Annotated in this window: 113 protein-coding genes and 1 pseudogene (1 of these 114 cut by a window edge); 50 read left to right on the plus strand and 64 right to left on the minus strand. The window is 69.8% G+C overall.

Annotated features, from left to right (window positions below; translation table 11 throughout):
• Positions 1-1,091: LVIVD repeat-containing protein (locus tag BLR21_RS10465; RefSeq protein ID WP_143027676.1), on the minus strand; the 1,091-nt coding region annotated here is incomplete at its 3' end.
• A 665-nt stretch (positions 1,092-1,756) separates the two neighbouring features.
• Here BLR21_RS10465 and BLR21_RS43175 point away from each other — a divergent pair.
• Complete coding sequence (locus BLR21_RS43175; RefSeq protein WP_218130838.1) at positions 1,757-2,926, plus strand: ricin-type beta-trefoil lectin domain protein; 1,170 nt, start codon at positions 1,757-1,759, stop codon at positions 2,924-2,926.
• A gap of 128 nt (positions 2,927-3,054) precedes the next feature.
• Here the strand turns inward: BLR21_RS43175 and BLR21_RS43670 are convergent, their stop codons facing one another.
• The 4 genes from BLR21_RS43670 to BLR21_RS10495 form a co-directional block, all read right to left on the minus strand.
• Entirely contained in the window at positions 3,055-3,459 is a 405-nt protein-coding gene (locus tag BLR21_RS43670) for an IS110 family transposase (RefSeq protein WP_256334609.1), read from the minus strand.
• A 9-nt stretch (positions 3,460-3,468) separates the two neighbouring features.
• Positions 3,469-4,119 (minus strand): response regulator transcription factor, encoded by a 651-nt coding sequence (locus BLR21_RS10485; RefSeq protein WP_143027677.1) that lies wholly within the window; start codon positions 4,117-4,119, stop codon positions 3,469-3,471.
• Between the two features lie 35 nt (positions 4,120-4,154).
• The gene (locus tag BLR21_RS10490) at positions 4,155-4,370 is read right to left on the minus strand and encodes a hypothetical protein (RefSeq protein ID WP_090005652.1); all 216 of its coding nucleotides are present in this window, start codon (positions 4,368-4,370) and stop codon (positions 4,155-4,157) included.
• A 127-nt stretch (positions 4,371-4,497) separates the two neighbouring features.
• A complete protein-coding gene (locus BLR21_RS10495; RefSeq protein ID WP_090005653.1) occupies positions 4,498-5,172 on the minus strand; it encodes a TetR/AcrR family transcriptional regulator in 675 nt (224 codons plus the stop codon).
• 575 nt (positions 5,173-5,747) lie between these two features.
• Between BLR21_RS10495 and BLR21_RS10500 the strand changes: the two genes are divergently transcribed.
• The 3 genes from BLR21_RS10500 to BLR21_RS10510 are packed head-to-tail and all read left to right on the plus strand — an operon-like array spanning position 5,748 to position 7,434.
• Positions 5,748-5,969 (plus strand): hypothetical protein, encoded by a 222-nt coding sequence (locus BLR21_RS10500; RefSeq protein ID WP_090005654.1) that lies wholly within the window; start codon positions 5,748-5,750, stop codon positions 5,967-5,969.
• Positions 5,966-6,685 carry a response regulator transcription factor gene (locus BLR21_RS10505; RefSeq protein ID WP_090005655.1) on the plus strand — a complete coding sequence of 240 codons (720 nt, stop codon included), beginning with the start codon at positions 5,966-5,968 and terminating at the stop codon, positions 6,683-6,685. The genes BLR21_RS10500 and BLR21_RS10505 overlap by 4 nt, the downstream gene beginning before the upstream one ends.
• Positions 6,685-7,434, plus strand: a complete 750-nt coding sequence (locus tag BLR21_RS10510) for an RNA polymerase sigma factor (RefSeq protein ID WP_090005656.1) — start codon at positions 6,685-6,687, stop codon at positions 7,432-7,434. Before BLR21_RS10505 ends, BLR21_RS10510 begins: the two co-directional genes overlap by 1 nt.
• A 96-nt stretch (positions 7,435-7,530) precedes the next feature.
• Here BLR21_RS10510 and BLR21_RS10515 read toward each other — a convergent pair whose 3' ends face one another.
• A complete protein-coding gene (locus BLR21_RS10515; protein WP_176929572.1) occupies positions 7,531-8,148 on the minus strand; it encodes a TetR/AcrR family transcriptional regulator in 618 nt (205 codons plus the stop codon).
• 532 nt (positions 8,149-8,680) lie between these two features.
• On the opposite strand from BLR21_RS10515, the gene BLR21_RS10520 reads away from it, so the two are divergent.
• Both BLR21_RS10520 and BLR21_RS10525 read left to right on the plus strand, forming a co-directional pair.
• Positions 8,681-10,192: an MFS transporter gene (locus BLR21_RS10520; RefSeq protein ID WP_256334610.1), complete on the plus strand. Its 1,512-nt coding sequence runs from the start codon at positions 8,681-8,683 to the stop codon at positions 10,190-10,192.
• Entirely contained in the window at positions 10,179-10,787 is a 609-nt protein-coding gene (locus tag BLR21_RS10525; RefSeq protein ID WP_090005658.1) for a class I SAM-dependent methyltransferase, read from the plus strand. The genes BLR21_RS10520 and BLR21_RS10525 overlap by 14 nt, the downstream gene beginning before the upstream one ends.
• On the opposite strand, the gene BLR21_RS10530 is transcribed toward BLR21_RS10525, so the two are convergent.
• Positions 10,784-11,806 carry a cytochrome d ubiquinol oxidase subunit II gene (locus tag BLR21_RS10530; RefSeq protein WP_090005659.1) on the minus strand — a complete coding sequence of 341 codons (1,023 nt, stop codon included), beginning with the start codon at positions 11,804-11,806 and terminating at the stop codon, positions 10,784-10,786. The two genes, BLR21_RS10525 and BLR21_RS10530, sit on opposite strands and share 4 nt — an antisense overlap.
• On the minus strand, positions 11,803-13,149 hold the full coding sequence (locus BLR21_RS10535) for a cytochrome ubiquinol oxidase subunit I (protein ID WP_256334611.1): 1,347 nt from the start codon (positions 13,147-13,149) through the stop codon (positions 11,803-11,805). The genes BLR21_RS10530 and BLR21_RS10535 overlap by 4 nt, the downstream gene beginning before the upstream one ends.
• Positions 13,150-13,313: 164 nt before the next feature.
• Here BLR21_RS10535 and BLR21_RS10540 point away from each other — a divergent pair, with 164 nt between their 5' ends.
• From BLR21_RS10540 to BLR21_RS10555, 4 genes are all read left to right on the plus strand, one after another.
• A complete protein-coding gene (locus BLR21_RS10540; protein WP_090005660.1) occupies positions 13,314-14,552 on the plus strand; it encodes a cytochrome P450 in 1,239 nt (412 codons plus the stop codon).
• A gap of 122 nt (positions 14,553-14,674) precedes the next feature.
• A complete protein-coding gene (locus BLR21_RS10545; protein ID WP_090005661.1) occupies positions 14,675-15,574 on the plus strand; it encodes an SDR family oxidoreductase in 900 nt (299 codons plus the stop codon).
• A gap of 46 nt (positions 15,575-15,620) precedes the next feature.
• Positions 15,621-15,872: a hypothetical protein gene (locus BLR21_RS10550; RefSeq protein ID WP_090005662.1), complete on the plus strand. Its 252-nt coding sequence runs from the start codon at positions 15,621-15,623 to the stop codon at positions 15,870-15,872.
• A gap of 147 nt (positions 15,873-16,019) precedes the next feature.
• Entirely contained in the window at positions 16,020-16,340 is a 321-nt protein-coding gene (locus BLR21_RS10555; protein ID WP_176929573.1) for a cupin domain-containing protein, read from the plus strand.
• Between the two features lie 126 nt (positions 16,341-16,466).
• On the opposite strand, the gene BLR21_RS10560 is transcribed toward BLR21_RS10555, so the two are convergent.
• Genes BLR21_RS10560 through BLR21_RS10580 form a run of 5 tightly spaced genes read right to left on the minus strand, consistent with a single transcriptional unit; the run spans position 16,467 to position 22,260 of the window.
• On the minus strand, positions 16,467-17,303 hold the full coding sequence (locus BLR21_RS10560; protein ID WP_090005664.1) for a hypothetical protein: 837 nt from the start codon (positions 17,301-17,303) through the stop codon (positions 16,467-16,469).
• Positions 17,300-19,792: an Hsp70 family protein gene (locus BLR21_RS10565; protein WP_090005665.1), complete on the minus strand. Its 2,493-nt coding sequence runs from the start codon at positions 19,790-19,792 to the stop codon at positions 17,300-17,302. The genes BLR21_RS10560 and BLR21_RS10565 overlap by 4 nt, the downstream gene beginning before the upstream one ends.
• The gene (locus BLR21_RS10570) at positions 19,785-20,288 is read right to left on the minus strand and encodes a hypothetical protein (RefSeq protein ID WP_090005666.1); all 504 of its coding nucleotides are present in this window, start codon (positions 20,286-20,288) and stop codon (positions 19,785-19,787) included. Before BLR21_RS10570 ends, BLR21_RS10565 begins: the two co-directional genes overlap by 8 nt.
• Positions 20,288-21,769 carry a UbiA family prenyltransferase gene (locus BLR21_RS10575; RefSeq protein ID WP_090005667.1) on the minus strand — a complete coding sequence of 494 codons (1,482 nt, stop codon included), beginning with the start codon at positions 21,767-21,769 and terminating at the stop codon, positions 20,288-20,290. Before BLR21_RS10575 ends, BLR21_RS10570 begins: the two co-directional genes overlap by 1 nt.
• Complete coding sequence (locus BLR21_RS10580) at positions 21,769-22,260, minus strand: hypothetical protein (protein WP_090005668.1); 492 nt, start codon at positions 22,258-22,260, stop codon at positions 21,769-21,771. Before BLR21_RS10580 ends, BLR21_RS10575 begins: the two co-directional genes overlap by 1 nt.
• Positions 22,261-22,357: 97 nt before the next feature.
• Here BLR21_RS10580 and mycP point away from each other — a divergent pair, with 97 nt between their 5' ends.
• Positions 22,358-23,617 carry a type VII secretion-associated serine protease mycosin gene (gene mycP / locus BLR21_RS10585; protein WP_338061039.1) on the plus strand — a complete coding sequence of 420 codons (1,260 nt, stop codon included), beginning with the start codon at positions 22,358-22,360 and terminating at the stop codon, positions 23,615-23,617.
• Between the two features lie 144 nt (positions 23,618-23,761).
• On the opposite strand, the gene eccB is transcribed toward mycP, so the two are convergent.
• Positions 23,762-25,183, minus strand: coding sequence for a type VII secretion protein EccB (gene eccB / locus BLR21_RS10590; protein WP_090005669.1), 1,422 nt, complete (start codon positions 25,181-25,183; stop codon positions 23,762-23,764).
• A gap of 1 nt (position 25,184) precedes the next feature.
• On the minus strand, positions 25,185-26,516 hold the full coding sequence (gene eccD / locus BLR21_RS10595) for a type VII secretion integral membrane protein EccD (protein ID WP_090005670.1): 1,332 nt from the start codon (positions 26,514-26,516) through the stop codon (positions 25,185-25,187).
• 147 nt (positions 26,517-26,663) lie between these two features.
• On the opposite strand from eccD, the gene BLR21_RS10600 reads away from it, so the two are divergent.
• A complete protein-coding gene (locus BLR21_RS10600; protein ID WP_090005671.1) occupies positions 26,664-27,974 on the plus strand; it encodes a serine/threonine-protein kinase in 1,311 nt (436 codons plus the stop codon).
• Between the two features lie 10 nt (positions 27,975-27,984).
• On the opposite strand, the gene BLR21_RS10605 is transcribed toward BLR21_RS10600, so the two are convergent.
• From BLR21_RS10605 to BLR21_RS10630, 6 genes are all read right to left on the minus strand, one after another.
• Positions 27,985-30,063: a transglutaminase TgpA family protein gene (locus tag BLR21_RS10605; RefSeq protein ID WP_143027678.1), complete on the minus strand. Its 2,079-nt coding sequence runs from the start codon at positions 30,061-30,063 to the stop codon at positions 27,985-27,987.
• 70 nt (positions 30,064-30,133) lie between these two features.
• The gene (locus tag BLR21_RS10610) at positions 30,134-31,255 is read right to left on the minus strand and encodes a DUF58 domain-containing protein (RefSeq protein ID WP_090005673.1); all 1,122 of its coding nucleotides are present in this window, start codon (positions 31,253-31,255) and stop codon (positions 30,134-30,136) included.
• 3 nt (positions 31,256-31,258) lie between these two features.
• A complete protein-coding gene (locus BLR21_RS10615) occupies positions 31,259-32,218 on the minus strand; it encodes an AAA family ATPase (protein WP_256334612.1) in 960 nt (319 codons plus the stop codon).
• A complete protein-coding gene (locus BLR21_RS10620; protein WP_256334613.1) occupies positions 32,215-34,065 on the minus strand; it encodes a fibronectin type III domain-containing protein in 1,851 nt (616 codons plus the stop codon). The genes BLR21_RS10615 and BLR21_RS10620 overlap by 4 nt, the downstream gene beginning before the upstream one ends.
• Positions 34,066-34,115: 50 nt before the next feature.
• On the minus strand, positions 34,116-35,369 hold the full coding sequence (locus BLR21_RS10625; RefSeq protein ID WP_090005674.1) for a sensor histidine kinase: 1,254 nt from the start codon (positions 35,367-35,369) through the stop codon (positions 34,116-34,118).
• Positions 35,366-36,058, minus strand: a complete 693-nt coding sequence (locus BLR21_RS10630; protein ID WP_176929574.1) for a response regulator transcription factor — start codon at positions 36,056-36,058, stop codon at positions 35,366-35,368. The genes BLR21_RS10625 and BLR21_RS10630 overlap by 4 nt, the downstream gene beginning before the upstream one ends.
• 85 nt (positions 36,059-36,143) lie before the next feature.
• Here BLR21_RS10630 and BLR21_RS10635 point away from each other — a divergent pair, with 85 nt between their 5' ends.
• From BLR21_RS10635 to BLR21_RS10665, 7 genes are all read left to right on the plus strand, one after another.
• Positions 36,144-37,799, plus strand: coding sequence for an AfsR/SARP family transcriptional regulator (locus BLR21_RS10635; RefSeq protein ID WP_090005675.1), 1,656 nt, complete (start codon positions 36,144-36,146; stop codon positions 37,797-37,799).
• A gap of 10 nt (positions 37,800-37,809) precedes the next feature.
• Complete coding sequence (locus BLR21_RS10640) at positions 37,810-38,754, plus strand: hypothetical protein (RefSeq protein WP_090005676.1); 945 nt, start codon at positions 37,810-37,812, stop codon at positions 38,752-38,754.
• Positions 38,751-39,389, plus strand: coding sequence for a helix-turn-helix transcriptional regulator (locus BLR21_RS10645; RefSeq protein ID WP_256334614.1), 639 nt, complete (start codon positions 38,751-38,753; stop codon positions 39,387-39,389). The genes BLR21_RS10640 and BLR21_RS10645 overlap by 4 nt, the downstream gene beginning before the upstream one ends.
• Before the next feature lie 94 nt (positions 39,390-39,483).
• Entirely contained in the window at positions 39,484-40,128 is a 645-nt protein-coding gene (locus BLR21_RS10650; protein ID WP_090005677.1) for a winged helix-turn-helix domain-containing protein, read from the plus strand.
• Between the two features lie 173 nt (positions 40,129-40,301).
• Positions 40,302-40,604 carry a YbaB/EbfC family nucleoid-associated protein gene (locus BLR21_RS10655; RefSeq protein ID WP_176929575.1) on the plus strand — a complete coding sequence of 101 codons (303 nt, stop codon included), beginning with the start codon at positions 40,302-40,304 and terminating at the stop codon, positions 40,602-40,604.
• A complete protein-coding gene (locus BLR21_RS10660; protein ID WP_090005679.1) occupies positions 40,601-40,933 on the plus strand; it encodes a type VII secretion target in 333 nt (110 codons plus the stop codon). Before BLR21_RS10655 ends, BLR21_RS10660 begins: the two co-directional genes overlap by 4 nt.
• The gene (locus BLR21_RS10665; protein ID WP_090005680.1) at positions 40,920-41,885 is read left to right on the plus strand and encodes a WXG100-like domain-containing protein; all 966 of its coding nucleotides are present in this window, start codon (positions 40,920-40,922) and stop codon (positions 41,883-41,885) included. The genes BLR21_RS10660 and BLR21_RS10665 overlap by 14 nt, the downstream gene beginning before the upstream one ends.
• A gap of 54 nt (positions 41,886-41,939) precedes the next feature.
• On the opposite strand, the gene BLR21_RS10670 is transcribed toward BLR21_RS10665, so the two are convergent.
• From BLR21_RS10670 to eccCa, 3 genes are read right to left on the minus strand one after another with little or no spacing between them, the layout of a single operon-like run.
• Positions 41,940-43,184: a hypothetical protein gene (locus BLR21_RS10670; protein ID WP_090005681.1), complete on the minus strand. Its 1,245-nt coding sequence runs from the start codon at positions 43,182-43,184 to the stop codon at positions 41,940-41,942.
• Between the two features lie 5 nt (positions 43,185-43,189).
• On the minus strand, positions 43,190-43,507 hold the full coding sequence (locus BLR21_RS10675; protein ID WP_143027679.1) for a hypothetical protein: 318 nt from the start codon (positions 43,505-43,507) through the stop codon (positions 43,190-43,192).
• Between the two features lie 5 nt (positions 43,508-43,512).
• A complete protein-coding gene (eccCa, locus tag BLR21_RS10680) occupies positions 43,513-47,457 on the minus strand; it encodes a type VII secretion protein EccCa (protein WP_090005683.1) in 3,945 nt (1,314 codons plus the stop codon).
• A gap of 151 nt (positions 47,458-47,608) precedes the next feature.
• On the opposite strand from eccCa, the gene BLR21_RS10685 reads away from it, so the two are divergent.
• Complete coding sequence (locus BLR21_RS10685) at positions 47,609-47,941, plus strand: WXG100 family type VII secretion target (RefSeq protein WP_090005684.1); 333 nt, start codon at positions 47,609-47,611, stop codon at positions 47,939-47,941.
• 26 nt (positions 47,942-47,967) lie between these two features.
• Positions 47,968-48,264 carry a hypothetical protein gene (locus BLR21_RS10690; RefSeq protein ID WP_090005685.1) on the plus strand — a complete coding sequence of 99 codons (297 nt, stop codon included), beginning with the start codon at positions 47,968-47,970 and terminating at the stop codon, positions 48,262-48,264.
• Positions 48,265-48,337: 73 nt separating this feature from the next.
• Here BLR21_RS10690 and BLR21_RS10695 read toward each other — a convergent pair whose 3' ends face one another.
• The 4 genes from BLR21_RS10695 to BLR21_RS10715 form a co-directional block, all read right to left on the minus strand.
• Positions 48,338-49,549 carry an RNA polymerase sigma factor gene (locus BLR21_RS10695; RefSeq protein WP_090005686.1) on the minus strand — a complete coding sequence of 404 codons (1,212 nt, stop codon included), beginning with the start codon at positions 49,547-49,549 and terminating at the stop codon, positions 48,338-48,340.
• Complete coding sequence (locus tag BLR21_RS10700) at positions 49,546-49,893, minus strand: YciI family protein (RefSeq protein ID WP_090005687.1); 348 nt, start codon at positions 49,891-49,893, stop codon at positions 49,546-49,548. The genes BLR21_RS10695 and BLR21_RS10700 overlap by 4 nt, the downstream gene beginning before the upstream one ends.
• Positions 49,894-50,117: 224 nt before the next feature.
• Positions 50,118-52,460 (minus strand): right-handed parallel beta-helix repeat-containing protein, encoded by a 2,343-nt coding sequence (locus BLR21_RS10705; protein WP_176929576.1) that lies wholly within the window; start codon positions 52,458-52,460, stop codon positions 50,118-50,120.
• Between the two features lie 322 nt (positions 52,461-52,782).
• Positions 52,783-53,880 (minus strand): S1 family peptidase, encoded by a 1,098-nt coding sequence (locus BLR21_RS10715; RefSeq protein ID WP_256334615.1) that lies wholly within the window; start codon positions 53,878-53,880, stop codon positions 52,783-52,785.
• Between the two features lie 347 nt (positions 53,881-54,227).
• Between BLR21_RS10715 and BLR21_RS10720 the strand changes: the two are divergent.
• From BLR21_RS10720 to BLR21_RS10725, 3 genes and pseudogenes are all read left to right on the plus strand, one after another.
• Positions 54,228-55,016 (plus strand): annotated as a pseudogene (locus BLR21_RS10720) (S1 family peptidase); the annotation flags it as partial.
• An 81-nt stretch (positions 55,017-55,097) separates the two neighbouring features.
• Positions 55,098-55,388 (plus strand): proprotein convertase P-domain-containing protein, encoded by a 291-nt coding sequence (locus BLR21_RS44665; protein WP_420843877.1) that lies wholly within the window; start codon positions 55,098-55,100, stop codon positions 55,386-55,388.
• Positions 55,389-55,532: 144 nt separating this feature from the next.
• A complete protein-coding gene (locus BLR21_RS10725; protein WP_176929577.1) occupies positions 55,533-55,964 on the plus strand; it encodes an SRPBCC family protein in 432 nt (143 codons plus the stop codon).
• A gap of 3 nt (positions 55,965-55,967) precedes the next feature.
• On the opposite strand, the gene BLR21_RS10730 is transcribed toward BLR21_RS10725, so the two are convergent.
• Both BLR21_RS10730 and BLR21_RS10735 read right to left on the minus strand, forming a co-directional pair.
• Positions 55,968-56,819 carry a cytochrome c biogenesis CcdA family protein gene (locus tag BLR21_RS10730; protein ID WP_090005691.1) on the minus strand — a complete coding sequence of 284 codons (852 nt, stop codon included), beginning with the start codon at positions 56,817-56,819 and terminating at the stop codon, positions 55,968-55,970.
• Positions 56,816-57,367 carry a protein disulfide oxidoreductase gene (locus BLR21_RS10735; protein WP_256334617.1) on the minus strand — a complete coding sequence of 184 codons (552 nt, stop codon included), beginning with the start codon at positions 57,365-57,367 and terminating at the stop codon, positions 56,816-56,818. The genes BLR21_RS10730 and BLR21_RS10735 overlap by 4 nt, the downstream gene beginning before the upstream one ends.
• A 308-nt stretch (positions 57,368-57,675) precedes the next feature.
• On the opposite strand from BLR21_RS10735, the gene BLR21_RS10740 reads away from it, so the two are divergent.
• From BLR21_RS10740 to BLR21_RS10750, 3 genes are all read left to right on the plus strand, one after another.
• Entirely contained in the window at positions 57,676-58,779 is a 1,104-nt protein-coding gene (locus tag BLR21_RS10740; protein ID WP_256334618.1) for a sensor histidine kinase, read from the plus strand.
• Positions 58,776-59,432, plus strand: a complete 657-nt coding sequence (locus tag BLR21_RS10745; RefSeq protein WP_090005692.1) for a response regulator — start codon at positions 58,776-58,778, stop codon at positions 59,430-59,432. Before BLR21_RS10740 ends, BLR21_RS10745 begins: the two co-directional genes overlap by 4 nt.
• Before the next feature lie 100 nt (positions 59,433-59,532).
• Positions 59,533-59,937, plus strand: a complete 405-nt coding sequence (locus BLR21_RS10750; protein ID WP_090005693.1) for a hypothetical protein — start codon at positions 59,533-59,535, stop codon at positions 59,935-59,937.
• 21 nt (positions 59,938-59,958) lie between these two features.
• On the opposite strand, the gene BLR21_RS10755 is transcribed toward BLR21_RS10750, so the two are convergent.
• Positions 59,959-60,567, minus strand: a complete 609-nt coding sequence (locus BLR21_RS10755) for a CGNR zinc finger domain-containing protein (RefSeq protein WP_176929578.1) — start codon at positions 60,565-60,567, stop codon at positions 59,959-59,961.
• Positions 60,568-60,649: 82 nt separating this feature from the next.
• On the opposite strand from BLR21_RS10755, the gene BLR21_RS10760 reads away from it, so the two are divergent.
• The gene (locus BLR21_RS10760) at positions 60,650-61,420 is read left to right on the plus strand and encodes an MBL fold metallo-hydrolase (protein WP_090005695.1); all 771 of its coding nucleotides are present in this window, start codon (positions 60,650-60,652) and stop codon (positions 61,418-61,420) included.
• A gap of 68 nt (positions 61,421-61,488) precedes the next feature.
• On the opposite strand, the gene BLR21_RS10765 is transcribed toward BLR21_RS10760, so the two are convergent.
• Both BLR21_RS10765 and BLR21_RS10770 read right to left on the minus strand, forming a co-directional pair.
• Positions 61,489-62,007, minus strand: a complete 519-nt coding sequence (locus BLR21_RS10765; protein ID WP_143027680.1) for a type 1 glutamine amidotransferase family protein — start codon at positions 62,005-62,007, stop codon at positions 61,489-61,491.
• Positions 62,008-62,201: 194 nt separating this feature from the next.
• The gene (locus BLR21_RS10770; protein WP_090005697.1) at positions 62,202-63,053 is read right to left on the minus strand and encodes an NmrA family NAD(P)-binding protein; all 852 of its coding nucleotides are present in this window, start codon (positions 63,051-63,053) and stop codon (positions 62,202-62,204) included.
• Between the two features lie 63 nt (positions 63,054-63,116).
• Between BLR21_RS10770 and BLR21_RS10775 the strand changes: the two genes are divergently transcribed.
• Entirely contained in the window at positions 63,117-63,446 is a 330-nt protein-coding gene (locus BLR21_RS10775; protein ID WP_090005698.1) for a winged helix-turn-helix transcriptional regulator, read from the plus strand.
• 65 nt (positions 63,447-63,511) lie between these two features.
• On the opposite strand, the gene BLR21_RS10780 is transcribed toward BLR21_RS10775, so the two are convergent.
• On the minus strand, positions 63,512-63,916 hold the full coding sequence (locus tag BLR21_RS10780; protein WP_090005699.1) for a nuclear transport factor 2 family protein: 405 nt from the start codon (positions 63,914-63,916) through the stop codon (positions 63,512-63,514).
• A 138-nt stretch (positions 63,917-64,054) separates the two neighbouring features.
• The gene (locus tag BLR21_RS10785; RefSeq protein ID WP_090005700.1) at positions 64,055-64,426 is read right to left on the minus strand and encodes a winged helix-turn-helix transcriptional regulator; all 372 of its coding nucleotides are present in this window, start codon (positions 64,424-64,426) and stop codon (positions 64,055-64,057) included.
• A 153-nt stretch (positions 64,427-64,579) separates the two neighbouring features.
• On the opposite strand from BLR21_RS10785, the gene BLR21_RS10790 reads away from it, so the two are divergent.
• Positions 64,580-64,948, plus strand: a complete 369-nt coding sequence (locus tag BLR21_RS10790; protein ID WP_090005701.1) for a winged helix-turn-helix transcriptional regulator — start codon at positions 64,580-64,582, stop codon at positions 64,946-64,948.
• A 174-nt stretch (positions 64,949-65,122) separates the two neighbouring features.
• A complete protein-coding gene (locus BLR21_RS10795) occupies positions 65,123-67,693 on the plus strand; it encodes an excinuclease ABC subunit UvrA (protein WP_256334619.1) in 2,571 nt (856 codons plus the stop codon).
• Between the two features lie 10 nt (positions 67,694-67,703).
• Here the strand turns inward: BLR21_RS10795 and BLR21_RS10800 are convergent, their stop codons facing one another.
• The 8 genes from BLR21_RS10800 to BLR21_RS10830 all read right to left on the minus strand — a co-directional run bounded on the left by BLR21_RS10800 (position 67,704) and on the right by BLR21_RS10830 (position 76,520).
• Positions 67,704-68,138 carry a MarR family winged helix-turn-helix transcriptional regulator gene (locus BLR21_RS10800; RefSeq protein ID WP_090005702.1) on the minus strand — a complete coding sequence of 145 codons (435 nt, stop codon included), beginning with the start codon at positions 68,136-68,138 and terminating at the stop codon, positions 67,704-67,706.
• A gap of 121 nt (positions 68,139-68,259) precedes the next feature.
• On the minus strand, positions 68,260-70,977 hold the full coding sequence (locus tag BLR21_RS10805; RefSeq protein WP_143027681.1) for a right-handed parallel beta-helix repeat-containing protein: 2,718 nt from the start codon (positions 70,975-70,977) through the stop codon (positions 68,260-68,262).
• 275 nt (positions 70,978-71,252) lie between these two features.
• A complete protein-coding gene (locus BLR21_RS43675; protein WP_256334620.1) occupies positions 71,253-71,540 on the minus strand; it encodes an aldo-keto reductase family protein in 288 nt (95 codons plus the stop codon).
• A gap of 5 nt (positions 71,541-71,545) precedes the next feature.
• Positions 71,546-72,196, minus strand: a complete 651-nt coding sequence (locus tag BLR21_RS10810; RefSeq protein ID WP_256334621.1) for an aldo/keto reductase — start codon at positions 72,194-72,196, stop codon at positions 71,546-71,548.
• Positions 72,197-72,201: 5 nt separating this feature from the next.
• Entirely contained in the window at positions 72,202-73,155 is a 954-nt protein-coding gene (locus BLR21_RS10815; protein ID WP_090005704.1) for a carbohydrate ABC transporter permease, read from the minus strand.
• A 4-nt stretch (positions 73,156-73,159) separates the two neighbouring features.
• Positions 73,160-74,041, minus strand: a complete 882-nt coding sequence (locus tag BLR21_RS10820) for a carbohydrate ABC transporter permease (RefSeq protein ID WP_090005705.1) — start codon at positions 74,039-74,041, stop codon at positions 73,160-73,162.
• Entirely contained in the window at positions 74,022-75,320 is a 1,299-nt protein-coding gene (locus BLR21_RS10825; protein WP_256334622.1) for an ABC transporter substrate-binding protein, read from the minus strand. Before BLR21_RS10825 ends, BLR21_RS10820 begins: the two co-directional genes overlap by 20 nt.
• 81 nt (positions 75,321-75,401) lie before the next feature.
• The gene (locus tag BLR21_RS10830; protein ID WP_090005707.1) at positions 75,402-76,520 is read right to left on the minus strand and encodes an enolase C-terminal domain-like protein; all 1,119 of its coding nucleotides are present in this window, start codon (positions 76,518-76,520) and stop codon (positions 75,402-75,404) included.
• Between the two features lie 113 nt (positions 76,521-76,633).
• On the opposite strand from BLR21_RS10830, the gene BLR21_RS10835 reads away from it, so the two are divergent.
• Complete coding sequence (locus tag BLR21_RS10835) at positions 76,634-77,383, plus strand: FadR/GntR family transcriptional regulator (RefSeq protein WP_090005708.1); 750 nt, start codon at positions 76,634-76,636, stop codon at positions 77,381-77,383.
• A gap of 48 nt (positions 77,384-77,431) precedes the next feature.
• Here BLR21_RS10835 and BLR21_RS10840 read toward each other — a convergent pair whose 3' ends face one another.
• From BLR21_RS10840 to BLR21_RS10850, 3 genes are all read right to left on the minus strand, one after another.
• Entirely contained in the window at positions 77,432-77,785 is a 354-nt protein-coding gene (locus BLR21_RS10840; protein WP_090005709.1) for a hypothetical protein, read from the minus strand.
• A 104-nt stretch (positions 77,786-77,889) separates the two neighbouring features.
• Positions 77,890-78,366 (minus strand): SRPBCC family protein, encoded by a 477-nt coding sequence (locus tag BLR21_RS10845; RefSeq protein WP_090005710.1) that lies wholly within the window; start codon positions 78,364-78,366, stop codon positions 77,890-77,892.
• Between the two features lie 153 nt (positions 78,367-78,519).
• A complete protein-coding gene (locus BLR21_RS10850; RefSeq protein ID WP_090006029.1) occupies positions 78,520-81,201 on the minus strand; it encodes an AAA family ATPase in 2,682 nt (893 codons plus the stop codon).
• A 123-nt stretch (positions 81,202-81,324) separates the two neighbouring features.
• Between BLR21_RS10850 and BLR21_RS10855 the strand changes: the two genes are divergently transcribed.
• The 5 genes from BLR21_RS10855 (at position 81,325) to BLR21_RS10875 (ending at position 86,169) form a co-directional block, all read left to right on the plus strand.
• Positions 81,325-82,740: an MFS transporter gene (locus tag BLR21_RS10855; RefSeq protein WP_218130840.1), complete on the plus strand. Its 1,416-nt coding sequence runs from the start codon at positions 81,325-81,327 to the stop codon at positions 82,738-82,740.
• The gene (locus BLR21_RS10860) at positions 82,737-83,588 is read left to right on the plus strand and encodes an SDR family oxidoreductase (protein WP_090005711.1); all 852 of its coding nucleotides are present in this window, start codon (positions 82,737-82,739) and stop codon (positions 83,586-83,588) included. Before BLR21_RS10855 ends, BLR21_RS10860 begins: the two co-directional genes overlap by 4 nt.
• Positions 83,589-83,600: 12 nt before the next feature.
• Complete coding sequence (locus tag BLR21_RS10865) at positions 83,601-84,017, plus strand: Dabb family protein (RefSeq protein WP_090005712.1); 417 nt, start codon at positions 83,601-83,603, stop codon at positions 84,015-84,017.
• Positions 84,018-84,107: 90 nt separating this feature from the next.
• Positions 84,108-84,641: a TetR/AcrR family transcriptional regulator gene (locus BLR21_RS10870; RefSeq protein WP_256334623.1), complete on the plus strand. Its 534-nt coding sequence runs from the start codon at positions 84,108-84,110 to the stop codon at positions 84,639-84,641.
• Positions 84,642-84,747: 106 nt separating this feature from the next.
• Positions 84,748-86,169 (plus strand): M1 family metallopeptidase, encoded by a 1,422-nt coding sequence (locus BLR21_RS10875; RefSeq protein WP_420843874.1) that lies wholly within the window; start codon positions 84,748-84,750, stop codon positions 86,167-86,169.
• Positions 86,170-86,223: 54 nt separating this feature from the next.
• On the opposite strand, the gene BLR21_RS10880 is transcribed toward BLR21_RS10875, so the two are convergent.
• From BLR21_RS10880 to BLR21_RS10890, 3 genes are read right to left on the minus strand one after another with little or no spacing between them, the layout of a single operon-like run.
• Complete coding sequence (locus BLR21_RS10880; protein WP_090005715.1) at positions 86,224-87,159, minus strand: LysR family transcriptional regulator; 936 nt, start codon at positions 87,157-87,159, stop codon at positions 86,224-86,226.
• A 16-nt stretch (positions 87,160-87,175) separates the two neighbouring features.
• The gene (locus BLR21_RS10885; RefSeq protein ID WP_090005716.1) at positions 87,176-88,477 is read right to left on the minus strand and encodes a purine-cytosine permease family protein; all 1,302 of its coding nucleotides are present in this window, start codon (positions 88,475-88,477) and stop codon (positions 87,176-87,178) included.
• A 2-nt stretch (positions 88,478-88,479) separates the two neighbouring features.
• Entirely contained in the window at positions 88,480-89,160 is a 681-nt protein-coding gene (locus BLR21_RS10890) for a tRNA-dependent cyclodipeptide synthase (RefSeq protein ID WP_090005717.1), read from the minus strand.
• 178 nt (positions 89,161-89,338) lie between these two features.
• On the opposite strand from BLR21_RS10890, the gene BLR21_RS10895 reads away from it, so the two are divergent.
• The 4 genes from BLR21_RS10895 (at position 89,339) to BLR21_RS10910 (ending at position 92,450) form a co-directional block, all read left to right on the plus strand.
• Positions 89,339-90,280: a LysR family transcriptional regulator gene (locus BLR21_RS10895; protein WP_256334624.1), complete on the plus strand. Its 942-nt coding sequence runs from the start codon at positions 89,339-89,341 to the stop codon at positions 90,278-90,280.
• Between the two features lie 91 nt (positions 90,281-90,371).
• Complete coding sequence (locus tag BLR21_RS10900; RefSeq protein ID WP_090005719.1) at positions 90,372-90,719, plus strand: rhodanese-like domain-containing protein; 348 nt, start codon at positions 90,372-90,374, stop codon at positions 90,717-90,719.
• A 47-nt stretch (positions 90,720-90,766) separates the two neighbouring features.
• Positions 90,767-91,228, plus strand: a complete 462-nt coding sequence (locus BLR21_RS10905; RefSeq protein ID WP_090005720.1) for a thioredoxin family protein — start codon at positions 90,767-90,769, stop codon at positions 91,226-91,228.
• A 73-nt stretch (positions 91,229-91,301) separates the two neighbouring features.
• On the plus strand, positions 91,302-92,450 hold the full coding sequence (locus BLR21_RS10910; protein ID WP_256334625.1) for an MFS transporter: 1,149 nt from the start codon (positions 91,302-91,304) through the stop codon (positions 92,448-92,450).
• Between the two features lie 132 nt (positions 92,451-92,582).
• Here the strand turns inward: BLR21_RS10910 and BLR21_RS10915 are convergent, their stop codons facing one another.
• A complete protein-coding gene (locus tag BLR21_RS10915; protein WP_090005721.1) occupies positions 92,583-93,458 on the minus strand; it encodes a slipin family protein in 876 nt (291 codons plus the stop codon).
• A 172-nt stretch (positions 93,459-93,630) separates the two neighbouring features.
• Positions 93,631-94,035 carry a MarR family winged helix-turn-helix transcriptional regulator gene (locus BLR21_RS10920; RefSeq protein WP_030477298.1) on the minus strand — a complete coding sequence of 135 codons (405 nt, stop codon included), beginning with the start codon at positions 94,033-94,035 and terminating at the stop codon, positions 93,631-93,633.
• A gap of 111 nt (positions 94,036-94,146) precedes the next feature.
• Here BLR21_RS10920 and BLR21_RS10925 point away from each other — a divergent pair, with 111 nt between their 5' ends.
• Positions 94,147-94,425 (plus strand): DUF3040 domain-containing protein, encoded by a 279-nt coding sequence (locus BLR21_RS10925; RefSeq protein ID WP_176929580.1) that lies wholly within the window; start codon positions 94,147-94,149, stop codon positions 94,423-94,425.
• Positions 94,426-94,543: 118 nt separating this feature from the next.
• Here the strand turns inward: BLR21_RS10925 and BLR21_RS10930 are convergent, their stop codons facing one another.
• From BLR21_RS10930 to BLR21_RS10940, 3 genes are all read right to left on the minus strand, one after another.
• Complete coding sequence (locus tag BLR21_RS10930; RefSeq protein ID WP_176929581.1) at positions 94,544-95,053, minus strand: CHRD domain-containing protein; 510 nt, start codon at positions 95,051-95,053, stop codon at positions 94,544-94,546.
• Positions 95,054-95,139: 86 nt separating this feature from the next.
• Complete coding sequence (locus tag BLR21_RS10935) at positions 95,140-96,339, minus strand: NAD(P)/FAD-dependent oxidoreductase (protein ID WP_090005724.1); 1,200 nt, start codon at positions 96,337-96,339, stop codon at positions 95,140-95,142.
• Positions 96,336-96,764, minus strand: a complete 429-nt coding sequence (locus BLR21_RS10940) for a hypothetical protein (RefSeq protein WP_090006032.1) — start codon at positions 96,762-96,764, stop codon at positions 96,336-96,338. The genes BLR21_RS10935 and BLR21_RS10940 overlap by 4 nt, the downstream gene beginning before the upstream one ends.
• Positions 96,765-96,905: 141 nt before the next feature.
• Between BLR21_RS10940 and BLR21_RS10945 the strand changes: the two genes are divergently transcribed.
• Entirely contained in the window at positions 96,906-98,111 is a 1,206-nt protein-coding gene (locus BLR21_RS10945) for an acyltransferase family protein (RefSeq protein ID WP_090005725.1), read from the plus strand.
• Here BLR21_RS10945 and BLR21_RS10950 read toward each other — a convergent pair.
• Genes BLR21_RS10950 through BLR21_RS10960 form a run of 3 tightly spaced genes read right to left on the minus strand, consistent with a single transcriptional unit; the run spans position 98,104 to position 100,642 of the window.
• Positions 98,104-98,574, minus strand: coding sequence for a hypothetical protein (locus BLR21_RS10950; protein WP_090005726.1), 471 nt, complete (start codon positions 98,572-98,574; stop codon positions 98,104-98,106). The genes BLR21_RS10945 and BLR21_RS10950 overlap by 8 nt on opposite strands.
• A complete protein-coding gene (locus BLR21_RS10955; RefSeq protein ID WP_090005727.1) occupies positions 98,571-99,971 on the minus strand; it encodes a sensor histidine kinase in 1,401 nt (466 codons plus the stop codon). Before BLR21_RS10955 ends, BLR21_RS10950 begins: the two co-directional genes overlap by 4 nt.
• Complete coding sequence (locus BLR21_RS10960) at positions 99,968-100,642, minus strand: response regulator transcription factor (RefSeq protein ID WP_090005728.1); 675 nt, start codon at positions 100,640-100,642, stop codon at positions 99,968-99,970. The genes BLR21_RS10955 and BLR21_RS10960 overlap by 4 nt, the downstream gene beginning before the upstream one ends.
• A gap of 114 nt (positions 100,643-100,756) precedes the next feature.
• On the opposite strand from BLR21_RS10960, the gene BLR21_RS10965 reads away from it, so the two are divergent.
• On the plus strand, positions 100,757-101,500 hold the full coding sequence (locus BLR21_RS10965; RefSeq protein WP_176929582.1) for an SGNH/GDSL hydrolase family protein: 744 nt from the start codon (positions 100,757-100,759) through the stop codon (positions 101,498-101,500).
• A 135-nt stretch (positions 101,501-101,635) separates the two neighbouring features.
• Positions 101,636-103,258, plus strand: a complete 1,623-nt coding sequence (locus tag BLR21_RS10970) for a SpoIIE family protein phosphatase (RefSeq protein ID WP_090005730.1) — start codon at positions 101,636-101,638, stop codon at positions 103,256-103,258.
• Here BLR21_RS10970 and BLR21_RS10975 read toward each other — a convergent pair.
• Entirely contained in the window at positions 103,244-103,699 is a 456-nt protein-coding gene (locus BLR21_RS10975) for an ATP-binding protein (RefSeq protein WP_090005731.1), read from the minus strand. The genes BLR21_RS10970 and BLR21_RS10975 overlap by 15 nt on opposite strands.
• A 199-nt stretch (positions 103,700-103,898) precedes the next feature.
• On the opposite strand from BLR21_RS10975, the gene BLR21_RS10980 reads away from it, so the two are divergent.
• Positions 103,899-104,708 (plus strand): SAM-dependent methyltransferase, encoded by an 810-nt coding sequence (locus BLR21_RS10980; RefSeq protein WP_090006033.1) that lies wholly within the window; start codon positions 103,899-103,901, stop codon positions 104,706-104,708.
• A 137-nt stretch (positions 104,709-104,845) separates the two neighbouring features.
• Positions 104,846-105,163 carry an STAS domain-containing protein gene (locus BLR21_RS10985; RefSeq protein ID WP_176929583.1) on the plus strand — a complete coding sequence of 106 codons (318 nt, stop codon included), beginning with the start codon at positions 104,846-104,848 and terminating at the stop codon, positions 105,161-105,163.
• Between the two features lie 46 nt (positions 105,164-105,209).
• On the opposite strand, the gene BLR21_RS10990 is transcribed toward BLR21_RS10985, so the two are convergent.
• Genes BLR21_RS10990 through BLR21_RS11005 form a run of 4 tightly spaced genes read right to left on the minus strand, consistent with a single transcriptional unit; the run spans position 105,210 to position 109,647 of the window.
• Entirely contained in the window at positions 105,210-106,994 is a 1,785-nt protein-coding gene (locus tag BLR21_RS10990; RefSeq protein ID WP_090005733.1) for a glycoside hydrolase family 15 protein, read from the minus strand.
• Complete coding sequence (locus tag BLR21_RS10995) at positions 106,991-108,052, minus strand: glucose 1-dehydrogenase (protein ID WP_090005734.1); 1,062 nt, start codon at positions 108,050-108,052, stop codon at positions 106,991-106,993. The genes BLR21_RS10990 and BLR21_RS10995 overlap by 4 nt, the downstream gene beginning before the upstream one ends.
• Positions 108,052-108,603, minus strand: a complete 552-nt coding sequence (locus BLR21_RS11000) for a copper chaperone PCu(A)C (RefSeq protein WP_090005735.1) — start codon at positions 108,601-108,603, stop codon at positions 108,052-108,054. The genes BLR21_RS10995 and BLR21_RS11000 overlap by 1 nt, the downstream gene beginning before the upstream one ends.
• A gap of 15 nt (positions 108,604-108,618) precedes the next feature.
• Positions 108,619-109,647, minus strand: coding sequence for a S1C family serine protease (locus tag BLR21_RS11005; protein WP_090005736.1), 1,029 nt, complete (start codon positions 109,645-109,647; stop codon positions 108,619-108,621).
• Positions 109,648-109,851: 204 nt separating this feature from the next.
• On the opposite strand from BLR21_RS11005, the gene BLR21_RS11010 reads away from it, so the two are divergent.
• Positions 109,852-110,265 (plus strand): DUF4383 domain-containing protein, encoded by a 414-nt coding sequence (locus BLR21_RS11010; RefSeq protein ID WP_090005737.1) that lies wholly within the window; start codon positions 109,852-109,854, stop codon positions 110,263-110,265.
• 15 nt (positions 110,266-110,280) lie between these two features.
• Here BLR21_RS11010 and BLR21_RS11015 read toward each other — a convergent pair whose 3' ends face one another.
• Positions 110,281-110,946, minus strand: a complete 666-nt coding sequence (locus BLR21_RS11015) for an ABC transporter ATP-binding protein (RefSeq protein ID WP_090005738.1) — start codon at positions 110,944-110,946, stop codon at positions 110,281-110,283.
• The gene (locus BLR21_RS11020; protein WP_090005739.1) at positions 110,943-112,031 is read right to left on the minus strand and encodes an ABC transporter permease; all 1,089 of its coding nucleotides are present in this window, start codon (positions 112,029-112,031) and stop codon (positions 110,943-110,945) included. Before BLR21_RS11020 ends, BLR21_RS11015 begins: the two co-directional genes overlap by 4 nt.
• 171 nt (positions 112,032-112,202) lie before the next feature.
• On the opposite strand from BLR21_RS11020, the gene BLR21_RS11025 reads away from it, so the two are divergent.
• Complete coding sequence (locus tag BLR21_RS11025; protein WP_090005740.1) at positions 112,203-113,402, plus strand: sensor histidine kinase; 1,200 nt, start codon at positions 112,203-112,205, stop codon at positions 113,400-113,402.
• Positions 113,399-113,521, plus strand: partial view of a response regulator gene (locus tag BLR21_RS11030; RefSeq protein ID WP_090005741.1) — the beginning only. 513 nt of this gene lie beyond the right edge of the window; 123 of the gene's 636 nt are visible here — the first part of the coding sequence; the start codon lies at positions 113,399-113,401; the stop codon falls past the right edge of the window. The genes BLR21_RS11025 and BLR21_RS11030 overlap by 4 nt, the downstream gene beginning before the upstream one ends.

The raw sequence follows: 113,521 nt of genomic DNA on the forward strand, positions 1-113,521 counted from the left end.
ATCGGCGCGGAACCGGGCACCGGCACGGACGGGTACGCGCCCGCGTTCGTACCGCTGGTGATCGAGAAGTTCGTTGCTCCGTAGGGCGCGAAGTCCTCGTCGGTTCCGATGAAGTACTGGTTGTCGGCGGTGAACTCGCCCTGGTGCCCGTTGCCTTCGGCGGTGCGCGCTGCTCCGGTCGACTCCAGCAGCTGCGGATCGGGATGGCTGAAGTCCGTGTCGCCGATCAGCGCCGGGTTCGCCGGGTCGTCGACGTTGAGCTGAACGTAGCCACCGTCCCAGTAGGACAGCAGCAGGACCTGGTGCCCGCCGATGTTCTTGACGACCATGTCGTGCAGGAAGACCTCGGTGAGGCCGAGCTGGGTCTGGGTGAGGTTCGGGAACTCGGCGTCGACGTCGATCTCGCGGATCAGCCGGGGCCGCTTCGGGTTGGTGATGTCGAGGATGTCGACGTCCGGGCCGCCCGACTCGAAGTTGTCGGTCGTCACCACGTACGCCCTGTCGCCGGTGTCCCACGCGAACGCGCTGTGGGTGTCGTTGGCGTCGCCACGCGACAGGTTCGCGCGGTCGCCGAAGTGCTCGGACAGCTTGACCGGCTTGCTGGGATTGCTGACGTCGTACAGGGAGACTCCGCCGCGGCCGTTCTTGCCGCACTGCTCGTTGTTCATCACGAGCATGGTGCCGTTGAAGAACTTCGTGTCGACCTGCAGCGCCTGCATGCCCTCGCCGGGCCGGCTGTCCTGGGAGTGCGGGATGAACCCGATCTGCCTCGGGTTCGCCAGGTCGGTCATGTCGACGACGTAGGCGCCGGCGTCTGGATCGCCGTCCTCACGGTTGGCGTCACAGGTCGCTTTGCCCCAGTTCGCCAGGTAGGCGTACGTGGTGCGCGGGTCGACCGCCACGTCGGCGATCAGGTCATCGGTGTCGGTCAGGTCCGCTTTGCCCAACAGCTGCAGGTCGCCCCACGCACCCGGACCATGCAGGTGTCCTTCGGTGGGGCCGTGCTGGCCGGGGTGTGCCGCCACGGGTGCCGCCATCGCCGCGGTCAGCGACGCCACGGCGAGTGCGGTGAAGAGCCTTCTGGTTCTCATTGGTTCTGTCTCCTCGTTGGTCCCCCTCGAACTGGACCCGTCACCGACGGGGCCCAGCGATCTGGTGTCACGGCAGCGAGAACTCCTGCGTCTGCGGGTTGAGGTGACCGAGCCGGAGGGCGCCGCCGGTGGCGTCGCCGCTGAGCCGGTACACGTTGAGTCCTTCGGTGATGCTGGACTCGTAGATGAAGTTGTCGTACCAGTACGACGATCAGGTCCCGCCGAGGTCGGGCGGGCTGATCGCGGGTGGGTCGGACCAGCCGATCGTGACCGGGTGGGCGGGATCGGTGAATTCGGTGGCCCAGGCTCCTGCCTGGTAGTGCCCACCGACCACGATGTAGCGGCCACTCCCTTCGGGGGCAAGGGACAGCGTGGTGCCGCCCCATGTAAGGAGTAATCGACGCGAGCCCCAACAGTGTGACCTGAGTCACCCCAATGGCCTACTATCTTGCTTCGGACATTTTCGGGCGCACGACTGTTGTTCTTGTTATTCAGATCAACTGGTCGCGCGGTGGTGAAGCACGGCTACGTACAGGCACCGAGACAGGGTCACCCTGTGCGCGGATGTCCCGAAACGGAGTGGCCGGACGTACGTGCGCGACACACTCTTGACAGCGAAGGTGGTCTAGTCCATTTTGTGGTGACCCAGTTGCCCGGAGGTGGCGATGATCAGGATCATCGGCGTGGTGGCGGTAACTCTCGCAAGCCAGCTCCTGATCCCGCCAAGCGGCGCTGCGACAGGATCGATCGGAATCCCGGCGTCGCTGGTGAGTGCGGCATCGGGCCGGTGCCTGACCGTCGAGGGCGCGAGCACCACAGCCGGTGCCCGTGCCATCGTGTACAGCTGCAATGGCGGCGCCAACCAGCGGTGGACCGTCACGGCGGCCGAGGAACTGCGGGTCTACGACGGCACGTCGGTCCGTTGCCTGGACGCCAACCAGAACGGCACGACGCCGGGCACGCGGGTGCAGATCTGGTCGTGCAACGGCACCGCCGCCCAGAAGTGGGCGTGGAACGCCAACGGCACCTTCACCGGGCGTGGTTCGAACCTGTGCCTGGACGTCTCCGGCGGCGGGGCGAGCCCGAACGGCACGCCGATCGTGTTGTGGACCTGCAAGTTCGGCGCGGCCAACCAGTTCTGGATGCAGCGGGCGGGCGGCGGACTGCCCGCGGGCGTGGTCTTCCAGGACACCGGCACGCTCACCGGCTGGAACAACTACCCGCAGGACCCCCAGAAACAGGGCGTCCTGCGCACCGTGACCAGCCCGGCGTTCCGCGGCAGCGGCACGGCCATCGAGGCGCAGCAGACCTACATCAGCGAGACCGGCGGTTACCACTCGGAGACGGTCCAGCACCACACCCAGATCATCGGGCAGGACCTCTACTACGGCCAGGCGATCTACCTGCCGGCGAACTGGCAGTGGCACAACGAGAACGTCACGTTCCAGCAGTGGTCACCCGAGGCCCCCTCCGGGCCGTGGGAGCTGATGTTCGTGCAGAACGACGAGCTACGGCTCGGCGGGAGCGGCGGGCACAGCGGCACCATCGCCAAGATCACCGATCTACGCGGCACGTGGATCCGCATCGTCACCAGGATCAAGTTCGCCGGTGGCACCGACGGCGCCTTCGAGGTGTGGGTCAACGGCACCAAGCGGATGAGCCTGACCAACAGGTCTGTGCTGCCCAAGACAGCCGCGTCGGTCCGCTGGTCGTCCGGGATCTATTGCACCGGCTGGCGCAACGACGCCCCGCTCGGCCCGTGGCAGCTGTCGATCTTCCACGACCACGCGCGGGTCGCGGCCTCCTACTCGCTGGCTGAACCCAACAACTGGTGACGGACGCCATGGATCGATGACGGAGAGCTCGACCTGCCCGTCCGGCCACAACCGGAGTTCCGCCACGCGCTCGGGCTCACCCGACCCTCCGCGATTGCGCGAAGACCTGCGGGACGAGTTCGTGGCGATCAGCGCCGGAGAACCCGCGCACCACTGATGACAACCGTCAGCACAATGACCCAGCCGAACGTCGACAGCGCGTTGCTCACCCACATTCCCGCCCCCTGCAACCGCCACCGGCCGTGCTGCCCCAGATCGAAGATCGGGAGGATCTGGTCGAGGGTGAAGACAACCGGGTTCCACCCTAAGTTGTCGGACAGACGACGCTTGAGGCACCGCATCGCTTCCATACTTGTCTTGCCGGCAGCCGGTTTTCGTCTGTAGTAGGCCCGCCCCTCGGGGTCATGCCGCAGCTGCACGACAACCATGATGTGCAGCACCCGGTTGATTCTGCGATTGCCGGCTCGGGACAAGCGATGGTGGCGGTGCTCACCGGATGAGGCATCGAGCGGGGCGGTGCCGTTCCACGACACGAAAAGGCGTCACGACGTGGTGGTGTGGGGTGCGGGTCGCGGCGGCAGGAATCCGGTGCGGTAGGCGAGCGCCACTGCGTGCGCGCGGTCGCGGGCGCCGAGGCGGTGCCGGAGCTCCCTCGCGTGGGTTCGCACAGTCGCCACAGAGACGTCCAGGCTCTGCGCGATGTCGGGGTCGCTCAGTCCTTCGGCGACCAGCGCGAGGACCTGGCGCTGGCGTGGGGTGAGCACCTCGTGCTCGGAGCCGGCCGACCGGCGCCGCGGCGTGGCGTTGAATGCCAGCACCAGCCGCGGATCGATGTACCGGTGAGCCGGATGAGTCTGCAGGATCGCCTCGGTCATGAGCGAGGCGTCGGTGTCCCTGCTCAACAGGCATCGTGCACCGGCTGCCTGGGCGACGCGTACGGACGCGGGGGTGCGGTCGCGCTCGCGGAAGAGAACGGCGACGATCAAGCGGGGATTGGTTGCGACGAGTTCCTGGGTGAGAGTGCTGCGCGGGTCGATCGCGCTGTCCAGCACGACCACGTGCGGCCGCGTTGTCCGCACACCGTCGCGGATGACATCCGGGTGATCGGTGCCACCGGCCCATTCCAGGCCGATCGTCCGTTGAACGACCGTCCGCAGGCCTTCCCGGAACACCGGAGTCGCGTCCGCCGCCAAGACTCGGAACGATGCGGCCACGGGATGCAGTGGGGTCACAAGGACCCACCGAACTGATCCACCTCGTGTGTTTCGGGGCCGGGCGCCGCGGCCGGGACGGCCAGGCTCAATACCGGCGGTACCGCACTGGAGTTGTCATGCTGCTTTTTGTCGAGTGACTCCAAGCCTTCCCGATAGAGGGACGCAATGCGTTCTCTGGCTTGCTGGGCCGCGTCGTCCAGCCACGTCTGCCGTTCGCTCAACTCGGTCATGCTTCCGCCACTCAGGTGTTCCGATTAGGCCGTTCAGTCCAGTTAAAGCTACGCGAACGTAGCAGTAACTGTAGGAATCAAGCCAATCCACCCACTCTGAGTATTCTTCGACCCCTGACCTGCAGTTTCAGTCTGATCGACCGGTCAGCTCAGGGAGTGGGATGTCCGGATCGAGGCGTATGCCGATTTCACGCAGCGCGACGTCGAACGAACCCCAGATCCACCCAGCCAGATGGGTGATCAGCTCGTCCCGCCCGAACGAGGCGTGCGGTGTCGTCACCCATCGCACCGCCGCCGTCTCCGTCATCCCGACGAGTCCGAACGCGAGGGGATCGGCGATCCGCGGGTCCCCGCCGAACAACGCGACGTACTCCGCCACCAACTCCCGCAGAAGTTCACCGATCCGCTGCCGGACAGCGGTCGCCGGTCGCTGTTCGCCGGCCAGAGGTTCCATCGACCGGGAAAGCAGGTACCGGTACAGCCTCGTGTTCTCGGAGAACCACACCACATAGGTCCGCACAATGCGCGTGATGACCTCGCGTGCGCTACCCCGCGGGGTGGTCATGGTCGGGGCAAGCTCGGAGACCAGCAACTCCGCGATCCTGTGCGCGACCGTGTCATACAGGTCGTCAGCGTCGGTGAAATGCCGATACAGGGTGGGACGGGCGATGCCGGCGCGTTCGGCGATCCGCTCAGTAGACACCTGTGGCCCGTGCTCGGCGATGGCATCGAGCGCCGCCACAACGATCTCGGTGCGGCGCGTCTCACGCTGGCCCGCCCACCGGGCGGCTCGTCCATCCACGGATGCGCCCCCCGCATATCGTCATCGAATACGTCCAGACGCATTGACCCACAGACGGTAGAGGCCAACAACTGCAGTGAAGCTCTACTACGGCCATCAGGTGACAGCGCGCGGCAAGATCCTCCGGTAGCGCAGACTGCGGCAACCGACCGTGACGATGGCGACGATCTGACGGTCCTGCACCGACAGCTCGGCGGGTTGCGCCGACTACGGCTGCGCCACCTATTACTGCCCGGACGGAATTCCCAGACTGTCGATCCACCGGCTTACGGCTGACAAGAATGGTTGAAACAACAACAGCACAACAGATCGCATGGCTCCGTGTCGCCCCGAGCGACGCCGACGCGAAACTCGATCCGGACATTTCAGTCGCCCCTTTGCCGAAACGCGGTGAATAACCGCAGCTCAGCAACGCCATGCTACTCAGAGTGTTTCCTTTGATACTCTGCGGACTGTTGCTGATACTCTCGTGTAACCCTTACTTGAAGAATCGGCTGATCGGCTCAGTCGGTCCTGACCCGAGCGAGTTTCACGGCAGGCGTGAAGGAGCCGGGTTGCATTGAGAGGCGAGAGCGATGAGTGAGTCGCATGACTTCCTGAAATGGCTTGATGAGGCCGCGTACGAAGCCAGGGAGCGCATTGCGCGCCTTTACCAGGAAGGACTCGTGCTCATCTCCGCCAGTGGGGTCGACAGCCACAGCGGCTTGTTACCAGGGATGACAACGGGGGCGACCGACTCGCACGTGCCCGGCGGTACCCAGGCGCGCGACGTCACTCAGGAAGGCACGTCCGCGTGATCCGCACTTCTCTCGCGTCCGCTCCGTTGCGGGTCCTGGCCGCGGACGCGACGCCTGTGTTTCGGGAAGGTCTGCGGGCTGTCATCGATCGCACTGTCGGGCTGGAGTGGGCCGGCGGCACCGATCACGCGGATGCGATCCGCAGAGGGGTGCGCACCATCGGGCCGCGCGTGGTCGTGCTTGACAGCGCCGTCGACCCGACGTGCACGTTGATCAGGGACCTCGTCGAGATCAATCCCGAACTGATGGTCGCGGTACTGTTCCGCGACCACGACCGCTCCCCTGCCTCCGTCCGCGTCGCCCAGTCCTCCGGGGCGCGGTGCCTGCTCAGCCGGGACACCGAGGCTTCGGTCATGGTGAGGGCTTTGCTGCAGGCACATCAGACCGGGCGGTATGTCGATCCGCGGCTCACGATGGTGCTCAGCCGCCCCTGGCAGTCGGCGTCGGCGTGTGACGCCGGTGTGCTGCTCACGGCCCGGCAACGCCAGATCCTGGCGCTTGTGGCGCAAGGGATGAGCGAACCGGACATCGCGCGACACCTCGATCTCGGGGCCGCGACGGTCAGCTCGCACATGAAGGAAACGCGGCGCCGCCTCGGTGCCCGCGATCGCGCGCACGCGGTGGCGCTGGCCTACCACGTCGGTGTCCTTCCACTGCGTCCAGCGCTCGTCGCCCAGCGCGGCATCAGCCCGGTTCGGCCCGCGCACACCGACTGATGGCGACCGATGCCGAACTGATCGCGCGGGTACGCGCCGGAGCGACCGTCGCGTTCGAGGTGCTCTATGCGCGTCACATCGAGGCCGCCCGCGCACGTGCCCGGCAGCTCAGCTGGAGCTGCCAGGTCGACGCGGACGACCTGGTGTCCGAAGGATTTCACCACGTTCTGGAAATCCTGCTCACCGGCCGGGGCCCCACACACTCGTTCCGCGGCTACCTGCTGACCACGATCACCCGCGCTGCCTTTGCTCACGCGCGCAAAGACGCGCGCCGTGTCCTCACCGAGGATCCGCACGCGCACCAACTCGCCGCACGCCTCGCTGTTCAGGAACCCGACCAGAGCGCCACGGTCGAGAACCTGCTCGACCGCGCACTCGCCCTGCGCGCCTACCGCTCCTTGCCGGCCACAGCGCAACACGTTCTCTGGTACATCGAGATCTGTGGCATGAGCCCCGGCAAGGTCGCACCACTACTGCACATCTCGGCGAACGCCGTGTCCGCGAGAGCACACCGCGCACGAGAAGACCTGCGTACCGCCTACCTCGAGGCCCACCTGACAGGAGCTCGCATCGCTCCCGCCTGCGCGCCGTTCGCGCAGGACCTCGCCGCCTGGGTCCGCACCGCGCTACGGCCACGACGCCGCCGCAGAATGCAAACACACCTCAGGTACTGCCGGCACTGCCGCGACCTGGCCGACGATCTGGCCGCAGTCGACACCACACCGCCCGCAACCCCCTTCGCCACGTGAGCCACCCGCGTGCCGTCGGTTCGGTGTGCACCCGGCCTGCGCGCGGATCTGGCGCTACCCCCGCTGTCAAAGCAGTCCTGGGCGGCGACCAGTCGCTCAGCTGTCGGACTCAGGCAGTGCGGGAAGCGCGATGTCCGGGTCGAGCGTTACACCGATGTCGCGCAGAACGACGTCGATCGCCGCCCAAGCCCAGCCGGCCAGATGCGAGATCAGCTGGTCGCGGTCGAACTGGCGATCTACTGCGATCCACCTCGCGGTTGTCGACTCGACCATACCGGCCAGCCCGAACGCCAACGGATCGGCAATCCGGGGATCCCCTTCGAACAGCACGATGTAGTCCCCAAGCAGCCGGCGCAACAGCTCGGCGATCTGCTCACGCACGTCGGCCGCCAATTGCCGTTCACCACGCTGCGCGGCCTCCATCGACCGCGAAATCACGTACTGGTACAGGAACGGGTTACCCGAGGTCCACACCACAAAGGTGCTGACGATCCGGGTGATGATCTCGCGCGCACTTCCGGCAGGACGGATCAGGGCAGGCGCCATCGCGGAGATCAGCAACTCGCCGATGCGCAACGCCACCGTGTCGTACAGATCATCAGCGTCAGCGAAATGCCTGTAGAGCGCGGGGCGGGCGATCCCGGCACGTTCCGCGATCTGGTCCGTCGACACCCACGGTCCGTGGTCAGCGATCACATCCAAAGCGGCGGCCACGATCTCGGCCCGCCGCTTCGCGCGCTGCCCTACCCAACGGGCAGCTCGTCCATCCACCACAGACCCCGTCCACCACTGCGCCCCATGTCACCACTGTATACAGCCGCAATGCCCATTTCACCCTCACCCGGAACATCAGGTCCAGCTGCGCCGGCACGTCCAACGGCAACCTCGAGGCGGATGCCGACCTTCGCTGGAGCGCGGGAGGGGCGCGACGAGTACTCCGTCTCCTGACCAGTCCTTTGTAGACCGATTTCGGCTCCCGTGAGGACAGACGGGAGACCGGTGGACGCCGCCCACGACGTGCCGGCCGATGTTGCCGGTCGCGCGGGCACCCGGGACAGTCGTTCGTTGGGTTTCATCACCGATGCCCGGCGACCGGAACCGGCTTTCGGCTAACGTGGGCCCAGCCAGCGGACCTGCGCTTCTACTACTACAGGATGATTCACAAGCGCCTGAAGGATGAGGTGTCACGGACCGGAATTGGCCAGAGTAGAACCGTGCATCCCTATCTGTGTAAGGCCACCCGGTTGTGACCATTTCTCCCAGAGTGCTGGTGGGCAGGCGCTGGCTCGTGCTGGCGATCTTGTGTGCCAGTCTGCTGCTGGTGTCCGTGGACGCAACCGTGCTGCACATGGCCCTGCCCGCGCTGTCGGAGGACCTGCGGCCCACCGCCACCAGCCAACTGTGGATCATCGCGGTCTATTCGCTGGTCGCGGCGCCCCTGCTGCTCGCCTTCGGCACGTTGGGCGATCGTTACGGTCGGCGCCGGATTCTGGTGCTCGGATACGTGGTGTTCGGGCTGGCCTCACTCGCCTGCGCGTGGGCACCCAACGTTGCGGTGCTGATCGCCGCGCGGGCCGTGCTCGGTATCGGCGGCGCGATGATCATGCCGGCCACGCTGTCGCTGTTGCGCCAGGCGTTTCCCGACCGTGCCGAACGCCAGACGGCCATCGGCATCTGGAGTGGAGTGGCCGGTTCGGGGGCCGTGCTCGGGCCACTGCTCGGTGGCTTCCTGGTGGAGACGTTCTCCTGGAACGCCGCTTTCCTGATCAACGTGCCGGTGATGGTCGCGGCGATTCCGCTGACCTACTGGCTGATCCCGGAGTCCGCGGACCCACCGGACGGGCCCTGGGACGTACTCAGCGCGATGTTGGCCGCGCTGGGCATCATCGGGGTTGCCTTCGCGATCAAGCAGACCCCGCACGGCGGGACGATGTACGTGCTCGGCCCGGTTGCCGGGCTGCTCGGGTGCCTGTTGCTCGTGGCATTCGTCCGGCGGCAACGAAAACTGCCTGTTCCGCTGCTCGACGTGGCGCTGTTCCGCGACCGCGCGTTCAGCGTCGCGGTCAGCAGCGTCCTGCTGGTCCTGACCTCGCTGGTCGGCCTGGGCCTGCTGTTCGCCCAGTACCTCCAGCTCGTGCTTGCACTGCAGCCCATGCCCGCCGCGTTGCGACTGATGTTCGTCATGGCCTCGGCGGTCGTCGGCAGCCTCGTCGCCGGGCCGTTGTTGCGGCGGTTCGGAAATCGCCGGCTGACGGTCGCCGGGTTCGCGGTCAGCGCGGTGGCCCTGGCGGCCGCCGCGGCAGGCCTGACGGTGACCGAGAATCTGTGGCTGCTCGGGCCGGTGCTGGCGGCGACCGGATTCGGTGTCTCGATCTCGCTCACCGCCGCCTCCGACGCCTTGCTCGCCGCCGCACCAGCCGAGCAGGCGGGCGCGGCGGCCGCTGTCGAGGAGACCGCCTACGAACTCGGAGCCGGGCTCGGTGTCACGATTCTGGGCAGCATCGCCACCTTGATCTACTCGGCCGGCCTTCCCGGCGCGGCGGCACAGGCGCGCGACGGCCTTACCGAGGCGACGGCCGCTGCCGCCGGACTTTCGCCCGAAGCAGGCTCTCAGCTGCTCGAACTGGCCCGTGCCGCGTTCGTGACAGGCCTGCGAGCCGCACTGGTGGTCGGTGCCGTCCTGTTCGTGCTCGCCACGATCGCCGCAGCACGTGCGCTGCCCAAAACGAAGGAATCACTCAACGATGACCGAGCTTGATCTCAAGACGACGCATCCGGCCCAGCCGGGTGTCAGCGGCGGCTGGCGCACACCCGACCGCCTGTACCGGCTGATCAGCAGCCCGGTCCTGCGCATGATCCTCGGATGGGACCTGCCCCGCCACGACCTGCGCGTGATCAACCGCCGCCCCGGCACGGTCTGCCTGGAAGTCGGTAGCGGAGGCGGCTTCTACACCACGGCGCTCAAAACCCATCTCGGCAGCGAGAACACTTTGATCGCCCTCGACCCGTCACCGCCGGCCATGCGATCACTGCGGCACCGGCTGGACGGCGTGCCCGGTGCGCGAACGTCCTACGTGGCCGGTGATGGCTGCAAGCTTCCCCTGGCTGACGACCAGGCCGACACCCTGTTCTACGGCTACAGCCTCGAGGAGATGCCCGACCCTCTGGCAGCCATTCGCGAGGCACACCGGGTACTTCGACCAGGCGGAGAACTCGTCCTGTTCCTCTGGCGCCCTGTGTTCACCCGGTATCGCCGCCAGCCAGTCCTCGCCCTGCTGGACGAGCTCTTCGAACGCCGTCGCGCCTCGGCCGGCCCGCAGAACATCCGCCTGATCTACCGAAAGCTCGCTTAGTGACAGGCGCCCGGACGATCGCGGTGATCGGCCGGGCGCTGGAACAGGACGTAGAGGTAGACCAGCGCGGGCAACAGCACCAGCATTCCGGCCGAGAGCGCGGTGAGCAGCGCGACGAGGGTGGTGCGGCCGGTGGCGGCCTCGTCCACGGTCAGTTCCGGCAGCAGCACGTACGGGTACTGCCCCACCGCCCAGCCGGCCAGGATCGCCGTGACGGCGAGCGCGGAGGCGATCCGGGCGACGGTGTACCGGCGCACCAGCAGCAGGCCCAGCGCGGCCAGCCCGGCGGCGACCGAGAGCAGCACGACCGGCAGGCCGCGGCCGGTCAGCCCGTCGAACAGCACGGGTGCGTCGGCGCGCAGCACCGCGATACCGGCCAGCCCCACCGCACCCGTGACGGCCGCGGTCAGCAAGGCGCGCAGGCGGAACGCCTCGGCCAGGTCGTGCTCACCGTCGCGGCGGGCGTCGCCGCACAGGAACACCGCCGCCAGGTAGGCGCACACCAGCACGGCCAGTGTGCCGCCGAGCAGCGAGGTGGGATTGACCCAGCTGCGCACCACGTCACCCTCGGCGATGCCCGGCGGTACACGTCCGGAGGCGACGCCGCCCACAACGGCCCCCAGGAAGAACGGCGTGAGCAACGAGGACAACGCGAACGCGGCACCGAAGAAGCGCTGCATCCCCGGTGTGCCAACGCTTTTGCGGTAGGCGAACGCCGCGCCGCGGGCGATCATGCCGAGCGCGGCGAGGGTGAGCGGGATGTACAGGGTCGTGACGGCGGCGGCGAACGCGCGGGAGAACCCTGTCCACAGCACGACGAACACGAAGATCAGCCAGACGTGGTTGGCCTCCCACACCGGGCCGATCGAGCGCTCGATCCGGTCCCGCACAGCGCGTCCCCGTTCGGTGCCGCCGGCCAGCAGGTCCCACACGCCGCCGCCGAAGTCCGCGCCGCCGAACAGCGCGTACGCCACCAGACCTGTGAACGCGGCTCCCAGCACCACCTCGGCGAGCGTCACCGCTGTCCCTCCTGCGGTGCGAGCGTGGCGCGATCGCGGGCGAGTCTGCGCAGGACGACCACCGTGAACGTGGTCAGCACGGTGTAGACGCCCACGACGGCCACCAGGCCCCAGCCCAGTCCTGGCGCCGGGCTCACCGCGTCGGCGGTGCGCAGGATGCCGTAGACGATCCACGGCTGTCTGCCGACCTCGGTGGTGATCCACCCGGCCTCCATCGCGACCACCGCCGCGACACCGGAGACGGCGACGGCGCGCAGGAACCACGCGGTGTGCGGCAGTCGCCGCCGTCGCCACCACACCAGGCCGAACCAGGCGGCGAGCCCCAGCAGGGCCGTGCCGATGCCGACCATGGTGTTGTAGGCCAGGTGCACCACGTTGACCGGTGGCCTCTCCCCGGCCGGGAACTCCTCCAGTCCGAGGACCACGCCGTCCGGGTCGTGGTGGATCAGCAACGACAGCGCGTAGGGGATTTCCACGGCGTAGTGCAGTTCGTTGTCGCGGTAGACGCCGCCGATCGAGAGGCCTGCCCCGGCGGTCGTCTCGTACTGAGCCTCCATCGCGGCGAGCTTCGCCGGCTGGTTGTCGGCGACCACGTTGGCGATCCAGTCCCCCACACCGATCTGCACCGGCGTGATGATCGCGGCGACGGTCAGCGGGATCAGCAGCCCCGCCCGATGGTAATGGTCGCGGCGCCCGCGCAGCATGCCGACCGCGTACACCGAGGCGATCAGGAAGCCGGTGACCATGAACGCCGCCAGCCACATGTGCACGAACTGCGCCCACGTCGACGGGCCGAACATGGCCGCCCACGGGCGCGCGTCGACGACATTGCCCTGCTCGTCCAGCCGGAACCCGGTGGGGTTGTTCATCCACGCGTTGGCGGAGACCACGCAGAACGCACCCACGATGCCCGCCGCCACCATCGGCAGCGCGCTGAGCATGTGCGCCCGCGGCGACAGGCGGTTCCAGCCGAACAGGTACACGCCGACGAAGATCGCCTCCACGAAGAAGGCGAAACCCTCGAGCACGAACGGGAACCCGAACACCTCGCCGAACCGGCCCATCAACCCCGGCCACAGGATGCCCATCTCGAACGACAGCAACGTGCCCGACACGGCACCGGCGGCGAACAGCACTCCCATCGCCTTGGCCCACTTGTGCGCCAGCGCGGTCAGCACCGCGTCATCGCGCCGGTGCCCACGCCACTCGGTGAACACGACGATCGCCGGGAACGCGATACCGAAGCAGGCGAAGACGATGTGCCAGCCCAATGACAACGCCATCTGCATGCGCGCCGGGTAGAGGTTCTCCGCCGTACCAGCCAGGAACTCCAGCGCAAGCACACCGATCCCCTTCGCATCTCACGCCCCTTGGAGCGCCCGAAGTACCCGGTGTCCGCGCCACCAAACAAGCGATCGGAAATGCGAGCCGTTCGGGCCGGCCCTCCCCGGTGAGCTGAAGATTCCGCATTGATGTTTGGTTCCGGACATGGTGGGCACCAGCCGGTATGGGAACACCGCCTGTTCATTGGGACCGATCACTGCAGGCCCTCCTGGAGGGTTACGCCTGGCTGCCGGGCCAACGGCGTCGCGTCGGCGGCGACGTGGTGCACACGCGGGTGATGGGTCAGCGCGCCGTGGGCCTGTGCGGCCCTGAGGCCGCGCAGTTCTTCTACGACGAGAAGAACGTCCAGCGCCACACCGCGATCCCCGGTCCGGTGCTGAGCACCCTGTTCGGCCACGGCGCGGTGCACACGCTCGACGGCGCCGCGCACCGGTGGCGCAAGGCCGTCTTCCTGTCGCTGGTGACGCGTGAGTCGACCGCCTCGCTGGTCCAGTGCGTCGCGGCGGCCTGGGAGGACACCGTCGTCGGGTGGACCGCGGGCCGAGAGGTCGTGCTGTTCGACGAGGCCAGCCGGGCGTTGACCGCGGGCGTGCGCCGCTGGGCCGGTGTTCCGCTGGAGACCCACGAGGTCGCGGCACTGGCCGCCGACCTGGTCGCCATGGTCGACGGGTTCGCGACCGCGGGGCCTCGGCACTGGCGGGCGCGGCAGGCCCGCAAGCGGCGCGAGACGTGGCTGGGATCGATCGTCCAGGACGTGCGCGACGGCAGGACCGAAGCACCAGAGGGTTCCGCGCTCGACCTCATCGCCCGGCACCGGGACACGGACGGTGAACTGCTCGACCCGCACACGGCAGCGGTGGAGCTGCTCAACGTGATCCGGCCGACCGTCGCGGTGTGCTGGTTCGTCGCCTACGCCGGACACGCCCTGTACCGGTGGCCGAAGCACCGGGGACCTCTTCAGGCAGGTGGTGACTTCGCCGTCGCCTTCGCGCACGAGCTGCGCCGGTTCTATCCGTTCGCACCGTTCCTCGGTGGCCGCGCCGCGCGGGACCTCGAGCTGGGAGGAGAACACGTCCCGGCGGGCTCGCTCGTGCTGCTGGACCTGTGGGGCCAGAACCACGACAGCCGCTGGTGGCCGGACCCGTACCGCTTCGACCCGCACCGGTTCGTGGACCGTGAGATCGGCGCGTGGGAACTCGTGCCGCAAGGTGCCGGTGATCCGAGCGCCGGGCATCGCTGCCCGGGCGAGCCGTTCACCGTCGCGATCCTCGCCGAGCTCTGCACCCGCCTGGCACATCTCGACTACCAGGTGCCGGAGCAGGACCTGACCATTTCGCTGAGCCGGATCCCCGCGCGCCCCCGCAGCGGCCTGGTCCTCGTGCCGGCACCACGTGGAACGTGAAGCCGGCCGGTGAACGCCTTCGCACCGCGGGCGGTCCGCACCGCTGCCCTCCAGCCGCGGTTGAGCAACGCGTCCGCGGGAACTCCCCTGTTTCACGTTCATCATCGACGAGGTGGCTGTCCATGCCAGAAGACCAGTACGCGCAACAGGATCCGAGGGACCAGTACCCGCGTCCCGGACGCCAGGAAGGGCAGCAGCAGGCCCATCCCGGCACGGACCGCCACATGGACCCGGAGCCCGACCACGGCGAGGCGACCTATCGGGGCAGCGGGCGCCTGGCCGACCGCAAGGCCGTGATCACTGGCGGCGACTCCGGCATCGGCCGTGCCGTGGCGCTGGCGTTCGCCCGTGAAGGCGCGGACGTGCTGCTGTCCTACCTCGAGGAGGAGCAGGCCGACGCCGAGCGCACCGCGGAACTGGTGCAGGACGCCGGGAGGCAGGCGGTGCTGGTACCCGGCGACCTGCGCACCGAGGAAGCCTGCCGGCACGTGGCCGAGCGCGCGGAGCAGGAGTTCGGGCGGATCGACGTCCTGGTCAACAACGCGGCCTATCAGATGGCACAGGACGACGGTCTTCTCGGCATCACGACCGATCAGTTCGACCGCGTGCTCAAGACGAACGTGTACGCGATGTTCTGGCTGTGCAAGGCCGCCGTACCGCTGATGCGCCCCGGCGCCACCATCATCAACACCTCGTCGATCCAGGCGTTCCAGCCCTCCCCCGAACTCATGGACTACGCCACCACCAAGGCCGCCATCGTCAACTTCACCAAGGCGCTCTCGGCCGACCTCATCGGCAGGGGCATCAGGGTCAACTCGGTCGCGCCCGGTCCTGTGTGGACTCCGCTGATCCCCGCGACCATGCCCGCCGGGAAGGTCGGCGACTTCGGCGCGCAGACACCGATGGGACGCGCTGCGCAGCCCGCCGAGCTCGGACCCGCGTACGTCTTCTTCGCGTCCCAGGAGTCGAGCTACATCACCGGCGAGGTGCTCGGCGTCACCGGCGGACAGCTGCTGACCTGAGGGCACCACCCCGATCGCCGCACGACCCGACACCGAGGAGGCGCGAATGACGATCAGCACCGAGGACCTGCGCCGGTTGCTCGACTCCGACCTGCCGGACGCCACGCTCGTGCTCGTCGAGGGCAGGGCCGAGGTGGTGACCGCGCAGGACCTCGACACCGATGCGTTCCGCGGAGCGTTGCAGGTGATGACGCGTGAGGATCTCCGCGCCCGCCTCGACGGCCCGGACGTCACCGAGCCGGAGCTCAAGCGGATCGCCGCGACGCTCGGCTCGGCCGTGGACAACATCGGCGGCTGACATGAGCTTTTCCCCACCTGGCATGCCGACGGTGGCGGCGTCGAGCACCTGGCACGAGACCGACAACGGCGACCCACAGCGACGTCCACGCCTGGCGGCCCGGCACGAACCAGACGTTGTGCGGGCGCGGAACGCACCTGCACCGACGTGTTCACCAACAAAAACCCTGGCGTGTGGGCGATCTCCTGGATGGCCGACGGCCACGACACCGGGTTCCACGACCACGACCGATCCAGCGGCGGCGTACACGTCGGCCGCGGCTGCATCCGGCACGAACACCTGCGGATGGGTGAACGGCCCACCGGGGCGGCGATCGAGGCGGGCGCGACGTTCTGCTTCGACGACACCTTCATCCACCGCATGCGGCCCGAGCCCGGCGCCGGCCCGACCGTCACCATCCACGCCTACTCGCCACCACTGCGGCAGACCGGCCAGTACGGCGAGTGCGACGACGGCCTAATCCCCTGATCGACGCGCGCAGCGCGTGATCGCCGAGCCAGGAACCGGAACCCATTCCAGGGCCCCGTTCGATGACGTACCGCTGGCGGCCCGATCGCTTGCCGACTCGATGGCCCCCATCGGTCCAGGTACCCACTAACGCGGCTCCACCAGCACACTCACCGTCCGGTTGAGAGCCGGGTCCCCACCCGCGTGCGGTGCTTCCGCCTGGTCCGCCGACTGGGCGGCGAAGGCGGTGGCCGGCTGTTCGCCCACGTCGCCCAGCACCTCGATGGCGGCCGCCGCTCTGGCCAGTGCGGTCGCCGATCCGCCGGTCGTCGGGCCGCCTGGTACGACGACGCCGTGGCCGAACACGGTCACCTGGACTTCCTTGCCTCGCAACAGGCTGCCCCAGCGCTCCAGCTGCCCGCGTCCTTCCGGGCTGAGTTCGGTGCTGTCGGGCAGGAACATGCCCTGCTGGAAGACAACGTGAACTCCGTCGTCGTGCTGCTCCAGCCGGACGTGCGCGCCGGCCAGCTCGGTCATGAGCGAGCGGAGAGCTGCCTTCCGCGGGTCCGGCGTCACCGCGACGGGCTGCGTCGCCGGTGCAGGTGCGACAGCAGCCTGAGGTGGTGGCGCCGGTGTCTGCTGGGCTACCAGCACGCCGGCGAGTGCCGCCACCACGACCGCTGCCGAGCCGGCGGCGGCCAGCGGCAGTGGCCGGGCTCGGCGCTTGCCTTCGGTGATCGCGGTGACGAGCTTCGTGCCCGCCAGTGCGGACGGGTTCGCCGGTTCCTGGGCCAGGACTTCCGACCACGCCGTGGCCGCCGCGGCGAAGTCGCCGCGCTGGGCGTGGATCCTGGCCAGCAGGTCGAGGGTGTCCGGATCGCGGCCGAGGTCGTCCAGGATGCGCACGGCCGCGTCGTACTCGCCTGCGCGGGCCAGGTCGGCGGCGCGGGCCAGGTCGAACCCGCGCACCTGTGCGGCGATCATCGTTGCCGTCCGTTCTGGCTGCGGACGCCACCAGGCGAGCGTTCCGGTGCGCCGACGGGCCAGAGCTTGCGCAGCTCCTGGTTGATCTCGGGCAGCAGCCGCCAGTTCTGCTGGGCGATCGCCATGTTCCCCTCGGCGATCAGGGCTCGGGCCCGCATCGGCTGGGTCATCCTGCCCATGTTGTCCCGGAAGTGCTGGAAGAGCGCGATGTCGAACGTCTCGTCGCGCCTCATCACCGACGTCGACAGGTGGACCGCGCGTCCGATCAGCTCGTCGACGGTGGCGCTGTCGGGGTTGCCGCGCACGTCGGCGGCCCTGCGTTCGATGTCCGCGAGCTCGAGCAGGTCGTCGGCCGCTCCCTTGCGGTCCAGGAGGTCCCGGCACTGCTTGATCTCGTCGTCCAGCTCCGCCAGCAGGCCGTTCAGCTGGTCCTCCTCCTCTACCTCGTCCAGCACGGCCTGGATGTCCCGCAGCCGGTGGTCGGCCGCCGCCGCGCTGCCGGGATCGGTGGCCGCGGCACGGACCTCGTCGCGGGCGGTGTCCAGCACCTGCTCACCTTCCAGCCGGTCGAGCTTGCGGCGCGCCACGGCCGACACCCGCCGGTTCTCCCGCAACGCGGCCAGCCTGCCGTGCACCTCACGCAGCTCGCGTTCGAGGTCCGCGGCGACCGGCGGCCGCACGCGGGACAGGTCGATCTCGGCCTCGAACTGCTCGTCCACCAGCGGCACGTCGGCGACCACGGTCACCCGGCGCGACTCGTCCACCTCGATGGTGATCTCCACCTCGCTGTCGCCCGGCAGGTCGATGCGGACGTCCTTCGGCCTGATCTCGATCAGGCCGATGCGCAGGTTGCGGTCGGCCCTCGCCCGCTCGCCCTCGACGAGCGGAATACGGATGACGGCGTCGGAATCCGTGCGGTGCAGGGCGATCGTCGTGTAGAAGGTGCTGCGCGCGACGGCGGGCAACCTGGAACCCTTGTGCAGGATCGGGGTGAAGGTTCCGTCCGCTTCGGACAGTCCGAGCGAGTTGGTGAGCACCTGGCCGCCCAGCTCGTTGCGCACGTGCGTGATCGACGCGGTCGCCGGGTTCACCTTGCGCCGCGCTCCGGCGGGGTCGACCAGCAGCACGTCGAACGTCGACGTCGCCCGCTCGTCCACCAGCACCTCGGTGACGAACGTGCCCTGAGCGTCCAGGCTTACCTGCGGCGTACGGAACGGTGGCATGCCGTTGGCGTTGTCCAGCACGACGTGGAAGCGCGCCCAGTCCTGCTCGGTCGTGCTCTCGAACCGTCCCTGCACCGGCACCAGGGTCAGGCTCGTGTTGCGCGGGTACCTCAGGTCGACGCCGAACTCGCCCTCCACGGGTCGTGTCTTCGGCCGGTCCAGCGGCACCGTGCTCGCGAACACCGCCGCACCCCTCGCGACGACGGTGGTCGGGTCCTGGCTGTGGTCGAGCTCGATGCCCAGTCCCTCAACGGGATCTGCCAGGCGTTCACGCAACGCCGGCGCGAGAGTGGTGCCGCCGACCAGCAGCAGCTTGTCGACGTCGGCAGGGCCGAGCCCGGCTTTCGTCAGTGCCTCGCGGCACAGGTTGATCGCGCGCAGGTAGAACGGCTCGGCGACGCGATCGATGTCGTCGCGCCGCAGCGTGTGTTCGAACACGCGCTGGTCGCCGCCACCGACGTCGAGATCGATGAGCAGCTCGGTGTTGCCGGTGCGCGACAACTCGATCTTGGCGTCCTCCGCCGCGGCCTTGAGCACGGCGAAGTTGCGCTGCCACACCGGGTTGTCCCTGCGCAGGTCACGCAGTCCCAGCTCGGCCACCACCGCGGGGACGAGCAGGCGTTCCACGATCGCCCAGTCGATCAGCTTGCCGCCGAGGTGCGGGTCGCCCGCGTGGTCGAGCACCCGCAGTTCTCCCTCGTGCGTGCTGACCACCGCCGAGTCGAACGTGCCGCCACCGAAGTCGAACACCATCCAGCAGGCGTCGGTGCTCTCGTTCTGGAACCCGAAGGCGAACGCGGCCGCCGTCGGCTCCTGCACCAGCGGGCAGTTGCCGAACCCGGCGAGAGCGGCGGCCTCACCGGTCGCGTTGTTCTGGTGCAGGCGGAACGCGGCGGGCACGGTGATCACCGCCGCCTGTGGCGGCTCACCCAGCACGTGTGCGGCGTCGGCCCGCAACGACTTCAGCACCTCCGCCGAAAGCTGCTGCGGTGTCATGGGAACGCCCGCTTCGCGGAAGAACCTGGCCGCACCGTCGAGACCCATCTCCTGCTTGAACTCGGCGTGCGCGTTGGCCATGTCGGCCGCGAGGCGGTCCCGGGCACGACGACCGACGTACGTGACCCCCTGCTTGGGGATCCAGACGGCAGACGGCGTGTAGTCCCAGTTCTCGTTGTTCTTGATCACCGACGCGCTGCCGTCGCGCACCACCGCGATGGCGCTGTTCGTGGTGCCCAGGTCGATGCCGAAGTCGATGGTGTCACGCACCGGTTACCTCCATTGTGCTGTCGGGGCGGCCGACGATGACCTGTCCCATCTGAATGCGCCTGCCCGCCAGGTAGACGGACGGGCGGACGGTCTCCAGCACCGTGTCGTGCCGCAGCGCCGGGTCCTGTTGCAACGCCATCACCTCCAGCGACTGCTCCGGGTAGAACTCGGTGCCGTCGTGGTCCTGGATCATCAGGCCCGCCTCGTCCAGCGCCCGCCGGGTCGCCTGCAGGTACCTGCCGACCCGCTTGGCCTCGCGCGAGTCCTCCTCGCCGAGCCGCGTCAGCCTGCGTTGTGCGCGCCAGAGATTCGTCGCGGCGTCAGCGAGATCCTTCTCGTCCAACGCCGGCCTCGTGTCCGGTGTGTCCTTTGCGGACGGAGCCGGCAACTGCTCGACCAGTCCGGTCAACGAGACCGGGTCCGGCCACCGGGGTGCGGAGATCCGGAACTCCCTGTGGTGCCGCCGTTGTCCGCGCCACGCCGCCCACCTGGTCATCAGCGGTCCCGCCGATCGGCGAACACCAGGGTCAGTGCGTAGGCGAACGGCGACGCCACCGCGAATGCCAGGGCTGACCACCAGAACGGCTCCAGCACCTGCGCAGGAAATGTGGCGAGCGCCCACCAGCCGGCGACGAACGCGGCACCGCCGCTGAGGAAGGACGTCACGTCACCCATCAGCGCCTGGTACCAGTTCGCGCCGATCACGCCGAAGGGAACCCAGGAGAGCAAGATCGTCGCGAGGATCGACAGGACCGTCGTTCCACCGAGAACGCCGACCGCGCAGATCGTCACCGCGGCGACGAACACGACGAACAGCGCCACGTTCGCCGGCCAGCGCGACAGCCGCGGTGGCTGGCCGGCCAGCTCGTCGAGCATCGCGTCGACCTTGGCACGCTGCACGGGATCCGTGATCCGCAGCTGCAACCGACGGAGCGTCCGGACCGCCGCCGCCTTGTTGCCCTCGCGCACCAGCTGGATCACCTCGAACTGCCACGAGGACGTCGGCAGCGCCAGGTTGTCCTGGATGATCTCCCGGTCGCGCTGCTCGACGACGAACGACAGCGCCTGTTCGAGGAGGTCACGCGCTCTCAGCTCGTCGCTGTCCCGCAGCGCGAGCCCACAGTTGTTCAGCGTCACGGCGATCCTGTTGCGGTCCTTGGCCGACCACCGGTACCGCTCGTGCGGCGCCAGCGCCTCCAGCAGGTTCGCGAGCCTCGGCAGCTCCTCGGCCCGCTGGGCGGCCGTACGCGTGGACCCGTCGTTCAGCAACGAGAGGACCTCACGCACCAGTGCGTCGATCCGCGCGGTCGTCGGCCCGGCAGCGGAACGGTGCGCGCCATCGAGGAGGACCGCGGGCACGTCCCACGTGTCCAGCAGGATCGCGAGCCTCGGCCTGGAGGGAGCTAGCGCGACCTGCGGCGCGAGCAGCGCCTTCGGCAGAGCGTCCCGCAGTCCCTCCACTGTGGACTCGCTCATTCTGCGGTCCGACAACGCCTTCATGCGGTGCCGCACGTGGTCGAAGAACCTCGGGTCTTCCAAAGCGTCCATCCACGCGTCCGCCGCGTCGATCCACAGGTCGTCGTCGGTCTTGTCGTCGAGTGCCTTCGCGTGTGCCTCGACGGCGATGTCGTGCACCTCGTGCACCTCCGGCGCACAGCCACAGGCGCCTGGTTCGCCCCACCACCAGAACAGCTCGTCCACCAGTCGGTGGTCAGGACGTTCCAGTGCGTCGAACGCCGCGCGCACATCCTGCGCGGAAGGCGGTGACGGCAACGGCAGGTGCCGGTCGCCGGGGATCGTGCCGCCGAGGTCGAGAGCGCCGAGCAGCAGATGGCGTTGCGCGCGCACCTGTGCGGGCTTGGCGTCGGTGGCCAGCCCCACGACGCGGAACGGGTTGCGCCGGTACAGGTCCGGTCCCGCGATCTCACGCAACCGGCCCGCTGCCACGCGGCCCTTGTCCTGGCTGGGCGCGGACATCACCCCGCCACCATCCTCAGCACGGCCATGCCTTCGCTCACCGCCGCGAGCTGCACGACGAACGCACCCGGCACGGCGGCGGGCGGCTTCGCCGGATCGCCGCAGGATCCCCCGGTCATGCCACCGGCGGACTCACCCAACCGAAAGACGTAAGCGTTACCGCAGGACGCCTTGGGCGAGGCACCGAGCTCGTATCCGCCGTAGGCGACGGCGAAAGTGATGCCGTCGGCGGTCACCTCGGTCACGGAGAAGGTGTGGCTCTGCACCGCTATGTCGACCGGGCCCGGGATGGTCACCTCGCAGGTGCCGTCCGCGCAGGCCGCGTAGTTCGCGCCGTCGGCTGCGGTCAACGTCGGCGCGGCAGAAGAAACGGTGGTCGTGGTGGTGGTCGTGGGTGCAGGCGCGCCACCCGTGGCCGTGGTACCGCATGCGGCCAAGGAGTAGGCGAGCAGGAGGCACCCGGCTCGTCGGGACGGTGCGGAGATCGGCATGAGATCACGCTATGGCCGCGACGAGCCCGAAGCGCCGCACTGACCTCTTCCTGCCAGAGCACACAACCGGGTTCGTCGTGGCAACCACGATCGCACCATGATGAAGAGGATCGGCGCGCTCGTCGTCGCGACGACCATGGCGTGCCCCCCAGCGGCGGCCGCGCCACCGGCGGGTGCCTGCCACAACCCGACACCGGCCAGGCAGTCGATCACCGAGCTGCCGTGGGCGCAGCGCACACTGATGCCGAAAACCGTGTGGCCGCACAGCAAGGGCGCCGGTGTGCTGGTCGCGGTGGTCGACTCCGGTGTGGACTCCGACCACCCGCAACTGCGCGCGCCGGGCAAGGTCCTGGCGGGACAGGACTTCTACCTGGCCGGTGACCTGCCGGGCAGCTTCGACTGTGTCTCACACGGCACCGCCGTCGCGAGCATCATCGCCGCGGATCCCGTCGACGGCACCGGTTTCGCCGGACTCGCGCCGGAAGCGAAGATCCTGCCGGTGCGTGTCACGGACCGCGATGTCACCGAACAGGGCGCGCCGTCGGCACTCGACCCGGTCGTACTGGCCCGCGGCATCTGGTACGCGGCCGACCACGGAGCCAAGGTGATCAACCTGTCGGTCGCGGGCAGCACGGACAACCAGTACGTGCGGGACGCGATCGCGTACGCGCAGTCGAAGGACGCGCTCGTGATCGCCGCCGCCGGCAACACCCAGGACGGCGAGAACCCGGCCCCCGCAACGTTTCCCGCCGGATACGACGGGGTGCTAGGCGTCGGCGCGGTCGATCCGGCCGGAACGAGGATGCCCGCGTCGCGGATCGGCGCGCAGGTCGACGTCGTCGCGCCGGGCGTCGGCGTGACCGCGGCGACCCGCGCTGGCGGCCACCACTACCAGAACGGCACCAGCTTCGCGGCCGCGTTCGTCTCCGCCACCGCGGCACTGGTGCGTTCCGCGTGGCCAGGGCTGAGCGCCGGCGAGGTGGCGAACCGGATCATGGCGACGGCGAGCCCGGCGCCCGGCGGGGAGGGCACCGCCTACGGCGCGGGACTGGTGAACCCGTACCGCGCGGTGACCGAGGGACTGTCCCCCGCGCCGCCCGCGACGCTGCCGGACGTGGCCGTCCCGCCGGAGGATCCCGAGCAGATCCGGGTGGCGGCCTGGTGGTCCCGCACGACCTGGCACACCCGCTTCACGGGCGCGACGGTGATCGGTGTGGTCGCGCTGGTACTACTGCTCGCGCTGGTGCTGCGCCGTGGCCGCCGGGAGGGCTGGCAGCCGCGGCGAGCGGATCCGGTTTCCGCTGAGCCGGCCAGGGACGAGCTGCCCGACGAGGACTCGCTGTTCACCCGCGGGTGAACGTGGCGGGGCGGCTGAGCCTGGTGTGCTCTGCGGCATCCGGCTTCCTCATGCACAGCTGAGCACGCCGCGCCAACCACGCCACCTTCACCACCCAGGCCAGCTCACACGGCTGAGCGCGCCAACCGCGCCACCCTGCACCCCTCACCCGCGGCTGAGCGCGGCGCGATGCCCGAGCCCGCTACCCTGCGGCAACCGAGCCACCAGAGCGGCGGGCACCCGCACCGGCCTCACCCCGCCATACCCGAGCCACTCCGCGACATCCGCGTTCTCCAGCGGATGCGCACGTCCCTGGTCGGTGACGATCACGAACGTCCCCGCCGGAGCGTCCGCGCCGGGCATGACCTCAACCAGCGCACCGAAGCCTGGTGCGACCCGCACGTGGTCGGCGAGCGGTGTGCCGCGCGTGGTTCGTCGCGCGGTCAGGGAAAGTGGGTCCTCGGCGGGCATCCGGGGGTCGATTCGCACGCGGGGCACGGCCACTCCTGGCTCGTAGGTCGCGCAGATCGCGGCCGTGTCCCGGCCGGACCCCGCGATGACCGGCCGGAGCGGTGGGGGCGCGCCGGGGTCCGCGTCCTGTGCCGGCAGCTGACGTGCCTCGGCCGCGTCCAGCAGGCTCAGCCGCACCGGGACCGGTTCGCCGCCACCGTAGGCGGCCGCGGTCGGCTTGAAGCCGAGCTGGACGTGGTACTGCAGTTCGGTGATCGGCCTCAGCACCTCGGTCTCGGCGAGGTAGTGCTGCACGCCCGCGGAGGTCTCGGCGACCAGCAGCTGGCCCGCGCGGATGTCCTTGCGTGCCGCGACCGCCGTGGAAGGCTCGCCCGCGCCGGCCACGGTGATGGGCGCGATCGTGTCCCCTGCGGGCAGTACGTCCAGCACCGCCATGCCGACCCGGGCGCGTGGTGCGGAGCGCAGCGCCAGGCCGACGGTCACGGTGTCCGGCTGGCGGATGCGGTGCCGGTAGCCACGCCAGATCAGGTGGTGGTCCCCGGAGTCCGGCGTCTGCACGAGCAGGGCCTCGTCACCGAGCACCTGACCGTCCGGTGGTTCCGCGCCGACCATCAGCACCGAGCGGTCCACGGTGGCGCCGGTGGAGTCGGAGGCGGAGCGTGAGCACAAGGACCACGCGCCACTCATCAGTCGACCGGGCGCGGGGAGTGCGTCCGGAGCGTCCTGGATGCCGATGCGCGGCCCGCGCGGCGCGCCGACCAGCGAGTTGCGGGACACCGAACGGGTATTGCCGTGCTTGCCGAGCGCGAGCAGGGCGGAGGTGTAGTTCAGCACCGGGTGCAGCCGCCCGTCGAGGTAGACGTACCTGGTGCCGGTCTCCTTCTCTACGATGACGGCGTCACCGGCGCGCCACGCCTTGTTGCCGCCGGGCACGACCATGCCGTACACCCAGAAGCCCGCGAGCACGAGCACGGCGATCGCGATGCTGCCGAACGCGGCCATCGACGGCGGGCGGAACGGTGGGTGCTCCGGATCGGTTTCCCTGCGTACCAACGCGGATGTGACGCGCTGGACCAGGAACTGGTGCGACTGCAGTTCGTCGCGTTTGGACGCCACGTCACCCTCCCAGCCCGCGCAGCAGCCCGTACAGGCCCAGCACCGCGCACACCACCGGCACTGTGGCCAGCACCAGCACCATCTCCAGGATCTCGGCGTAGCGCCCGAGGAACGCGGTGGGCGCCCGCTTGCTGAACACGAGGCCCGCCACCACGGCGAGCGTTCCCGCGACCAGCACGGCCGGCACCACCCACACCCCGATAGGCAGGCGGAACGCGACGCAGACGACCCCTGCCACGCCAGCCGCCAGCAACGGGGCGCGGTGCCGGATCGCCTTGTACAGCCGGGCGCGCAGCAGCAAGCCGAGGCTCACGACGCCCAGCAACACCAGCGCCCAGAGATCACCGTCGAACGCCAGCAGCAACTCGCAGGCGACGGCCGTTCCCGCGATGCCGCAGAGCAGCCCGGTCAGCAGTGAGTCCGCCCGCAGCACCGCCGCGTACACGACGGGACGCGGAGGCTGTGGGTCGTCGCGCACCAGATCCGCCGGAGTGCGCGGCAGCACCGGCATCGGCACGCGACTCAGCCTGACCGAGAGTCCGGTGCACAACGGCGAGAACACGAGCGCCACACCGGCGCCGATGGCCGCGACGCCGGTCGCGTCGAGTGCCTCCGTCGTCGTGAGCCAGGCTCCGGTCAGCCCCAGCAGGCCGGCGACGGCCGCGCCGGTGAACAGCGCTCCCCTGTCGACGACGCCCAGCTGCCCGAGAACGGCCGCGAGCAGGAGCGCGGCGCAGCCCGCCAGGATCTGCGGAGCGCCCATGCCACTCCACAGCACGACGCCGCCGGCCGCGGCACAGGGCAACGCCAGCGCGGCAACCGCCGAACCCGCTCCCGCATCACCCAACGCACGGGCGAGCGCCGTTCCCGCGGCGAGCAGCACAACGGCCAAGGCCAGCGGCAGCCACGGCGGGCCTGCCCGCACCGCCACCACGAGCGCGATCAGCACAGCGGCGGCACCCGCGGCGAGCCCGGCGCGTCGGGTGTGGCCGGGCCCCCACAGCGAACCCGTCCGCGAGGCACCCGCCGCGATCGCGTCGACCACGTCGTCGTACTCGAGCTCCGGCCAGTCCAGCCTGCGAGGCACGAGGTGCAGCACCTCACCGTCGCGAACCCGGTGTGCGCCGAGAGAGAGCGCGAGATCCAGCCGCGCGCCGTCGGTGCGGCGCAACATCCAGCCACCGTGCTCGACGCCCGCGTCGGCGAGTCCCTCGCCCGCGTGCGCGAGCAGGCCCGGCACGACCTCGGCCAGCGGCGACCGTTCCGGCAGCGCCATGTCGATGCGCCGGTCCGGTGCGGCGATGGTCACCCTGACCAGCCCCGTTGTCGTCATTGTTTCCTCAACCTTCGAGAGGCCACTTCCTGCCGTGAGGGCTTGACCGCCCATCCACCTACCTACGATCACCGGGTGACGACCAGCATGGAACCGGTTCGGCAGCTAGCGGCCACACGGGAGGACCTCTCTAGGATGGAGCCCGCGATGGGGACTGATCACGGTTTCGGCGACCTGGTGCCGCGCGGCACCGGGCCGATGGCGACGGTCTACGCGGGAATCCGCGTGGACACCGGGGAAGCCGTCGCGCTCAAGGTGTTCCGGGCCAAGCTGCCGCGTCGCACCCGTACCGAGGTCGAACGGGAACTCGCGAGCCTCGCGCCGCTGCGCGCCCACGCGTCCGTGCTCGTCCCCGACGGAGTGGAAGACCTCGGCGACCGCACCGCGCTGCGGATGGAGCTGTGCACGCAGTCGCTGACCGACGTGGTGGAGCAGGAAGGTCCGCTGCCGATCGCGGAAGCGATCACACTCGGCAGGACGCTCTCCGAGGCACTCGCGGCGGCGCACGAGGCCGGCATCGTCCACGGTGGCGTCACGCCGGGAAACGTCCTGTTCCGGCCGTCGGGTCAGCCCGTGCTCGCGGACTTCGGCGTCACGCTGCGCAGGGTGTTCCCGCACGAGGGCGGCGACGGGGTCGACTTCCTCGCACCGGAGACCCTGGAGCACGGCACCGCCGACGAACGCTCCGACCTCTACGGCCTCGGCGCCGTGCTGTACCTGGCGTTGTCGGGCCTGTCACCGCATCCCGCGCGGCTCGGTGAGCACCCGGACGACCGCAAGCTCCGCGTGCTCGGCTCGACCGTGCCCCGGCCGGACCGCCCCGACCTGCCCGACGAACTCGCCGAGCTGGTGAGGGCACTGCTCGCGAAGGACCCGGCGATCCGCCCCGGCAGCATGCGCCACGTGGCGACGTGGCTCGGCAGGCTCGCCACACCCGGCCGGTCCACCGCCGAGTTCGACGACTTCGCGGACTTCTCCGGCGCCCCGCCCCGCCCGCCGATGCCGCGTGGCACCCCCGTGCTGGTCTCCGCACCGGGCACGACCGGCGGGAAGCATCCCGCGTTGCCGGTGATCGGCGGCGCGGCCGGACTGCTCGTCGTGGTCGCGCTGGGTGTGTTCCTGATGCGCAGCGATCCCGCGGTGCGCGGCGACGCGCCCGCCTCCACGCAGTCGGTCCCACCCACACCGGCGAAGGCGATCGTGCTGCAGCTGGTCGACCCCGTGGACAACGTCAACTACGTCGACCTCTCCTGGCAGAGTCCGGAACAGCTGGAGTTCGCCGTGGTGGTCGCCGGGGAGGGCGAGCAGCCGAAGGTCATGCTCGCCAAGCAGAACCGCTCGCTGAAGGTCGACGTGGACCCGACGCGCAAGTACTGCTTCCTCCTGCAGGGCACCGACGGCACCCATGTCTACGAGAGCAAGCCGAAGGCGTTGCGCGGCGCCACCTGCAAGCTCTGACGTCTTCTTCTCACGACCTCAGCGTGCGCGGATCTACGGCGGCACGCAGCCGGGCCGCCAACCCACGGGTGCGCAACCCGCGCCGGATCGCGCGCACCGCGGCCCAGGCGTCGTCGCGGACCTGTGCGCCCGGTGTCGCGCCCGACCACATGGCGAAGTCCACTGTGGACGCGAGTGTGCGCATCCCGGCCGCGGTGGCCGGCAGGCCCGCGACGGCCGCGGCCGCTGCCACCTCCATCGGGGTCATGCCCACCGTGAGCGGCACTCGGTGCTCGCGCAACCGATCGCGTGCTTCCAGCCAAGCGCCGTGCACGGCGGCACTTCCCGGCCCGCGCCGTCGCCCGCGGGCTCTGACCCACTTGGCCGCCGGCACCCCGGCGAGCCAGCCGAACAGCAGCACCGCGACCGGGATCAGCGTCGCGCCGAAGGGGAACGGCGAGCGCTGCCCCTCCGGCGCGGCCTGCTGAGCCGGCCCCGGTGCCACCGGCGGGTCCTGCGGATCGACCGGCAGCTTCTCCCGCGCATCCTGCGTCGCCGCGGTCAGGCCGTTGTCCTTGCCGGCACCGCGCGTCGCCGCGCCGGCCGGGTCCAGCGGCACCCAGCCGACGCCGTTGACCGCCACCTCGGGCCACACCAGCGCATCGTCGTTGTAGACCACGTACTCACCGCCGGACTTCCGCTCCGGGGTGCGATATCCGACGACGAGACGGGCCGGGATGCCGAGCATCCGCGCCAGCACCACGTACGCGGCGGCGAACTGCTCGCTCGTACCTTCCTTGGTGTCCAGCAGGAACCGGCGTAGCTGCGGCCAGCTCTGCCCGCCCGCGCCGTCCACCCGCCGGTAGTGCTCCCGCAGGAACCGTTCGAGCTGCAACGCCGACGTGAAGCTCGAACGGACTCCCTTGACCGCCCCGGTGGCAAGCTCGGCGACACCGGGCGGCGGCGTGCCCACGCCGTTCAGGCCGCCCAGCGCGGGGTCGGTCGCGAATCCGTCGAGCGAACCATCGACCTCAGGCGCCCACCAGCTCAACCGGTAACCGACGTCCGTACTCAGTGGACTCGGTGCGAGCAGGCTGCCCTCGGTTTCCTCCACCAGCGGGTCGGCTCCGCTCACCGCGGCAGGCCACGGCTGGCTCGGCAGCCACCTCGTCCCCGTCTCCCGCAGGCTGATCACCGCGTCCCTGCGCGTCACCGGAACGTCGAGTGCGGGCGGTGGAAGCTCGGTGCCGAGCCTGCGGTACCGGCTGCCGGCCGCCCAGGTGACGCCGTCGTAGGTGTCCAGCACGACGATCGGCCACCGGTCGGGCACGCACTCGTCGCACGCCGGCCGCACGCTGAACACCGGAGCGTCCGGATGCGCGCGCCGGTAGGCGACGTCGTCGAGCGGACTGGTCATCCTGGCGGACACCGGCACGAGCTGGTCCTGCTTGAGCGAGTAGGCGGGACCGGGCATCGGCACGAGCAGGCCGATCACGACCACGACCGCGGTGACAACGAGCGGCGCGGGCAGGAACGCCTGCACGGACTGATGCTCGTCCGCCGGACGGCTCACCACGAACAACCCCGCGGCGACGGCGACGTACGAGAGCGCGGCCACAACGGCGGCAAGTCCGGTGAGCGCGCCGAACAACTGGCTCAGCACGACCACCAGCAGGCTGGGAACCAGTGCGAGCACCGGTTTCTTCAGGCGCAGCAGGACTTCCAGGCCGAACACGCACGCCGGCAACACGAGCAGCGGCACGAACAGCATGAGCTGCGCGTCGGGCCGCGCAGGCCAGGTCGACTGCAGGGTGAACTGCCACGAGTCGGTGACGCCCGCGGCGAGCTGGGCGAGCGTCGTGCCGCTGGGAAGCCCCGCGACGGTCGTCGGGAACAGCAGCACCTCCACGACGGCCAGCAGTCCGGCCAGCGTGACGACGAGCGGGCGCCACGCGACGATCGACCCGCACAGCAGTGCCGCGCCACCGGTCACCACGGCGACGACCGCGATGACCGGGAGCAGTGCGCCGACACCGAAAACGGGCGCGAAACACAGCCCGGCCACGGCAGCGGCGAGGACGACGAACGCGACGAGCAACCGGTCCTTCACGTGCGCACCCCGTTCCACAGACCCGCCACCGCGGCGGCGTGGACAACGAACGCGACGGGCAACCGCTCCTTCACGTGCGCACCTCGTTCCACAACCCCACCACCGCGGCGGCGTCAGCGGCGGCCAGTACTCGCGCACCCGGCACGGGAACGGCGCTCCCGTCCGGCGTGAGGGCGAGCAGGAAGATCGAGGAGTAGCGGGAGCGAAGCGCGGAAAGCTCCGACACGTCCGCGCCCCCGGCCGTCACCACGGCAAGGCAGCCACCCTGGTGCCGGACGGTCGACAACAGGGTCCCCGCCCCGTCGCTCTGCCGCGTCAGGCAGAGCTGGTCGAGCAACTGCCGTGCCGCCAGCGGCCCACCGGCTGTGGCGACGTCGGTGCCACCCGACGTCAGCAGTCTGGCGTGGTGCCCGGCGAGCGCCGCGGCACGCAGCAGTGAGGCGGCGACGTCCACCGCCTCCTCGAAAGCGAACTCCGGCATCGCGGACGCGCGGGTGTCCAGCACGACGGTGAGCCGGGGCTGGTCGGGGTCGGCGGATTCCTTGACCATCAACCGGCCGGTGCGCGCGGTGGCCTTCCAGTGGATGTCGCGCATCTCGTCGCCCGGCTGGTACTCCCGCAGTTCACGAAGGTCGAGCGAGCCGCGCAGGTGCTCGTTCGACCGGCCCTCGTGGTGGTGGCGCGGGAAGCCGCCGGTCCGTGCCAGCGCGGGATGTGAGCGCGGGTGCACCCACAGCGTCACCGTGTCGCCGACGGTCAGGCTGTTGTGCGCCAGACCGAACGGATCGGTGCGGTACAACCTCAGCGGGCCGACCGGCATCCTGCCCCGCACGGGCGTCGGCAGGTGGTAGTCGTACGGCCGCGAGGCGCCCGGTGCCAGGCCGTGCGCCTGGACCGTGCGGTGGAACCCACCGGCGGTGTCCCTGGCGAGGAACCCGCGCTGCCACTTCGCGGAGCTGTTGCGCACCTTCAGTTTTCCCAGCGCCTGCGAACCCCGCTCGACGCGGTCCGGGTACACGTCACGCGTCACCTCGACGTTCACCGGCCGGAACGTCACGAGCACCGCGGCCACCACCGCGACCAACCCCGCCAGCGCCAGCAGCAGGAACAACGGGTAGCGGCCCCAGAACCCGGCCGCGCCCAGTCCCAGCGACACCACCAGCACAGCGGTGCCCCGCACGGTCAGCCGCATGACCTAGCGACCCGCGGCGCTCATCGTCGGTGCCGGGGTGGTCGCGAGCACCTCCGCCACGACGTCCGCGGCGGACCGCTGCTTCAGCTCGGCCTCCGCGGTCAGCACGAGCCGGTGCGCGAGCGCGGGCACCGCGACGTACTTGATGTCGTCCACGGTGACGAACGAACGACCCACGGTGGCCGCCAGCGCCTGCCCTGCCCGCACCAGAGCGATGCTGCCGCGTGGGCTCGCACCGAACCGCACTGACGCGTGGATCCGCGTAGCCGCACAGATGCGGGCCGCGTACTCGCAGATCGCCCCGTCGATGAACAGCCCGCGGACCTCGTTGATCGCCTCGACCAGCGAGGCGATCTCGACGACCGGCTGCAGCCGGTCGACGGTCATGCCGGTGCAGTTGTTCATGATGATCGACACCTCGTCGGCGACGTCCGGGTACCCCACCGACAGCCGCAGCAGGAACCGGTCGAGCTGCGCCTCCGGCAGCCGGTAGGTGCCCTCCATCTCGATCGGGTTCTGCGTCGCCACCACCAGGAACGGCGCAGGCACCTCGTGCGCCACCCCATCGACGGTGACCTGGCGTTCCGACATCACCTCGAGCATCGCCGACTGGGTCTTCGGCGTGCCGCGGTTGATCTCGTCGGCCACGACGACGTTCGCGAAGACCGCGCCGGGGTGGAAGGTGAACTGCTCTTCCTTCTGGTGGTAGACGGTGACGCCGGTGATGTCGCCGGGCAGCAGGTCGGGGGTGAACTGGATGCGGCTCCAGCTTCCGCCGATGCTGCGCGCGAGGCACCGCGCGAGGGTCGTCTTGCCCACTCCCGGCACGTCCTCGACAAGCAGGTGTCCCTCGGCGAGCAGGGCGACGATCGCCAGCCGCACGACGTCCGGCTTGCCCCTGACCACCAGCTGGACGTTGTCGGAGATCGCCGAGAACACCGCGGCGGCACGCATCTGGTTCATTCCGTCCATTCCAGGCGGTTCGAGGACACCCCGTCGGCCGTGACCCACACGGTGTGGCCGGCGCCGTGGTAGTAGAAGGCGTCGAGCACTGCGGAGCCCTGCTCGTCGGTCGTGAGGCTGTGACCGGGATTCTTGTAATCGGAGTCCGTCGAGTGCGGGTCCACCTTGTACCGGGTCCGCGGCTCGAACCCGGTCATGACGACGTGCATCCAATAGCAGTTGGGCTCGGCGCATGGGGATGCGAGCGCGCCCTTGGTGAGGCTGATCTTCTTGACGCGCTGGGGCGGGACCTGGCGTGCCGTCGCGGGCGTTCCCCGGCCGGCGCTGTTCTGCGCGACCACGGTGACCGTGAACGGGTGGTCGGTGCCCTGCCAGATGCCGTTGATGACGTACGAGAGCGTGGTGCCGGGCACCGAGGCCGAGCCGGAGCGGCCGCCATCGCTCTGCCAGGAGACGTGGTACGCGGTCACCGGTGCGCCGTTGGCGGGCGCGGCACCCCACGTGACGGTCGCGTCGACCTGCTGGGTCGTGATGGCGATGGCGAGGTTCTGCGGCATGCCGGGCGGGGTCACCGGGATCGGTGGCGGTGTCTGCGGCGGCGGTGGCGTCCGCGGCGGGTCGGTACGCGCGGGCGGCGGCACCGGCCTGCCGGTGTTCGGTGGTGCCACCGGCCGGTCAGCCGGTTTGTCGGCGGGCTTGTCCGTGGTGGGCTCGGTGGGCGGCGGCACCGGCTGCCTCGGCGCGTCCGGCTTCGCGGCGATGACGGGGACCGGCTGCAGCGAACCGTCCTTGTCCACGACCACGACGTGCTTGCCCTCTCCGCCGTCGACGTACACCCGCGCGTCCTCGCCGCGAACGAGCTCGGGCCTGCCCTTCTCCTGGGGAATCGGCATGGAGTGCTTCGGACGCCCCTGGTTGTCGTAGGTGCGCACCGAGCTGTTCTTGTGGTCGAGCAGCACGACGGACTCACCGCTGACCGACGGACCGTCGTACTCACCAGGCGGGAGCTGCACGGTCGCCGCCGGCGGGCGCTGCTCGGCGAGCGCGCCCTTCTCGTCGACACGGGCTTCCACGAGGTGGATGCGGTTCGCGGAGGGGTCGAGCACCGCCACCTTGCCGGCGGCGTCGGCGGGAGCGATCCGGGCGTCCGGCGGCACGTCGGCACCGAGCTTGACGGCGGCACCGAGCCCTTTCGCCTCGACCACGCTCATCGTGTCGGCGGTGGTGTCCACGAACAGGACCCTGTCGCCGCTGACGGTGAGGCCACCGGAGTGGCCGGCGGGCGCCATGGGGCGGCAGTCGAGACTGGTCGCGCCGCGCGCCACCCTGCAGATCGTCCCGGAGTCCGTGCGGTGCACCCACACCGCGCCGTCGCTGGTGGCGACCGGCGATCCGACCGGGCCTCCCGCGGACATGACCTGCGGGTCCAGGCCCAGGCGCACGATCTGGCCGCTCTGCCGGAAGACCGAGTAGGCCCCGCCCGCGGTCTCGATCGACACGGACCGCTCGCCCTTGACGGGCACCGGCACCGTCGCCTCCACGGAGAGCGTCGACTTGCCGAAGATCGTCACGTCGTCCTCGCCGACGACGTAGCCGCGGGTCTCGTCCTGCACGACCTGGGTGCCGGGGGTGAGGCCGGGCACGGACACCTGCGCGTCGGACTTCTTGGTCGCACCGTCCACGTGGACGGCCAGCCCGAGGTCCAGGTTCGCGATCCAGTGCCCTGCCGGCATGAACTCGAGGCCGGGTACCTGTTTCGCGGCACCGGTCAGCGCCAGCGTCACGGTCGCGACGACGGCGATCACCAGGCCGAGCAGCGGCCAGCGGGAGTGCTTCCGTTCACTCACGGAACACAGAGTAACGACGTCGGTACACGAAACATTCGGGATCGGTACATTCACCGCGACCCGGTGGGCAACGCGATCTCGAAGATGGCCCCGCCGGTCTCCGACCGGTAGATCCCGAGCGTGCCGCCGTGCGCGTGCACGATCCGTTGCACGAGGTAGAGGCCCAGTCCCGTCGACCCGCCGCTGCTGCTGAACCGCTGGAGCGCTCGTTGCGCGGCCACCGGGTCGAGCCCTGGTCCCTCGTCGGCGACCACGACCCGGCCGTTGCCCACGCTCACGTGCACGACCGGGTCGGTGTGCGGCAGGTGGCCGTGCTGGATGGCGTTGCCGATCAGGTTCTCGACCGCGCGCCCGATCATGTCCGGGTCGGCGTCCACTCTCGTCGGCACGGCCGTGAAGGTGATGCGGGCGCCCTCCGCGGGAATGTCCTCGACGACGGCGGAGACGAGCTGGTCGAGCTGCACCGACTGGATGGCGAGCTGCTGCACGCCGGCCTCGAACTTGGCGTGCATCAGCTGCGTGCCCACGATTCCGCCCATCCGCTTGGACAGCCGCATGATGCGCGGCAGCACCTTGCCCATGCTCCCCGGATTGCGCATCGCCGTGTCCGCGAGCGCGCGCAGGCCGGTGACCGGCCTCCTCAGGTCGTGCGCGACGCCGTTGAGCATCTCCTCGTGCTGGTCCAGCGCGATGGCCGCAGGTCTGATCGCGAGTCCGGAGAGGACGTGACCGGTGCCGCCGAGTGCGCCGATGAGGATCACACAACCCAGCGCCACGAGCAGCACGCGCCGGTCACGCCGATCCTTCTCCAGCTGCGCGTCGGCGTGCGCGACGACGGCACCGACGTACGGCCCGTTCGCGCTGGTGAACGGCTGCGCGTAGACACGGACGAGTTTCCCGTCCACCGCACGCACATAGGCGCTCTGCGGCGCACGCGCGCGCACCGCGTCGGCGGCCAGTTCGCTCAGCACAGCCAGATCAACGTCCACACAGGACATACCGCTCAGATACGGTTCGAACTGCCCGCCGCCCGCGGGCAGCACCGCGAACTGCGGGCACGCGACCGTGATCGAGTCCCCGAAGAGCGCTCTCGTGTCGAGTTTGCCGTCGGTGAACTCGAGCTGTCGCACGACCAGCGGTGGCACCCTGCTCAGGCCGGCGTCGAGCGCCTGCTCCCCCTTCTGCTCGTCCAGGTCGAGCATGAGCCACGCGACCAGCAGCAACCCTGCCGCGTTCAACGCCGTGAACAGCCCGGTGAGCAGCCACCTCAGCCCGCGCAGCCGTGCCGCGGCCCCGGTGGTCACCGCTGGGCCTCCAGCCGGAAACCGACGCCGCGCACGGTGTGGATCAGCTCCGGTTCGAGCAGCTTCTGCCGCAGCCGTTTCACGACCTTGTCGACGACGTTGGACATCGGATCGGTGCTGGTGTCCCAGCAGTGCTCGATCAGCTCCGACCTCGTCACGGTCGTGCCCGCCCGCGAGATCAGGTGCTCGAGGACGGCGAACTCCTTGTGGCTGAGGATGAGCAGCACCCCGCCCCGGCGCGTCTCCCGGCGCGCGCAGTCGACCTCGAGGTCGGCGTGGCGCAGCACGGACGGGCGAGCGCGCCCCGCCCGGCGGCACATCGCCTGGACGCGGGCGGTCACCACGGCCATGTCGCACGGCTTGACCACATAGTCGTCGCCCCCGTGGTCGAAACCGGCCACCCGGTCGGTGACGCTGTCCAACTGGGTCAGGAACAGCACGGGGGTGGCCCAGCCCTCCCGGCGCCGGCGGTGCACGTACGTGATCGAGTCGCCGTCGGGCAGCAGCCTGTCGAACACGACGCAGTCGTAGTCGTTGCTGTTCAGCGCCCTGTCCGCGCCCGCGATGTCCTCCGCGTCGTCGACCTCGAAGCCCGCGGCCTCCAGCTCCACCACAAGGGCGATGCGCGTGTCCTCGTAGTCCTCGACGAGCAGCACTCGCGGAAGGACCACTCCCGCCGGTCGTGTCATCAAAACCTCATGTGGTCACGGACATGGTTGGCGCTGTGACACCGATCGCCGCGCCTTCGGGGGCATCAGCAAGGGGCGTAACTCGATGATCTTCCACGTACTCGGCCCACTCGAGGCGCACTCCTCCACCGGCGCGGTCGTCGATCTCGGCACCCGCAAGGCCGGGACGGTGCTCGGGGTGCTTCTGCTGCACCCTAATGCCTGGGTGCGGACCGACGAGCTGATCAGCGCGACGTGGCAGGAACATGCCGTCCCCGCGGCGGCGAAGGCCAACCTCAAGACGTACGTGTCGCAGCTGCGGCGCACACTGCCGCCGTTCGGCGAGGGGAACCGCATCGAGGCCCGCCCCGGCGCGTACCGGCTGCGGGTCGGCCGGGACGAGCTCGACTCCGACCGGGCCGCAGAGCTGGCGGCGAACGCGCGGGCCGCGATCGAGGCGGGTGACCACCTGGTGGCGGCCGGACTGCTGGAGGACGCGCTGGCGTTGTGGCGCGGCAGGCCGTTCGAGGGCTTGGCGCTGGACGAGGCGTGCACGGCCGCCGGCCGGCTCGACGACCTGCGCCACGACCTCGAGGAAAGCCTCGCCGGGGCGCGGCTCGCGTCGGGCAGGCCCGCGGAGGCGATCGCCACGTTGCGCGAGCTGACCAGGCACGACCCGTTGCGCGAGGGCGCGTGGGCGCTGCTGGTGCGGACGCTGAACGCGGCGGGCAGGCGTGGCGAGGCGGTCGCCGCCTACCGTGAGGCGCGGGCGGTGCTCGCCGACGAGCTCGGTGTCGAGCCCGGTCCCGAGCTGGCCGGCGCGCTCACCGACGGCGCGGCGCGTCCCCGCCGGGAGATGCCCCGCGATGTGCCGGCCTTCGTCGGCAGGGCGCGGGAACTCGCCCTCCTGCGGCGGTTTCCGGATGGTGCGCCCGTGGTGATCGACGGGATGAGCGGTGTCGGCAAGACCGCACTCGCGGTGCACGCGGCACACCGGCTGACCGATGACTTCCCCGACGGGCAACTGTTCGTGAACCTGCGCGCGGGTGCGGTCGCCGTGAGGGACGCGCTGGCCAGGATGTTGCGCGGTCTCGGGATCTCCGACGTGCCGGCGAACGTGGACGAACAGGCCGCGCTGTGGCGGTCGGAGCTCGCCGGGCGGCGGGTGCTGCTCGTGCTCGACGACGCGGGCGACGCGCGGCAGGTTCTGCCGCTGTTGCCCGGCGACGGGCAGACCGCGGTCCTGATCACCACGCGGCACCGTGGGTGGCGCCTGCCCGGCGAGACGCGGATCTCGTTGGAACCGTTGGGCCGCAATGAGTCCACCGCACTGCTGAGGCAAGCCGCCGGCCACCGGGTGGGAGCCGATCCCGCAGCTGTCGTGCGCGCCTGCGGCGGCCTGCCCAGCGCGCTGCTGGCCGCGGCGGCCCGGTTCCTCAGCCGCCCGTCGTGGACTGTCGCCGCGCTGGCGTCGTGGTGCGCCGAACCGGGACGGCTGCTGGACGGGCTGATGTCGTCCCATCCCCTGCTCGATGCCGGTGCCCAGCGGGCGTTCCGCTCGATCGGCGGCCTGCCGCTGGAGTTCGACTGTGCTCTGGCGGCGCACCACATCGGCGTCGGCCAGCAGGACGCCCGCGCACTGCTGGAGGAACTCGTCGACCACCACCTGCTGGACGCGCCGGCGATCGGCCGTTACCGCAGCCACCCGCTCGTGCGCGAACTGGCCAGGCGCGCGGTCCCCGCCGTCGTCCTGGCCGCTTGAGGAGTGCGTGATGGCGAATGAACTCCGCTTCGTCGGTTGCCAGATCGCGCTCGTCTGCGGCGCGCTGGCCGCCGGCTTGCCGTGGCCGGTCGCCACCGGGCTCGGCGCGGCGGCGGTCGTGCTGCTCGCGGTCAGCGTCGCCCGGCTGCGCGGCGAGTGGTTGTCCACGATGCTGGCCGCCCGGCTGGGACACCAGCTGCGCCGCCGGACCCACGACGTCGGCAGCCCGGAGCACGAGCCGGAGGCGTTGTTCGACCTGCTGGCCCCTGAGGGCCGTCTGCTGACCGCCGGGCTCGGTGACCGCTCGGCGGGCCTGCACAGCGGGCCTTCCGGGCTGGCCGTCGTGTTGCGCCCCGACCTGACCTCGGACCTGCTGTCGTTCGAGGCCGAGGGCATGACCGGACGACTCGTGCTGCACGCGGGCCCGGTCCGGGATCGCGCTCCCCGCGGGTGGCTGGCGATTCGCGCACAACGCGACTGCGCGGTGTTCGACGACGACGTGCTGCTCGCGATGCTGACGAACACGGTGCGCCGCAGGTTCAGGGGCGTGGACGTGCTGTCCGAAAAGGACGTTCGCTCGACCGTGGTGGCGCTGACCCACACCGGTTCCGGCCGGGGACTGCTGCACGAGAGCTGGGCGTTCTGGCGCGCGGGATCCGTGGTCCAGTCCGGTTTCCGGCTGGCCGGGTTCGGCCGGACGGGCGACGCCAGGTGGCCGTTGCTGCGCGAACTGCTCGACGCCGCGCCGGGCGTGGCGCTCACCGCGGCCGTGACGACCGGCCCCGACGGCGGTGCCGTGCTCCGGATCGCGACCACCACCCACACCGCGATCACCAGCGCGGCCACCGAACTCTCGCACGTCTGCGCGCGCCGCGGTGTGCGTCTGGAACGACTCGACGGACGGCACGCGAGCGCGGTCGCCGCCACCTTGCCCATTGGAGGGGGATCATTGTGAACACGCTGTCCTTGGTGCGCTCCGACTCGCCGGTTTCCGTTGGTGTGGAAGCGAAGCTGGCCTCGGCCACCAGCGAGGTGATGATCGCCAGGTCGCTGACCGGCCGTCCGGTCCTGTTCCACCAGGCCGACCACGACAACCTGCGCCGGGGCGTGCGCTACCGGGTCCTGGTACCCGACCACGCCCGCACCGCGCACGGCATCTCGGCCCGGCTGGGCGCGCTGGCGCTGGCCGGAGCGGACATCCGGACGATGCCGAAGGTCCCGCTGGACGCGCTGATCGTCGACCGCTCGCTGACCGTGCTGCCCGCCGGGCGCCGCGACTCGGTCGCCGCGTTCGAGCTGGCCAGCGTCGTCACGACCACAATCGAGCTCTTCGAGCGCATCTGGCAGACCGCGGTGCCGTTCACCGCCGCGGTGGCGTCCGCCGGGGACGTGACGGACCGGGAACGCGAGCTGCTCACGCTGCTGTTCGCGGGCTGCACCGACGAGGCGGCCGCGGCGCGGCTCAACATCTCCGTGCGCACCGTCCGCCGCACGGTCTCCCAGCTCATGGACCGGCTGGGCGCGCGCAGCCGGTTCCAGGCAGGCGCCAAGGCGGCCGACCGCGGCTGGTTGCTCGACCACGCCAGCTGATGTCCCGCGTCCGGGCGGGGCCGCCGTGAGGTGCCCCACTGGGCGCGAAACAGACCTGGCAGGGACTGCGGGCTTGCCACTAGCGTCGATCATTGTGCGCGTTCTGATGACCGAAGACGACGAGGACATCCGTTTCGCCGTGGAAACCTCACTGCGCGCCGCGGGTTTCGCCGTCGATGTCGCCACCGACCTGCCCGAGGCCGACGAAGCGCTGTTCGTGAACACCTACGACTGCGTGATCTTCGACCGGGTCCTGCCGTCCGGGGACGCGCTGCACTACGTGAAGCAACGCCGCCTGGACGGCTGGGCCGCCGCGGTGCTGTTCCTGACCGGGATCAACAACCCGGTGGAAGGCCTGCCCTACGGCGACGACTACCTGGTCAAACCGTTCGCCATGCCGGAGCTGATCGCACGGGTGCGCAGTCTGTGCCGCCTGACCGTGGTCGCACCACGGCAGGTGCTGCGCCACGGCGACGTGGAGCTGGATCTCGCCAGGCGGACCGCCACCCGCGGAGGCCGGGCGCTGAGCCTGACGGTCAAGGAGTTCACGGTGCTGGAACGCCTGGTGGCCGCGGCCGGGCAACCGGTGCGCCGCGACGACCTGATCGCGGCCGCATGGGACGCCGAGGTGCGGCCGTCGTCGAACGTGCTGGATGTCGTGATCACAGCGCTGCGGCAGAAGATCGGCCCTCCTCCCCTGGTGCAGACCGTGCGCGGCATCGGTTACCGCTGCGCCTGACTTCTGGGCATGACCTTTTGGGCCTGACTTCCACTGTGGACTGATCGCCGCACTGCCGCGGTCCTCTGGCCGGAAGCGGTCATCGGGCCGGTTCTGCCTCACCACCCCAGCAAGCTGAGATCGACCGGTACTGGGTGCTTGCGGGAGGCAGCGTGGAAACACAACGGGTGCTATTGACGTACGAACCTGTGCGGTTCGACCAGCTGGCGACCGAGATTCGCGCCATCCAGCGCGAGCTCGCCGAGGTCGTGGAGGTCGCGGAGTCGGACGACGGCCTGATCGTCGCGACGGTCAACGCACGGGGCGATCTGCTGGACCTCGAACTGGACCCGCGGCTCTTCCGCCACCCGGACTCGAAGGCGTTGTCCGAGGCGATCACCGGTGTCTACCGGTCCGGCCGTGCCGCGGCCGACGCCCGCGCGTTCGGGTTGACGATGCGGCAGCTGGAGCTGACCAGGAAGGAGATCCGGAAATGACGAACCCGGGCGACGGCGCGGACATGGAGCCCGATGCCGTCATCGGCACGGCGGCCGGTGTGCGCAGCGCGGCGGACACGTTCCACAGTGGATTCAGATCCGCGACCGCGGCGGGCACCAGAGGTCTCGGGCAGGGGCCGATGGGAGCGGCGTTCCTCGCCGGCTTCAACCCCGGAGTCGAGAGCCTGAACGAGAAGGCCACCCAGTTCGTCCAGGGCGCCGGCGCCATCGCGGACGGCATGCACGTGTCCGCCCGGGAGTACGACGCGGCCGACACCAGGGCACGTGACGCGGTGCGGCAGGCAGGTGAGGCCGATGGCCGTCGCTGAGCCGGGCAACGAACTGTGGGCCGCCGTCAAGGCGATCGACAACACGATCTGGCCGCCGGACAACGAGGACGACGCCACCGCGATCGCCGAGGACTGGCGCAAGGCGGGCGAGACGGCCCACCTGGCGGGTACGGAGCTCGCCAATGCCCGCGAGGCCTCCCGGCAGGCCTGGCGCGACCAGGGTGGACAGACCACGGGTCAGCAGCTGGGCAACGGTGTGGTGACGCTGGAAAGCCAGAAGCGTGACTGCGAGCAGCAGGCCGCGGTGGCCGACCGGTACGCCACGGCGCTGACCAACGTGAAAACGGCCATCGTGCAGAACATCGAGATGAACCTGCCCGCCTATCTGCAGTACGCCAATCCCATGTACGGCGCGTCAGGTGTGGCACGGCAGCAGGAGTTCGCGCAGAAGGTCGCCCAGGACCTGAAAGCGTTGGTCGCAGGTCAGGCGCAGGGCCTGCAGGCACCGCCCGCGAAGGCGCCGGGCACCGACACGACGATGAAGACGGTGGGCGACATCGCGGGCATGGTGTCCGCCGTCGCGGGCGGGCTGGCGCTGATTCCGGTGCTGGCACCCGTCGCCGCTCCGGTCGCGTTGTTCGCGGGAGGAGTCGCGTTCGCGACGCACGCCGCCGACATGATCGCCAAGGGCAGCTACGGGGACGACTGGGTCGGGGTGGCCGGCGACGCCGCCGGCATCCTCCCCGGGGTGAAGACCGTGAGCACCGTCGTCAACGCCGCCGGTGACCTCACCCAGCTCGCGCCCAAGGGCAAGGACATCGTCCTCGGCGCCTTCGACCTCGCCATGCAGGCGCCGGCGGCGATGGAACTGGCCGGCCACGACCGGGAGACCGAGGCGGCGGTCGCCGGGTATGGCAGCGCCGTGAAGAACACCGAACAGACGGGCGAAGTCATCTACGAGTTCCTCAAGGCGCGGCGCGCCAGTCCATGACACCGCGCAAACACTTCGGCCCCAGTGCGGTTCCGCACTGGGGCCGAGGTGCTTTCAGAGGTGGTGCGGTTTGGTGTCGCCGACGTGCCACAGGTCCTCGTCGACCAGCTGGACGCTCTTGTCGTCCGAGTCACGGGTGACGGGACGGGCCGCCGGAAAGAGGAACGACTGCCTGCCGTCCAGCTTCCCCGCCCTGCCACGCAGTTCCGGCGGCACACCGGGAACTGCGCGGGGTGGCTTCGCCGTGCGCCGCACCGGCTTCTCCGCGTCGCCGGGCTTCGGCGCGGCACCGGTGCAGCTCGCTCCACCCGCCATCCCGTGCGCCATCGGGGGAACGGCGGCCATGCCGGGGCTCTGCCCGCCGGTGGCCCTCGGACCCGCGGCCGCCGGTAGCTGCGGAGGCGTGCCCACCGGGGGAACAGCCGCCGCCTGGGCCACGGTGCCCGCGGCCTTGGGGATCGCGACCTGACCGGGCACGGCCTTGACCGGGCTCGGCCCCGTGCCGACCGGCGACACACCACCGAGCCTGGGCGCGGCCGAGGCGATCGGTGCGATCGGCGGCAGCGGGCTCACCGGCTGAAGCGACGGCACGATCGGCTTGACCGGGGCCACGGGCGGCGCCGGGGCGGGCGCGGCGGCGCCTGCCAGCGACGGCGCCGGGCCGGTTCCCGCGCCGGCGGGAGCAGGAGCGGCTCCTGCGGGCGCACCGCTCCCAGCAGCCGCGGGAGCGGCACCGCTCGGAGACCCACCGGAGGGTGAAGCGCCGGAGGGTGAAGCGCCCGATGCGGTCGCGCTGGACGGAGCCGCACCGGACATCGCCGGGCTGCCTGCCGGTGACTGCCCCCTCGGCGTAACCGCCTGCTGCACGGCGTGTTCGGCCTTGTGGAACTCCGCGCCCATCCTGCGCAACGCGGCGGCCGCGTCCTGCAGTGCCTTCTCCATGCCGGGGACGTCGAGGATCTTCTCCGCGGCCTTGTAGGCGTCGTAGGCCGCCATGACGGCGTTGTACTCCCGCTCGATCACGCCCATCAGCGTGGAGAGCACGTTCTGCACGTTCGACCGGACGACCGCGTCCCGGCGCGCCGTGATGGCAGCCGAGCACTCCTTCGTCTTGGCGTCGAACAGTTCTCCGGCGCTGTCCGTCCACCCCGTACTGGTGTGCGTCGCCGCGTTCTGCAAGCTGGCATCGGCTTCGCTCAGCACGGTCAGGTACTTCTGCCAGGCTTCGACGCTCACCTGGAGCCGGTCGACGTGCTCTCGCTCGGCCTCGGCCATCGCTTTCATCTGCTCGATGTCCACGGCTGTCATCCCTTCCCGGAGATGTGGTCGCGGGCACGGGCGATCTGGTCGGCCCTCGCCACGTCGGTGTTCATGTAGTCGTTCCGGCACGCGGTCGCGACCTGTTTGAACGCCTCGAAGATCTGCGTCAGGTCGGCGAGGGACTTCGTCATCGCGTCACGCGCGGCGGTCTCGGTCGTGGTGAAGGCCGCACACTCCGGCACACCGCCGCCGCACGGCCTCGGCTGCCAGCCCGCGAGGGCGTCACCCTTCGGCGGGGTGAGCTGCGCGACGAAGTCGTCGGCCGCTCGCGGTTCGAGGTGGGCACCATCCATTGTGGACACTCCGATCATCCGGTTGGGGGCAGCCAGGCGAGCTGCACCAGCTGCGGCGCGTGCTTGCGGGTGACGAACCGGCCCCGGCCGGCGGGCAGCGGTTCGGGTTTGAGCCCGCCGAGCAGCGGTCCTTCGTCCTTGTCACCGGACAGCAGGAGGCCGGGGGAACCGACGTCACGCAGCCGGGACAGGAAGGGGGCGAACAGGGCGCGGCCCGCGCCACCGGTGCGGCGGGCCAGCACGACGTGCAACCCGATGTCACGGCCCTGCGGCAGGTACTCCATCAGCGGGGCGAACGGGTCGTCGTGCGGGGTGGCCACCATGTCGTGGTCGTCGACCAGCACGAACAGCTCCGGTCCGCGCCACCAGCTCCGTGCGCGCAGCTGCTCGGGTGTGACGTCCGTGCCCGGCAGGCGTTCGGCCATCCCGCGCGCGGCCTCGCCGATCAGCCGTTTCGTGCCGGCGAGGTCCGTGCCGTAGCCGATGAGGTGGTCCGAGTTCACCTCCCCGAGCAGGCCGCGGCGGTGGTCGATCATCAGGATGCGCGCCTCGCTGGGCGCGTAGCTGTCGACGATCCGCCGCGCCAGCATGCGCAGGAACGCCGTTTTACCGGATTCGGCGTCGCCCAGCAGCAGGAAGTGCGGATCGGCCGCGAAGTCGATGCGGACGGGTCGCAGGTCGTGCTCGGCGATGCCGATGGTGAGCTGGAGATCGTTGTCCTGCGCCGGCAGGTCCGGGTACGGCACGGCCGGCGGCAGCAGGCGCACGGACGGTGCCCGCTCCCCCCGCCAGGCCCGCGCGATGGCGGCCACGAGAGCGGCGGATGCCTGGGACAGGCCGGTGTCCGCCTCCACCCCGTCCGCACGGGGCAGCGCCATGAGCGACTGGTGCTTCGACGCCGTGACGCCACGCCCAGGAGAGTCCAGCGGCACGGTGAGCGCCGCCGCTTTGTCCACTGTGGTGTCGATCGGGTCACCGAGGCGCAGCTCCACCTTGCTGCCGAACAGATCCCTGATCGCCGGGCGCAGGTCGAACCAGCGCGAGCACGCCACGAACACGTGCACGCCGTAGGCCAGCCCGCGCGCGGCGATGTCGGACACCCTGTCCTCGAGGTCGTCGAACTCCTTGCGCAGCGTCGGCCAGCCGTCGATCACCAGGAACACGTCGCCGAACGGGTCATCGGCGAACTCCCCGCGTGCGCGGGCCTCGCGGTAGGCCGCGACGCCGTCGATCTCGTGGTCGGCGAACCTGCGTTCCCGCTCGGTCAGCACGGTCATCACCTCGGCCACCGTGCGCCGCACGGCCGCGGGGTGCTGCCGTCCGGCCACCCCGCCGACGTGCGGCAGGCCGCGCAGTGCGGCGAGGGAGCCACCACCGAAGTCGATGCAGTAGAACTGGGTCTCCCTCGGCGTGTGCGTCACCGCGAGGCTCATGATCACGGTCCGCAGCGCCGTGCTCCTGCCGCTGCGGGGCGCGCCCATCACGACGAAGTGGCCCGCGGCCGAGGAGAAGTCGAAGACCAGCGGGTCGCGCCGCTGGTCGAACGGCCGGTCGACGATGCCCGCCACCGCGCGCAGCTTTCCGTTGTGCTCAGGCGATGTCGCGCACAGGCCGCGCGCCGGGTCCTCACCGAGCGGACCCAGCAGGCCGTCGAGCGACGGCGGTGCGGACAGCGGAGGCAGCCACACCTGATGCGCGGGCGTCCCCCTGCCCTCCAGCCGGTCGACCAGGACGTCGAGCAGGCTTTCCCCGACGGCGTCGTCCTCGGCGGCCACCGGGTTCTCCTCTTCGACCGGGACCGGCGCGGCGACGTAGGAGGTCGAGTACTCATGGAAGTCCGGTGCGTGCGGCCGGACCGCTCCAGGAGTCGAGGCGGCCCGGCGGTACACACCCGAGACGTACGCGGAGCGAAAGCGCATCAACGGTTCGGTGCCGAACTTGAGGAACCCGTGTCCCGGCGCGCGCGGAAGCTCGTAGGCGTCGTTGACACCGAGGACGGTGCGGCTCTCCATCGCGGAGAACGTCTTCAGCGCGAGCCGGAACGACAGGTGCACGTCGAGACCGCGCAGCCTGCCTTCCTCCAGCCGCTGGCTGGCCAGCAGCAGATGCACGCCGAGGGCCCGGCCTACGCGTCCTATTTGGACGAACATGTCGATGAAGTCCGGCTTGGCGGTCAGCAGCTCGCTGAACTCGTCGCAGATGACCAGCAGCGTCGGGACCTCGGGTAGCGGCGCGCCGGCGGCACGCGCTTTCTCGTACTCGTGCAGGGACGAGAAGTTCCCACTCGCGCGCAGCAGTTCCTGCCGCCGGATGAGCTCACCGCTGATCGCGTCGGTCATCCGGTCGACCAGCGGCAGTTCGTCCTTGAGGTTCGTGATGACGGCGCTGGTGTGCGGAAGCTTGTCGAGGCGGTTGAACGTGGCACCGCCCTTGAAGTCGACCAGCGCGAAGTTGAGCGAGTTCGGCGGGTGGGTGAGCGCGAGCGTGAGGACCAGCGTCCGCAACAGCTCGCTCTTGCCCGACCCGGTCGCGCCGATGAGCAGGCCGTGCGGGCCCATGCCGTCCTGCGCGGACTCCTTGAGATCAAGCTCGATCGGCGAACCGTCCGGCTGCATGCCGAACATGACGCGGAGCCGGTCGCGGCCCGGCCGCCGGCCCCACCACCGCGCAGGGTCGAACGCGTAGGGATCGCCCAGGTCGAGCAGTTCGGCGAGGCCGAGCTCGTGCAGCGGCTGCTCGGCCCTGGTGGCCGTGGTGAGCCGCAACGGCGCGAGCTGACGGGCGAGACCTTCGACGGTCACCAGGTCGATCGTGTCGGCCCGGCCGAGCTCGGTCTCGCCCTCGATCGTCGTCGCGGTGAGACGTCCGCCGGCGGCGACGTCGAAGACCAGGGCGGCGCGGTCGAGTGCACGTGGCGGTGCGGTGGTGAGATCGATGATCGTCACGCCCTCGACACCCAGGCCGGCCATCAGGTGCGCCGAGCCCGTGATCCGGCCGCCGTCGAGCACCACCACCAGATGGGGGCGCGCACCGCGCGGCGCGGCCGGGTCGAACCGGGGACGCTGCGCGAGCAGGTCCTCCAGCATCGCCTCGATTCCCGCGACGGACGACGCCACGAGCCGCACCGGTCCCAGCGCATCGGTCCTGTGCGGATGCAGCGCGTGCGGCAACCACTTGACCCACTCCCAGTGCGCCCGCGCCTCCGCGTCCACGCACACCGCGACGCGCAGGTCGTCCGGGGCGTGCAGGGCGGCGAGCTGAGCGAGCATCGACCGCACGAGACCGGCCGTCCCCGACCGGTCTCCGCGGACGTGGATGTGACCGAAGCCGGTGACAGCGACAGCGAGCGGCAGGTCGGGGATCTCGCCGTAGGTGGTGATGAACCGGCGCAAGGCCAACGCGGACAAAGGTTCCAGCTGTTCGAGCGGCAGGGTGTCCGGTGCGACGAGCGTCGTGGCCGGGCTCTGCGGGCCGACCCCGACCCGCGTGACGGCGAAATCGCCGTCCTCGGGCCTGCGTTCCCACAACCGGGAGCCGGCGACCACCGACTGCAGCGCCTCCGGGTCGGGATGCAGGTAGTACAACGCGACCCGCTGCCTGCGGACTGTCCTGAGCAGACGGACCCGGTGCTGCGCCAGCCTGCGCAGGTACTGACGCCGTGCCTGCCCCATCTCCCGCTTGCCGGGCCCGGCACCGTTGACGAACGCCATCACGGCCATGCCGAGCATGGCCACGGCGAACAGCCCGAACACCGCGATGCGCAGACCACCGGCGATGCCGCCGGAGAACATGATCAGTATCGCCGCCATGACCGCGATCATCGGCAGCATGCTCATCAGGTGCGTCCACTGGCGCCCGGAGGGAGCCGGGATCTCCGGCGGCGCCTCGAGCACCACCTCACCCGACGGCATCTCCGGCGGCGGCCTGCGCGCCGGCCTCTTCACCATCACGGTCGCCAAGATCAGCCTCCTCGCTTACGACTGCGAGGGTGATCCTGACCGAGTGGACGTCCGCGGGACCGCCGATGGCAGGAAGGTGCCGCCGCGGCCCGGAAGGCGTTCCCCCACACCTAGGTTCGCCTTGTCCGTCCACGGAAAGGGGACCGCTCCAATGCAGGATCAGGCTCATCTCGATCCGGAGATCGTCGCGCGGGCAGCACAGATGGCCGACAGCACGGCGCAGCAGATCCAGGTCCACCAGCGACAGCTGGGGCACCCGGTGTCGGCGCTGGCAGGCCAGTGGGAGGGAAAGGCGTACCAGGCCTTCGTGCCCGTCTACGAACAGTGGGAACAGGGCGTCACCAGGCTCGTCAACGCGCTGACCGGCCTGGGCGAGAACACCACCGTCGCCGTCGCCACCTACGAAAGCGCCGACGACGCCAGTGCCACCGGCATCACCTCCGTCGCCGGGCACAGTCCCTTCGGCGGCGCACTGCAGGCCTGACCACCGTTCACCACAAGGAGATCATCATGGTGATCAAGGGAAGTTTCACCCAGCTCGGCGACATGACGCAGCAGATCCTCGACACGGCCGCGAAGGTGGCCGGGGAGATGGAGACCTGGCAGCGGGAAGCGGGCATCGCGGAGGCGAACTGGCTCGACACCGCGGGTGGTCAGTTCGGCGAGGTGAACGCCGCGTGGAAGCAGGTTTCCACGGCGCACAACGCGATGCTGCAGGCGCTGGGTGGTGGCGTCGGGCGGACGAACGACGAGTTCCAGACGATGGTGGCCTCGTCGCGCGGCCGCATCGGCTCCATCACCATCTGAGCCACCGTGACGAAGGGCGCAGCCGGCCCTGCCCGCGCCCTTCGTCAGACGGCGGCGTTCACTGTCGCGACGTTCACGTGGACAAGCCGGCGGCCCGCAGAGTGAGGTAGCGCTGTTCGGGCAGGCTCGCCGTCATTCTCGCCGCGCGCGAGTACGTTTCGCGGGCCGCCACGAGATCTCCTGCTTGTTCGAGGAGATGCGCCCGGACCGCTTCCAGCCGGTGACCGAGCATGATGCGGTCGTCTCCCGCGAGCGTGCCGAGCACGGCGAGTCCTGCCCGAGGGCCGTGCACGGCGGCGACAGCGACCGCGCGACTGAGCGTGACCACCGGGCCTGGCGCGACTTGGACGAGTACGTCGTACAGAGCCAGGATCTGCGGCCAGTCCGTGGCGTCGGCGGTGAGGGCCTCGTCGTGTACTGCCGCGATGGCCGCCTGCAGCTGGTACGGGCCGATCGGACCGGTGCCGAGCGTCCGCTCCACCAGCGCGACACCCTCGGCGATCATCACGGCGTCCCAGAGGTCCCGGCGTTGCCCGGCCAGCGGCACGATCGCCCCGGCGCTGTCCGTTCGTGCCGGGCGGCGTGCGTCGGTGAGCAACATCAACGCCAGCAAACCCGCGACCTCGCACTCGCCAGGCAACAGTTGTCTCAGCACGCGCGTCAGCCGGATCGCCTCAGCAGTGAGATCGGCACGGCTCAGCTCCGGTCCGCTGCTGGCGGTGTAGCCCTCGTTGAACATCAGGTAGAGCACGTGCAGCACGACGCCCAGGCGTTCCGGCCGCTCCGCTTCCGGCGGTAGTTCGAACCGCGCTCCGGCGGTCCGGATCCGTTGCTTGGCCCGGCTGATGCGCTGCGCCATCGTGGCTTCGGGGACCAGGAACGCGGTCGCGATCTCGGCGGTGGTCAGCCCGCCGGCCGCGCGCAGGGTCAACGCGAGCTGCGAGGGAGGCGACAGGGCGGGGTGGCAGCACAGGAAGAGCAGCAGGACGGTGTCGTCCTGGCCGGCCACTTCCGCGGACGTCTCGAGTGCCGCGACCATCACCTCACGGCGGCGCCGGGCGCTGTCGCTGCGCCACGCGTCCACAAGAGACCGGCCAGCCGCGGTGAGCAGCCAGGATCGCGGGTTGTCCGGTACGCCGTCGACCGGCCACTGCCGCACGGCGTCGGACAGGGCCTCCTGCACCGCGTCCTCGCACGCGTCGAACTGCCCGTGCCGGTGCACGAGCGCGGCGAGGACCTGCGGCGTGAGTTCGCGAAGCAGGTCCTCGAAGTCGTGTGCGGTCACAGGTGCATGACCTGCCGGACCTCCATCGGGAACTCGGTGTACTCGACCACCCGCGCCGCGACCTCGAGCGCGCGTTCCTCGGTGGCGTCGATGATCCAGTAACCGGCCAGCGACTCCTTGATCTCCGCGAACGGGCCGTCGGTCGGCACGGGCACACCGTTCTGGAAGCGCACGGTCTTCGCCTGGCTCGGATCGATGAGCTTGCTGCTGGCCACGAGTTCGCCGGAGTCCCTCAGCTCCTGGTCGAGCTTCATCATGTGGTCCTGCATGCCCGTGATCCAGTCGGGCGTCCGGTTCTCCAGCGTGGTACCGATCCCGCCGAACATCATGATCATGTACTTCATGTCGCTCCCTGCCGCGCTCTCTTCCGGGGCACCCGGTTCGGGTGCTCGCCTGTAGTCGGAGCGGTCACCCGGTTCTCGACATCCAAGCCCGAAATCGTCGGACGCGCCGTCTACCGTGGCCACGTCAGCGATCTGCTCGCCCGCAGGCCGCGCGGGCGACCCGATCGGCCGGGCGGGCGCACGACCCGGTGCACCCGCCCGCTGCGCCACGCCCGCCCGCTGCGCTACTTACGCACGCCGGTCACGCCGAACTCCTGCACGCCGACGCTTCCGTTCTGGTTGCTGTTGCGCGCGTAGAGCCGGATGGCAGTGGTGGCGACATAGGCCGGCGGCCGGTAGACGACCGGCGCCACCGTGTCGATCGCCTGGTAGGGCATGATGTCGATCCAGGCGTTCTGGCCGGCGCTCCACCGCTGCACCTTCCAGTGGGTGGTCATCCAGGTGCAGCAGTTGTCCTGCTGGATGGTGAAGGCGAACCGCTCGTAGTCGGCGCCGAGATCGAACTGCACCCAGGACTCGTTCGTGTCGGAGCTGGCCTCGCCGGTCTCGGTGACGCCGTCCCACAGCTTGCCGAGGCCGCTGTCCCAGGCACCGCGCTGCGACACGGTGGAGTAGCCGGCCAGGTTCTCCGCGGGCACCTTCCGCCGCAGCGCGGCGTACTCCGGTTCCAGGCCCGCCTGGTTCATGATGGTCCGCGCCTCGGCCGGCCACGCACCACCTGTCACCACGTGCGGTCGCCCGTCGCCGTCGTAGATGGCCCCGCTGAGCCAGTTGTCGGCGAAGTCGGTGTAGTTGTGCGACGCGTACACCGACAGGGGCCGGCGGTAACGCGGGGAGAAGTCGAACCGCCCGCCCAGCCCGACGTTGTAGTCCCAGCGGGTCTGGTGACTCTGGTTGTCGCTGTAGTAGTTCGCGGTCGACGTCGCGTGGTGCACGTAGTTGTGGCTGACCACGCTGCCCGGCCACGAACCGAACGAGTAGACGGCCCCCGAGTCGCGCACTCCCCAGGACACCTTGGACGTGGCGTTGTACACCTCGTTGTGACTGAACGTCGTCTTGCCGATCCCGTCCACACCGTCGAGGAGGCTGGTCTCCTCTGCCTTGCGCTGATGGAAGCCCATGAAAGCGGTGTCGTAGACGAGGTTGTGGGTGACCGCCACGTTGTAGGTGTTCATCAGGCTGATCCCGGTCGCCGGGAAGAAGTCGTCACCGGTGTCGGTCACGACGTTGTTGCTGATCGTCACGTTCCTGGTGCGCTGAGCGCCGTCGACGTGCACGTCCATCCACCGGCCGGCGATGATGCCGGCGGCGGTCAGGTTGTGGAAGAGGTTGCCGGTGACGGTGACGTCCTCGGCTCCGGTCAGCAACTGCAGTCCGCCGCTGCCCATCTTGCGCACGGTGTTGCCGGTGAAGGTGATGGCCCTGGTGTTGGTCAGCTTGATCTGCCCGGGCACCTCGCCGCCGTAGCCGTCGTGGTTCGGATCCCTGAAGGGGTCGTCCGCGTACTGCGCCTCCGCTTGCGTGCCGCCGATGAACCGGTCGCGAGGCAGCAGCCAGTTGCCGTGCTCGAACGTGATGCCGTCGAACGCGATCGCGCTCGCCTTCGCGGACGGGCTGGACCCGGCCACGTTCACCAGCGTCTCCACCACCGGCACGTACGCCCCGGCCTGGTTGACGTCCTCTCCAGCCCGCGGGTAGTAGTACACCTTGTTCGTCGCCCGGTTCAGGTACCACTCGCCGGGGGAGTCCAGCTCCTCGAACGCGTTGAGCACGTAGTAGGTGTCGTCGTAGTCCAGCGAGAAGCCGTCGTCGCGGTTCAGCCGCGCCTGGAAGTGCGGCTGCGCCAGGCGCACCCGCTGGTCGGCGCCGCTCGCGCTGATGTCCACGACGGGGAAGTAGTCGATCTTGAAGCCGATCGCGATGTGCAGCAGCCGAATGTCGCGGACGTTGGTGTACGCCGGAACGCCGGCCGCCGGGAACCGCACACCGTCGTAGGAGCGGGTTGGCCGCTCCGGGTTGGCCGGCGGGTTGGGGATCGCTGCCTCGTCGAAGAAGCCGCTGCCCACGATGCCCTTGCCCATCGCCAGCTGAGCCCGCTGGCCGCCGACGTAGAGCTGCCGGAAGTAGTCGGCGTAGCCCGCCGACTCCGGCACGTCGGCCACGAAGTACGGCCGGTCGGTTACCTGTTTCCAGCCCGTGACGGCCTTACCGCCGTCGATGATGGGCGTCTCACCCGGGTGCGCCTGGTAGACGACCTTGAACCCGTTGGAACCCGAGTCCTTCTCGGTCAGGGTGAAGGTGGCCGTCCGGGTATGCCGGCCCCCGCGCAGGCAGACGCCGAGGTCGGCCCGCATGTTCTTGTTGAGCCCGCGCTGCCGGATGTGGTCGCGGGCCCGTTCCAAGGTCGCCCACGGGCGATGCGGTGAGGTTCCGGCGTTACCGTCGCTGCCCGACGCGGAGACGTAGAAGGTGCACGCTGCTGCCGCTTGCGCCGTACCGGTGCCAACCAGCCCAGAGGCCAGCACAAGCGCCACCGCGCCGGCCACGGCCACCCTGTGTTTGCGCATCATCTTCACTTTCGACTTGGAGAGGGAGCATGCGAATGGCGTTCGCGCGGTGCTCCTGGGCGGGCGGCGGCCGCTCTTGAAGCACCGGCGTTGAACTCCCTCCAGGGCCGGCGACAGATGCCGGAACCCTAAAGTCGTCATATGAATTACGTCAACAGTCGTATGACGACTGCCCTCGGCAGACAACGATGTCACCGTCTGGATCTGGTTCCCGCGTTCCTCGCCAGTGCCGCCGGCCTCCTCGGCGAGCCGCGTTAAATGATCAAGGGCGAGCGCATGCCCTCCCGCGGACCCGTTTGGTCCGCGGGAGGGCACGCCGTCATCAGGGCTTGTCGGTCTTCAGCGTGTAGCTGCCCGAACCGCTGTAGGCGTGGACCTGCCAGCGGTAGTAGCCCGCGGTGCCCGCGTACTCGACGGTCTCATTGGCCGCCTCGGTGGCGCCGGACTTCACGGTTGCCCACGTCGACCCGTTCCACTTCTGCAGGTACAGGTCGTAGTCGCTGCCCGACGGACCCGTGAGGCAACCACGGTGGGTGCCCGAGGCCGCGCTGTAGTAGTAGCTGCCGTTGGGCTGGTACGCCGACGAACCGGAGCTCAGCGTGCCGGTGAAGGTCTCCCCCGAGCAGTTGCCGGGGCCGGGGCCGGGACCGGGGTCGCCGCCCAGGTCACCGGTGTGGCCCTCGATCCACGACAGGAACGCGGGAACCTTCATGTAGATCGACGGAGCGGTCGCGCACTCGGGGTTGTTGCGCCCCGCGCGGCTGGTGGCCCCGCCGAGCTCCCAGCGGTTGTTGGCCCGCACGACCAGCGGACCGCCGGAGTCGCCGTAGCAGGCGCCCGCACCCGACTCGTCACCGACGCACAGTTCGTGGGACGGCACGAAGTTCGCGGTGCAGCCGGTGACCAGGGACGTGTCCAGCTGCATGAGCTGGTTCGGCGCGCTGCCGCAGCCTCTGGTCGGACAGGTCTGGCCGTGACCCATGATCCGCACCGCCGTGCCGGTGTTCAGCGCGGTTTCGGTGATGGTGATCGGGGCCTGCGCGGACGGGCTGCCCAGCTTCAGCAGGGCGATGTCGTAGCCGCTCGGGCCACCGATCTGCTGAACGACGCTGCGGGTCTCGCCCGCGCCCAGCGTGGTCCCGCCGATGCGCACCGAGGTGACGCTGCCGATGCAGTGGTCGGCGGTGACGACCCACAGCGGCGCGATCAGCGAGCCACCGCAGCCGAACCGGCCGTTGCTCAGCAACTTGGTGTAGAACGAGTAGTTCTCCGTGGCGGGCTCTCCACCGATGATGAAGGGCTGGACGTCGTCCGCGGTCGAACTCGGGGGCGCCGCCAGGGCAGGACCGGCCAGCGCGATCAACCCGCTTGTGCAGGTCACCGCCGCGAGCACGGCAGCCGCGATCTTTCGAAGCCGCATGCCGGCTTCTCCTTCCATGCAGGGTCCGCCCAGCGCGCAGGGTGGCGCAGGGCGCAGGTCATTCTGCGATCACGCGGCACGGCTGGACCCATCACACTTGGCATAAGTTCGGCTGATCGCCACGGTGGCGCAGGGCTGTCGTGTCCGCACCAAACGCCGGAGATCCGACAGCGAGACGGGAAAAGTTCCCGACGATGGTCCTATTGCCGCGAAGGCTTTCCGCTAAGGACAATCAGTGCGCCGGTTGACGACGGCCGCGCAACCGAATCCCTGCACATCGCGTCCGGCCTCCCCTGCTGCTCCACCGGGGCCGGTCGCGGGAAGGAACTGTCGTGCACAACTCCAGAATGGGGCGTGTCATCGCCCTGGCCGCCGGCGTGGCGATGTCCTGCGCCGCCATGGCTGGTCAGGCTTTCGCGGCCCCGCCGCCGAGCCTGCCCGGTGACCCGACCCCCCAGGTGGTCGGCGGTGGCCCCGCCGCCAAGGGCGAGTTCCCCTGGATGGTCCGTTTGTCGATGGGCTGTGGTGGTGCGATGTACAGCGAGTCGCTGGTACTGACCGCCGCGCACTGCCTGGGTTCCACTGGCCCCAACACCTCCATCACCGTCACCTACGGTGTGGTGGATCTCCAGGACTCGACCGCCACCAGGCGCACGTCGAGCTACGTCTACAAGTACCCGGGCTACGGGACCTCCGAGGGCGGTGACTGGGCACTGGTCAAGCTCTCCAGCCCGATCACCGGCGCGGCCACCCTGCCCATCACGACCACCAAGTCCTTCGACACCGGCACGTTCACCATCGCCGGGTGGGGAGACACCTCGGAGGGCGGCAGTGCCTCGCGGTACCTGCTCAAGGCCCAGGTTCCGTTCGTGGACGACACCACCTGCCGGAACTCGGGCTCCTACTACCGGGATCTGATCTTCAACGCCGAGCTGTGCGCCGGGTACCCCGAGGGCGGGGTGGACACCTGCCAGGGCGACTCGGGCGGCCCCATGTTCCGCCGCGACAACAACAACGCCTGGATCCAGGTCGGCATCGTCAGCCACGGTGACGGGTGCGCCCGGCGCAACGCCCCCGGCGTCTACACCGAGGTCAGCACGTTCGCCTCGGCCATCGCGGCCAAGGCCGCCGAGCTCGGTGGCGGCCCCACGCCCCCGCCCACCGGCAAGGTCTTCGAGAACACCGGCAACGTCAGCATTCCCGACGCCGGTGCCGCGGTGACCAGCTCCATCGCGGTCACCGGTCTCACCGGCAAGGCCCCCGCAACCCTCAAGGTCGGCGTCGACATCAAGCACACCTACCGCGGTGACCTCGTCATCGACCTGGTGGCGCCGGACGGCACGACATACCGGATGAAGAACGCCTCCAACGACTCCTCCGACAACGTGATCACCACCTACACGGTCGACGCCTCGTCCGAGGTCGCCGGCGGCACGTGGAAGCTCAGGGTCCAGGACACGTACTCGGCCGACACCGGCTACATCGACTCCTGGAAGCTCACCTTCTGACCGAACCTGACCGAACCTGACCGACGCGGGCGCCCGCCGGAAGACCCACTTCCCGGCGGGCGCCCGCCCTGTTCCGGTTCCCGCACAAGAGGTCCTCAGGCGCATCGCCCGGAGATGGACGATGATTCACCGCGGAGGTGCCGCATGCCAGTCGACGTCCGGCCCGAAGTCCTCGTTCGCCGATCGCGCTCCGACGTCGCGGCGTTCATGTTCGACCCGGCCAACGATCTCAAGTGGACCGGCGGGATCACGTCCAGCCGGCCCGCACGGCCCGGGCCGCTCGTGGAGGGCGCGGCCGTGGAACGCACGGCCCGGTTCCTGGGACGTGAGTTCGTCTACGGCTATGTCGTGACCGCACACGATCCAGACCGGCTGGTCGAGCTGAAGGTCGACCGGCCGTTCCCGATGACGGTGCGCTACGAACTGGCGGACGCACCGGCAGGCACGCTTGTCGCGATACATGCCAGTGGTGCGCCGGGCAGGTTCTTCGGCTGGGCGACGCCTTTCATGGCGCGCCAGGTGCGCAAGAGCATCACCGCCGACCTTGAGCGGTTGCGTGCCTGTCTGGAGTCGTGAGGATCATGTCTCGCGGTTGTGGGCCTTGCGCCGGCGCACCAGGAGCGTGCCACCGGCGAGCAGTGCCACCAGCGCGATCAGCGGTGGCAGTGGCCCGATGGCGGTGAGCCAGGTGACCAGGGTGTTCTGCACTGTCCCGGCCGCGTCGACGACGGGGTCGGCGGGGTCCGCGCCGCCGAGGAACAGCCGAAGTTCGTAGACCCCGTAGTAGGTGACGTACAGACCGGCGAGAACCAGCAGCGCGCCACCGATCCGGGAGACGTGCGGGAGCAGGCTGCGGGCGCGGGTGATCACGGCGGTGCTGGCCAGTGCGGTGGCCAGCGCGAGAGCGGTCACGACAAGGCCCATCCCTGCGGCGTAGGCGACGAACGCGGCAACGCCTTCTCCGATGTCGCCGCCACGTAGCGAAGTGCCCGCCACGGCAAGAAAAGGACCGATGGTGCAGGACAGAGAAGCAATCGCGTACGCGATGCCGTAGCCGAACATCGATCCGAGTGTGTGGTTCGGTGCGCCTTTGCGCGGCTTGGGGACCAGCAGGGCGATCTCCCGGCCGGCCAGCAGCAGGGCGCCCAGCACGAGCAGGGCCACGCCGATCACGACGGTGACGAACGGCAGATAACGCTGCACCGAGGCGAACACGGGTGCGACCACGACGCCGAACAGTCCGAACACCGTCACGAAGCCCAGCGTCATCAGTGCGCTGGAACCGACCGCGCGAGCCAGCAGCTGCGCTCGCGTGCGGTCGGCCGAGCCGGTGACGACGAGGGTGAGGTAGGCCGGCAGCATGGCGAACCCGCACGGGTTGACCGTGGCCACCATGCCGGCGACCACGGCCACAAGCAGCGTCTCGGTCATGCGAGCTTGGTCAGCCGGTCACGGAGGTCCTGTTCGGACAGCTGACTGGTGACGACCTCGACCTTGCCTGCCTTGTCGATGAAGGCGTAGGCGGGCTGGGCGGTCACGCCGAACCGCTTCCACACCGCGGCGTCCGTGTCCGCGATGTGCTGGAAGGACTTGAGGTCGTACCTGTCCACGAAGCCCTGCATGGCGGGCACCTGGTCCAGCGCGGCCACGCCGACGAACGTCACGGAGGAGCCGAGTTCCTTGGCCGCCTTGGACATTCCGGGGGCCTCGCGCTGGCACTTGGGGCACCACGGTGCCCAGAACCACAGCACCACCGGCTTGCCTGCCAGGCTCTCGCCGGAGATCTCGGCACCGTCCACGGTCTTGGCGGTGAACCGCAGCTGCTCGGGCGCATCGGCGACCGGTCCGCTCGACGCGGTGGCCGGAGACGACGCGGAAGTGGACGTGGGCGCCGTGGTCGGGGCGGAGCCGGGTTGCGCACCACACCCCACCAGGAACGTCAGGGCGAACGCGGCGACGACCGCGCGCATGGAGAACATTCCGTAACCTTCCGTCGGCTGCTGCTGGTTGAGATACTGCCCCGCCGCGCCGGGCGAAAGATGTTACGAAGTGCTGACGGTGGGAGTCTCGCAGCGGAGCGACCGAGCCACCTCGAAGCGATCGGGACCTACACCGGGGCCGTGCACGACCGGTTCTCCATGTCCGTCGCACCCGCCATCGCCCACGCGGTCTTCCACGCCACCGGACGCCGCGTCCGCGACTTCCCCATCACCGCCGAAGCACTGCTCTGACCACAGCCGGCGCGGCCCGGTTGACCACGGCGTTCACGGTCCAGCACAGTGAGCGCGTGCAGAGGACGCTGAGCATTCTGACGGTCGTCGCGTGCGCGACGCTGCCGCTGGGCTCGTCGATGTTCGAGCAGCGGCTCGTGCCGACGATGCTGCTCGGACTGGCCTTCGCCGTGCTCGCCATCGCCGGGTTCCGGTTCGTCGAGGGCCGCGACAGAGCGTTCGCCGTGGTGTACGCCGGAATCCAGCTGGCGCTTGGTTTCGCGCTGTTCTGGGTGTCCGGCGCGGCGGTCGGGTCGGTCCTGCTGCTGGTGGTCCTGGTCGCGCAGAGCGTGCTGCTGCTGCCACTGCCCGCCGCCGTCGTGGTGGCCGCGGTGATTCCGTTGGTGCACCTGGGAATGGACTGGGTCGCCGGACTGCGTGAAGGTCTCGGCACCCTGGCTGTCACGATCTTCACCGTCGTGGTGACCGAACTGTTCGTGCGGGAGCAGCGCGCCAGGGCCGCACTGGCAGCGGTCAACGAACTGCTCCGCGGGTACGCGGCCCAGGCCGAGCAGCTCGCCGTCACTCAGGAACGCAACCGGGTCGCCCGCGACTTCCACGACGGGCTGGGACACCACCTGACCGTCGTGCAGATGCTCCTGCAGGCCGCGCGTGCCCAGATCCACACCGCCGGCGTCGAGCGGCTGGACGGGATGCTCGCCAAGGCGCAGGACCAGTCGAAACAAGCGCTGGCGGAAGTCCGCCGCTCGGTCGCGACGCTGCGCGAACCCCGGCCGGCTCCGCTGGTGGACGCCCTGCGGACGTTGGCCGGCGAGGTGTCCGACGCGGGTGTGCCGACCGAACTGAAGGTGCGCGGCGCGGCTCGCCCGGTCCGCGCCGAGGTCGAGGAGTCGCTGTTCCGGGCGGCGCAGGAAGGACTGACCAACGTCCGCAAGCACGCGGACGCGACTGCCGTCACCGTCGCCCTGGACTTCGGTCACGTCGACCTGGTCCGGTTGGAGGTGCGCGACGACGGCCGAGGGCTGCTGGAGAAACCGTTGCCGGACAGCGGGTTCGGCCTGGTCGGCCTGCGGGAGCGGATCGCGGGTCTCGGTGGGCGGGTGTCGGTCGACTCGGCGGCCGGGCAGGGCGTGACGCTGACCGTGGAGGTGCCGGGGTGACTCCGCCGGACTCCGCCGTGCGGATCCTGATCGTCGACGACCAGGCCCTGTTCCGGGAGGCTTTGGCCGCGCTGCTGGAGGTTCAGCCCGAGATCGAGGTGGTCGGTGAAGCCGGCGACGGCGAGCAGGCCGTCCGACTGGCCGCCGAGCTTCGTCCCGACGTGGTCCTGATGGACCTGCGGATGCCGGTGCTGGACGGCATCGCGGCGACCGCCAGGTTGCGCGCCGAGCAGCCGGAGGTGCGGGTGCTCGCGTTGACCACGTTCGATGATGACGCGGACGTGTTCGCGGCGCTTCGCGCCGGTGCGGTCGGTTACCTGCTCAAGGACGTGTCCTCGACCCGGCTGGTGGAGGCACTGGTCGCGGCCCGGCGTGGCGAGTCGGCGTTGCAGCCGTCGGTCGCGGCCAAGCTCGTGGCCAGGGTGGCCCGGTGGCCGCACGAGGAGGCCCCGCCGCCGGCCGTGCCGTTGTCGGAACGCGAACTCGACGTCGTCCGGCTGCTCTCCGCGGGACACAGCAACCGCGAGATCGCCGGGAAGCTGTTCCTGGCCGAGGGCACGGTGAAGAACCTCGTCACCAGCGTGCTGTCCAAGCTCCAGGTGCGCGACCGCACCCAGGCGGCGCTGCGGGCCAGGGAACTCCGCCTGTACTGACCGCGGGAGTCATGACCCCGGACATGACCTTCGGCACCTGACGGCGCTCTCCGCAGGACAGAGGATCAGGCCCCCAACACCTCGTCCAGAAGGAGCGCTCATGAGTGCGGAGCCGACCACCGGATCGCCACGACGGGCACGTCCGGTGCTGCGCTTCACTCTGCACTTCCTGGAGATGGTCGTCGCCATGCTGGTGGGAATGGTCGTGCTCGGGCCGGTCTGGTCGTTCGCCTGGCCGGGCCTGTCCGATGTCATGACCGCGCAGGTACTGGTGATGGCCACCAACATGTCGCTGGGAATGGCGCTGTGGATGAGGATCCGCCGCCACGGCTGGGCGAGCATCATCGAGATGTCCGCCGCGATGTACGTGCCGTTCCTGGTCCTGTTGCCGTTCTACTGGGCCGGCGTGCTGCCGGGGATGACGCTGATGGGCGCCGGGCACGTGCTGATGCTCCCGGCCATGCTGATCGCGATGCTGCGCCGGCGCCAGGAGTACAGCTGCTGACCAGCCCTCGACTGCGCCTGCTCAGTCCGCCTGGGGCTGAGCGCGCCGGGCGTAGGCGCGGGCGGCTCGTGCACGGTCGCCGCAGCGGATGGAACACCACTGGCGGCGGCCGTGGCGGAGCAGATAACGGTTGCAGGGGCTGGACTGGCAGGCGGTGAGCCGTTCCGCGTCGGGGCCCGTGAGCAGGTCGGCCGCGTTGGCGGCGAGGGTCGCGAGCGCGTGGTCGACGATCTCGGTCGTGGGGTGGGGGGTCGCCCGGTAGGGGCCGGCCTTTTCGTCCCAGTGCAGCAGCGGCGCCGTGGGGACCCTGGTCAGCGCGTCGTTGACCGCGGACAGGGCGGAGGGAAGGGCGGGCAGCCCGCCGACGCGGGCGTCGAACAGGGCCCTGATCTGTTCTCTCAGCGAACGAAGCTGCGTGGCGCACATGTCCCGCATGCCGATGTCGACCGGTGCGAGGCCGTGTTCGGTCAGCCACTGGTTCGTCTGCGCGGGAGTGTCGAGGAGATCCAGAACGCGTCTGCCCGGCAGCGCGATGGCGCTGTTGGCCAGCGCTAGCGACGAGTACTGCTCCTCGCCCGGCACGGGCGGCCAGGCCGCCTCTGTCGTCACGCTCTCGTCCACGGACCTCATGGTACGGGTTGCTTCAGTCCGTGAGAATCACTACCGTGACCCTCACGGATATCGCACACCCAAACCGTGAGGAACCTTTCCCGTGACTTCTGCTCCCGCGTTCCCCGTCCGCGTCTTCGGCGGCCCGACCGCCCTCTTCGAGTACGGCGGCCTGCGGTTCCTGACCGATCCGACCTTCGACGGACCGGGCGACTACCCGGCAGGCGGGGGCGCGGTCCTGACCAAGACCGGGCACTCCCAGGTCGCGCCCACCGACCTGGGCCGTGTCGACGTGGTGCTGCTTTCCCACGACGAGCACGCCGACAACCTCGACAACGCCGGCCGGGCCCTGCTCGCCGACGTCCCGCTCACGCTCACCACTCCCGGTGCCGAGCAGCGCCTCGGGGACAGGACCAAGGGGCTGGCCGACTGGGAGTCCGTCCAGCTGGAGCGTCCCGGCGGCGGCACGGTCACCGTGACCGGTGTGCCCGCCATCCACGGTCCCGGCAGCCACGAGGACATCGAGCCGTTCACGGGCCAGGTCGTCGGTTTCGTCCTGACCGGAGAAGGCCTGCCGACCGTCTACGTCAGCGGCGACAACGCCTCGCTCGACGCCGTCGAGCGGATCGCCGGGCGATTCGGCCCGATCGACACCGCCGTGCTTTTCGCTGGTGCGCCGCGCTTCGCCGGTCTCTTCGACGGCCGGCCGCTCGTCCTGGACAGTGCCCAGGCCGCCGAGGCGACCAAGATCCTGCGCGCTCGCCGGGTGGTTCCGGTCCACTACGAGGGCTGGGCCCACTTCACCGAGGGCCGCGACGACCTCGAAGCCGCCTTCGCCGCCGCGGGGCTGTCCGACCGTCTACAGTGGAACTGAGCTGACGCCCTACGGGACGGGGGCGTCCCAGAAGGCGTCCTTCGGCGAACCGGCACTCTGGCTTCCGGTCATGCTGCGCTGATCGGGATACCGATTCTCACGTGACCGGAAGACATCAGGGAACTACGGCGGCCTCCATCCGACCAGTTGGACGGACACAGGTCGCAATCGGACGATGAACCAGAGGCAACTCGTATGTCGTGCTCGCGGTGGCTGTCATCGGCGGCATCCTCCTGTTCCAGCGCGGCAGCGAGAACAGCGGACAGACACTGGTGCCAGCAGGCGCCCGCACTCTGTCCACTTCGGACACAGCCAGGGTCACGTGCTCGCCTGCCGTGGCGGCTTCGGTCCACTTCGGACAGCGAAGCCCTCGCGGGCGACCACCCGCGCGGCGCCTCCATCCGCAGCCCTCTCGACGCGGTGACCGTGGTCGGCTTGGTGATCGACACCAGTGTCGTCTGGATGGCGCCGCCCATGGTGGCGGCGATGGACAGCACGTCGAAAGGCGCGATGGAGTCCAGCTCCTCCACACCCTCGTAGAGCAGGATCTGCACCCGCAACGGCGCCGCCGCCGAGACGGCAGGCACGCCCGCCGCCGTCAACCCGGCCGACAACGCGGACGCACGCAGGAAAGTACGGCGTTCCAAGGTATACCTCCAAATGAGAGCCCTCTCATGAGTGAGTCGGCTCGAACTCACCGGTAGTTCCCGGAGGAGTTGCGGAGGTTTTCAGCGCGGAACCGCAGGCGTGTACAACCAGGACTGAAGGTCCCCGAACGGTGTCACTCCAGACCGATGTCGGCCAGCCACTGGCTCGTGCTGCGGGGCACCAGGCCGAGCAGCTTCTGGGCGGAGCGTTCCGGGTCGATCGGGCGGCCGGGGAGCGCGGCCATCGCCCGGTAGCTCTCCGCCACGCCGGTGGCGGGGCCTTCCCCGATCAGGGGCGCGATGGAGGCGCCGAACTCCTCCGGGGTGATGGCCCGGTAGACCACGCCCCGTCCGAGCCGGGCACCGAAAGCCTCGGCCAGCTCCGGCCCGGTCACCGCCGGGTACTGCCCCACGGCGACCACACCACTGACGTCCGTGCGTTCCAGCAGCGCGACCGCGGCGTCGGCGATGTCCAGATGCGACGCCCACGAGACTTCGAACCCGGCGGGCAGCGGATAACCCAGCACTCCCTGCTCACGCGCCGGTCCGACGACAGGCGGAAGCAACAGGTTCTCGAGGAACAGCTCAGGCGCGATCACCGCGTGGGAGACACCGCTGTCCGCCAGCCCGCCGGCCAGCGTCGAGACCGAGTTCGCACCGTCGACCGGGGCGTCGACCGGGAAACCGCTGGTGGAGAACACCACACGGGCCGGCCGGGCCGCGCGGACCGCGTCGGCGATGTTGCGCGCATAGGCCAGGCGATCGTCCTCCGGCCCGATCGGGAGGTGGACGAACACACCCTCGGCGCCACGGTAGGCCTCGGTCAGCTCCGCGACGGCGGAGCAGTCGGTGGCCACCACCCGCGCACCGGGCACGACGACATCCGCCTTGCGGGTCAGGGCCACCACGGACTTGCCCGCGGCGATGAGTGCGGCGGCGACAGGGCCGCCCTGGGCGCCGGTGGCGCCGTGGATCACGTAGGTCATGGATCCATTAGTGCATGCGATGCACCAGTTACATCAACTGCACCAATGGCATATACTCAAAATGTGACGGACTCCTGCCTGCCGGAATGCGGCGTCGCCCGGTTTCTCGCTCTGCTCAACGGGCCGTGGGCGACCCTTGTCGTGCGCGAGCTCCTGAGCGGCACCCGCCGGTTCACCGAGCTGCGCGACGCCCTGCCCGGCATCAGTCCGCACACCCTGACCAACCGGCTGCGCCAGTTCGAGAAGTACGGCATCGTCGTCCGCACCGCCTATCCCGAGATCCCTCCGCGCGTCGAGTACCGGCTCACCCCGCTCGGCGAAGGACTCCGCGACGTCCTCGATGCGATGAACACCTGGGCACTGTCGATCCCGGAACCCGTTCCCGCGCAGTGACGCGGCTGTTCTCAGACCATGCCGGCCGACAGGGTTTCCACTGCCGGCCGGCATCTCCGCACAACTCAGGCAGCGCCCCAGAAGGCGTCCTCGGACTCCGGGTCGGAGGAGAACAGCCACACCTCGGCGATCCGGTCGCCCTCGACGCGCAGCAGGTCGACGCCGTCCTGGCCCATCGTCGCGTCCTCGCGCTTGCCGCTGAAGTGGATCGGCACCGCGACCATCGTGCCGTTGACCATCAGCGGACCGGTCAGCGAGAGCTCGAACGTCCCTTCGCTGGCGGTCATCATGCCGCCGAGCAGCTGACCGACCGCGGCGCCGCCGCGGTGCGTGCCGGAGAACTGGTTGGCACCCGGCTGGTGCCACACGACGTCCTCGGCGAACAAGCCGGCGACCGCGGGGAAGTCCTTGGCGGCCAACGCGTCGAAGTACTTGCCCACAATCGCCAGCGGTCCGGTCGACTCAGTCATCGGAGATCCTTTCGAGAGTTCGTTGCGATGGCCTAATAGTCACTATTGGTGCCCAGTTACCTCAACGTAACTGAAGGCCCTTTGTGACGCACGTCACAAACGTTCTGGTGGCCCATTAGTCCTTTGAGGACTGACAGGTCAACGGGCGGCATCGAACGCCTCGCGCGCCGCGAGGACCTCTTCGGCGTGCCGCTCCGCCCAGTCGCCCAGTTCTCGCATCGGCGCGTGCAGGCTGCACCCCAGCTCAGTCAGCTCGTACACGACCCTGGGCGGCACCTCGGCGTACGCATGGCGGGCGACGAGCCCGTCGCGTTCCAGGCCGCGCAACGTCTCGGTGAGCACCTTCGCGCTGACGCCCTCGACCAGCGTCCGCAGGTCGCCGAACCGCAGTCCGCTGCCACGGCCGAGGGCGATCACCACCAGCGCCGACCACTTGTTGTCCAGGCGCGCCAACGAGGTGCGAGTCGACCAGATCGCCGCGGACGCGGACCACCCGGAGTTCTGCGACATGGGCCACATCCGTTCATCGGTTACGTTGAGGTGACCAGCCCGCTGCGGCGAGTATGAGTACTCCTGCCCGTACCTTGCTGGAATTGGCTTCACGAACCTATAGTTCATTGCAGTAACCTGCTGTCTGAACGCAACCGAGAAGGGGGTGCGGCCGTGCCCCAGCACCCCGCGTTCAACGTGCTCACGGCGACCTGCCCGTCGCGAACCTCGCTGGCCCGCATCGCGAACAAGTGGACCGCGATGATCGTCTCCGCGCTGGGTGACGGCAGGCTCCGGTTCTCCGATCTTCGCTCCACTGTGGACGGAATCAGCGGCAAGGTGCTCACGGACACGCTGCGAGACCTGGAACGCGACGGACTCGTCAGCCGTCACGTGTACGCCGAGGTGCCGCCCAGGGTCGAGTACGAGCTGACCCCGCTGGGGCGCACCCTGCGCACTCCGCTGCGGGCACTGAACCGCTGGGCGGAGGAGCACATCGAACAGGTGCTCGCGGCACGTGAGGCCTACGACACTCGCAGCTGAACAACCTCGCGGCGCTCATGTCGAGAGACCGTCCGGTCGGGACGACGGGGCCATCACGAACTCCTTCGCTTCGCGGTCAGCCGACGCCGACGTGGTGCAGCGCCGCGGGCCGGTCCGGGCGTCCGGCTGTCGACCGAGTATAGTTTCCTCGGAATCAAGTTCTGCGGAAGGCTCATGGACCCGACGGAAGTGATGCTGATGGACGACGGCGATCAGCCTGAGGCGATCGAGGTGCGCGGTGCGCGGGTGCACAACCTGCGGAACGTCGATGTCACGGTGCCGCTGCGCAAGCTCGTCGCGCTGGCCGGGGTGTCGGGGTCCGGCAAGTCGTCGCTGGCGATGGGAGTCCTGTACGCGGAAGGGTCCCGCCGGTACATCGAGGCGCTGTCGACCTACACCCGCCGGCGGATGTCGCAGGCCCCGCGAGCAGCCGTCGACAGCGTCAGGCACGTCCCGGCCGCGCTGGCTCTGCGGCAGCGCCCTGGTGTTCCCGGCGTGCGCAGCACGTTCGGCACCTCGACCGAGCTGCTGAACGTCCTACGCTTGCTGTACTCCAGGCTTGGTTCGCACTGCTGCCCGAACGGTCACCGCCAGCAGCCGACGATCGACGTCGCCCTCAACCTCGACCTGACGTGCCCGGTGTGCGACGTCTCGTTCTACCCGCCGGGCGCGGAGTCGCTGGCCTTCAACTCCGATGGCGCGTGCCCGCACTGCACGGGTACCGGGGTCGTCCGTGAGATCGACGAGGAACGCCTCGTCCCCGACACCTCTCTCACCATCGCGCAAGGGGCGGTGGCTCCGTGGTCCATGTTCGGCCTGACGGTGATGCCACAGGTCATCGCGGAGTTCGGGGTACGCGCCGACGTGCCCTACGCGGATCTGACCGCCGAAGAGCGCGACATCGTCATGCACGGTCCGGCGGAGAAGCGGCACATCAGCGTCCCGTCCAAGAACGGCAAGCTCTTCGAGCTCAACTTCACCTACCGCAACGCCCGGCAGGCCGTCCAGGAAGCACTGGACAACGCCACCAGCGAGCGCGGGCTGAACCGGGTGAACAGGTTCATCAGCACCCAGGGGTGCCCCACCTGCCAAGGCACGCGATTGAGCGAACAGGCACGAGCGTCCCAGGTCGACGGGATCAGCCTCGCCGGCGCCACGGCCAAGACCCTCGACGAGCTCGTCTCGTGGGTGCCCGGGATCGAGAACACCCTGCCGCAGGACATGGTCCCGATGGCGAGGAGCATCGTCGCCCAGCTGCTGCGGACCGCGCGCCGCCTGGTCGACCTGGGTCTCGGCTACCTCAGCCTCGACCGGGCGTCCTCGACGTTGTCCACCGGTGAGCGGCAACGTGTCCAGCTCGCACGCGCGGTGCGCAACGAGACGACGGGTGTGCTCTACGTGCTGGACGAGCCCTCCATCGGCCTGCATCCGTCCAATGTGGATGGACTGCTCGGCGTCCTGCGTGACCTGCTGAAGGACGGGAACTCCGTGGTGCTCGTCGACCACGACGTCCAGGTCCTGCGCGAGGCCGACTGGCTCATCGAGATCGGCCCCGGCTCCGGCGCCGAAGGCGGGAGCGTCCTCGCCACCGGCGACGTGGCCACCCTCGCCGAGCACCCGCGGTCCCTGCTGGGCGGCTTCCTCGCCGGGCGTGAACCGGTCGTCGTGCGGCCGCAGCCTGACAGTGACGAGGTGTTCGACCGCGGCCGCATCCACCTCTCCACGCACCCTTTGCACACGGTGCACGCCCTGGATCTCGACCTCCCGCGAGGCCGTCTGACCGCGGTGACCGGTGTGTCCGGGTCGGGAAAGACCACGCTCATCCTCGAAAGCCTCGTCCCGGCGCTCGAAGCGACCGCCTCCGGCCGCCGGCTTCCCAGCTGGGTCAAGGCAATCGGTGCCGAGGGAATCGCCAGGGTCAACGTCGTCGACGCCACTCCCATCGGCGTGAACGTCCGCTCCACCGTCGCCACCTACAGCGGCGTCCTCGACGAGCTCCGGCGTGCCTACGCGGCCACCCCGGCGGCACAGGAGCGCGGGTTGACCGCGAGCGACTTCTCCTACAACACCGGATCGCTGCGGTGTCCCCGCTGCGAAGGCACCGGCCAGGTGTCGCTCGACGTGCAGTTCCTCCCCGACGTCGACATCGTCTGCCCGCAGTGCCAAGGCTCCCGCTACGCCCCGGCCGCGAGCGACTACCGGCGCGGTGCGGGCGCGGAGGGGATCTCCCTGCCCGCCCTGCTCGCCCTCACCGTCCGGCAGGCGGTCGAACAGGTCCGGGACATGCGCCGGGTCCGCACCCGGCTGGAGACGCTCGTCGACCTGGGGCTGGGCTATCTCACCCTCGGTGAAGCCACGACGACGCTCTCCGGCGGTGAAGCGCAGCGGCTCAAACTCGCGTCGGAACTCGACCGGAACCAGACCGATGCACTCTTCGTCCTCGACGAACCCAGCGTCGGTCTGCACCCACTCGACATCCGCACGCTCCTATCCGTGATCGGGCGCCTCACCGACAAGGGTGCCACCGTCATCGTCATCGAGCACGACCTCGACATGGTCGCCAACGCCGACTACGTCGTCGACATGGGCCCAGGCGGCGGGACGGCCGGGGGCACCATCGTCGCCACCGGAACGCCTCGGCTCCTCGCCCGCGAACCGGGCAGCCTCACCGCCCGGTACCTGCGCGACCACCTCGCCGCCGCGCAGGACCGCCGAGTGTCGCGGACGACTTCCGCGCCACGCTGAACACTCGAGGTCAAGCGCTCGCGCGGAAGGCGGCGCGAAGGTCGGCGAGGATCTTGGCCAGCTGCTTGAGCGACCGCTCCGGGAGCACCGAACCGACCCGGATCTCCAGCTCGTCGTCGAAGACCTTCGCGGCCTTGGCCACCACGCGCCGGCCGGAGGGCGTGAGCTCCACAATGGACGAACGCCGGTCGTCCGGGTTGGCACGGCGCCGGCAGTAGCCGGCGGCCTCGACCCGGTCGACGACCTTGCTGGTGCCACCGACCGTGATCCCGAACTCCTCCGCGAGGTCCTGCACCCGGCAACCGGCACGCTCGTCGAGCAGCCGCATGACCTCGAACCAGGTGAGCTGCAGGTCGCACTCCGCACGCAGGCGCGCCTCGACGGCACCCCACAGCTCGATCTGAAAACGAACCAGATCGCTGAACACCGCCCTCAGATCCGCCACAGCTTCCCCGCGCCTTCTTTCCGGTCTCGCGCGATAACGTCCACGGAAGCATATTCCCTCGAACGCGAAGAGCCCGCTGACCTGGAGTTCATCCAGGATCAGCGGGCCCACGGCGTGCTGCTTACGAGGCCTTCACCGAGAACGAGTCGAAGGTGGCCGTGCCCGAGATGGTCGCGGCGTGTGACGTCCAGATCATGCCCGCGTCCTGGGTGGCGGCGACACCTGGCACGGTGACCGGACTGCCGATCCGGTGCCACACCACGCCATCGCTCGACCAGGATCCGGTGTAGACGTTGCCGTCGCGGACCAGTCGCAGGTGTAGAGGTCCTGCCGCCGGGGCATTGGGATCGCTCATCCCCGACTCGAGATAGCCGTCGCCGTCGGCGTCCCACTGCAGTGTCGCCCGCGTCGCCGGCATGTTGACCAGTACCACGTAGCCGGCCGACCTACCCCATGCGGTGAGGTCGTTGCGGAACACCAGACCGGCTTTGGTGTAGATGCTCGGCTGGTCGTAGGCGGCCACCCGGACGGTGGCGGTGGTGTTCCGCCCGGCGCCCTGTTTCGCGTAGATCGTTCCGTACTGGTCGTCGCGCTGTGGTGGCCCGCCCCAGATGTCGCTGCTGGCGTTGGTGATCGTGAAGCTGCCGTCGAGCTCGCCGAAGCGGGTGGGCACGTTGCCGTATGTCGACAGTGACGTGACCGGGCTGAGCGGTGCGATACGGACCTTCCGCGTCGTCGTGAATCGCTTTCCCTGGCTGGTGTAGGCGACCGTGACGGTGAAGTCCTGTGGCTGCAGCGAGGAGAACGACGCCGGAGCGGTGACCGTCCACTTGGGTGTCGCCGTCGCACCGGGCAGCAGGATCCCGGGAGTCAGCGCGGCGGCAGCCGTCTTCCAGTCCTTCGGCCCGGTGATGGTGGCGCCCACGAAGGTCAGACCCCGCTGTGGATCGAAGTTCGACAGCGGCACACTGATCGTCGTGGACGCTTTCGCCGCCAGCTCGGGGTTCGCTGCCGAGGCGGCGACCCCCAGTGGTGGCCTCTCCGGATCTGCCGTGGACCGCAGCGGGCGTTCCAGACCTGACTGGTACATGATCCGCGAAGCCGCGGGCGGGAGGTCCGCGCCCAGGGCGATCACGTTGGTGGAGCTGCTGCGCGGGGCTTTGCCGAAGTCGCTGGAGGCGACGTCGGCCGAGATGTAGTTGGTGTCGTCGCGCAGGTCGCCGCTGGTGGAGGTCTTCGGAGCGTTGGTGTGCAGACCGGACCGGGTGCGGATCAGGACGTTGTCGGTGACCGTGATGAACCGTGAGCCTTCGTCCAGGTAGAACCCGAAGGAGTAAAGGGCGGCGGGGGCCATGCTGTCCCGGCAGAAGTTGCCGTCGATCGTCGAGCCGGGCATGGCCGACAGGGTGTAGATACAGGCCCCGTCGTTCATCAGGGTCATCACGTTGTACAGGTAGTTCTGGCTGATGCGCACGTCTTTCAACGTGGTGGGCGTCTGGTAGGGCGGGAAGTACCGGTAGGTGCCGCGGGCGGCGTACTCGGGGCTGCCACCGGGGTCCATCATGCCCCAGCCCCAGCCCACGTTGATGCCCGAGTACGGCTGGTTGTAGACCTCGTTGTGCGCGATGCTGAGACCGGTGACGTAGGTGGCGAAGATGCCGGCCTGTTCCTGGTAGTCGATCGCCGTGTCGTGGACGGAGTTGTTCGTCACGACGATGTTCTTGTTCGTCATCCGCGCGTCCGACGGGTGGTGAGCGTCCGCTCCGACCCCGCCGATGATGACGCCGCCGCCGGCGTTGTGGGCGAAGGTGTTGCCGGTGACCGTGATGTCCTGGGCGGCGAGCCCGACACCTGAGCCGTTGGACGCGGCGTCGTTGCCGATGCCCAGAGCGCTCGATCCCAGGTTGGTGAAGGTGTTGCCGCGCAGGGACAGGTTCGTGGCGGCCGAGATCTGCACGGCACCCGAGGTCAGCCGCGTGTGCTGGCGGGTGCCCTCGTACCCGGCGCAGCCCGCCGCGCACGTGGAGAACGCGTCCGCCGGCCGCGTCGGCTGTGCGCCGGGCAGGACGGCTCCGCTCTGGCCGACCGCGTATCCGTTGTCGCTGTTGGGATAGAGCCAGGACGTTCCGGTGAACGTCAGTCCGGCGAACTCGAGGTTGCGCACCGGCTTGTCCAGCGTGCCGGCCACCTGCAGCAGTGACTCCAGGTAGGGAAGCTGCACGTCCAGCCGGCGGATGTCCTCACCGGCAGCCGGCTTGTAGTGGAGCATGCCGGCGGCGCCGTCCAGGAACCACTCCCCCGCGCTCAGGAACCGGGGTGCGTTCTGCAACGAGAACCGTGCCGGACGGAAAGGGGACTGCACCGTGTCCCAGCCGAACGTGTTGTTGTCCCAGGCCGGCTGGGCCAGCGTCACCTGGTTGCCGTCGACACTCGCGACCGGCGTGTACCGGTCGGTGAAGGACAGCACGGCCCGGAAGTCCATTGCGGACGGATCCCGTACCTGACGGAGCTGCTCGGCCAGCGCCGGGTCGTTCACGACGAAACCCTGGGGGTTCAGCGTGATCGCCAATGACGCGACCGCGATCTGCGCGCGTGGAGCCAGTTTGCCGTTCACGTACAGCTGGCGACTGTCGAAGCCGGTGCCCACCTTGGCGGCGAAGACACCGTTCGCCGGGTCGCTGAGGGTCCACCCGCTCACCGGACGGGCACCGGTGAGGACAGGGCGCGCGCCGGGGGCGGCCTGCCACTTCACGGTCCTGCCGTCGGCGCCCGAGTCGCGTGCGTCGAAGATCAGCGGCGCCGTGAGCTGGTAGCGGCCTGCGCCTACCACCACGGTCACGTCCCGGGCCCTCGCCGCGGCACGGCGAGCGACGTCCTGCGCGGTACCGATCGAACACGGGGCGATGGCTTTGCACGCGGCGCCTTTGCCCCCAGGGGACACATGAATCGTGTCCGCCTTCCAGTCGGCGGACGCGGGCGGAGCCACCACGACGCTCAGTAACGCGGCCACCACACCCGTGGCCGCCGCAAGCCGTCGCCTTCTGCCTGATCCAGTATCCGGTGGTCGCATTCACGAACTCCTTTGTTGACGTGAACTGCTCGAAAGAGCCGCTGTCACAACAGTTCCCACAGCCGGTCGGGAATCCTGGCCGTCGCCCGGGCGGTCGTTTCCGCGACCTCCCGGGCCGTGCGCGGACCGGCGACCACAGAGACCACCGCGGGATGGCGAAGCGGGAACTGGAGCGCGGCGGACGGGAGTCGTACGCCGAACCGCTCGCACACGTCGGCGATCTCGCTGACTCGGGCCGAGGTGTCGGTGTCCGCCGGTGCGTAGTCGTACCAGGAACCGGGTTCTGGCCGGTCCCGCGCGAGGATTCCGCTGTTGTACGGCGCCGCGGCCACGACACTCACCCGGCGTTGAACGATTCCGCGAGCAGCCGGTCCGCGGAGCGGTCGAGCAGTGTCCATCGGCCCGCGATCATGATGACGTCGACCGCGGCTTCGCGGACGAGCCGCAACGCGACGGACACCCTGTTGACGCCGACGCCGATGGCGTCGGCCACTCCCTCGTCGCGCCACCGCGCGAGAGCGGGCAAAGCCTTCGTCACCACGGCCTCGACCGCTTCGGTGGTGTCCGGATCGTGCACGTACACGATCTCCACACGATCCATCCGCAGGCGGTCGAGACTCGACTCGAGGCTCCGGCGCACGCCGTCGGCGGTGAAGTCGAACCGGCGGCGGAGAGTGTCCGGAACGTCGAAGTCCGCGTCCCGGCCCGTGGGCGCCGGGTTCGGTTCGAGTAGCCGGCCGACCTTGGTGGAGACCACGAACTCGCTGCGAGGCCGGGTGGCGAGGGCCGCACCGAGGCGCCGCTCGGACAGGCCGAGACCGTAGTGTGGCGCGGTGTCGAAGTAGCGGATACCGGCATCCCAGGCACCTGCGACCGCGCCGGCAGCGGTGTCGTCGTCGATGGCATGGCCGAGGTTGCCGATGCTCGCCGCGCCGAACCCGATCTCGGTGACCGCGACACCGGTACGGCCTATCGGGCGCCGGATCATGTCCGTCATTCCTTCGAGGCGCCGGCGAGCATCCCGGAGACGAGCGCGCGCTGCGAGACGAGGAAGATCACCAGGATCGGCAGGATCGTCACCAGCGCGGCCAGTGCCAGCTCGGGCCGCCGGATGTCGATGATTCCCGAGGAGGTGTTGAAGACCGGGGACGCGGTCAGCATGTTCGTCAGGCCGACCTGTGCCGGGTAGAGGGTGTCGGAGGGCAGCATGACGAACGGAAGGAAGTAGTTGTTCCAGTTCGCGACGAAGCTGAAGAACAACACCAGCGCGACCACCGGCTTGGCCAGTGGCAGAGCGATGTGCCGGAACGCCTGCCACTCCGTGCAGCCGTCGATGCGCGCCGCGGCGAGCACGTCGGGCGGCAGGTTCGTCGAGTAGTAGATGTAGGTCAGGTACACCCCGAACGGGAAGAACGACAGCGGCAGGATCACCGACCAGATCGACCCGGCCAGGCCGACGGCGTTGAGCTCCAGGTAGAGCGGCAGCACCAGGGCGGCCGCGGGCATCAGCATGCTGATCAACGTGGTCACCAGCAGCAGCTTGCGGCCACGGAACCGCATGACCGCCAGGCCGTACCCCGCCGGGATCGCCGTGACGAGCGTGATGGCCAGCGCGCCGAAGGCGTAGACGGCCGAGTTCGTCAGCCAGGTCAGCAACGCGCCGTCCTGGTAGGCGAAGACGCGCTGCCACGCCGTGGCGAAGTTCTCCCACGAGCCGAACGACAGCCCGTCGCCGCGGATGATGTCGCTGTCGGTCCGGGTCGGGGCCAGGACAAGCCACACCACCGGCAGCATGAAGAAGGTCAGGAACAGGCCCAGCACCACCGTCCAGGCCACCCTGGCCGCGACACCCGACGGCCGGCGGCAGGCGTTGCGCCGGGCCGGCCCGCGGGAGACCGCCGGCGCGACGGCATCGCGCGAGCGTGTGTCCGTACTGACTGCACTCATGGTCCTAGTCCCTGTCGAAGAGTCCGGTGCGGAACACGACGACGACCGCACAGATCAGGCCGAGCAGCAGCAGATCCACCGAGATCGCGGCGGCGCCATGAAAGTCGTTGGCGGCGAACGCGTACTGGTAGGCGAGCTGGTTCGGTGACCAGCTGTCGGAGATCTGCCCGAAGCTCGCCGTCGAGACCAGTTGCGGTTCCATGAACAGCTGGGTGCCCGCGGCGACGGCGAGGATCAGCATGTACGCGACCCATTTGCCGATCATCGGCAGCTGGATCCGCCACGCCAGCTGCCAGACCGTCGCCCCATCGATCCGTGCCGCTTCCAGTACCTCGTGGGAGATGTTGTTCAGCGCGCCGTACATGACCACGATCCAGCCGCCCGCGCCGGTCCAGAACGCGATGATCATGAACAGCACCGGCAGGTTCCCCGGCGCGATGGTGGCCGACAGACTCTGGTAGCCCAGCAGCTTGAGCAGCGGTGCCACCGGACTCGCGTTCGGGTCGAGCAGGATCAGCCACACGACGATGCTCGCCACACCCGCCAGCGCACCCGGCAGGTAGAACAGGAACCGCAGAGTCGCGGTGGTGCGGCGCATCCGGCCGTGCAGCATGATCGCCAGCAGCACGACGAAGACGAGCAGCGCCGCCAGCCAGAACACCAGGTACAGACCGATGTTCGCGAAAGCGGGCAGGAACCGGGGGTCGGCGAACGTCCTGGTGAAGTTGCCCAGCCCGACCAGTTGCCCGCGCGAGTTGGTCAGTGCCAGCCAGATCGCGTACAGCGTGGGCAGCACGCCGAACGCCAGCAGGAGAACCGTGTAGCCGCCGACGAACAGATAGCCGGCGTTGACCCGGCGCGGCCGGTCAGTTGACCTGGTAGCCAAGGGATCGCGCCTTCTGCTCGATGGCTGTCTGCCAGTCCGGCAGCTTCGAGGTGAGGGTGTCGCCCGCTGTCAGCGCGGGCAGGATGGTCGAGGAGTAGATCGCTTCCTGGGAGTACTGCGTGGTCGCGGCCCAGTCCGGCCAGACCTGCCCGGCTGCCGCCTCGAAGACCGGCGCGACATCGGCGGCGAAGTAGTTCTCACTCGCCTGCTTCTCCAGCCACACCTTGGCGGCGCTCTTGTCCGCCGGATACGTTCCCGAGGTCTTGAGGAAGTCCTCGTTCGTCGTGACCCACTGCACGAAGTCCGCACCGGCCTTCAGGTTCTTGCTGTGCGACGACACCATCCAGATACCGCCACCCACGCTGCCGGTGAAGGTCTCCTGGTCACCGGCGAACTTCAGGGGCGGGGCCGCGGCGATCTGACCGGCCGGGGTCTTGAACGTCTCGTTGAACAGCACCTGCCCGTACCAGGACGGCCCCGGCATCAGCAGGACCTTGGAGGCGTTGTTCGCGATGAAGCCCGCGTCGAAGACCGTGGTCCTGGCCATGGACCCGGCCGTCATCAAGGTGTCCAGCAAGCTCGCCATGCGGGTGCACTTCGCGTCGCGCAGGTCGACTCGCACGGCCTTCTCACCGGTCAGCACGCTCGCCGGGCACTGGCTGGCCCAGAAGTAGATCTCCTCGGAGTACGCGTCGCCCGCGGTGCCGACGAGATAGCCGGGGTGCTCCCTGGCCACCTTCTCACCGAGGGCCTGGTACTCCTCCCAGGTGGTGGGCACGGTGTAGCCCCATTGATCCATGAGCGGCTTGTTGTACCAGAGCACCACCTGGGCGAGGTCGTTGCGCAGGCAGTACAGCTTTCCGTTGACCTGACAGCGCTCGAGCGCGCCGTCGGCGTACCCGTCGAGCGTCGACTGCGGCACGAGGCCGTCGAGCGGTGCGGCGAAAGGCTTCTCACCCGCCGTGGCCCAGGAGATGTCCTGCGTGTTCGGCCAGACCACGTCCGGCCAGCCCGATCCGGTGCGGTCGAACAGCTGCACCTTGGTCTGCAGTTCGTTCGAGCCGTTGGCGCCACCGCTGTAGGTGACCATCTTGATCTTCACGTCCGGGCGAGCCGCCTGATATGCCTTCACTGCGGGGACGCGCGTGGCGTCCACCCAGATCGTGATCTCGCTGCCTTCCTCCTGCGCGACCGGCTGGAACGGTGCCGCCGCGGAGCCGCCGCCCACGTTCGGATCGGCGCTGCCGCATCCGGCGAGGACGAATGCCAGTGCGGTCACGGCTGCCGGCCAGCGCCGGTTTCTGACGCGGGATACCGGAGATGTGGACATCGATGTCCTTTCTGGACGGTAGAGGCAGGGTCAGAGTGACATGGCGGCCGGCAGGTGCTGGTCCGCGACGTACTGACGCAGGACCGGAGGAAGATCCAGCGTCGGGGGCAGGCCGACACCGGGGCCGCGCGGGGCGTGGACGACTCCGCACGCGTCGATTCCGGGCTCGCGCCGGATCGGGTTGCCGAACACGAGGGACTCGTAGTAGGTCGTGTTGCTGATCGCCATGCACAGGTGCCGGTTGGGCAGTTCGGGTCCGTGCACCTCGGCGCGCAGCCGGAAGGCGTCGGCCAGGTGCGCGGTACGCATGGAGCCCGTGAACCCGCCGCGTAGTTGAGTGCTGGCGCGGACGCCGAACGTCGCCGCCCCCGCGCTGATGAAGTCGGCGGAGTTCATGTGGACCCCGTCGGATGTCTCGCCCACCAGCAGAGGTACGTCGACGGCGTTGGCGAGACGGGCGTACGCGGTGATGCTGAACTCGCGCATGGGCTCCTCGTACCAGAGGTATCCCGCGTCGCCGAGCGCTCTGCCGAGGTACACCGCGTCGGGCAGGTCGAACCCCGCGGAGCCGTCGAACATCAGGGGAACGTCCTCGCCGACGTGCTCCCGCAGGGCGACCGAGAGCTTCGCGTCGCGGCGCGCGTCACCCCATGCGTGCAACTTGATCGCCGGGTAGCCGAGTTCGAGAGCCTGATCGGCGACGTCGAGGTACTCCGCGATCGACCCGTACGTCACCGTGGACGCGTACGCCTGGATCGACGTGCGGAAACCACCGAGCAGCTGCCAGGTCGGCACTCCGGCGACGCGGCCGGCGAGGTCCCACAGCGCGACGTCGACCAGGCCGAGCAGGTAGAGCGGAAGTTCCTCGGTGCGGTCGATCTCCCACATGCGGTGCCACAACCACTCCCGCGCCATCGGATCCTGCCCGACGAGCTCGTTCCGCAGCACCCGGTCGATCAACGACCGAAGCTGCCCGCCGGTGCCACGACGATCAGCGAAGGCAACACCCTCCACGCCCTCGTCGGTGTGGATGCGCAGGACCGCCCCGTCACCGGCCGGCGGACTGCCACGCAGGCCGTCACGCCAGACGAACGCCGGTGTGGCGGCGGGAAGGTCGATCGGATGACACTCGATGTCGGTGATCAGCACGATTCCCTCTAAGGCCGGTCAACAAGTGCCGGAACCATAAGTCGTCATACGACTGACGTCAACAGTCGTATGACGACTGGTGTCTGCTCGGTTTCCGGGTAGAGTCCGTAAGCATGACCAGGGCACAAGGGAAGAACACCGGCCTGTCCGGTCAGCTGACCCCTTTTCCGCGGCGGCCGGCCAGGCTCGCCCTCCCGGTGATCGAAGCTCTCGCTGACCAGATCGTCTCCGGACAGCTACCGGCAGGGTCGCAACTGCCGTCCGAACTCAGCCTGTGCGAGATCTTCGGCGTCAGCCGGATCACCGTGCGCGAGGCCGTCAAAAGCCTGGAGGAGAAAGGGCTTGTCCTGGCCCGCCAGGGCTCCGGGACCACGGTCACCGAGGAGGACGGATGGACACTCCTCGACCCGATCGTGCTCGCGGCGGTCGTGCGGCACGACACCGAGTTGACGTTGCTCGATCAGCTGGTGGACGTCCGCGCCCGGCTCGAGGCACCCATGGCCGCGCGGGCAGCCCGCGACGCGACCCCCGCCGACATCGCCGAGGTGGCCGCGCTCCTCGCACTGCTCGACAGCCAGGTCGACCGGCAGGAACTCTTCGTCGAGACCGATGTCGCCTTCCACGACCGCATCATGCAAGCCTCCGGCGACCGGCTGTCGAGGTCGATCGTGCGCACCGTCCACGCCGAAGCGCGCAAGAGCTACCGCTACTCCGGTGATCCGACGTCGACCGAGTGCAAGGTCAGCAACGACGAACATCGCGCCGTCTTCGAACACATCAAGAACAGGGACGAGGCCGGAGCGGAACAGGCCATGTCACAACACATCCTGTCGGCTTGGAGCCGTCGCCGCCCGCTCCCCTGACTGAACGGCGACCGTCTCCGGCATCGTCCGCGCGATCGGCACCGGCAGCTACGACCTCGACAGGGACGGCGACGGCAGCGCGTTCGAGTAGGTCGGCCGCAGCATCGGCACGAACGCGTGCCGATGGACCCAGGCCAGGTAGATCTCGATCACCGCGAGCACCACGGCGATCACCGCACCGCTGGGCTCCAGCAGCACGTGGAACCCGAAGATCCCGACCACCAGCGGCGCCAGCAGCGCCAGCGCGAGCGGCACGAACCTGTTGGCCAGCAACATGATCCCGGCCACCAGCTCGACAACCTTGGTGACGGGCATGATGAACCCGCTTTCACCGAGTGCGGTGGCGAACGCCACCGCCTCGGCCGACATGCCTTCGGTGGACTGCGACCCGATCCCGAACAATCCGGTGAACCCGGAGAACGTGAACAGCGCACGAACAACACCCGCACGACAACGTTGATGTACTTGAATGCCTTCGTCATGCGGACAAGCATCGAACCTCCAGATTACTGGAGGTAAAGATCCGTTCGCTCAGGGCGGAACGCGCTGTTCTCCGCGGCCTTCCTGAGGTGACGGAGCCAGGCGGCGAGGGATTCACCGAGGGCGGCCCGCATGCCGTCGACGTCGGCGAGCACCGGGTCTCCGTCCCAGGACTCCTCGGTGCGGACGTGCACCGACGACCCGATCGCGTCGAACGTCCACAGGTGGATGCCGGTGATTCCGCTGACGGTTCCACCCCAGAGGATCCGGCGGGGCGCCCGTAGCTGGTACACAGTGGACTCGATGTCGAGACCGGCCGTGCTCCAGCAGAAGACGCTGCCCGTCCGAAGAGGACGGTCTGCGGCGGCGGCGGTGATGTCGGGTTGCCAGTCCGGCCACGAGGGCACGTCGGTGAGCAGCCGCCACACGCGCTGCAGCGGCGCGGCGACGACGGTGTCGCAGTGCACCACCACGGGTGCCTTCACGTCGATTCCGGTGATCATTCGCAGACCCTTTCGGGAACGGGAGCGGCAGCCTGTCCGCGACCATGGTCGTGCGAACTCGCCCCCGCTCGCGTCGGCAAGAGTCACCTAGTGCCGTCACCGGCAACCTTCGCCGCGTCTTCCGGCGCTCAGCAGGGCGCCTCGCGGCACTAGTCACCCGAGATCGGGCATGTCCCTGAGCTGTCTGCGTGAGGTGACACCGAGCTTGCGGAAGATGCTGCGCAGGTGGGCGTCCACCGTGCGCGGGCTGAGGAACAGGCGCCCGGCCACCTCCTTCGTCGTCGCGCCCGCCGCGACCTGGCGCGCGATGTGCATCTCCTGCATGGTCAGCCGGTCGTAGGTGTGCTCGGAACGGTTGCGGGCCACCTCCCCGGTCGCGCGCAGCTCGTCGGCGGCCCGGCGGGCGAACGCTTCCAGGCCGATCTCCGACAGCTGTTCGTGCGCGGTACGCAGGTGTTCGCGTGCGTCGCGACGGCGGCCGGTGCGGCGCAGCCACTCCCCGTACCGCAGGTGCGCCCGAGCGAGTTGCAGGACCAGTGGGCTACCCGCCAGGTGTTCGAGCGCCTCGCGGTGGTCGTCTTCCAGGTCGCTGACCAGCGCCCGCGTGCCTGCCGCGACACCCAGAGCGAAGCTGGTTCCCGCCGGCTCCGTGCGCTCCAGCAGGGACTCCAGCGCTGATTTCGCGACCGCGTTCTCGCCGCACCGGATCGCGGCCTCCACCAGTTCGGGCAGGGCGATGCCGGTGAGGAAGAGGTCGCCGCCCGCCACGGCGCGGGTGGCCGCGGCCAGGGCGGCCGGGTAGTCGGCCAGGCCGTTGTACAGCACGGCCGTCGCCCAGTGGGCGTTCGCGGTCAGCTGACCGGCAGGCCTGCTCATCACCTCGGCGAACAGGTCGAGCACCTCCTGGCGGCGCCCACGCATCGCCGCCAGGTGCACTCTCGGGTAGAGCTGCGGCAGGTCACCGACTGCGTCGGCGATCGCCTCCTCCTCCGCTATCGCGGCCATCGCCTGCCCGAAGTCGCCGGTGAACACGGCGGACAGCGCCGTCTGCGCCAGGCCGAGCCGGATCGTCATCGGTGATCCCGTGTCCCGCCCGGTCCGCACCAGCCAGTCGACGACCGTCGCGTGCAGGTCGATGTCCCACAGCTCGCCCGCGAGCACCGTGGCCAACGCCGGCGCCCGCATCCACCCGGCGGTCCCGTCGCCGGTGAGAACCCGCCGCAGCGCCGGTATCCCGGCATGGTGCCCCTCGGTGTTCAACAACACCAATGCGTCGAGGAGATTCGGCGGTCCCGATGCCGGCAGCGCCACCCTGGCCGCGTCGAGCACCCGGTCCATCACTCCCGCGGCCCGTCCGACGAGGAGCCCCATCTCCAGTGCCGCCACGAAGCACTCGCGCGAACGTTCCGGATCACTGGTGGCGAGCCGCTGTGCTGCCCGCAGGATAAGCTCCGGCCCCCGGATGGACCCGTCCGCGCCCTGGACGAAGGCGATCTGCCCGCGCAGCAGGTCGGTGGACGCGTGCTGGAGATCGTCCAGTGACTCGGTGTCGAGGCTGGTCAACAGTGCCGCCGCCGCGTCGGCCTGGCCGGCCGCGAGGGTGGCCCGCGCGGCCGCGAGCGTGCGCTCGGTCTGTTTGCCGGGGTCGAGTGACAGCTCCGCCGCACGTTCGAGGAACGCGGCCGCTGCCGCCACTCCCCCACGCGCCTGCGCGCGCGAGGCCGACGACTCCAACTGCGCCGCGACCTGTTCGTCCCGCCCGGTGGCGGCCTGCGCGCGGTGCCAGGCCTGCCGGTCCGGCGCGGCGACGGGGTCGGTGGCGTCGGCCAGTGCCCGATGCGCCACCTGACGCCGCTCCGGTTCGGCCGCGCGATAGGCGGCCGAGCGTGCCAGCGGGTGGCAGAACCGTGCGCGCGTGCCGAACCGCACGAGCCCGGACGTCTCGGCGATGGCGCTCGTCGCGGGCACGTCGAGGCCCAGCAGCCCTGCGGCCGTCCACAGCAGACTCAGGTCGCCGGTGGGATCGGCACTCGCGAGGGTCAGCAGCAGCCGCACGTCCGCAGGGAGTTCCGCCAGTCTGGTCCGGAAGCTCCGCTCGATCCGGCTCGCGACCGGTGACGGTGTCGGCAGCGCGAAGCCGCCCGCCTTCGGCAGCTCGATCAGGGCCAGCGGGTTTCCGCGTGCCTCGGCGAGCAGGCGGTCACGCACCCGCTCGTCGAGCGTCACCGTCTTCTCCTGAGCCAGCAACGCGCGCGCCTGCGCGTCGCTCAGGCCGCCGACGGTCAAGCCGGGCAGTTCGTCCAGGCCGGGGAGGACGCCGGAGTCGCGAGCCGCGAACACCATCGCGATCGGCTCGGCCGCGACGCGTCTCGCGAGGAACGTCAACGCCCCCACCGAAGCGGCGTCCATCCAGTGCGCGTCGTCGACGACGCACAGCAGCGGACGTTCCGTCGCGGCGGCCGCCAGTAGTTCGAGCGTGGCGAGGCCGACGCGGAACGGGTCCGGTGTGCCGTCGGCCAGCCCGAACGCGACCAGGAGGGAGTCGCGGTAGGGAGCCGCCAGCGAGTCGAGGTGCGTCAGGACCGGCACGCACAGCTGGTGCAGTGCCGCGAACGGCAGCTCCCCCTCGAACTCCGACCCGGACGCGCGGATCACCTGGAACCGCTCCGCTGCCGCGTGCTCGGCGTGGTCCATGAGAGCGCTCTTGCCGATGCCCGGCTCGCCACGCAGGACGAGCACTCCGCCCTCACCCTTCTCCGCGGCGCCGACGAGGGCGAGCAGGCGAGCGATCTCGTCGTGCCGGCCGACGAGCGAGCGGGAGGACGTCGTGGGCATGGTCCGAACCATAGGACACCGGCACAAGTAGGTGATTGTCACCGACGCGAGTGGCGCCGGTTCACGAAATGGTCATGGCATCCGCCAAGCGGAACCGGAAGCCCTCTGCAGAAGGACGAGACGATGAGCGACAAAACCGCAGCCACGACACGGATACCGCGCGGGGTGGCGATGGCCGGCCTGGCGAGCGCCATGTTCCTGGTCATTCTCGACGCCGCCATGGTGAACCTCGCGGGATCCACGATCCGCGAGGGCCTCGGGCTCACGGCCGCCGAGCTCACGGTCGTCGTGGACAGCTATCTGGTGGCGTTCGCCGGTCTGTTGCTGCTCGGCGGCCGTCTCGCCGACGTACTCGGTGGCCGCAAGGTGTTCCTGACCGGTATGACCGGCTACCTCGCGGCGACGGCGTTCTGTGCGCTGGCCACCTCCAGCGGGATGCTGGTCGCCGGACGGATCGCGCAGGGCATCGGGGCCGCGATCCTGATGCCTGCCGCGCTCTCTCTCGTGCTCGCCCTCTACTCGTCTCCCGCGGAACGCACTCGTGCGATGGGCATCTGGGGCGCGGTCGCCGGTACCGGCAGTCTCCTCGGCGTCTTTCTCGGTGGCACGCTGACCCAGCTGCTGGGCTGGCAGTCGGTGTTCCTCACGCCGGTGCCGTTCGGTGTGGCGGGAGCGATCCTCGTGTGGCGCTCGGTGCCCGCGGTCCCCGGTAGGCCCGGCAGGTTCGACGCGCTCGGCGCGATCACCATCACCGTCGGGATCTCCGGTCTCGCGCTGGGCATGGTCTCCGCCTCGGATGCCGGGTTCGGCGCGCCCAGCACGATCGTCGGCCTTGTGGTCGGCCTCGCCTCACTGGTGGCGTTCGTGGTCGTGGAGCGGCGTTCCACGCACCCACTGGTCCCGCTCGGCGTCTTCCGCCGCAGGCCGGTGATCACGGCGAACGTCGTGATGTTGCTGACCGGCGGCACGCTGACGAGCCTGTTCTTCTTCCTGCCGCAGTACCAGCAGGACGTGCTCGGGATGACCCCGTTGTCGGCGGGGATGACCCAGATCCCCATCGCCCTCATGATCATCGTCGGCAGTGTCGTCGCGCCACTGCTGGCCAGGCGCATCGGGCTGTCCCACGCGCTGCCGGTCGGCCTGGCCGTGCTGCTCGTCGGTTTTCTGTGGCTGGCGATGGATCCGACGACCAGTGGTTTCTCGGTGAGCCTGCTGGGCGCGTTCGTGCTGATCGGGCTCGGCCTCGGACTCGGGCTCGTCAACGCTACGGCGATGGGGGTGCGCGACAGCGAGGCCGGCGAGTCGGGCCTGCTCAGCGGGCTGGTCAACGCCGCGCAACAACTGGGCGGCGCGGTCGGGCTGGCCGCACTCGCCGGGATCGCCATCGGCGCCGCGGGCACGCACGGGGACATCTCGTTCACGACCGCGTTCTTCGGCGAGGCCGCGCTCGTCGTCATCGCCCTCGCGTTGTCGCTCTTCTCCGCCGCCGGGAAACGGCAGGCCCTGACCTCCTCCACCGAAAGGAACGCACCACGATGAACGCCCCCACCGTGCTCGTGACCGCCGCGACCGGAACCGTCGGTTCCGCGCTGGTTCCCGCGCTGTGCAGCCGCGGCGTCAGCGTCCGCGCCATGACCCGCGACCCCGGCCGCGTCGTCCCCGGTGCCGAGACCGTCGTCGCCGACCTGCGGGAGCCGGAATCGCTTGCCGCCGCACTGAAAGGCGTCGACGCGGTCTTCCTCAACAGCCCCTCGACGCTCGACGCCGCCGCGCTCCAGATCCGGTTCGCCGACCTCGCCCGCGACGCCGGCGTGCACCGGCTCGTCCTGCTCTCCCAGTACGGGGCGCGCGCCGACTCGCCGGTGCGGTTCCTGCGCTGGCACGCGGAAGTCGAGGCCCACGTGGAGAAGCTCGGGCTCGATCACACCGTGCTGCGTCCCAACCTCTATCTGCAGGCGCTCCTCGCCTTCGCCGGCCCGATCGCGCAGGGCTGGTTCGCCGCACCGATCGGCGACGCCGCCGTCAGCGCCATCGACACCAGGGACATCGCCGACGCTGCCGCCGCCGTGCTGACCGGCACGGGACACACCGGCCGCACGTACACGCTGACCGGGCCACGCGCCGTGACCCACCACGAGATCGCCGCGGCGCTCGCCGCCGCGACCGGGCGGGAGGTCGCCTTCCACGACACGTCCGCGGACCAGTTCGCCGCCGCGCTGACCGGAATGCTCCCGCCCTGGCAGCTCGACGGCCTCGTCGAGGACTACGCCCACTACGCCAGAGGTGAAGCCGCCGAGGTGCACACGTCCGTCGCCGACCTCACCGGACAGCCCGCACGCGACGTCACCGACTTCGCCCGCGACCACGCCACCGCGTTCGCAAGCTGAAAGGGAAGTCCGATGATCTACCACTGCATTCGTTTCACCCTCAAGCCCGGCGTCTCGGAGGAGGACAAGGTGGCCGGTCTCGCGCAGATGCGTGAGCACAGCAACGCCATCCCGTCCATCAAGGCGCGCGTCGTCGGCCCCGATTTCGGCGGCGAGTTCGAGTATGGCGCCGTATCCCTGATCGAGGACCTCCAGGGTTACGAGGAGTACATGAACCACCCGGCGCACCTGGCCATGGACCGCGCCGGGCTGCCGCTGGTCGACAGGTTCGTGTCGTTCGACATCACCGACGATCCGGACCCGGAGATCGGCGCGAAGATCGCCGAGGTCCACCGGCGCCGCTACGAGAACATGCCCGACATCGCCGGCCTGGTCTCCGATCTCGGCGAGTACTCCGGCAGTGCCGCACCCGGCAAGCACGCGCACTGACCGCGAAGGCGGGCGTGTTCCCTGGCATGGGAGCACGCCCGCTTTCGCGTTCCCGTGCGCGGTTAGGTGTTGTCGCCGACGCGAGCGCGGGTGGTTCGTCGCGAGCAGGGCTACGAGGGCGCCGGCCTGACCGGCCTGACCGACGCGATGGGCATCTCCGCCACCAGCATGTACGCGACCTTCGGCAACAAGGAGGAGCTGTTCCGCAAGGTCCTGGAGCGCTACACCGAAGGACCGAGTGACTACCTGGCCAGAGCCCTCGAAGAGCCGACCGCACTCGGCGTCGCGACCGCGATCCTGGCCGGCACCGTTCGCACGACCACACGTCCGGCAGGCCCCCACGGGTGCATGGGCGTCCAGGGCGCCCTGGCCACCGGCGAGTCCGGGCACGCGGTCCGCGACCTCCTCGCCGCCTGGCGCAACAACGGCTGCCGCCACGTCCGCGAGCGCTTCCAGCGGGCCGCCGACGACGGCGACCTGCCACCGGAGGCCGACCCGGCGCTGGTGGCCCGCTACGTCACCACCCTGGCGTTCGGTATCGCCGTACAGGCCGCCGGCGGTGCCGGCCGCGACGAGCTTCAGGAAATGGCCGACGCCGCCTTGCGCGCCTGGCCTCTCCACTGAGAACCACCGTGCCGGATAACGCCCGGGCATGAAGAACCGGCATTGGTACGACCGAACCGCGCGCGCACAGACTGAGGATCCCTGCCACTGCCCTGAAAGGTCCCCGATGGCTGTGCGGATTCGACGAAGGTACTCGTCGGCCACCCTGTTGCTCTGCGGTCTGCCGCTGTGCTGTGCACTCCTGAGCCCAGCCGTGGCACACGCCGGCGACACGATCGGCTCCGACGGTTACGTGCACGTCGCGCCCAACGGTGTTGTGCTCGGCGTCGACCCCTACTACCCCACCGACGGCAACGGTGGTTACGACGTCGGCGACTACACCGTCGACCTGTCCTACGACCCGGCCTCGCGTTTCCTCAACGCCAAGGCCGTCGTCACGGCCACCACCACGCAACGCCTCAGCCGGTTCAACTTGGACCTGCGCGGCCTCACCGTCACCGCGGTGAAGGTCAACGGCGTGCCCGCGTCGTTCGTCCGGGCGAAAGCCCACGAGCTGGTGATCACGCCCGCCACCGAACTGGCGGCGGACGCGTCGTTCACCGTGGAGGTCGTCTACTGCGGTCGCCCCCAGCCGGAGTACGTCCCTGGCCGGGGCGCCACCGGCTGGCGCACCACTCGGTCGGGGGGTGCGGTCGCGGCCGGTGCGCCCCATTCGGCGACCACGTGGTTCCCGGTGAACGACACCTCGGTGGACAAGGCGACCTTCCACCTCAACGCCACGGTTCCCGCCGGGTGGAGCGTGGTGTCGACCGGAGTGCGCAAGTCCGTCCACAATGGAACCCACAGCTGGGTGGAGGAGGTGCCGGCCACGCCTTCCGCCACGATGATCGCGATCGACCGGTTCACCGTCCGCGAGTCCACCCTGCACTCGGGCACGACGGTGCTGGATGCCTTCGGGCCGGGCGCCGACACCGCGCTTGCCAGGACTCTGCCCGCGGCGATGGAGTTCCTGACCGGCAAGCTGGGCGACTATCCCCTGCCTGCCACCGGTGGCGTCTACCTGCAGGACTGGCTCTACTACTCGCATCCCTCGCAGGGCCGTCCGGTGCACGGCGGCTTCGCGGGCGAGTCGGCGCTGGTGCAGGCCTTGGCATCGCAGTGGTGGGGCAACCACCTCGCCATCAAGATGTGGAAGGACCAGCCGCTGGTCGACTCGTTCGCCCGGTACACGGTGTGGATGTGGAACGAGGCGAAAGGCGGGACCACCGTCGAGCAGCACTACCAGGACGCGCTGCGCCGGGCGGGTTCGGACGCCCGGTTCTGGGGACGCCAGCTGGCTGATCCGGGAGTGGGACGGGAGTTCTCGGTCACCGACAAGGGCGTGCTGATGGTGCACGCGCTGCGCAAGCACATCGGTGACGAGGCGTTCTTCACCGTGCTGCGGGACTATCCCGCGATCTCGACGCTGCTCAACCAGGGCTGGTACGACTGGGAGCTCTATACGGCAGCGGTGGCTGACAAGGACCTCACCGCGTTCTATGAGGCCTGGGTTCACGGAACGACCCTGCCACCGGCAGAGCTTCGCTGACGGTTTGGGCTTGTTACGGGTGTCCCTCCGGTTCCGGTGGGACACACCGCTTCGTCAAGCCAGGTAACGGGAGTAGACCGGCGAGGCCTCGCACTCGATCCGGTAGGCCAGCGCGGCGTCCACGAGGACGGCGCGCGCCACTCGCGCGAACTCGCTCTCCCGGTGCCACACGAGCAGGAACCTGCGCGACAGCGCGTCGTCCGCGAGCAGCCGGGCGGCGACCTGCTGGTGCCCTTCGCACGCCGCCTGCGACAGCCCGACGGCACCGTTGCGCACGGCGGCCGCGGTCATCCCGAACGACTCCGAAACGTACTGCACCCGTGGAGTGAAACCCTTGCGGCGACAGGATCTGTGGAAGTACTCGTGGAAACGCGACGAGTCGGGCGGGGGCAGCACCCACGGTTCGTCGGCCAGCTGTTCCAGGCCGATCACCTTGTGCCGGGCCAGCGGATGGTCCTCGCGCAGCAGCACCAGCGTCCGGTCGTGCGCCACCACCGCGAAGTCCACCGACGCGGGCGCGACCGCCTCGAACCCGGGATAGTCCTTGACCACGCCCACTTCCAGCCGCCGCTGCGCCACCATCTCCACGACGAGGTCCCGGCATTCGCTGTCGAACAACGACGCGGCCGGCCCGTGCGGCCGGTGGCTGTCGACGATCGCGGGCAGGTGGCACAGGACCGGCGAGCACACTCCGCCCACCCGCACGAGCTCGGAGGGGCTGGTGCGGACCTCGATGTCCCGCGCCAGCCCTTCCATCATCGGCAGTACCGCGCTGATCCGATCGAGCAGCAGTTCCCCGGTGGGTGTCGGCATGACCGACGCGGTGCTGGAGCCGCGGTCGAACAGCCGTTGCCCCAACGCGTTCTCGAGGCGCTTGAGACTGCCGCTGACGGCGGGCTGGCTGATCCCGAGCCGCACCGCCGCTTCGGACAGGCTGCCGGTCTCGCCGATCGCCCGCACGAGCTTCAGGTGGTGGACGTCGAGCTCCATGCCGTCACTTCCCCCGTCAGCGGTGAGTGTCGACCCGGGATGGCGGCGCCGGCCGCATGATCCCGGCCGTTTTGCCGATCGCAGCGTACAACGCGAACGCGACCACGACGGAGTTGATCGTCGGAATGCCGAACGGCACCAGGAAACCGACCGCGGTTCCGGCCGCCCAGCACACCAGCGAAGCCGGTACCCAGTCCGGCGGAACGGCCGGCAGTGCCCCTCTCGCGCGCGAGGCGTCCAGCTCCGCGCGCCAGGTGCGCACGATGAAGTACTCGGCGATCATGATGCCCGCCACCGGCGGCGTGATCACCCCGATCCAGGTGAGGAACACGGTGAAATGGCTGAGGATGCCCAGAGCGGACAGCAGGGTTCCCAGAGCGCCCAGCCACAGCGTCGCGGTCGATCGGCTGATCCTCCTGCCCAGCAGCACGTCGACGGTGTTCACCAGGCCGAGGGACGCCGAGTAGAGGTTCCAGTCGTTGATCTTCAGGATCGCCGTGATCATGATCAGCGTCCCGATCACGCCCGAGTTGGACATGATGATGCCGACCACGTCGGCGCTGAGGGCGGCGTGCGCGAGCAGCACCCCGGTCAGGCCGATCAGGTACTCGCCGAGCGTGACGCTGATCAGCGTCTGCTTCACGACGTCGGAGGGACGCCGGTTGAACCTCGTCATGTCGGGGGTCATGACGGCGCCCATGATGAACGCGCCCGCGACCAGCGTGGTGCCCTGGGCGAGGCTCAGCGCCGGGCCGGGCGGGGCCATGCCGACCAGGTCCGAGAGGTCGTGCCGGTGCAGCTCGGAGACGATCGTCCAGCCGGTCAGCAGCAGGAACGCGGGCACGGTGAGATAGGCCGTCCACGCCATGGTGTGGAAGCCCGCCACGACGATCACGGTCACCACGATGCCGCCGAGGATCGCCCACACCCAGACCGGCGGACCGCCCATCAGCCGGTGCAGGCCGTGCGCGAACACGTCGTTCTGCACGCCGAACCAGCCGGCCAGGCTGAGCGTCACGAGCAGGCCGACCAACGCGGAACCGCGTGCCCCGAACCCGGCCCAGCGGGCCAGCACCGACGTCGACACGTTCTCCCGCACGCCCGCGATCCCCATCAGGATCGTGACGATCTCGAGCATCACCGACCCGAGCGTGATCGCGAGGACCGCGTCCCAGAACGTCATCCCGAGTCCGAGCGTGGCGCCGAGGAGGAACTGGTGGAACGCCGAAACCTGCCCGAACCGTTGCACGGCAACGGAGACCCACGACCGCCGGGCCTCGTCGGGGAGCCTGCTCAGCGAATAGTCGTCGTGTGCCACCGTCAGACCGCCTCTTCGTGAGGTGTCAGCACGACGAAACCCTGTGCGGGATTCGGCAGCCAGGCCAGTTCCCTGGCGTACAGGCGTTCCAGGAACGCCACCCTCTGGTGGTAGGCGAACACCGAGCTGTCGACGCCCGCGATCGCCGGGGTGTCGATGAACATGGGCAGCTCCGCGAGGAAGTACCGGACGGCGCACCGCAACTGTTCCTCCGTAGGCACCTGGCCGTCCGGCAGGCGGCGGTCGAGCACCCAGCGCGTGGCCTCCAGGCACTCCCCGGCGAAGGCGTCGTCGGTCATGAACCACGCACCCGCGTCGCGCAGCAACTCCCGGTACCTGTCGTTGCGGGCCAGGGCGGCGCCGTCGAGCAGGTGCTCCTCCGGCTCAGACACGCCGGCGTCGCGCAGGGCGCGGCAGATCTTGTTCACCACGTACTGGCCCTGCCGTCCGGCCTTGCGCTGCGCGCGGCCGGGTTCGTAGCCCAGTGCCTCCAGCGTGTACACGGACGCGTGGTCGGGCACGAAGAAATGGAAACGCTCGAATTCCCGCATCGCCCAGCGAGCGAGTGCGGTGATGCGTTCCACCGAAAAATAACTGTTGAACGGGCTCACACCGACGCACACATGCCTGCCGCTTCGCAAAGGGGTGGCACAGTGCTCGGTCAGCGGAGTTGTCAGCAACACCGTCGACTCCGAAAGTCATATTCACAGGGGCAGGGAAATCCGGATTCGACCACTATCGGCAGAAGCAGAACCGGCGGGTACTGCCGGAACGTCATGCCGTCGCCTTATGCGCCCAACGCCCGAATGTCCTGCTCCGTTCGGCGCCGAACTGCTGACAGAACGCGTTCGGGCGTGTCTGATGAGTGACATGGAGCTCCAGGTCCGCCATCTGCGGGTGCTCGTCGCCATCGCGCGAGCGGGCAGTCTCAACCGGGCTGCCGGCGAGCTGCGGCTGGCCCAGCCCGCCCTCAGCCACCAGCTGCGCCGCATCGAGCAGCTGGTGGGCGAACGGCTCTTCGACCGCGGCCCGCGCGGCGTGCGCGCGACCCGGATCGGAGAGCTGGTGCTCGCCCGCGCCGCGGCGATCATCCCGGCGTTCGACGAGCTGGACCGGGACTTCCGCCTGCAGCAGCCGTCCCCCGGCGGCCTGCGGATCGGCTGGAACGACAGCAGCCTCGTGCCCGGCCTGTTCGGCTGCGTCGAGCGGCTGCTGCCGGGCCATGAGCTCACCAGCCGCGCGGACCTGTCGCACAGCAGGCTGGTCACGCAGGTCGCCGGTGGGTGCGTCGACCTCGCGGTGGCGATGATCTGCGGTCCGCGGACGCTGGCCGTGCCGGACGGGGTGCGCGCCGAGCGGGTGGTCGTCGAGCCCTCGTTCGTGGCGCTGCCGGCGCGGCACCCGCTGGCGGCCTCGCCCGTCGTCGAACTGGGCGACCTGGCTCAGGAGCAGTGGATCGTGTCCAGCTGCGGCGACGGCTGCCGGGTCGTGTTCCGCGAGATGTGCCTGGCACACGGGTTCACCCCGCGCATCGCGCACGACGTCGACGCGCTGCGGCACCGCCTGGTGTCCGGCGAGCACGGGGTGTGCCTGGTGCAGCCGACCACGCCGGAACCTCCCGGCATGGTGATCCGGCCGCTGGCCGGTGATCCCATGAAGGTGCAGCACGTCCTGCTCTGGCGCGCGGACCATCCGCTCGGCGACCGGTTCGCGGCCGTGCATCTCGCCGCCGTGGCCGTCTACGAACAGCTCGTCGCGCAGAACGACCGCTATCGCGGATGGATGGATAACGGCGTGGCATAGCGCGCTGACAGTGGGCATGGATCCCCGGCCCGGCCACACTCGGAATCGGCGCGAAATACTGCGCGAACCGTGCCGGAAAGGGATCGCTTCGATGTTGCCGTTGATCTCCCGAGAGGAACTCCACAAAGGAATCGACGCGGGCACCCTGGTGGTGGTCGACACCATGCCCGCGGGCTACTACGAGAGAGAACACCTGCCCGGCGCGGTGAACATTCCCGGATTTCCCTACGAGCAGGCGGCCGAGTTCACCGACCGGCATGCACCCGACGTCCTGCCGGACAAGACCGCCGAGATCGTCGTCTACTGCGCCAACGTGCCTTGTCGCAACAGCGAGCTCGTAGGGGCCCGGTTGGTTCAGCTGGGGTACTCGAACGTGCGCAAGTACCGCGAGGGCATCGAGGACTGGGTCGGTGCCGGCCTCGCCACCAGCTCCGGTTGAGCACCTGCGGTTGCCCGGAATTTTCCCTGCCTATCAAGGAGTTCTCCATGTCCCTGCTCAAGAACTGGCTACGCGCGGGCGTCGCGGCCGTGGTCGTCATGGCCTCGGTGCTGCTGGCCGCGCCCGCCCAGGCCGCGCCGCCGACCGGCTCGAACGTCCAGATCAGCGCGGAGCACGTCATCAAGGTGACGTCCGCGAACCACGCCCAGGTGATGGAGCAGTCCAGGACCAAGCTGGTCATCCTGGACTTCGGCGCCACCTGGTGCCCGCCCTGCCGTCAGCTCAAGCCGGTGCTCGAGAAGCTGGCCGCGGAGTACAACGGCCGGATCCTGGTCGGCATGGTCGACGTGGACGTGAGCCGTGACCTCTCGTCCCAGTACCGCATCCGGTTCCTGCCCACCCTGGTGCCGGTGCGCAACGCGGCGGAGCTGCCGAACTCCCGCATGATCGGGTTCAAGGGCGAGGCCGCGCTGCGGTCGTGGATCAACGCCCAGCTCGCCAAGGGCTGATCCGGTCCGGCCTCCGCCCCGGCACGGGTGTCCTGCTCCCGTGCCGGGGCGGTTCCCACGCGAGAGGAATCCCTTGTCCCAGAACAGGCTGCCGTGGCGAGCGCTGCTCGCACTGACCCTGACGGTGCTGCTCGGCTGCCTTTGCGAGGTGCTGCCCGCGGGGTTGCTCCTGGGTATGTCCGCGGATCTCGGGGTCTCACCGTCCGCCGCCGGACAGCTGGTCACCGTCTACGCGGTCACCACCGCGGTCACCGCGATCCCGCTGACCGCGATGACCTCCCGGCTGCCGCGCAAGCGTGTGCTGGTGGCGCTGGTGCTCGGATTCGTCGTGACGAACCTCGTGATCGCGCTGTCCCCCGGCTATGGCGTCATTCTGGGCGCACGGGTGGTATCCGGCGCCATCACCGGCGTGATGTGGTCACTGGTGGCGGTGTACGCGATGCGGATCGCGCCGCCAGGACAGGCCGGACGCGCGCTGGCGATCGCGATGGCGGGCACACCGGTCGGATTCGCGGCGGGAGTGCCCGCCGGCACGGCGCTCGGTGAACTGGTCGGCTGGCGCTGGTCGTTCGCGGCCATGGCGGCGATCGCGGTGCCGTTGCTGTGCTGGATCCTGCTCGTGGTGCCGGCGGTCACGACCGAGCCCACCCGGCCGGCGCGACACGCCCTGCCAGTGCTGCGTCCGATTCTGGTAATGGTGTTCGTGTACTCGTTGGCACACAACATGCTCTACACGTACGTAGGCCCGGTCCTCGCTCGACTGGCACAGGAAGACCTGCTGACCACGGCGCTGCTCGTCTTCGGTATCGCCGCCGTGGGCGGAATTCTCGCGGTCGGGTCCACTTTGGACCGCAATCCGCGTGGAGTGCTGGGCTGGTGCCCGGTGCTGACCGCGGCCGGCATGGTTCTGCTGGCGATGTCCGACGACGTGGCCACCACCCTGATGGCCTGCGCGGTATGGGGCCTGGCGTTCGGCGGCGCACCCACGGCGTTCCAGGCAGTCACGGCTCTGATCGCGGGACGGGACGCGGATCGAGCCCAGTCGCTGACCATCGCGGCCTGGAACGGCGCGGTGGCAGGGGGTGCCGCGGTGGGAGGAGTGGTGCTGGACACCGCGGCACCCGCATTGATCTGGACGGCCGCGGCGCTGCTGGTGGTGCCGTTCTGGGCGGCGACCCGCCTTCCCGCCGCCGTGGGGCGCGGCGCGTCCACAGGCTCCTGATGGAGTGGTCGTCGAAGTGGGATCAGACCACGGCGACCGGGCAGCTCGCGGGTCGTGCGATCCAGTTATGACTTCCTCCATGGCCCAGGTCGTGGCCGTCTCGCGACGGTCCGAAGTGGATGGATGCGCGGATCAGCAGGTGGCGCGCTCGACGGTGGGTGGCACCGGGTCGACGTCGAGGATGCCGGGAGCAGGCGCCGGCCGGGGAACCTTCCGGCCGTTGTGCGCCGAGGGCGCGTTCGAGGTCTCCGGCGGTGTGGACCGCTCCAGGAAGCGGAGCAGTTCGACGGGGAACGGCAACACCAGCGTGGAGTTCTTCTCCGCGGCCACCTCGACCACGGTCTGCAGCAGCCGCAACTGCAGCGCGGCCGGGTGCTCGGCCATGGTCTCGGCGGCGCTGGCGAGCTTCGCCGAGGCCTGCAGCTCGCCGTCGGCGGTGATGACGCGGGCCCGCCGCTCGCGTTCGGCCTCCGCCTGGCGCGACATCGACCGCTTCATGGACTCCGGCAGGACGACGTCCTTGATCTCCACGCGGTCGATCTGCACGCCCCAGCCGAGAGCCGGGCTGTCGATCATCAGTTCCAGCCCCTGGTTGAGCCGTTCCCGGTTCGACAGCAGGTCGTCCAGATCGCTCTTGCCGATGATCGAGCGCAGCGACGTCTGGGCGACCTGGCCGACAGCCGCGTGGTAGTCCTCGACGTCCACGATCGCGCGGACCGGGTCGTCGACCTTGTAGAACACCACAGCGTCGACGCGCACGGTCACGTTGTCGCGGGTGATGCCGTCCTGCGCCGGGACCGGCATCGTGATGATCTGCATGCTGACCTTGCGCAGGCGGTCGGCGAGCGGCAGGAGCAACGCGAGTCCCGGGCCGCGAACCCCGGAGCGCACGCGGCCGAACCGGAAGATGACGCCTCGCTCGTACTGGGTGATGACCCGGACGCTCGACATCAGCCCGAACAGGCCGATACCGGCGAGGGTGAGCAGCAGCACGGAGATCGCGTTCATGTCGTCCTCCCGATGTCTCGCAGACTAGTATCGTATCACGATATGTCGGGAATGACCGATCCAGAAAACGCTGCCGCACAACGGATGTCCGCCTCGTGAGTGCTCCAACTCGTGACAGACACGCACAGCGGGTGTGTCGAGCTCCGCGCGGTACCGGCGGCGGGAACACGGGTCAGACGGGCGGCGTGAGCGCCGATCCCATCCGACGGAGTTCATCACGGTGCAGCGTGCTCAGCTGCGCGAGCACCTTCTCCCCCAGTTTGGTCAACAGCACCCGCACGGCCCGCGCGTCGGTCGGATGCGCCGCCCGTGTCACAAGGCCCTCCCCCTGCGCCCTGTTGACCAGCTCCACCACACTGTTGTGGCGCAGCTGCAGCCGGTCGGCGAGCTCGCGCACGCTGGCCCAGTCCCGATCCGGGAAACCCTTGAGCGCCAGCAGCAGCTGGTACTGCTGCGGGGTGAGCCCGTGGCCGCGCACGGTCTCCTCGCTGAACCGGAGGTAGCTGCGGATCCCGAACCGGAACCGCGCCAGCGCCTCGAAGTCCCGCTTGGTCAGCGGCTCACCCTCCGTCGTCATGAACCCATGACACCACGCCTTTCAGGTCCGCGGCTCTCCGACCCGCCCGACGACTTTGTATCGTGATACGATATGAGGGCGGGTCCTGCCGTGATCCGCGGGAGGTGCGCCGTGCTCAGTGATCGCGAACGCGAGGCGCTGTACGAGATCGAGCGCCGGTTCTGGGACGAGGATCCGATCCTCGCTCTTTCCCTCGATGCCGCCGGACGACGTCTGACGCGCGACCGTCGCCGGTACGTCTACGCGGCCACGGCCGCCGTGGCCGCTCCTCTCGGTTTGTTCATGCTGGCAGTAGGACTGCCGTCCGCCGCGCTGGTGTTCGCCGCGGTGGCCGGATGGGCGTGGGTGGCGCGGCGCCGCCGGATCGACCAAGGCCGCCGCCACCCATGACCGCGTTCGTGCCCGGCGTCCCCGCCGTCGATGCCGGGCACGAACGCACCGGCTTTCGTCCGAAGACCGGCGCTGGAGTGGGACGGCTGCTCAACCGTCCGCTCCAGCGCCGGATCGCCTAGCGGTGGAGCTGGCCGCGCACGGCGCCTGCCGGGTAGTCCGTGTTGTGCACGTTGACGTAGAAGCGCTCAGGATGGCGGGCGATCTCCTGCGCGAGCGTCCGGCCGACGTGCGAACAGCTGGAACTGGAACCATCAGCCGGTGCTTCGAGGTGCACCACCACAGGCCCGGCGGTGCCGGCCGCGCCGCGGTGGATGTGCGCGGCGGACGCGGCCTGGATGCGCTTGACCACGAGGGTCGCGCACACGTGGTCCCGCTTCACGCGGACGCTCGCGTGGCCGCGGCCGTCGGGATCACCCGGTCCGGGCACCTCGGCGGCGCCGGTGAGCCGGGCGCTGCGATGCACTGAGCCGAGTCCCAGATCGAGGTCGAGACCAAGTCCGATGCCGATGTTCACGCCTGAACCGTGCGAGCCGTGGTCATCGGCTTGCGCCGCGGGCGCGAACCCGGCGAACAAGAACGCAGACACGGCGACCGGGGCGATCAGATTTCGGATGTGACGCTTCACCTGAACCTCCACGCAGAGCGAATGGTCTGTCACTCTCCATTCGCGACGGGAAGCGATCCGGATTGCCCGTCTGATCCGCGCGGTGCTCAGACCGCGGCGTCGGACAGGCGGCGAACGTCTACCTGCCGCCGGGTCTGGATCAGGTCGCGCACGCCGCCGAGCCCTTCTTCCCAGCAGTTGACGTGCATTCCCGCCACCACCTCGCCGTCCGCGAGCCAGAAGGCGTGGAACGCCCTGCCGTCGATATCTCCCCTGGTGACGACCTGATCGTGACCACCGGGGTGGCCGGTGAACTCCATTCCGACGTCGTACTGGTCCGTGAAGAAATACGGCAGTTCGTCGTAGACGACCTCGTGTCCGAGCATCGCCCTCGCCGCGGCCTTGCCGCTCTCCACCGCGTTCGCCCAGTGCTCGACCCGCAGCCGCCCGCCGTACCTGGCGCTCGGGATGGCGGCGACGTCACCCGCCGCGTAGATGTCCGGATCGTCGGTGCGCAGGGACGCGTCGACCCGGATCCCGCCGGCCTCTGTGGCGAGGCCGGCCTGTTCGGCCAGCGAGATGTTCGGGTGGGCACCGATGCCGGCCACCACGAGGTCAGCGGGGATCTCCTGGCCGTCCGACGTGATCACCGCCGTGACCCGGTCGCTCCCCCGCAGTTCGGCGACCTGGGTGCCGAAGCGGAAGTCGACGCCGTTGCCGCGGTGCAGGTCGGCGAAGAACCCGCCGATCCGTGGACCCAGCGCGGCGTGCAGCGGTGTCGGCGCGGGCTCGACCACCGTGACCGGGCAACCACGGCTTCGAGCGGCCGCGGCGATCTCCAGGCCGATCCACCCCGCACCTGCGACGACCACCCGGCCACCGGCGTGCAGTGCCTCGCGCAGCCGGTCCGCCTCGCCGATCCGGCGAAGGTGGTGCACGCCGGCGAGATCGGCACCGGGCACGCGCAGGCGCCGTGGACGCGAGCCCGTGGCGAGCAGCAGTTTCGTGTAGCGAATCCGCTCGCCGCCGGCGATCTCGACTTCACGAGCCGCACGGTCCAGGCCTGTCACCGGGCTTCCGAGCCTCAGCTCGACCGAGTTGGCCTCATACCAATGCTCGTCGTGCAGGTACACCGCGGCGCGTTCCCGCGTTCCGAGCAGGTAGTCCTTCGACAGCGGCGGACGGTCGTAAGGCCGCTCATGTTCGTCACCGAGCAGCACGACCCGTCCGCCGAAGCCCTCCTCCCTCAGCGTCCGCACCGCGTTCGCCGCGGCCAGACCGGCGCCGACGACGACGAGTTCGGTCATGCGGCCCTCCCCTGCCGGGACCACACCGCGAGCCGAGCGAGCGCGAGCGCCGCCACGAGCAGGCCGAAGTCGCGCAGTGCGACGTCGAAGAGACCGGGGCCGGTCACGAGGTTGACGATGATCCCGGCCAGCCACGCGGCGACCAGCAGGCCACCGAACCGCGGCGCGACGGCGACCACCAGTCCCGCGACGATCTCGATCACTCCGACGGCGTACATCGCCTGCTGAGCCGTGCCCGGCACCACCCCGTCGATCCACGTCGCGAGGTACGGCGGCCAGTCGACGAGCAGGTTCGTGAACTTGTCCAGGCCGAACAACACCGGCGCGATGGTGAACACCGTCCGCAACAGCACGAACGCCTGATAGGCCGGGTCAGCGCGCAGAACACCGGACGCGGACCGACCGTGGGAGACCTCGGTAGCCATGACCATCCCTTCTAAAAACAAGTTGAGCTGACTTTAGAACCACTGCCGCGATTTGGTCAACTCAAGTTGGTTTTAGAAGCGCGACACGATTGCGACGCCACGCCGACCGCATCCCGACATGGCAGCAGCACCGTCGGCGCCATGACGGAACCCCTGTCCACCAGGACCACCACCGAACGCAGAACCCATCTGCCGGCCTTGGACGGGTTGCGCGGGGTCGCGATCGCCGGAGTGGTGTTGTTCCACGCCGGCGACCTCGTGCCAGGCGGGTTTCTCGGCGTGGATCTCTTCTTCGCGCTGTCCGGTTACCTCATCACGGACCTGCTGCTGCGGGAGATCGACAAGAGCGGCACCGTGTCGTTGGTGGCCTTCTGGGGCAGGCGGATCCGCCGCCTGCTGCCCGCTCTCGTGACGATGCTCGCCGTTGTCACCGTCGTGGTCTGGGCGATCGCGCCGGACGACGTGGTGCGCACGACGCTCCGGGACGGCCCGTGGGTGCAGCTGAACCTGGTCAACTGGCATCTGCTCGCCGAGTCGGCCGGCTACTGGGACCGGTTCGGCACCGGCCGGGTGTTCGAGCACCTGTGGAGCATCGCGGTCGAAGAGCAGTTCTACCTGGTGTGGCCGGTGGTCCTGGTGGTCCTGGTGGTCCTGGCGCGGTGGGGACGGCGGGTGGAGCACCGGGTCGCGATCAGCGCGGCTCTCGTGTCCGTGCTGTCACTGGGATTGATGGTCCTGCTGCTCGACACGGCGGACACCACCAGGGTGTACACCGGGACCGACACCAGGGCGTTCTCGCTGCTGCTCGGTGCCGCGGCCGCCACGCGGCCGGTGCGGGACGCGCTCGCCGGCGCCGTCGGCCGGTGGGCCGGTGCCGTGCTGGTGCTGCTGGCACTGGGAACCGGGACGGCGTGGGTGTTCGCGGCCGGTGCCGACTCGGTGTGGCTGTTCATGGGCGGGCTCTTCGCGCACTCGCTGGCCGCCGCGCTGCTGGTCGCGCTGTGCGCGCAGGCTCCGGGAGCACTGGTCGCGAAAGCCCTTGCCTGGCAACCGTTGCAGTGGCTCGGGCAGCTCTCCTACAGCCTGTACCTGTGGCACTGGCCGGTGTTCGTGCTGTTCCCGCCGGAGCGCGGCTGGTTCTGGACCGTGACGGCCTGCGCGGTGTCGATCGGGCTGGCCGCGATGTCGAAGTACCTGGTCGAGGACCCGATCCGGTTCCGCGCCAAATGGGCGCGGGGACGTCGCGGCGTGATCGCGTGCACGGCGGTGATGATCGCTCTCGCGATGTTGTGGCTGCTGATGCCCGTTCCGGCCGCACCCTCGATCGACGTCACCCGGATCACCTGATCAGCGGACAGGTTCGCTCCACATCGGACTCAGGGGTGGTCTGGGTGAAGCGGATCTGCACCTTCATGTCCCGCGCTCCCCCGCTCTGCACGTGGACTCCCAGCGTCGTGCACACGATCTGGCCGATTCCCCGCGGTGTCACCTCGTCGGCCGCCAACGGCACCAGCAACCGGATCACGTCCGGCGCGGTGGTCACCACCACCCGTGGCGTCGAGACAGGTGCGATCTCCGTACGCAGGTTCGAACCGCCAGGTCCGAGCAGTAGCAGGTTCAGGGCCTCGGAAACGGTGCCGAGCCGGCCCGTTTCACGTAGCTGCGGCTGCAGCTCGCCGCGCGCGTCGACGAAGTAGAGCGTGACTCCCGGTGCCACCCCGGTGGGTGCCTCGCCGCCATCGTCCACTCCGGACGGCTGCACTCCGCACCCCGCGACCAGCAGCGCCACCACGGGCCAGATTCGCTTCACCGGACCTCCGCGTCCCGCGGCAGCAGCAGGACGAACCGCGCCCCGCCACCATCGATGTTCTCCGCCGTGAGCGTGCCGCCGTGCAGACGGGCGTTCTCCAGCGCGATCGCCAGGCCGAGACCGCTGCCAGGGGTGCGGCTGCGGGCGGCGTCAGCCTTGTAGAAACGGTCGAACACGTGCGGCAGCACGTGTTCCGGCAGGCCCGGTCCGTTGTCCGTGACCGCGACCCGCACCTGCTCACCGGAGGCCGACACGTCCACGCGCACAGGTGGTGCGCCGTGTCGCAGGGCGTTGCCGACCAGATTCGCCACGATGACGTCCAGTCTGCGCCGGTCCAGCCGCGCGGACACCGCGCCGGGGGCCACCAGCCCGGCCACGCCCAGCCAGTCACGGGCGCGCAGGCAGTCGTGCACCGCACGGGTCACGTCGACCTCCTCCATGCGCGACTGGGCGGTGCCCGCGTCGAACCGCGAGACCTCCATCAGGTCCTCCACCAGCCGAACCAGCCTCCTGGTCTCGGTGATCGCCAGTTCCGCCGACTCCCTGGCATCGGGCTCCATGCCGTCCGCCGTCATCGCCAGCACCTCCACCACCGCTGTCAACGTGCTCAGCGGTGTGCGCAGCTCGTGCGACACGTCCGCGGCGAATCTCCTGGCGTCGGCCTGCATCCGCCGCATCGCGGCCATGGACGTCTGCACCGACCGGGCCATCTCGTTGATCGTGACGGTGAGGTCGGCGAGCTCGTCGGCACCCTGCGGCTGCGAGCGCGCGTCGAGGTCCCCCGCCGCCAGCCGGCGCGCGGTGTCGCGGAGATCCCGTACCGGGCGCAGCACGCTGCGCGCCGCGAGCAGCGCGAGCACCACCGCCAGCGGCAGCGCCAGCGCGGCGGTGAGGATCGCGGAGCCCGTCATGTCGTCGATCTCCTGCTCGACGGCGGTGAGGTCCCGCGCGGCGTACACCTCGATCCCGGACGGGGTCCGGGCACCGTCCAGCGCGGTGGTCATGACGGGGGTGCCGAGCAGCAGCCACGGCGTTCCCTCCGCCGTGATCCGTTGTGCCATCAACCGTTTCTGGTCGCGTACGGCGCTCCGCAGCGCGTCGGTGACCAGCGCGGAGACCGAACCGTCCGCGGATCGCAGGTCCTGGTAGACCACCAGCGTGTTCCTGCCGACCGCCGCTCGCAGCCGCTCCAGTGCGCTCTGATCGGGAGGACTGGCCAGTTCCGGCGCGACCGCCGCGATCTGGGCGGCGACCGTTTCGGTGAGCCTCTGCTGTGCCGACGTCACGAGGGCGGTGCTCGCCGATCCCGCCCCGGACCAGGCGACCGCCGCCGCGCCGAGCACGGTCACCAGCACGAACGCCACCAGCAACCGGGGCCGCAGCCCACGCGGGCTCATACCGGCCCGAACCGGTAGCCGAACCCGCGCACGGTCTGCACGTGCGCCGGGGTGCCGGGACTGGCCTCGATCTTCGCCCGCAACCGCTGCACGCAGTTGTCGACCAGCCGGGAGTCGCCGAGGTAGTCGTGCTCCCACACCTCCTGCAGCAACTGCTGCCTGCTGAACACCCTGCCCGGAGCGCCGGACAGGGTCAGCAACAACCTCAGCTCGCTCGGTGTCAGTGCCACCGGCGCACCGCGCACCTCGACGGTCAACGCCGCGGTGTCGATCCGCAGGTCACCGAGCACCCGGACGCCGTCGGCGACGCTCGTGCTACGTCGCAGCACCGCCCGGATCCGCGCGTCGAGAACCGTGGGCCGCACAGGCTTGACCACGTAGTCGTCCGCACCCGCCGCCAGCCCGCCGACCACGTCGAAGTCGTCGCCCCGCGCGGTCAGCATGATCACGGGCACCTCGCCCTGCGCCCGGATGCGACGGCACACCTCGAAGCCGTCGACGCCCGGCAGCATCAGATCGAGCACCACCAGGTCCGGAGTGGACGATCGGAACCCGCGCAGCCCTTCCTCCCCCGTGTCCGCGGTGCGCACCTCGTGGCCGTGTCTGCTCAGCGCGAGCTCGAGCCCCCGCCGGACCAGTGGATCATCCTCGATGAGCAGAATCGCCGCCACGCCGTCGAGTATGGACACCACCCGCCCCGGATGGCCGGTGACAGCGCTCGCCTGCGACACAAACGCGACAAAGCGGCGGATCTCCCGGGACACGCCGGTGGCACCGTCGAGTCCATGACCAAGTCACGACGCATCGCGTCCGGCCTGACCGGCCTGCTCCTGCTCACCACCGCCTGCACCGGTCAGTCGCCGGCAACCGACGCGCCCGCCGGGCAGGCACTGTCCAAAGTGCTCTTCGTCGGTGACTCCATCGCCGTCGGAGAGGCGTTGCCGCTGACCGCCGCGTTCAAGGCGAGCGGCGTCGACTTCCAGTCGGTCGCCGCCGAAGGCGGTGGCAACGTCGTCGGGCCGTTCTCCGACAAGAACTGGCAGAAGCTGCCCGGGCAGCTCGCCTCCGCCAAGTCCCCGGTGGTGATCTACCAGCTCACGACGTACGACTGGGGCAGCGACCAGGAACAGCGGGCAGGTTACGAGAAACTGCTCCAGACGGTGACCGGAACCGGCGCGAAGCTGGTGTTCGTCACCGCGCCGCCGATCCGGCCCGACGACTTCTACCAGCCGCACATGGCCGAGCTCGACCGCGCGCCCCAGGTCGCGCGAGAGGTCGCCGAAGCTTCCTCCGGCCAGGCGACGCTGCTCGACGCGGGCACGGTGTGGGGCAGCACCTACCGGCAGACCAGGGACGGCAAGCCGGACCGCAGCGCGGACGGCATCCACACCTGTCCGCAGGGTGCCGCACGCTTCACCGCCTGGCTGCTGACCGAACTGGCGAAGCTCCACCCCGGCTTCACCCCGGCCGACCCCCAGACCTGGGCGAACACCGGCTGGTCCGCTGATCAGCACTTCAAGGGCTGCTGACCGGCCCACCCTTCGGCGTGTCCACACAGGACGAACCGGAGCCGCTGGACACGCCGGCACCAGCGCCCCGTCCGAGCGCGACGCCCACCAGGGCGCAGTCCGCCACAGGACGATCTGATGTGGTTGGCTGCGTAGGTGAACTCCGCCGTCTCCGATGATCGCACGGGCGAGGACGACGTCACGCTCCGTCCGGACGACGAGCGCGGGCTTCGGCTTCTCATGGCTCTGCTCGGCCCTGTGCTCGACGACGCGCCGCTGGGGTTCGCGGTGCTCGACGACACGATGCGCTACCTGTACGTCAACAGCTACCTCGCCGCCCTGCACGGCCTGCCGGTGAGTCAGCTGCTCGGCAAGTCCATCGCCGAGGTGCACCCGGCCGACTACGTCGTGGCGGTCCAGGATCGTCTGCAACGCGTGTTCGACACCGGCGAGGTGGACCACGACGCCGACCTCGACCTGTCCACCTCGGGCGACGAGATCCAGCTGATGGTCAACCGGTTTCCACTGCGGGATCCGGCCGGAGCCGTCGTCGGTGTCGCCGTCACCGTCCAGGACGTCACGCAACAGCGGAAGATCGCCGCTCTGCTGGCGGAGCAGCAGTACCTGCGGGTGCAGGCCGACCTGGCTGACCAGCTCGAACAGGCACAACGCATCGGCGGGCTCGGGTCGTGGGAGATCGACCTGCGGTCGGGCGAGGTGCGCTGGTCGCGGCAGATGTGCCGGATCGCGGGGATGGATCACGTTCCCACCAGCCTGGGCGAGGCCCTCGCACTGGTGCACCCCGACGACCTCTCCATCGCCCGGCGGTACTACGAAGCGCTCTCGGCAGGCCGCGCCTCGCGTGCCGAATCCCGCATGATCCGCCCCGATGGCACCACCATCACCGTGCTGAGCGCGGGTGAACCGGTCAAGGACGACACAGGTGCCGTGGTGGCGTTGCGTGGCACCGCGGTCGACAAGACAGCGCAGCGAACAGCCGAGAACGCGGCACGGGTGGCTCGCGCCGACGCCGAAGCGGCGAAGTCCGCGCAACGCGTCGATCGCGACGCGCTCGTACGCCTCCAACGTGCCCTGTTGCCCGCGTCCATCCCGACGATCACGGGGCTGAACGTGGGCGTGGCGTACGAGCCGGCCAACAACCCCGCGGGCATCGGCGGCGACTTCTACGACTGCTTCGCGATCGGGGACGGGCTGTTCGGGTTCACCATCGGCGACGTGGCCGGCCACGACATCGGAGCGGCGACCACGATGGCCCAGGTCCGCGCCGCCGTCCGCGCCTATGCCGTGGAGGACCCCTCGCCCGGCTCGGTGCTGCGCAGGCTCAACCGGCTCATGCTGAACGAACCGGAACTCGTCATGACGACGATGCTGTTCGGCACGTACCGCACCGCGGACAGGGTGCTCACCTACAGCAACGCCGGACATCCGAAACCCGTGCTGTGCAGACAGGGCCACGCGTCCCGCCTGGACGATCGCCACGGACCGGCACTCAGCGCGATCGAACGCGCCGAGGACTACCCGGAGGCGTCGCTCCTGCTCGAGCCCGACGACGTGCTGGTCTGGTACACCGACGGCCTCGTCGAGCGGCGGAGCACCGACTTCGAGATCATGACCGGCCGGCTCTGCGGGATCCTGGCGGCCCGGATGCCGGCGTCCGCCGGTGAGCTGCCCGCCGACCTGGTGGCGCAGCTCGTCCGGGAGGAGCAGGACGACGACGTCTGCGTGCTGGCCATCATCTGCGGTTCAGAGGCCGGCTGACGCAGGTCGTTCCGCGTCGCCGCACGACGCGGCCGCGTCCGTGCCACAGCGGACCGACGCGAACACGGTCTTGCCACCGCCGGGCAGGGGGTGTGTGCCCCACTCACGTGAGAGGTTGTCGACCACCACGATCCCACGGCCTCGTGTGTCGCCCAGTCGCGATCGTCCGTGCATGGGTTGCGAATCCGAGGTGTCGTCCACCTCGACCGTGATCTCACACTTCGCGTTGGCGCGCAGGACGCGGAGCCTGCCGGTACCCGCCGTGTGGTCCAGGACGTTCGACACGAGCTCGGTCACCACGAGCAGGACGTCGTAGCGGTGGTCCTCGCCGAGATCACGCAGTCGCGAGGTGAGCTGTCCGCGCAACGCCGACATCACGATGCCGGGATCGATGAGCAGGTCCAGCACCATGGACCTGGAGTCTTCCTCGACGGTCGTCATGTGGGTGCCTCCGCATGGGCATGCACGGAATCCGCTGGGCACGGCTCGGCTGACGCTACCTGCGGCCTGGCCGTGCGGGATTCATTGCACCGGATAAACCTGTTCTGGGAGGAAGTTCCTCACAGTTGTCGTGGCCCGGTAGGGCTAGGGTGTTGCCACGTCAGTCACAGCTGGTGGTCTGGGAACGAGGATGGTCAGCATGGAACGACCGGCGTGGGCGGGTCCGGAAGTCGACGTGAGCAAGCCGAGTGCGGCCCGGATCTACGACGCACACCTCGGCGGGTTCCACAACTTCCAGGTCGACCGGGACGCCGCCGCGAAGATCGCGGCGTTCATGCCGGAGTTACCGGACATCATGCGCGCCAACCGATCGTTCCTGCGCCGTGCCGTCCGCCATCTCGCCGGCCAGGGCATCACGCAGTTCCTCGATCTCGGCTCCGGCATCCCCACGGTCGGCAACGTGCACGAGATCGCCTGGAAGGCGAACCCGGACTGCCGGATCATGTACGTCGACGTCGATCCGATCGCGGTCTCGCACAGCCGCATGATCCTCAGCGGCATCGACCAGGCCACCGCCATCCAGGGCGATCTCCGTGATCCGCACAAGATTCTCTCCGACCCGGAAACCCAGCGGCTGCTCGACTTCTCGCAGCCGGTCGCGGTGCTGATGTTCGCGGTGCTGCACTTCGTGCCGGACGCCGACGACCCGGCCGGGATCATCCGGGAGTACCTGGGCGCGACGGTGCCCGGCAGTTGTCTGGCGATCTCCCACGCGAGCCTGGAGGGCTCGGAGCCGGAGAAGGCGGAGGAGGCGACTCAGCAGTTCCGGCGCAGCGTCACCGATTTCTCGATGCGCACCCGCACCGAGATCACCAGCCTGTTCGACGGTCTGGAACTGGTCGATCCGGGCGTCGTCTACCTGCCTGAGTGGAAGCCGGACCACGGCGATGAGGTCAAGGACGCGAAGCGGACGTCCACGTTCGCCGGCGTGGCACGCAAGAACCGTTGAGCGACGCCTGACCTGAGCACCTCGACGCGGATGCAGGCACCCCGGTTGAGCGATATGGTCGTCTGCGTCCAGAGTCCGCAGAGCAGACAGGCGGAGCCATGACATCCAACCCGCTGTTCGTCGTCGACAGAGAAGCCGTGGACGGCAATCTGATCCTCAGGGCAGCCGGTGAGATCGATGGCGACACGATACGACTGCTCGACGATGCCGCGGCAAAAGCGATCGAGAGCGCCTCCGCACTGGTTGTCGTCGATCTGACCGACGTGACGTTCATCGGCTCCACCGGGTTGAACGAGCTGCTCGCCGTCACCGAGGAATGCCGCGCGCGTGAGCTGACGCTGGTGATCGCCGCGCCGCCGGGCTCGGTCGCGAGACGAATCGTCGAGATCAGCGGCTTGTGGGACCACCTGGCTGTCGCGGACAGTGTGTCCGAGGCCATCAGCCGCCGACGCTAACAACGGCCGTGAACAGGTTCACCTGATCGAAGGAATCCGCACGCGCTCACGGCGCCTGGGTCTCCGTCGGCTTCCCGGACAGGCTGCGAGCGGTGTTGACGAGCCCTACCAGGCTGAACGCCTGCGGGGTGTTGCCCAGATGCCGCCCGGTGACGACGTCGTACTCCTCGCTGAGCATGCCGACGTCGTTGCGCAGGTCGATCAGCCTGCGGAACAGTGCCTCCGCCTCCTCCGTGCGCCCGAGGCCCCACAGCGCGTCGGCGAGCCAGAAGCTGCACGCCAGGAACACGCCCTCGGAGCCGGGCAGACCGTCGACACGTCCCTCGGCTTCGACGCGGTACCGCAGGACCAGACCGTCCTCGCACAGTTGCTTCTGCACCGCGTCGACGGTGCCTCGGACGCGGGCGTCGTGCCATGGCAGGAACCCGACGCGGGGCAGGAGCAGCAGCGCCGCGTCGACCGCCTGCGAGCCGTAGAACTGGGTGAACGTGCCCTGTTCCGCGTCGTATCCGCGCTCGCACACCTCGCGGTGAATGGTGTCGCGCACGGTCCGCCAGCGGTCGACAGGTCCCTCCAGGCCGTGGTGTTCCACCGTGTGCACGGCTCGGTCGAGTCCCGCCCACGCCATGACCTTGGAGTGCACGAAATGGCGGCGCGGACCGCGGACCTCCCACAGGCTGTTGTCCGGTTCGGCCCAGTGTCCCTCCAGGTAGTCCAGCAGCGCTCGCTGCACGTCCCAGGCGGTGTCCGTGACCTGGATCCCCGCCTGCCTGGCGAGGTGCAGACCGTCCAGGACCTCACCCCACACGTCGAGCTGGAACTGGTCCGCGGCGGCGTTGCCGATCCGCACCGGCGCCGCGCTTTCGTAGCCTGACAACCAGGGCAGGACCTGTTCCGGCATCCGCCGGGCGCCATCGACGCCGTACATGATCTGCAGCTTGGCCGGGTCGCCGGCGACCGCTCGCACGAGCCATTCCCGCCACGCCCGGGCCTCGTCGACGAAGCCGGTGCCGAGCAGGGCCTGCAGCGTGAACGTCGCGTCGCGCAGCCAGCAGTAGCGGTAGTCCCAGTTGCGCGTGCCGCCGAGCTCTTCGGGCAGCGAGGTGGTGGCCGCGGCGACGATGCCTCCCGTCGGCGCGTAGGTCAGGGCCTTGAGCAGGATCAGCGCCCGGCGCACCTCCGCGGCCCATCGTCCGTCGTACCGGCAACCGCTGATCCAGCCGCGCCAGTACCGCTCGGTGTCCCGCAGTGCCTGTTCGGCGTCCACCGGTTTCGGCGTCGGGCAGTGCGAGGGTGCGTAGGTGAGCACGAACGGGATCCGCTGGCCCGCCCGGACGGTGAACTCCGCGCGCGTGCCCGTCTCGTCCAGCGAGACCGGCGAATGGAACCACACCGCGTCCGGCCCGGCGATCGCGGCGAGCTGGCCGTCGTGGGAGCGGACCCACGGCGCGACGTTGCCGTAGTCGAACCGAAGCAACAGGTCCAGGCGCATCGGCACCGCTCCGGAGACGCCCTCGACGATGCGCACCACGTCGGCGGCCTCACCTCGCGGTGGCATGAAGTCGATGACCCGTGCGGTCCCGTCGGCGGTCTCCCATTCGGTTTCGAGCACCAGCGTCTCGCCCCGGTAGCGGCGGCGGGTGCACGGCTCGCCGTTCGCCGGCGCGAGCAGCCACCGGCCCGCGTCCTCGTTGTGCAGCAACGCCGCGAAGCAGGCGGGCGAGTCGAACCGGGGCAGGCACAGCCAGTCGATGCTGCCCCGGCGGTCGACCAGTGCCGCCGTCTGCAGATCACCGAGCAGCGCGTAGTCCTCGATCCGTGCGGGTGTCACGAAGTTTCCCCGTCCAGTGTGATGACGACCTTGACGTCCTCAGGGGTGGGCTCGAACGCCTCGGCGTACCGCGGCAGCGGCACCCTGCGGGTGATCAGCGCGTCCAGCCACGACTCGTCGGCGGACACCAGCGCGTCGGCGGCCTGCCGGTAGTGACGCAGGTTGGCGTTGACCGACCCGAGCACGGCGTCGTTCTCGAGGACGAGGTCGCGGTTCAGCGCCGCGGCGTCCAGCCGCAACGGGCGTCCGCCGGACGAGACCCCGGTCAGGCACACGATTCCGTACGCCGCGGTGTTGGCGAGCACGTCGAAGACGACACCACCGGCGCCGGTCGCCTCGATCACCACGTCCGGCCGGAGTCGCGCGGCCACCGTCGCGGCGTCCTCGTGGTGGTAGGTCGCTCCCAGCCTGCGCACCAGATCGGGCTTGGGCCCCTCGGTCACGCGGTCGAGAACGTGCACCTCCAGTCCCTGCTGGATCCCGAGCAGCGCGGCGAGCAACCCGATCGGTCCCGCCCCGGTGATCAGCACCTTGTGCGGTTCGAACCAGGCCCGCTGCCCCACCCGGCGGATCTGCTCCCACGCCTTGGCCACCACGCTGGCAGGCTCCACGAGGACGCCGACCCGTTCCAGCGTGGGATCGATCGTCACCGCGTAGCCGGCCTCCACCGACCACAGTTCGCTCGCGTACCCGTCGATCTCCTTGATGCCGCGTTCGGTGTACTCGCCGTTGCGGCACATGTCGAACTCGTCATGAGCGCAGGCCCCACAGGGCACAGGGTCGGGACGACGGACGACGCCCACCACGAGATCACCCGCGGAGAACCCGGAGTCCGGTCCCGCCGAGTGCACTCGTCCGAGCGACTCGTGCCCGATGACGAGGCGCTCGCGTCCGGGCGGCGACCAGCCGTACTCGCCGCGGACGATCTCCTTGTCCGTCCCGCACACGCCGACGGCCAGACCCTGGACCAGCAGTTCGCCCTCGGCGGGCTCCGGGTCAGGGATCTCCGTCAGCTCCAGGGTGCCCGGTCGTTTCGGGATGACTGTGAGAGCACGCATCAGCGGAATTCACCTTTCACCGTCGAGGCCGGACAGCGTTGCGGGTGCCGGAGGCCGGTCGTGCCGGTCTCGACCTCGACCGGCACGTCGAGAGTGACGCTCCCGGCCCGCTCGAACTCGAACGTGACCGCGACGTCGTTGCCTGCCCACAGCTTGCGGGTGAGATCCACGAACTCGAAGTGGTAGGCGCCCATGGCGCCACTCAGCCGGGCGACCCCTCCGTCGGCCAGCAGCGGCAGCCGTTCCACCCGTTCCGCCTCACCGTCACACTGCTCGTCCCAGCGCATCACGATGTCCTTGGCCGCGTCGCTGCGCACATCGACCAGCGTGTCCGTCTCCCTGGCCTGGTTGAAGATCAGGAGCTGCACGACCGCGTCGTCGCCCGCCTCGTAGCCGTCTCCTCCCGGAGGCGTCATGTGGATGTTGCGCAGCAGCACCTGGCCTACCTCGCCGTTGGCGCCGACCGTGCCGCTCCGCAGCACGCGCTGCGGCTCTCCACAAGACGCGAGTCCGAACATCAGCGGGACGACGAGCGCGGTCAACAGCCTCATGCGGATACCTCCGTGTCAGCGGGTGCGGGCGGCGATCGTGGCCTTGAGTTCCTTCGTCTGTCCGTCGCGCACCACGGTGACCGTGACCTGCCGGCCCGGTTCGCTCCGGCGCAGGGCTCCGAGCAGGTCCTCGACCGCGCGGACCTCGGCGTCCTGGAACCTCGTGACGACGTCGCCCGGCTGGATTCCCGCTGCCGCGGCCGGTCCGTCCGGGTCGACGCCGAACACCAGCAGACCGTGGTCGGCCTGCACGCCGAACTGGTCCCGGACGCGCGGGGTCAGGCGGTCCACGGTCAGCCCGAGGTACGGATGGACCGCCGTGCCGTCCCGCAGAAGCTGCTCGGCGATGTCGGCCGCGGTCGCCGACGGGATGGCGAAGCCCAGCGCGACGGCCCCGGCCGACGGCGGGATGTAGGCCTCGTTGATGCCGATCACCCGGCCGGCGGTGTCGAACAGCGCGCCGCCGGAGTTGCCCGGTGAGATCGGCGCGCTGATCTGGATCAGGTCGACCATGGAACGGGTGCTCGTGGCCGACCCCGGGATCGCCCGGTGCAACCCGGAGACAATGCCGTCGGTGACCGAGTTCTCGAACCCGAGCGGGCTGCCGATCGCCAGTACCGGATCACCCGGACGTGGCAGCTCGCGACCGAACTCGGCCACGGGCAGGCCGGTCCGCTCGGTCCGCACGACCGCGAGATCGGTGATCGCGTCCGTCGCCAGCACCGTCCCACCGGAACGGCTGCCGTCGGCGTACTCGATCACGACCTGCTTCGTGTCCCCCACGACGTGCTCGTTGGTGAGCACGACGTCCGGCCGGAACACCACACCACTGCCGACGCCTCCGCCGGTCCGCACCGTCACGACGTGCGGCGACACGCGTTCGACCAGGTCGGCGTAGGAGACACCCACAGCGGCCGCGGGCGCCGGACGGTCCTCCGCCCCTCGGTTGGGTGAGCAGCCCGCCACCAGGGCGACGGCGATCGTGATCGCCGCCATCACCGCGATCAACGCGATCGCCGTCCGACGCACCTGCTCGTTCCGCATCCCCGCACCTCCGCCGCGCGTTCGAGCCACCCCACTCGGGAGTGGCTACCCGGCAGCACGCGGGAGCACGTCGAGCGGGACGCAACGATCGGATAAACCAATCCGGGAGGAGCCCGGCGCCGAATCACCGTTGTCGCTTCGCGTACCCGGTTCTCGGAGGTGAGTCAGTTGACTCCAACGCGTTCTTCCCGCTCAGGCCACAACATGGCGTCCTATCGGCCGATCCAGCTGCTGGCAGCGGTGGTCGGCGTGGTCTTCCTGCTCGTGGGCATTCTCGGCTTCATCCCCGGCGTCACGGCGAACCACGACCAGCTCTCCTTCGCCGGCCACCACTCCGGCGCCCTGCTGCTCGGCGTCTTCGCGGTGTCCGTGCTGCACAACCTCGTCCACGTCGCGTTCGGTGTCGCCGGTCTGGTCATGGCGAGGACCACGCGCCTGGCCGGCGCCTTCCTCATCGGTGGCGGCGCGATCTATCTCGTGCTCTGGCTCTACGGTCTGGTGATCGACCACGACAGCGCGGCGAACTTCGTGCCGGTCAACACCGCGGACAACTGGCTGCACCTCGGGCTCGGTGTGGGCATGGTCGCGCTCGGCCTGCTCACCGGACGCACCAAATGACCGGGCGCACCCCTGTCATCTGAGGTGTCCATCGTGGACTTCGGCGATCTGGTCGACCGAGGTCAGGTGGGCGCGGTCGTGAGTGACCAGGACGGTGGCGGTCGCCTGCCGGTGGGTGAGGCGGGTGATCAGGCCGATGATCGCGGCGCCGCGATCGTGGTCGAGGGCGCTGGTGGGTTCGTCGACCAGGAGGACGGTGGGGTCGTTCATCAGTGCGCGGGCGATGTTGACGCGCTGCCGCTGGCCGCCGGAGAGCTGGTGGGGGCGGCGGCCTGCCTCGGCGGTGAGGCCGACGTCGCCGAGTAGTTCCATCGCCCGGCCGCGGGCCTTGGCCGGCGAGCGGCCGTCGATCTGGGCCATGACCTGAAGCTGTTCGACCGCGGTGAGGGAAGGCAGCAGGCTGGGTTGCTGAAAGACGATGCCGATCTTGCGGCGGCGCAGGTCGGTGAGTTCGGCACGGGTCATGCCGGTGGTGGTGATGCCATCGATGGTGACGACGCCGGCGTCGGGAGTGATGAGGGTGGCGGCGACGGCCAGCAGGCTGGACTTGCCGGAGCCGGACGGGCCGATCACAGCCGTCAGGCTGCCCAGGGGCACGTCCAGGGTGACGCGGTCGAGAGCAGTCAGGCGGGAGTCACCGTCGGGGTAGGTGAGGGTGACATCGGTCAGGTTCAGGCTCATCGAGCACTTCCCAGCGCGGTCAGCGGGTCGACGGAGGTGATGCGGCGGACGGACAGGGCAGCCCCCAGCGCGCCGAGCAGGACCATCACGGCGGCCGGCCCGAACACGGTGGCAGGGGTCAGGACGAAGGGCACGGCCGAGCCGGCGACGACGGCGCCCAGGGCCGCGGCGAGGCCGGTGCCGGCGAGCGTGCCGCCGACGAGCAGGACGACGGCCTGCCCCAGGGCGTCCTTCAGCAGGCCGGTCGTGGTAGCCCCCAGTGCCTTGAGAACGGCGATGTCGCCACTGCGCTGGATCGTCCAGACCGTGAAGAAGGCGCCGATGACCAGCGCGGAGATGGCGAACAGGAAGCCGCGCATCAGTTGCAGGGAACCGTTTTCGGACGTGTAGGAGCCGATTGCGGACAGCGAGTCGTCCGTGGAGACGGTTTTTGTGCCCAGAACCTGATCCGTGGCCGCGACGTCGACGTCGGAGGTGGTGCTCAGGGCGACCACCGTCGCCGCCGGACCGTCGCCGATGTCGTTGGGTGGCGCGGTCTTCCGCCAGACGTCGAGGCTGGTCCAGATGACCGGGGTGTGGCTGAAGAAGGCGTCGCCTGCCACGGCGGCCGCCGTCAGCTGGAGCCCCGCGAGGGTGAGGCTGTCGCCGGGCCGTACTCCCAGTTCCTCGGCGGCGGTGGTGGACAGCACCACCGAGCGCTCGTCGAGCTCGCCGCTGTCCGGTGCCAGGGCGGATCCGGGCAGGACGCCGAAAACGGAGACCCCGGTGCTTCGGTCACCGGCACCGGCCTTGGTGGTGGTGATGCCCAGCGGTTCGGCGCCGGTGACGCCGGCAGTCGCGGCCCACCGCTGCCACTGGGTCTCACTGACGGCCGAGTTGGCGTACGACAGGTCCTGACCGCCACCGGGCGCGGCGAAGGCGATCCGGTCGGCGGGCAGGCCGGTGATCGCGGAGACGTTCTGCCGGCCCAGCCCGGCGGTCAGTCCGGACAGCAGGCCGACCAGCAGGGTGATCAGCACGACGACGGTCCCCATCAGGGCGAAACGTCCCTTGGCGAACTTCAGGTCTCTCCAGGCAACGAACACGACTGCGGCCTGTCCTCTCTGAGGATGGATTCGGTGTGCTGCCACAGTCGCCGCCGGCCGCCCTCTGGAGCATCTGACCGGGGACAGCACTTCCCCGGCCGGAAGACGGCGCGCCGGTTCTATCTTTCGATGGAGGCGCCACGGGACCTGCCTCCGTAACCTGGAGTCACTGTGACTGCCGCCTTGACCCCGACCAGCCGAGTGCTCGACTGGTGCCTGCACCTGCTGGTCGCCGGCCTGCTCGCGCTGGCGGGCGGCCGGGCCGTGGCCGACGGCAGGGCGCAGGCCGGCCTGGTCGTCGCCGTGGCGGCGGTGTGCGCGCTGATCTACGCGGCCGGGCCGCTGCTGCCCCGCATCCGTACCTCACGCCGCGCCGCCGCCGGCTGGCTGGCGGCCCTGAGCGCGGCGTGGCTGGTGCTGATGGCCCTGACCCCGGACGGGGTGTGGGTCGCGTTCCCGCTGTACTTCCTCCAGCTCCACCTGCTGCCCCGCAGGGCAGGACTGGCCGCCGTCGCCGTGACCACGCTCGCCGCGATCACCGCCTTCGCCGCCCACCAGGGCTCGTTCAGCCCGGCCATCGCGCTCGGCCCGGCCCTCGGCGCCGCGGTCGCGGTGGCGGTCGTCTGGGGATATCAGGCCCTCTACCGGGAGAGCGAGCACCGCAGGCGCCTGATCGACGAACTCACCGCCACCCGTGCCGACCTCGCCCGAGCCCAGCACGCCGCCGGGGTCCTGTCCGAACGCGAACGCCTGGCCCGCGAGATCCACGACACCCTCGCCCAGGGGCTCTCCAGCATCCAGCTGCTGTTGCGGGCCGCCGGACGGACACTGCCCAGTACCTCGGAGAACGCCGCCCGCTACGTGGAGCAGGCACGCCAGGCCGCGGCGGACAACCTCGCCGAAGCCCGCCGCTTCGTCGCCGGCCACACACCGCCGGCGCTGGACGACACCACGCTGGCCGGCGCGCTGGAACGCCTGTGCGCCGGCACCAGCGCCCGTCACCGGATCACCGCGCACTTCCGGCCCACCGGCGAGCCGGTACCGCTGCCGGCCGCACACGAGGTCGCCCTGCTGCGCATCGCCCAGGCCGCCCTCGCGAACACCGTCCGCCACGCCCACGCCGCCACCGTCGAGGTCACCCTGAGCTACCTCGGCGACCACATCGCACTCGACATCGTCGACGACGGCACCGGGTTCGACCTCGACCACCTGCCCCGCCCCGACCCCGAGCACGGCGGTTTCGGACTGGCGGCCATGCGCGCTCGCACGCAGGCGCTCGGTGGCACACTCACCATCGAATCCGCCCCGGGTCAGGGCACCGCCCTGGCCGCCCAGCTCCCCCTCGACGCCGAACCCGAGGGCCACTCGTGACCGACGCCCCCATCCGCCTGCTCCTGGCCGACGACCACCCCGTGGTGCGAGCGGGGCTCCGCGCCGTGCTGGAGACAGAACCCGGCCTCATCGTGGTCGCCGAGGCCACGACCGCCGAG

Source organism: Lentzea albidocapillata subsp. violacea (genome assembly GCF_900100275.1).
Lineage (GTDB): Bacteria > Actinomycetota > Actinomycetes > Mycobacteriales > Pseudonocardiaceae > Lentzea > Lentzea violacea.

Excerpts from the sequence above, each read along its gene's own strand:
- BLR21_RS10640 (WP_090005676.1), top strand. The coding sequence starts at position 37,810 with ATGGCGAATGAACTCCGCTTCGTCGGTTGCCAGATCGCGCTCGTCTGC.
- BLR21_RS10580 (WP_090005668.1), bottom strand. The coding sequence starts at position 22,260 with ATGCCGATCTCCGCACCGTCCCGACGAGCCGGGTGCCTCCTGCTCGCC.
- BLR21_RS43175 (WP_218130838.1), top strand. The coding sequence starts at position 1,757 with ATGATCAGGATCATCGGCGTGGTGGCGGTAACTCTCGCAAGCCAGCTC.
- BLR21_RS10915 (WP_090005721.1), bottom strand. The coding sequence starts at position 93,458 with ATGAACGCGATCTCCGTGCTGCTGCTCACCCTCGCCGGTATCGGCCTG.
- BLR21_RS10690 (WP_090005685.1), top strand. The coding sequence starts at position 47,968 with ATGGTGATCAAGGGAAGTTTCACCCAGCTCGGCGACATGACGCAGCAG.
- BLR21_RS10715 (WP_256334615.1), bottom strand. The coding sequence starts at position 53,880 with ATGCGGCTTCGAAAGATCGCGGCTGCCGTGCTCGCGGCGGTGACCTGC.
- BLR21_RS10705 (WP_176929576.1), bottom strand. The coding sequence starts at position 52,460 with ATGCGCAAACACAGGGTGGCCGTGGCCGGCGCGGTGGCGCTTGTGCTG.
- BLR21_RS10575 (WP_090005667.1), bottom strand. The coding sequence starts at position 21,769 with ATGTCCGCGCCCAGCCAGGACAAGGGCCGCGTGGCAGCGGGCCGGTTG.
- BLR21_RS10940 (WP_090006032.1), bottom strand. The coding sequence starts at position 96,764 with ATGGCTACCGAGGTCTCCCACGGTCGGTCCGCGTCCGGTGTTCTGCGC.
- BLR21_RS10955 (WP_090005727.1), bottom strand. The coding sequence starts at position 99,971 with ATGAGCCCGCGTGGGCTGCGGCCCCGGTTGCTGGTGGCGTTCGTGCTG.
- BLR21_RS10860 (WP_090005711.1), top strand. The coding sequence starts at position 82,737 with ATGAACGCCCCCACCGTGCTCGTGACCGCCGCGACCGGAACCGTCGGT.
- BLR21_RS10785 (WP_090005700.1), bottom strand. The coding sequence starts at position 64,426 with ATGTCGCAGAACTCCGGGTGGTCCGCGTCCGCGGCGATCTGGTCGACT.
- eccD (WP_090005670.1), bottom strand. The coding sequence starts at position 26,516 with ATGACGACAACGGGGCTGGTCAGGGTGACCATCGCCGCACCGGACCGG.
- BLR21_RS10665 (WP_090005680.1), top strand. The coding sequence starts at position 40,920 with ATGGCCGTCGCTGAGCCGGGCAACGAACTGTGGGCCGCCGTCAAGGCG.
- BLR21_RS10730 (WP_090005691.1), bottom strand. The coding sequence starts at position 56,819 with ATGACCGAGACGCTGCTTGTGGCCGTGGTCGCCGGCATGGTGGCCACG.
- BLR21_RS10880 (WP_090005715.1), bottom strand. The coding sequence starts at position 87,159 with ATGGAGCTCGACGTCCACCACCTGAAGCTCGTGCGGGCGATCGGCGAG.
- BLR21_RS10770 (WP_090005697.1), bottom strand. The coding sequence starts at position 63,053 with ATGACCTACGTGATCCACGGCGCCACCGGCGCCCAGGGCGGCCCTGTC.
- BLR21_RS11000 (WP_090005735.1), bottom strand. The coding sequence starts at position 108,603 with ATGAGGCTGTTGACCGCGCTCGTCGTCCCGCTGATGTTCGGACTCGCG.
- BLR21_RS10875 (WP_420843874.1), top strand. The coding sequence starts at position 84,748 with ATGGCTGTGCGGATTCGACGAAGGTACTCGTCGGCCACCCTGTTGCTC.
- BLR21_RS10905 (WP_090005720.1), top strand. The coding sequence starts at position 90,767 with ATGTCCCTGCTCAAGAACTGGCTACGCGCGGGCGTCGCGGCCGTGGTC.
- BLR21_RS10935 (WP_090005724.1), bottom strand. The coding sequence starts at position 96,339 with ATGACCGAACTCGTCGTCGTCGGCGCCGGTCTGGCCGCGGCGAACGCG.
- BLR21_RS10660 (WP_090005679.1), top strand. The coding sequence starts at position 40,601 with ATGACGAACCCGGGCGACGGCGCGGACATGGAGCCCGATGCCGTCATC.
- BLR21_RS10490 (WP_090005652.1), bottom strand. The coding sequence starts at position 4,370 with ATGACCGAGTTGAGCGAACGGCAGACGTGGCTGGACGACGCGGCCCAG.
- BLR21_RS11015 (WP_090005738.1), bottom strand. The coding sequence starts at position 110,946 with ATGAGCCTGAACCTGACCGATGTCACCCTCACCTACCCCGACGGTGAC.
- BLR21_RS10750 (WP_090005693.1), top strand. The coding sequence starts at position 59,533 with ATGAGTGCGGAGCCGACCACCGGATCGCCACGACGGGCACGTCCGGTG.
- BLR21_RS10845 (WP_090005710.1), bottom strand. The coding sequence starts at position 78,366 with ATGATCACCGGAATCGACGTGAAGGCACCCGTGGTGGTGCACTGCGAC.
- mycP (WP_338061039.1), top strand. The coding sequence starts at position 22,358 with ATGATGAAGAGGATCGGCGCGCTCGTCGTCGCGACGACCATGGCGTGC.
- BLR21_RS10635 (WP_090005675.1), top strand. The coding sequence starts at position 36,144 with ATGATCTTCCACGTACTCGGCCCACTCGAGGCGCACTCCTCCACCGGC.
- BLR21_RS10835 (WP_090005708.1), top strand. The coding sequence starts at position 76,634 with ATGACCAGGGCACAAGGGAAGAACACCGGCCTGTCCGGTCAGCTGACC.
- BLR21_RS10560 (WP_090005664.1), bottom strand. The coding sequence starts at position 17,303 with ATGATCGCCGCACAGGTGCGCGGGTTCGACCTGGCCCGCGCCGCCGAC.
- BLR21_RS10725 (WP_176929577.1), top strand. The coding sequence starts at position 55,533 with ATGCCAGTCGACGTCCGGCCCGAAGTCCTCGTTCGCCGATCGCGCTCC.
- BLR21_RS10975 (WP_090005731.1), bottom strand. The coding sequence starts at position 103,699 with ATGACGACCGTCGAGGAAGACTCCAGGTCCATGGTGCTGGACCTGCTC.
- BLR21_RS10850 (WP_090006029.1), bottom strand. The coding sequence starts at position 81,201 with ATGCCCACGACGTCCTCCCGCTCGCTCGTCGGCCGGCACGACGAGATC.
- BLR21_RS10780 (WP_090005699.1), bottom strand. The coding sequence starts at position 63,916 with ATGACTGAGTCGACCGGACCGCTGGCGATTGTGGGCAAGTACTTCGAC.
- BLR21_RS10895 (WP_256334624.1), top strand. The coding sequence starts at position 89,339 with ATGAGTGACATGGAGCTCCAGGTCCGCCATCTGCGGGTGCTCGTCGCC.
- BLR21_RS10610 (WP_090005673.1), bottom strand. The coding sequence starts at position 31,255 with ATGCGGCTGACCGTGCGGGGCACCGCTGTGCTGGTGGTGTCGCTGGGA.
- BLR21_RS10810 (WP_256334621.1), bottom strand. The coding sequence starts at position 72,196 with ATGATCCGGCGCCCGATAGGCCGTACCGGTGTCGCGGTCACCGAGATC.
- BLR21_RS10700 (WP_090005687.1), bottom strand. The coding sequence starts at position 49,893 with ATGAAGTACATGATCATGATGTTCGGCGGGATCGGTACCACGCTGGAG.
- BLR21_RS10855 (WP_218130840.1), top strand. The coding sequence starts at position 81,325 with ATGAGCGACAAAACCGCAGCCACGACACGGATACCGCGCGGGGTGGCG.
- BLR21_RS10510 (WP_090005656.1), top strand. The coding sequence starts at position 6,685 with ATGGCGACCGATGCCGAACTGATCGCGCGGGTACGCGCCGGAGCGACC.
- BLR21_RS10550 (WP_090005662.1), top strand. The coding sequence starts at position 15,621 with ATGACGATCAGCACCGAGGACCTGCGCCGGTTGCTCGACTCCGACCTG.
- BLR21_RS10865 (WP_090005712.1), top strand. The coding sequence starts at position 83,601 with ATGATCTACCACTGCATTCGTTTCACCCTCAAGCCCGGCGTCTCGGAG.
- BLR21_RS10615 (WP_256334612.1), bottom strand. The coding sequence starts at position 32,218 with ATGAACCAGATGCGTGCCGCCGCGGTGTTCTCGGCGATCTCCGACAAC.
- BLR21_RS10540 (WP_090005660.1), top strand. The coding sequence starts at position 13,314 with ATGGGAACACCGCCTGTTCATTGGGACCGATCACTGCAGGCCCTCCTG.
- BLR21_RS10980 (WP_090006033.1), top strand. The coding sequence starts at position 103,899 with ATGGAACGACCGGCGTGGGCGGGTCCGGAAGTCGACGTGAGCAAGCCG.
- BLR21_RS10570 (WP_090005666.1), bottom strand. The coding sequence starts at position 20,288 with ATGACCAGGTGGGCGGCGTGGCGCGGACAACGGCGGCACCACAGGGAG.
- BLR21_RS10525 (WP_090005658.1), top strand. The coding sequence starts at position 10,179 with ATGACCGAGCTTGATCTCAAGACGACGCATCCGGCCCAGCCGGGTGTC.
- BLR21_RS10545 (WP_090005661.1), top strand. The coding sequence starts at position 14,675 with ATGCCAGAAGACCAGTACGCGCAACAGGATCCGAGGGACCAGTACCCG.
- BLR21_RS10600 (WP_090005671.1), top strand. The coding sequence starts at position 26,664 with ATGGGGACTGATCACGGTTTCGGCGACCTGGTGCCGCGCGGCACCGGG.
- BLR21_RS10755 (WP_176929578.1), bottom strand. The coding sequence starts at position 60,567 with ATGAGGTCCGTGGACGAGAGCGTGACGACAGAGGCGGCCTGGCCGCCC.
- BLR21_RS10900 (WP_090005719.1), top strand. The coding sequence starts at position 90,372 with ATGTTGCCGTTGATCTCCCGAGAGGAACTCCACAAAGGAATCGACGCG.
- BLR21_RS10735 (WP_256334617.1), bottom strand. The coding sequence starts at position 57,367 with ATGTTCTCCATGCGCGCGGTCGTCGCCGCGTTCGCCCTGACGTTCCTG.
- BLR21_RS10965 (WP_176929582.1), top strand. The coding sequence starts at position 100,757 with ATGACCAAGTCACGACGCATCGCGTCCGGCCTGACCGGCCTGCTCCTG.
- BLR21_RS11010 (WP_090005737.1), top strand. The coding sequence starts at position 109,852 with ATGGCGTCCTATCGGCCGATCCAGCTGCTGGCAGCGGTGGTCGGCGTG.
- BLR21_RS10815 (WP_090005704.1), bottom strand. The coding sequence starts at position 73,155 with ATGAGTGCAGTCAGTACGGACACACGCTCGCGCGATGCCGTCGCGCCG.
- BLR21_RS10630 (WP_176929574.1), bottom strand. The coding sequence starts at position 36,058 with ATGACACGACCGGCGGGAGTGGTCCTTCCGCGAGTGCTGCTCGTCGAG.
- BLR21_RS10920 (WP_030477298.1), bottom strand. The coding sequence starts at position 94,035 with ATGACGACGGAGGGTGAGCCGCTGACCAAGCGGGACTTCGAGGCGCTG.
- BLR21_RS10995 (WP_090005734.1), bottom strand. The coding sequence starts at position 108,052 with ATGCGTGCTCTCACAGTCATCCCGAAACGACCGGGCACCCTGGAGCTG.
- BLR21_RS10795 (WP_256334619.1), top strand. The coding sequence starts at position 65,123 with ATGGACCCGACGGAAGTGATGCTGATGGACGACGGCGATCAGCCTGAG.
- BLR21_RS11005 (WP_090005736.1), bottom strand. The coding sequence starts at position 109,647 with ATGCGGAACGAGCAGGTGCGTCGGACGGCGATCGCGTTGATCGCGGTG.
- BLR21_RS10500 (WP_090005654.1), top strand. The coding sequence starts at position 5,748 with ATGAGTGAGTCGCATGACTTCCTGAAATGGCTTGATGAGGCCGCGTAC.
- BLR21_RS10945 (WP_090005725.1), top strand. The coding sequence starts at position 96,906 with ATGACGGAACCCCTGTCCACCAGGACCACCACCGAACGCAGAACCCAT.
- BLR21_RS10685 (WP_090005684.1), top strand. The coding sequence starts at position 47,609 with ATGCAGGATCAGGCTCATCTCGATCCGGAGATCGTCGCGCGGGCAGCA.